The 114,580-nt window shown below is 61.0% G+C and carries 101 protein-coding genes and 1 pseudogene (2 of these 102 running past the window's edge); 69 read left to right on the forward strand and 33 right to left on the reverse strand.

The window, feature by feature from the left end:
- Positions 1–1,463 carry the 5' portion of a CoA-acylating methylmalonate-semialdehyde dehydrogenase gene (locus AB4P96_RS28385; RefSeq protein ID WP_017134728.1) on the reverse strand. Its footprint begins 31 nt before the window's first position, so only the first 1,463 of its 1,494 coding nucleotides appear in the window; its start codon is at positions 1,461–1,463; its stop codon lies off the left edge, out of view.
- A gap of 39 nt (positions 1,464–1,502) precedes the next feature.
- Complete coding sequence (locus tag AB4P96_RS28390; protein ID WP_017134727.1) at positions 1,503–2,852, reverse strand: aspartate aminotransferase family protein; 1,350 nt, start codon at positions 2,850–2,852, stop codon at positions 1,503–1,505.
- 125 nt (positions 2,853–2,977) lie between these two features.
- On the opposite strand from AB4P96_RS28390, the gene AB4P96_RS28395 reads away from it, so the two are divergent.
- The 4 genes from AB4P96_RS28395 (at position 2,978) to AB4P96_RS28410 (ending at position 6,722) form a co-directional block, all read left to right on the forward strand.
- Complete coding sequence (locus AB4P96_RS28395) at positions 2,978–3,898, forward strand: LysR family transcriptional regulator (RefSeq protein ID WP_017134726.1); 921 nt, start codon at positions 2,978–2,980, stop codon at positions 3,896–3,898.
- An 88-nt stretch (positions 3,899–3,986) separates the two neighbouring features.
- Positions 3,987–5,381, forward strand: coding sequence for a uracil-xanthine permease family protein (locus AB4P96_RS28400; protein ID WP_026013502.1), 1,395 nt, complete (start codon positions 3,987–3,989; stop codon positions 5,379–5,381).
- 87 nt (positions 5,382–5,468) lie between these two features.
- On the forward strand, positions 5,469–6,128 hold the full coding sequence (locus AB4P96_RS28405; protein ID WP_017134724.1) for a TetR/AcrR family transcriptional regulator: 660 nt from the start codon (positions 5,469–5,471) through the stop codon (positions 6,126–6,128).
- A gap of 12 nt (positions 6,129–6,140) precedes the next feature.
- Complete coding sequence (locus AB4P96_RS28410) at positions 6,141–6,722, forward strand: YigZ family protein (RefSeq protein WP_065930576.1); 582 nt, start codon at positions 6,141–6,143, stop codon at positions 6,720–6,722.
- Between the two features lie 66 nt (positions 6,723–6,788).
- Here the strand turns inward: AB4P96_RS28410 and AB4P96_RS28415 are convergent, their stop codons facing one another.
- Positions 6,789–7,205 carry a hypothetical protein gene (locus AB4P96_RS28415; protein WP_395600337.1) on the reverse strand — a complete coding sequence of 139 codons (417 nt, stop codon included), beginning with the start codon at positions 7,203–7,205 and terminating at the stop codon, positions 6,789–6,791.
- A gap of 83 nt (positions 7,206–7,288) precedes the next feature.
- Here AB4P96_RS28415 and AB4P96_RS28420 point away from each other — a divergent pair, with 83 nt between their 5' ends.
- The 3 genes from AB4P96_RS28420 to AB4P96_RS28430 all read left to right on the forward strand — a co-directional run bounded on the left by AB4P96_RS28420 (position 7,289) and on the right by AB4P96_RS28430 (position 9,893).
- Positions 7,289–7,639: a MerR family transcriptional regulator gene (locus AB4P96_RS28420; RefSeq protein WP_099550558.1), complete on the forward strand. Its 351-nt coding sequence runs from the start codon at positions 7,289–7,291 to the stop codon at positions 7,637–7,639.
- 25 nt (positions 7,640–7,664) lie between these two features.
- Positions 7,665–8,351: an SDR family oxidoreductase gene (locus AB4P96_RS28425; RefSeq protein WP_017134720.1), complete on the forward strand. Its 687-nt coding sequence runs from the start codon at positions 7,665–7,667 to the stop codon at positions 8,349–8,351.
- A gap of 183 nt (positions 8,352–8,534) precedes the next feature.
- A complete protein-coding gene (locus tag AB4P96_RS28430; protein ID WP_176992523.1) occupies positions 8,535–9,893 on the forward strand; it encodes an 8-oxoguanine deaminase in 1,359 nt (452 codons plus the stop codon).
- Between the two features lie 134 nt (positions 9,894–10,027).
- Here the strand turns inward: AB4P96_RS28430 and AB4P96_RS28435 are convergent, their stop codons facing one another.
- Complete coding sequence (locus AB4P96_RS28435; RefSeq protein WP_056860419.1) at positions 10,028–11,119, reverse strand: calcium:proton antiporter; 1,092 nt, start codon at positions 11,117–11,119, stop codon at positions 10,028–10,030.
- 194 nt (positions 11,120–11,313) lie between these two features.
- Between AB4P96_RS28435 and AB4P96_RS28440 the strand changes: the two genes are divergently transcribed.
- On the forward strand, positions 11,314–12,267 hold the full coding sequence (locus AB4P96_RS28440) for an adenosine deaminase (protein WP_017134717.1): 954 nt from the start codon (positions 11,314–11,316) through the stop codon (positions 12,265–12,267).
- A gap of 60 nt (positions 12,268–12,327) precedes the next feature.
- Here AB4P96_RS28440 and AB4P96_RS28445 read toward each other — a convergent pair whose 3' ends face one another.
- The 3 genes from AB4P96_RS28445 to AB4P96_RS28455 form a co-directional block, all read right to left on the reverse strand.
- Positions 12,328–13,704, reverse strand: a complete 1,377-nt coding sequence (locus AB4P96_RS28445; protein ID WP_026013501.1) for an MFS transporter — start codon at positions 13,702–13,704, stop codon at positions 12,328–12,330.
- Positions 13,705–13,807: 103 nt separating this feature from the next.
- Positions 13,808–14,494: a helix-turn-helix transcriptional regulator gene (locus AB4P96_RS28450; RefSeq protein WP_099550554.1), complete on the reverse strand. Its 687-nt coding sequence runs from the start codon at positions 14,492–14,494 to the stop codon at positions 13,808–13,810.
- A 148-nt stretch (positions 14,495–14,642) separates the two neighbouring features.
- Complete coding sequence (locus AB4P96_RS28455) at positions 14,643–15,557, reverse strand: LysR family transcriptional regulator (protein WP_017134714.1); 915 nt, start codon at positions 15,555–15,557, stop codon at positions 14,643–14,645.
- 118 nt (positions 15,558–15,675) lie between these two features.
- Between AB4P96_RS28455 and AB4P96_RS28460 the strand changes: the two genes are divergently transcribed.
- From AB4P96_RS28460 to AB4P96_RS28470, 3 genes are all read left to right on the forward strand, one after another.
- Positions 15,676–15,969, forward strand: a complete 294-nt coding sequence (locus AB4P96_RS28460) for a putative quinol monooxygenase (RefSeq protein ID WP_017134713.1) — start codon at positions 15,676–15,678, stop codon at positions 15,967–15,969.
- A 158-nt stretch (positions 15,970–16,127) separates the two neighbouring features.
- Positions 16,128–17,141 carry a zinc-binding alcohol dehydrogenase family protein gene (locus AB4P96_RS28465; RefSeq protein WP_017134712.1) on the forward strand — a complete coding sequence of 338 codons (1,014 nt, stop codon included), beginning with the start codon at positions 16,128–16,130 and terminating at the stop codon, positions 17,139–17,141.
- A 145-nt stretch (positions 17,142–17,286) separates the two neighbouring features.
- Complete coding sequence (locus tag AB4P96_RS28470; RefSeq protein ID WP_017134711.1) at positions 17,287–17,469, forward strand: hypothetical protein; 183 nt, start codon at positions 17,287–17,289, stop codon at positions 17,467–17,469.
- A gap of 8 nt (positions 17,470–17,477) precedes the next feature.
- On the opposite strand, the gene AB4P96_RS28475 is transcribed toward AB4P96_RS28470, so the two are convergent.
- The gene (locus tag AB4P96_RS28475; RefSeq protein WP_017134710.1) at positions 17,478–18,671 is read right to left on the reverse strand and encodes a multidrug effflux MFS transporter; all 1,194 of its coding nucleotides are present in this window, start codon (positions 18,669–18,671) and stop codon (positions 17,478–17,480) included.
- An 87-nt stretch (positions 18,672–18,758) separates the two neighbouring features.
- Positions 18,759–18,956 carry a heavy-metal-associated domain-containing protein gene (locus AB4P96_RS28480; protein WP_017134709.1) on the reverse strand — a complete coding sequence of 66 codons (198 nt, stop codon included), beginning with the start codon at positions 18,954–18,956 and terminating at the stop codon, positions 18,759–18,761.
- A gap of 147 nt (positions 18,957–19,103) precedes the next feature.
- Here AB4P96_RS28480 and AB4P96_RS28485 point away from each other — a divergent pair, with 147 nt between their 5' ends.
- The 3 genes from AB4P96_RS28485 to cueR all read left to right on the forward strand — a co-directional run bounded on the left by AB4P96_RS28485 (position 19,104) and on the right by cueR (position 22,164).
- Positions 19,104–19,484 (forward strand): hypothetical protein, encoded by a 381-nt coding sequence (locus AB4P96_RS28485; RefSeq protein WP_069786911.1) that lies wholly within the window; start codon positions 19,104–19,106, stop codon positions 19,482–19,484.
- Between the two features lie 65 nt (positions 19,485–19,549).
- The gene (locus AB4P96_RS28490) at positions 19,550–21,766 is read left to right on the forward strand and encodes a heavy metal translocating P-type ATPase (protein ID WP_395600338.1); all 2,217 of its coding nucleotides are present in this window, start codon (positions 19,550–19,552) and stop codon (positions 21,764–21,766) included.
- Positions 21,763–22,164, forward strand: coding sequence for a Cu(I)-responsive transcriptional regulator (cueR, locus tag AB4P96_RS28495; RefSeq protein WP_017134706.1), 402 nt, complete (start codon positions 21,763–21,765; stop codon positions 22,162–22,164). Before AB4P96_RS28490 ends, cueR begins: the two co-directional genes overlap by 4 nt.
- Positions 22,165–22,363: 199 nt before the next feature.
- Here the strand turns inward: cueR and AB4P96_RS28500 are convergent, their stop codons facing one another.
- Both AB4P96_RS28500 and AB4P96_RS28505 read right to left on the reverse strand, forming a co-directional pair.
- On the reverse strand, positions 22,364–23,260 hold the full coding sequence (locus AB4P96_RS28500; protein ID WP_017134705.1) for a PA4780 family RIO1-like protein kinase: 897 nt from the start codon (positions 23,258–23,260) through the stop codon (positions 22,364–22,366).
- Between the two features lie 134 nt (positions 23,261–23,394).
- Entirely contained in the window at positions 23,395–24,672 is a 1,278-nt protein-coding gene (locus tag AB4P96_RS28505; protein ID WP_177034915.1) for an acetyl-CoA C-acetyltransferase, read from the reverse strand.
- A 114-nt stretch (positions 24,673–24,786) separates the two neighbouring features.
- Between AB4P96_RS28505 and AB4P96_RS28510 the strand changes: the two genes are divergently transcribed.
- The 4 genes from AB4P96_RS28510 to AB4P96_RS28525 all read left to right on the forward strand — a co-directional run bounded on the left by AB4P96_RS28510 (position 24,787) and on the right by AB4P96_RS28525 (position 30,901).
- A complete protein-coding gene (locus tag AB4P96_RS28510) occupies positions 24,787–26,130 on the forward strand; it encodes a 3-oxoacyl-ACP reductase (protein WP_395600339.1) in 1,344 nt (447 codons plus the stop codon).
- Positions 26,131–26,132: 2 nt separating this feature from the next.
- Positions 26,133–26,981: a MaoC/PaaZ C-terminal domain-containing protein gene (locus AB4P96_RS28515; protein WP_017134702.1), complete on the forward strand. Its 849-nt coding sequence runs from the start codon at positions 26,133–26,135 to the stop codon at positions 26,979–26,981.
- Positions 26,982–27,283: 302 nt separating this feature from the next.
- A complete protein-coding gene (locus AB4P96_RS28520; protein WP_395600340.1) occupies positions 27,284–29,035 on the forward strand; it encodes a collagen-like triple helix repeat-containing protein in 1,752 nt (583 codons plus the stop codon).
- A gap of 183 nt (positions 29,036–29,218) precedes the next feature.
- Positions 29,219–30,901, forward strand: a complete 1,683-nt coding sequence (locus AB4P96_RS28525; RefSeq protein WP_170040927.1) for a ShlB/FhaC/HecB family hemolysin secretion/activation protein — start codon at positions 29,219–29,221, stop codon at positions 30,899–30,901.
- A 954-nt stretch (positions 30,902–31,855) separates the two neighbouring features.
- Here AB4P96_RS28525 and AB4P96_RS28530 read toward each other — a convergent pair.
- Entirely contained in the window at positions 31,856–32,263 is a 408-nt protein-coding gene (locus AB4P96_RS28530; RefSeq protein WP_017136715.1) for a response regulator, read from the reverse strand.
- Between the two features lie 60 nt (positions 32,264–32,323).
- On the reverse strand, positions 32,324–32,518 hold the full coding sequence (locus tag AB4P96_RS28535) for a Flp family type IVb pilin (protein ID WP_017136716.1): 195 nt from the start codon (positions 32,516–32,518) through the stop codon (positions 32,324–32,326).
- A 331-nt stretch (positions 32,519–32,849) separates the two neighbouring features.
- On the opposite strand from AB4P96_RS28535, the gene cpaB reads away from it, so the two are divergent.
- Genes cpaB through AB4P96_RS28575 form a run of 8 tightly spaced genes read left to right on the forward strand, consistent with a single transcriptional unit; the run spans position 32,850 to position 40,262 of the window.
- Positions 32,850–33,776 carry a Flp pilus assembly protein CpaB gene (cpaB, locus tag AB4P96_RS28540; RefSeq protein WP_395600341.1) on the forward strand — a complete coding sequence of 309 codons (927 nt, stop codon included), beginning with the start codon at positions 32,850–32,852 and terminating at the stop codon, positions 33,774–33,776.
- Positions 33,777–33,791: 15 nt separating this feature from the next.
- Positions 33,792–35,012, forward strand: coding sequence for a type II and III secretion system protein family protein (locus AB4P96_RS28545; protein ID WP_099548151.1), 1,221 nt, complete (start codon positions 33,792–33,794; stop codon positions 35,010–35,012).
- Complete coding sequence (locus AB4P96_RS28550) at positions 35,009–36,202, forward strand: pilus assembly protein (RefSeq protein WP_099548150.1); 1,194 nt, start codon at positions 35,009–35,011, stop codon at positions 36,200–36,202. The genes AB4P96_RS28545 and AB4P96_RS28550 overlap by 4 nt, the downstream gene beginning before the upstream one ends.
- Positions 36,199–37,461 (forward strand): CpaF family protein, encoded by a 1,263-nt coding sequence (locus tag AB4P96_RS28555; RefSeq protein WP_395600342.1) that lies wholly within the window; start codon positions 36,199–36,201, stop codon positions 37,459–37,461. Before AB4P96_RS28550 ends, AB4P96_RS28555 begins: the two co-directional genes overlap by 4 nt.
- A gap of 19 nt (positions 37,462–37,480) precedes the next feature.
- On the forward strand, positions 37,481–38,362 hold the full coding sequence (locus tag AB4P96_RS28560) for a type II secretion system F family protein (RefSeq protein ID WP_026013678.1): 882 nt from the start codon (positions 37,481–37,483) through the stop codon (positions 38,360–38,362).
- A 1-nt stretch (position 38,363) separates the two neighbouring features.
- Complete coding sequence (locus tag AB4P96_RS28565; RefSeq protein ID WP_099548149.1) at positions 38,364–39,257, forward strand: type II secretion system F family protein; 894 nt, start codon at positions 38,364–38,366, stop codon at positions 39,255–39,257.
- Between the two features lie 10 nt (positions 39,258–39,267).
- Positions 39,268–39,990, forward strand: a complete 723-nt coding sequence (locus tag AB4P96_RS28570) for a tetratricopeptide repeat protein (RefSeq protein ID WP_017136723.1) — start codon at positions 39,268–39,270, stop codon at positions 39,988–39,990.
- Positions 39,991–39,992: 2 nt separating this feature from the next.
- Positions 39,993–40,262 carry a DUF3613 domain-containing protein gene (locus AB4P96_RS28575; protein ID WP_017136724.1) on the forward strand — a complete coding sequence of 90 codons (270 nt, stop codon included), beginning with the start codon at positions 39,993–39,995 and terminating at the stop codon, positions 40,260–40,262.
- A gap of 188 nt (positions 40,263–40,450) precedes the next feature.
- Here AB4P96_RS28575 and AB4P96_RS28580 read toward each other — a convergent pair whose 3' ends face one another.
- Together AB4P96_RS28580 and AB4P96_RS28585 are read right to left on the reverse strand one after the other, a co-directional pair.
- A complete protein-coding gene (locus AB4P96_RS28580) occupies positions 40,451–41,233 on the reverse strand; it encodes a response regulator transcription factor (protein ID WP_017136725.1) in 783 nt (260 codons plus the stop codon).
- A 126-nt stretch (positions 41,234–41,359) separates the two neighbouring features.
- Entirely contained in the window at positions 41,360–41,833 is a 474-nt protein-coding gene (locus AB4P96_RS28585; protein WP_138449923.1) for a prepilin peptidase, read from the reverse strand.
- Positions 41,834–41,905: 72 nt separating this feature from the next.
- Between AB4P96_RS28585 and AB4P96_RS28590 the strand changes: the two genes are divergently transcribed.
- Positions 41,906–42,346, forward strand: a complete 441-nt coding sequence (locus AB4P96_RS28590) for a TadE/TadG family type IV pilus assembly protein (protein WP_017136727.1) — start codon at positions 41,906–41,908, stop codon at positions 42,344–42,346.
- On the forward strand, positions 42,343–45,072 hold the full coding sequence (locus AB4P96_RS28595) for an ATP-binding protein (protein ID WP_395600343.1): 2,730 nt from the start codon (positions 42,343–42,345) through the stop codon (positions 45,070–45,072). Before AB4P96_RS28590 ends, AB4P96_RS28595 begins: the two co-directional genes overlap by 4 nt.
- Here the strand turns inward: AB4P96_RS28595 and AB4P96_RS28600 are convergent.
- The 5 genes from AB4P96_RS28600 to AB4P96_RS28620 all read right to left on the reverse strand — a co-directional run bounded on the left by AB4P96_RS28600 (position 45,069) and on the right by AB4P96_RS28620 (position 49,744).
- Complete coding sequence (locus tag AB4P96_RS28600) at positions 45,069–47,045, reverse strand: pilus assembly protein TadG-related protein (protein WP_395600344.1); 1,977 nt, start codon at positions 47,043–47,045, stop codon at positions 45,069–45,071. The genes AB4P96_RS28595 and AB4P96_RS28600 overlap by 4 nt on opposite strands.
- A gap of 418 nt (positions 47,046–47,463) precedes the next feature.
- Positions 47,464–48,021, reverse strand: coding sequence for a DUF4136 domain-containing protein (locus AB4P96_RS28605; protein WP_099548144.1), 558 nt, complete (start codon positions 48,019–48,021; stop codon positions 47,464–47,466).
- A gap of 45 nt (positions 48,022–48,066) precedes the next feature.
- Positions 48,067–48,669 (reverse strand): DUF4136 domain-containing protein, encoded by a 603-nt coding sequence (locus tag AB4P96_RS28610; protein ID WP_017136730.1) that lies wholly within the window; start codon positions 48,667–48,669, stop codon positions 48,067–48,069.
- Between the two features lie 24 nt (positions 48,670–48,693).
- Complete coding sequence (locus tag AB4P96_RS28615; RefSeq protein ID WP_017136731.1) at positions 48,694–49,443, reverse strand: methyltransferase; 750 nt, start codon at positions 49,441–49,443, stop codon at positions 48,694–48,696.
- On the reverse strand, positions 49,436–49,744 hold the full coding sequence (locus AB4P96_RS28620; protein WP_017136732.1) for a MazG-like family protein: 309 nt from the start codon (positions 49,742–49,744) through the stop codon (positions 49,436–49,438). Before AB4P96_RS28620 ends, AB4P96_RS28615 begins: the two co-directional genes overlap by 8 nt.
- Before the next feature lie 154 nt (positions 49,745–49,898).
- On the opposite strand from AB4P96_RS28620, the gene AB4P96_RS28625 reads away from it, so the two are divergent.
- From AB4P96_RS28625 to AB4P96_RS28640, 4 genes are all read left to right on the forward strand, one after another.
- Entirely contained in the window at positions 49,899–50,192 is a 294-nt protein-coding gene (locus AB4P96_RS28625; RefSeq protein WP_200433786.1) for a hypothetical protein, read from the forward strand.
- A gap of 3 nt (positions 50,193–50,195) precedes the next feature.
- Entirely contained in the window at positions 50,196–51,545 is a 1,350-nt protein-coding gene (locus AB4P96_RS28630; protein ID WP_017136734.1) for an MATE family efflux transporter, read from the forward strand.
- 124 nt (positions 51,546–51,669) lie between these two features.
- On the forward strand, positions 51,670–53,202 hold the full coding sequence (locus AB4P96_RS28635; protein WP_395600345.1) for a M91 family zinc metallopeptidase: 1,533 nt from the start codon (positions 51,670–51,672) through the stop codon (positions 53,200–53,202).
- A gap of 130 nt (positions 53,203–53,332) precedes the next feature.
- Positions 53,333–53,761: a hypothetical protein gene (locus AB4P96_RS28640; protein WP_177033385.1), complete on the forward strand. Its 429-nt coding sequence runs from the start codon at positions 53,333–53,335 to the stop codon at positions 53,759–53,761.
- Between the two features lie 8 nt (positions 53,762–53,769).
- On the opposite strand, the gene AB4P96_RS28645 is transcribed toward AB4P96_RS28640, so the two are convergent.
- The 5 genes from AB4P96_RS28645 to AB4P96_RS28665 all read right to left on the reverse strand — a co-directional run bounded on the left by AB4P96_RS28645 (position 53,770) and on the right by AB4P96_RS28665 (position 59,023).
- Positions 53,770–54,633: an alpha/beta hydrolase gene (locus AB4P96_RS28645; protein ID WP_395600346.1), complete on the reverse strand. Its 864-nt coding sequence runs from the start codon at positions 54,631–54,633 to the stop codon at positions 53,770–53,772.
- A 181-nt stretch (positions 54,634–54,814) separates the two neighbouring features.
- Positions 54,815–56,728, reverse strand: coding sequence for an arginine decarboxylase (gene speA, locus AB4P96_RS28650; protein ID WP_017136738.1), 1,914 nt, complete (start codon positions 56,726–56,728; stop codon positions 54,815–54,817).
- Between the two features lie 212 nt (positions 56,729–56,940).
- Positions 56,941–57,312, reverse strand: a complete 372-nt coding sequence (locus AB4P96_RS28655) for a translation initiation factor Sui1 (RefSeq protein WP_012722004.1) — start codon at positions 57,310–57,312, stop codon at positions 56,941–56,943.
- A gap of 194 nt (positions 57,313–57,506) precedes the next feature.
- Positions 57,507–58,043: an NUDIX hydrolase gene (locus tag AB4P96_RS28660; protein WP_395600347.1), complete on the reverse strand. Its 537-nt coding sequence runs from the start codon at positions 58,041–58,043 to the stop codon at positions 57,507–57,509.
- Between the two features lie 2 nt (positions 58,044–58,045).
- Positions 58,046–59,023, reverse strand: a complete 978-nt coding sequence (locus AB4P96_RS28665) for a DUF2333 family protein (RefSeq protein ID WP_370589438.1) — start codon at positions 59,021–59,023, stop codon at positions 58,046–58,048.
- A 389-nt stretch (positions 59,024–59,412) separates the two neighbouring features.
- Between AB4P96_RS28665 and AB4P96_RS28670 the strand changes: the two genes are divergently transcribed.
- The 13 genes and pseudogenes from AB4P96_RS28670 (at position 59,413) to AB4P96_RS28730 (ending at position 76,298) form a co-directional block, all read left to right on the forward strand.
- The gene (locus AB4P96_RS28670; protein ID WP_017136741.1) at positions 59,413–61,083 is read left to right on the forward strand and encodes a PleD family two-component system response regulator; all 1,671 of its coding nucleotides are present in this window, start codon (positions 59,413–59,415) and stop codon (positions 61,081–61,083) included.
- Positions 61,084–62,582: 1,499 nt separating this feature from the next.
- A pseudogene (locus AB4P96_RS28675) lies at positions 62,583–63,098 on the forward strand (methyl-accepting chemotaxis protein); the annotation flags it as partial.
- Between the two features lie 272 nt (positions 63,099–63,370).
- A complete protein-coding gene (gene aroQ, locus AB4P96_RS28680) occupies positions 63,371–63,826 on the forward strand; it encodes a type II 3-dehydroquinate dehydratase (protein WP_017136743.1) in 456 nt (151 codons plus the stop codon).
- 24 nt (positions 63,827–63,850) lie between these two features.
- Positions 63,851–64,312 carry an acetyl-CoA carboxylase biotin carboxyl carrier protein gene (gene accB, locus AB4P96_RS28685; RefSeq protein WP_017136744.1) on the forward strand — a complete coding sequence of 154 codons (462 nt, stop codon included), beginning with the start codon at positions 63,851–63,853 and terminating at the stop codon, positions 64,310–64,312.
- Between the two features lie 17 nt (positions 64,313–64,329).
- Complete coding sequence (gene accC / locus AB4P96_RS28690) at positions 64,330–65,691, forward strand: acetyl-CoA carboxylase biotin carboxylase subunit (RefSeq protein WP_017136745.1); 1,362 nt, start codon at positions 64,330–64,332, stop codon at positions 65,689–65,691.
- A 214-nt stretch (positions 65,692–65,905) separates the two neighbouring features.
- Positions 65,906–66,784, forward strand: a complete 879-nt coding sequence (gene prmA / locus AB4P96_RS28695; protein WP_017136746.1) for a 50S ribosomal protein L11 methyltransferase — start codon at positions 65,906–65,908, stop codon at positions 66,782–66,784.
- Between the two features lie 30 nt (positions 66,785–66,814).
- Positions 66,815–68,029 carry a DUF3426 domain-containing protein gene (locus tag AB4P96_RS28700; protein ID WP_395600348.1) on the forward strand — a complete coding sequence of 405 codons (1,215 nt, stop codon included), beginning with the start codon at positions 66,815–66,817 and terminating at the stop codon, positions 68,027–68,029.
- A 185-nt stretch (positions 68,030–68,214) separates the two neighbouring features.
- Positions 68,215–69,228 carry a tRNA dihydrouridine synthase DusB gene (dusB, locus tag AB4P96_RS28705; RefSeq protein WP_017136748.1) on the forward strand — a complete coding sequence of 338 codons (1,014 nt, stop codon included), beginning with the start codon at positions 68,215–68,217 and terminating at the stop codon, positions 69,226–69,228.
- A complete protein-coding gene (gene fis, locus AB4P96_RS28710) occupies positions 69,225–69,545 on the forward strand; it encodes a DNA-binding transcriptional regulator Fis (RefSeq protein WP_003221275.1) in 321 nt (106 codons plus the stop codon). Before dusB ends, fis begins: the two co-directional genes overlap by 4 nt.
- 81 nt (positions 69,546–69,626) lie before the next feature.
- On the forward strand, positions 69,627–71,234 hold the full coding sequence (gene purH, locus AB4P96_RS28715) for a bifunctional phosphoribosylaminoimidazolecarboxamide formyltransferase/IMP cyclohydrolase (protein ID WP_395600349.1): 1,608 nt from the start codon (positions 69,627–69,629) through the stop codon (positions 71,232–71,234).
- 125 nt (positions 71,235–71,359) lie between these two features.
- Complete coding sequence (purD, locus tag AB4P96_RS28720) at positions 71,360–72,652, forward strand: phosphoribosylamine--glycine ligase (RefSeq protein WP_017136750.1); 1,293 nt, start codon at positions 71,360–71,362, stop codon at positions 72,650–72,652.
- 115 nt (positions 72,653–72,767) lie between these two features.
- Positions 72,768–75,539, forward strand: a complete 2,772-nt coding sequence (locus tag AB4P96_RS28725) for a hybrid sensor histidine kinase/response regulator (RefSeq protein ID WP_017136751.1) — start codon at positions 72,768–72,770, stop codon at positions 75,537–75,539.
- A 162-nt stretch (positions 75,540–75,701) separates the two neighbouring features.
- Positions 75,702–76,298: a MarC family protein gene (locus AB4P96_RS28730; RefSeq protein WP_017136752.1), complete on the forward strand. Its 597-nt coding sequence runs from the start codon at positions 75,702–75,704 to the stop codon at positions 76,296–76,298.
- Here AB4P96_RS28730 and AB4P96_RS28735 read toward each other — a convergent pair.
- The 5 genes from AB4P96_RS28735 to cobG form a co-directional block, all read right to left on the reverse strand.
- Positions 76,295–77,071 (reverse strand): hypothetical protein, encoded by a 777-nt coding sequence (locus AB4P96_RS28735; RefSeq protein ID WP_017136753.1) that lies wholly within the window; start codon positions 77,069–77,071, stop codon positions 76,295–76,297. The two genes, AB4P96_RS28730 and AB4P96_RS28735, sit on opposite strands and share 4 nt — an antisense overlap.
- 237 nt (positions 77,072–77,308) lie before the next feature.
- Positions 77,309–78,946, reverse strand: a complete 1,638-nt coding sequence (gene cobJ, locus AB4P96_RS28740; protein WP_395600350.1) for a precorrin-3B C(17)-methyltransferase — start codon at positions 78,944–78,946, stop codon at positions 77,309–77,311.
- Positions 78,946–79,677, reverse strand: a complete 732-nt coding sequence (locus AB4P96_RS28745; protein WP_017136755.1) for a precorrin-2 C(20)-methyltransferase — start codon at positions 79,675–79,677, stop codon at positions 78,946–78,948. The genes cobJ and AB4P96_RS28745 overlap by 1 nt, the downstream gene beginning before the upstream one ends.
- Complete coding sequence (locus AB4P96_RS28750) at positions 79,677–80,303, reverse strand: precorrin-8X methylmutase (RefSeq protein ID WP_017136756.1); 627 nt, start codon at positions 80,301–80,303, stop codon at positions 79,677–79,679. The genes AB4P96_RS28745 and AB4P96_RS28750 overlap by 1 nt, the downstream gene beginning before the upstream one ends.
- The gene (gene cobG / locus AB4P96_RS28755) at positions 80,296–81,642 is read right to left on the reverse strand and encodes a precorrin-3B synthase (RefSeq protein WP_395600351.1); all 1,347 of its coding nucleotides are present in this window, start codon (positions 81,640–81,642) and stop codon (positions 80,296–80,298) included. Before cobG ends, AB4P96_RS28750 begins: the two co-directional genes overlap by 8 nt.
- A 38-nt stretch (positions 81,643–81,680) precedes the next feature.
- On the opposite strand from cobG, the gene cbiE reads away from it, so the two are divergent.
- The 4 genes from cbiE (at position 81,681) to AB4P96_RS28775 (ending at position 84,498) form a co-directional block, all read left to right on the forward strand.
- A complete protein-coding gene (gene cbiE, locus AB4P96_RS28760) occupies positions 81,681–82,886 on the forward strand; it encodes a precorrin-6y C5,15-methyltransferase (decarboxylating) subunit CbiE (protein WP_395600352.1) in 1,206 nt (401 codons plus the stop codon).
- Positions 82,883–83,608, forward strand: a complete 726-nt coding sequence (locus AB4P96_RS28765; RefSeq protein WP_138451579.1) for a cobalt-precorrin-6A reductase — start codon at positions 82,883–82,885, stop codon at positions 83,606–83,608. The genes cbiE and AB4P96_RS28765 overlap by 4 nt, the downstream gene beginning before the upstream one ends.
- Before the next feature lie 126 nt (positions 83,609–83,734).
- A complete protein-coding gene (locus AB4P96_RS28770; protein WP_065930623.1) occupies positions 83,735–84,013 on the forward strand; it encodes a hypothetical protein in 279 nt (92 codons plus the stop codon).
- Entirely contained in the window at positions 84,010–84,498 is a 489-nt protein-coding gene (locus AB4P96_RS28775; RefSeq protein WP_138451577.1) for a PIN domain-containing protein, read from the forward strand. The genes AB4P96_RS28770 and AB4P96_RS28775 overlap by 4 nt, the downstream gene beginning before the upstream one ends.
- Positions 84,499–84,553: 55 nt before the next feature.
- Here AB4P96_RS28775 and AB4P96_RS28780 read toward each other — a convergent pair whose 3' ends face one another.
- On the reverse strand, positions 84,554–84,805 hold the full coding sequence (locus AB4P96_RS28780; protein WP_122528293.1) for a DUF6124 family protein: 252 nt from the start codon (positions 84,803–84,805) through the stop codon (positions 84,554–84,556).
- A gap of 670 nt (positions 84,806–85,475) precedes the next feature.
- On the opposite strand from AB4P96_RS28780, the gene AB4P96_RS28785 reads away from it, so the two are divergent.
- From AB4P96_RS28785 to AB4P96_RS28825, 9 genes are all read left to right on the forward strand, one after another.
- Positions 85,476–85,871, forward strand: a complete 396-nt coding sequence (locus tag AB4P96_RS28785) for a DUF2946 domain-containing protein (RefSeq protein ID WP_177033396.1) — start codon at positions 85,476–85,478, stop codon at positions 85,869–85,871.
- 46 nt (positions 85,872–85,917) lie between these two features.
- Entirely contained in the window at positions 85,918–86,400 is a 483-nt protein-coding gene (locus AB4P96_RS28790; RefSeq protein ID WP_395600353.1) for a copper chaperone PCu(A)C, read from the forward strand.
- Between the two features lie 10 nt (positions 86,401–86,410).
- Entirely contained in the window at positions 86,411–86,821 is a 411-nt protein-coding gene (locus AB4P96_RS28795) for a DUF2946 domain-containing protein (protein WP_176991766.1), read from the forward strand.
- 93 nt (positions 86,822–86,914) lie between these two features.
- Complete coding sequence (locus AB4P96_RS28800; protein WP_026013683.1) at positions 86,915–88,975, forward strand: TonB-dependent copper receptor; 2,061 nt, start codon at positions 86,915–86,917, stop codon at positions 88,973–88,975.
- Between the two features lie 116 nt (positions 88,976–89,091).
- Positions 89,092–90,474 (forward strand): PepSY domain-containing protein, encoded by a 1,383-nt coding sequence (locus tag AB4P96_RS28805; protein ID WP_170040336.1) that lies wholly within the window; start codon positions 89,092–89,094, stop codon positions 90,472–90,474.
- A 152-nt stretch (positions 90,475–90,626) separates the two neighbouring features.
- Positions 90,627–92,735 carry a TonB-dependent receptor gene (locus AB4P96_RS28810; protein WP_395600354.1) on the forward strand — a complete coding sequence of 703 codons (2,109 nt, stop codon included), beginning with the start codon at positions 90,627–90,629 and terminating at the stop codon, positions 92,733–92,735.
- A 325-nt stretch (positions 92,736–93,060) separates the two neighbouring features.
- Complete coding sequence (locus AB4P96_RS28815; protein WP_099548123.1) at positions 93,061–93,849, forward strand: ABC transporter ATP-binding protein; 789 nt, start codon at positions 93,061–93,063, stop codon at positions 93,847–93,849.
- Positions 93,846–94,793 carry an ABC transporter substrate-binding protein gene (locus AB4P96_RS28820; RefSeq protein WP_017136768.1) on the forward strand — a complete coding sequence of 316 codons (948 nt, stop codon included), beginning with the start codon at positions 93,846–93,848 and terminating at the stop codon, positions 94,791–94,793. Before AB4P96_RS28815 ends, AB4P96_RS28820 begins: the two co-directional genes overlap by 4 nt.
- On the forward strand, positions 94,790–95,800 hold the full coding sequence (locus AB4P96_RS28825; protein WP_017136769.1) for an iron ABC transporter permease: 1,011 nt from the start codon (positions 94,790–94,792) through the stop codon (positions 95,798–95,800). The genes AB4P96_RS28820 and AB4P96_RS28825 overlap by 4 nt, the downstream gene beginning before the upstream one ends.
- Positions 95,801–95,802: 2 nt before the next feature.
- Here AB4P96_RS28825 and AB4P96_RS28830 read toward each other — a convergent pair whose 3' ends face one another.
- Positions 95,803–101,694, reverse strand: coding sequence for a DUF4329 domain-containing protein (locus tag AB4P96_RS28830; RefSeq protein WP_395600355.1), 5,892 nt, complete (start codon positions 101,692–101,694; stop codon positions 95,803–95,805).
- Positions 101,695–101,993: 299 nt separating this feature from the next.
- Between AB4P96_RS28830 and urtA the strand changes: the two genes are divergently transcribed.
- The 11 genes from urtA (at position 101,994) to ureC (ending at position 112,136) form a co-directional block, all read left to right on the forward strand.
- Positions 101,994–103,259 (forward strand): urea ABC transporter substrate-binding protein, encoded by a 1,266-nt coding sequence (gene urtA / locus AB4P96_RS28835; protein WP_395600356.1) that lies wholly within the window; start codon positions 101,994–101,996, stop codon positions 103,257–103,259.
- Positions 103,260–103,399: 140 nt separating this feature from the next.
- The gene (urtB, locus tag AB4P96_RS28840) at positions 103,400–104,902 is read left to right on the forward strand and encodes an urea ABC transporter permease subunit UrtB (protein ID WP_099548121.1); all 1,503 of its coding nucleotides are present in this window, start codon (positions 103,400–103,402) and stop codon (positions 104,900–104,902) included.
- The gene (gene urtC / locus AB4P96_RS28845; protein ID WP_138450633.1) at positions 104,902–105,969 is read left to right on the forward strand and encodes an urea ABC transporter permease subunit UrtC; all 1,068 of its coding nucleotides are present in this window, start codon (positions 104,902–104,904) and stop codon (positions 105,967–105,969) included. Before urtB ends, urtC begins: the two co-directional genes overlap by 1 nt.
- The gene (gene urtD, locus AB4P96_RS28850; RefSeq protein ID WP_170040326.1) at positions 105,966–106,799 is read left to right on the forward strand and encodes an urea ABC transporter ATP-binding protein UrtD; all 834 of its coding nucleotides are present in this window, start codon (positions 105,966–105,968) and stop codon (positions 106,797–106,799) included. Before urtC ends, urtD begins: the two co-directional genes overlap by 4 nt.
- Before the next feature lie 128 nt (positions 106,800–106,927).
- Positions 106,928–107,626, forward strand: a complete 699-nt coding sequence (gene urtE / locus AB4P96_RS28855) for an urea ABC transporter ATP-binding subunit UrtE (RefSeq protein ID WP_065930636.1) — start codon at positions 106,928–106,930, stop codon at positions 107,624–107,626.
- Between the two features lie 31 nt (positions 107,627–107,657).
- Positions 107,658–108,497 (forward strand): urease accessory protein UreD, encoded by an 840-nt coding sequence (locus AB4P96_RS28860; RefSeq protein WP_099548119.1) that lies wholly within the window; start codon positions 107,658–107,660, stop codon positions 108,495–108,497.
- Positions 108,498–108,656: 159 nt separating this feature from the next.
- On the forward strand, positions 108,657–108,959 hold the full coding sequence (gene ureA / locus AB4P96_RS28865; protein ID WP_017136777.1) for an urease subunit gamma: 303 nt from the start codon (positions 108,657–108,659) through the stop codon (positions 108,957–108,959).
- Positions 108,960–108,968: 9 nt separating this feature from the next.
- Positions 108,969–109,481, forward strand: coding sequence for a GNAT family N-acetyltransferase (locus AB4P96_RS28870; RefSeq protein WP_017136778.1), 513 nt, complete (start codon positions 108,969–108,971; stop codon positions 109,479–109,481).
- 5 nt (positions 109,482–109,486) lie between these two features.
- The gene (locus AB4P96_RS28875) at positions 109,487–110,020 is read left to right on the forward strand and encodes a GNAT family N-acetyltransferase (protein ID WP_099548118.1); all 534 of its coding nucleotides are present in this window, start codon (positions 109,487–109,489) and stop codon (positions 110,018–110,020) included.
- A complete protein-coding gene (locus tag AB4P96_RS28880) occupies positions 110,017–110,322 on the forward strand; it encodes an urease subunit beta (RefSeq protein ID WP_099548117.1) in 306 nt (101 codons plus the stop codon). Before AB4P96_RS28875 ends, AB4P96_RS28880 begins: the two co-directional genes overlap by 4 nt.
- A 113-nt stretch (positions 110,323–110,435) precedes the next feature.
- Complete coding sequence (ureC, locus tag AB4P96_RS28885; protein WP_395600357.1) at positions 110,436–112,136, forward strand: urease subunit alpha; 1,701 nt, start codon at positions 110,436–110,438, stop codon at positions 112,134–112,136.
- Here the strand turns inward: ureC and AB4P96_RS28890 are convergent.
- A protein-coding gene (locus tag AB4P96_RS28890) for an NEL-type E3 ubiquitin ligase domain-containing protein (RefSeq protein WP_395600358.1) crosses the window boundary here: on the reverse strand, positions 112,133–114,580 show its end. 3,567 nt of this gene lie beyond the right edge of the window; 2,448 of the gene's 6,015 nt are visible here — the last part of the coding sequence; its start codon lies beyond the right edge, outside the window; it ends in the stop codon at positions 112,133–112,135. The genes ureC and AB4P96_RS28890 overlap by 4 nt on opposite strands.

Genomic DNA, 114,580 nt, shown 5'->3' on the forward strand with positions numbered 1-114,580 from the left:
TCATGGCTGGCCCGCTGCGGCCAACGCTGGGTAATCGCCTTGCGACGGGTATAGAAACGCACCCCATCCGGCCCATAGGCATGCAAGTCGCCAAACAGCGAACGCTTCCAGCCGCCAAAGCTGTGGTACGCCACCGGCACGGGCAACGGCACGTTTACGCCGACCATGCCCACTTCGATCTCATCACAGAACAGCCGCGCCGCTTCACCGTCACGGGTAAAGATGCAGGTGCCGTTGCCATACTCATGATCGTTGATCAGTTGCATCGCGGCTTCCAGGCTGTCAACGCGGACCACACACAGCACCGGCCCGAAGATCTCCTCTTTATAGATGCGCATTTCAGGGGTCACGCGATCAAACAAGCTACCCCCCAGGAAGAACCCTTCTTCATGCCCGGCAACACTCAAACCGCGGCCGTCGACTACCAGCTCAGCGCCAGAAGACACACCGTCTTCTATATAGCCACTGACCTTGTCCCGCGCCTGCCCCGTCACCAACGGCCCCATATCCAGGCCGCAAGAGGTGCCCGCACCAATCTTGAGTGCCTTGACCTGCGGTACCAACTTGGCGATCAACGCATCCGCCACCTGGTCACCCACGCACACGGCCACCGAAATCGCCATGCAACGCTCACCGCAGGAACCATACGCTGCGCCCATCAAAGCGCTGACCGCGTTATCCAAGTCCGCATCCGGCATCAGCACCGCATGGTTCTTCGCCCCGCCCAGCGCCTGCACGCGCTTACCGCGCTTGGTTGCTTCGGAATAGATGTACTCGGCAATCGGCGTCGACCCCACAAAACTCAGGGCTTTGACTTCCGGCGCTTCAATCAGCGCATCCACTGCGCCCTTGTCCCCATGCACCACGCTCAGCACGCCTTTGGGCAGACCGGCTTCCTGCAACAGCTGCGCAATCAGCAGCGTGGAGCTTGGATCACGCTCCGATGGTTTCAGGATGAAACAGTTACCGCACACGATCGCCAGCGGGTACATCCACAGCGGCACCATCGCCGGGAAGTTGAACGGAGTAATACCCGCCACCACACCCAACGGCTGGAAGTCCGACCACGCATCAATGTTCGGCCCCACGTTACGGCTGTACTCGCCCTTGAGAATCTCCGGCGCCGAACAGGCGTATTCCACGTTCTCGATGCCGCGTTTCAGTTCACCGGCGGCGTCTTCCAGGGTCTTGCCATGCTCCTCGCTGATCAACTGCGAAATTCTCGCTTCGTTCTGCTCCAGCAATTGCTTGAAACGAAACATCACCTGGGCACGCTTGGCCGGTGGGGTATTACGCCAGGCAGGGAACGCCGCCTTGGCCGAGTCGATCGCCTGTTGAATAGTTTCACGGCTGGCCAATGGCACTTGGTGAATCACCTGGCCGGTGGACGGGTTGTACACGTCGGCACTACGGCCGCTGTCATTGACCAACTCACCGTTGATCAAATGCTGGATAAGGCTCATGCAGGGCTCCTGAAAAGTTGTTCTATATAGAAGGAGAAATCAGTCGATCTTGTTCAGCACTTCGCCGACCGCATCGAACAAACGATCCAGGTCCTGCGGCTTGCTGTTGAAGGTTGGCCCGAACTGCAGGGTGTCACCGCCAAAGCGCACGTAGAAACCCGCTTTCCACAAGGCCATGCCGGCCTCAAATGGACGCACGATGGCATCACCGTCACGCGGGGCAATCTGGATCGCGCCGGCCAGGCCGTAGTTACGAATGTCGATCACATTCTTGCTGCCCTTCAACCCGTGCAACGCATTCTCAAAGTGCGGGGCGACTTCGGCTACGCTCTGCACCAGGTTTTCCTTCTGCAACAGGTCCAATGCCGCCAAGCCAGCCGCGCAAGCCACCGGGTGCGCCGAGTAGGTGTAGCCGTGGGGGAATTCCACCGCGTATTCCGGCGTCGCCTGGTTCATGAAGGTCTGATAGATCTCGCTGCTGGCAATCACCGCGCCCATCGGGATCGCGCCGTTGGTGACTTGCTTGGCAATGCACATCAGGTCCGGGGTCACGCCAAAGCTGTCGGCGCCGAACATCGAGCCGGTACGGCCGAAACCGGTGATCACTTCGTCGAACACCAGCAGGATGTTGTGTTGGTCGCAGATCTCACGCAGTCGCTTGAGATAACCCTGTGGCGGCACCAGCACGCCAGCGGAACCGGCCATCGGTTCAACAAACACCGCTGCGATGTTCGACGCGTCGTGCAGTTCGATCAGCTTGAGCAGCTCATCGGCCAGGGCGATGCCGCCCAGCTCCGGCATGCCACGGGAGAAGGCATTGCTCGCCAGCAACGTGTGCGGCAGATGGTCAACGTCCATCAGGCCCTGACCGAAGAGCTTGCGGTTGCCGTTCACGCCACCCAGGCTGGTTCCGGCAATGTTCACACCGTGATAGCCACGGGCGCGGCCGATCATCTTGGTCTTGGTGGCCTGGCCTTTCAGGCGCCAGTACGCACGCACCATCTTCACCGCGGTATCGGCGCACTCGGAGCCCGAATCGGTGAAGAACACGTGGTTCAGGTTGCCTGGGGTCAGGTCGGTGATCTTTTCCGCCAGCTGGAAGGACAACGGATGACCGTATTGGAAGCCCGGGGAGTAGTCCAGGGTGCCCAGTTGCTTGGAGACTGCTTCCTGAATCTCTTTACGGGTGTGCCCGGCGCCACACGTCCACAGGCCCGACAACGAGTCGTACACCTTGCGGCCCTTGTCATCTATCAACCAGCTGCCTTCAGCGCCGACGATCAGGCGCGGGTCGCGCTGGAAGTTGCGGTTGGCGGTGTAAGGCATCCAGTGCGCATCCAACTTCAATTGGCTGGCCAGGGACGATGGGGCGTTTTCGGGCATGTTCATCAGCAAAACCTCGCAGGGCAAAAGGCAGCGTCGGGATTGAAAAGCGTTGTTGCAGCTAAATTGCCACGGCGATAAAGTCGGTGAAATCCAACTCTTCTAACCTTCAGTCAGGCCTTCACTAAACTATGAGCAGCCGTCGACCCGATCCCCTGGCCCAAGTCAGCGACTTCGATATCCGCCTGTTGCGCATCTTTCGCAGCGTGGTGGAGTGCGGCGGCTTCTCGGCGGCCGAAACCGTGCTCGGCATCGGCCGCTCGGCCATCAGCCAGCAGATGAGCGACCTGGAGCAACGCCTTGGATTGCGCCTGTGCCAGCGCGGGCGTGCCGGTTTCTCCCTGACCGAAGAAGGCCGCGAGGTCTACCAATCGGCCTTGCAGCTATTAAGTGCGCTGGAAAGCTTTCGCACCGAGGTCAACGGCCTGCATCAGCATTTGCGCGGCGAACTGATCATCGGCCTCACCGACAACCTGGTCACCCTGCCCCACATGCGCATCACCCACGCCCTGGCGCAGTTGAAGGAACGCGGCCCTGACGTACAAATCCAGATCCGCATGATCGCGCCGAACGAGGTGGAACAAGGTGTACTCGATGGTCGCCTGCATGTCGGCGTAGTACCTCAGGCGAGCGCGCTGTCCGGCCTGGAATACCAACCCCTATACAGCGAACGCTCACTGCTCTACTGCGCGGTTGGCCACCCGTTGTTTTACGCGGACGACAAGCAACTGGACGACCCACGTATCGACAGCCAGGACGCCATCGCCCCGACCTTTCGCTTGCCCGCCGAAATCCAGGCCCATTACCAGGCACTCAATTGCACCGCCAGCGCCTCGGACCGCGAAGGCATGGCGTTCCTGATTCTCACCGGCCGCTATATCGGCTACCTGCCCGACCACTACGCCAGCCTGTGGGTACAACAAGGCCGACTGCGCGCGCTGAAACCGGCTACACGTTTTTACGATTTGAGCCTCGCATCGGTCACGCGCAAGGGGCGCCGCCCTCATTTGGTGCTGGAAAGCTTTCTGGAGAGTCTGGCGGCAACGCGCTAATTCGGGCCTCTCGCTAAAAGCTGAGCAACTGGACAGCTTTTTGCAAGGGAACCAGGACCTTGAACCGTCCGCCCTGAGTTTGCCCGCCATGCCACCAGAAACCTTGAGCCCCAACGACCTGATCTACGGCCTGAACGACCGACCGAAACCACTGCCGGCCCTACTGGCAGCCTTGCAACATGTGCTGGCCGCCTTTGTCGGCATCATCACCCCGCCACTGATCATCGGTTCTACGTTGGGGCTCACCGCCCACCTGCCCTACCTGATCAGCATGGCGTTGATGGTGTCCGGCGTAGGCACTTTCATCCAGGCACGCAGGCCATTTGGTATCGGCGCCGGCATGATCTGCCTGCAAGGCACCAGCTTTGCGTTTCTCGGCGCGGTGTTGTCAGCAGGCTTTCTAGTGAAGCAACGCGGCGGCAGCCCGGAAGACATCATGGCGATGGTCTTTGGCGTGTGCTTTTTCGGCGCGGCGGTGCAGATCGTGTTGAGCCGTTTTATCGGCCAATTGCGCCGTGTGATCACGCCCTTGGTCACCGGCATTGTCATCACCTTGATCGGCATCAGCCTGATCAAAGTCGGCATCACCGACCTGGGTGGCGGTTTCAATGCGCCTGACTTCGGCGCGCCGACCAACCTGGCCTTGGGGTTGTTCGTCGTGTTGACGATCATCTTGCTCAACCGCTCGAACACGCCGTGGGTACGCCTCTCGGCAATCATCATCGGCCTGGCCCTCGGCAGCCTGGCCGCGTGGTTCAGCGGCAAGCTGGTGCCCCAAGCCTTGCCCGACTTGCCATTGATCAGCGTACCGATGCCGTTTCGCTTTGGTTTCAACTTCGACTGGAGCGCCTTCCTGCCCATCGCGCTGATTTATCTGATCAGCAGTATCGAAACCGTTGGCGACCTGACCGCCAACTGCATGATCGCCCGCCAGCCGATCAGCGGCCCTTCTTATATAAGTCGACTCAAGGGCGGCGTATTGGGTGATGGCGTCAGTTGCATGATCGCCGCCACCTTCAGCGCATTCCCCAACACCACGTTTGCGCAGAACAACGGCGTGATCCAACTCACCGGCGTGGCCAGCCGTTACGTCGGCTTATACATTGGTGTGCTGCTGTTCTGTCTCGGCCTGTTTCCACTGATCGGCGCGGTGCTGCAGCAAATCCCCAAACCGGTATTGGGCGGCGCAACCCTGGTGATGTTCGGCAGCGTGGCCGCCGCCGGCGTGCGCATTCTGGCCCAGGCGCCGCTGGACCGACGCAGCATGTTGATCATCGCCACCTCGTTCGGCGTTGGCCTGGGCATCGCCGCCCAACCTGAGTTGCTGCACTTGATGCCGCCTCTGGTGCAAAACCTGTTCGATTCGGCCATCACCAGCGGCGGCCTGACGGCCATCGTGTTGTGCCTGTTATTACCCGAGGCCAAAGCGAATACCGCAGGCGCAAACCACGCGCCGGAAAGCGACACACTGGAACCGCTTTGACGGTTTTATTGCATCGGGACTTGTCTGAGGCTTGAGGGTGGGTTATCTGTGCACACGTCGTCTCTATCGATCAGCACGGAAACCTCCATGAGCCTCGAAGTTCCTGCCCACAGCAACCACGCCGGTAAACCTGCCAGCCGTATTCGGCAAAAGAATGAACAAGCGATTCTCCAGGCGGCTGAAGACGAATTCGCGCGTCATGGCTACAAAGGCACCAGCATGAACACCATTGCCTCGAGTGCCGGGCTGCCCAAGGCCAACCTGCATTATTACTTCACCAACAAGCTCGGCCTGTACATCGCGGTACTGAGCAATATCCTCGAACTGTGGGACAGCACCTTCAACGCGCTGACCGCCGAGGACGACCCCGCCGTCGCGCTGACACGCTACATCCGCACCAAGATGGAATTCTCCCGGCGCCACCCCCAAGCCTCGCGGATCTTCGCCATGGAGATCATCAGTGGCGGCGAATGCCTGACCGAATATTTCAGCCAGGACTACCGCGCCTGGTTCAGTGGCCGCGCAGCGGTGTTCCAGGCCTGGATCGAAGCCGGCAAGATGGACCCCATCGACCCCGTACACCTGATCTTCCTGTTGTGGGGCAGCACCCAGCATTACGCCGACTTCGCCACCCAGATCTGCCGCGTCACTGGTCGCACCAAGCTGACCAAGCAGGACATGGAAGACGCCGGCACCAACCTGATCCATATCATCCTCAAAGGCTGCGGCATCAAGCCGGCCCTATAAACGAAGCGACTTATGCCTTTCACGCTGACCGGCCTTTGCGAATTTCGTGAAGAAATACGCAAAAGCCGCTTTATCACCCTGGCCGCGCCGATCACCAGCGCGCAAGACGCCCAGGCGTTTTTCGAGCAGCACAGCGACCTCAACGCCACGCACAACTGCTGGGCCTGGAAGCTCGCCGACCAGTACCGCAGCAACGACGATGGCGAACCCGGCGGCACGGCCGGGCGACCGATCCTGGCCGCCATTGAAGCCCAAGGCTTTGATCAGGTCGCCGTGCTGGTGATTCGCTGGTACGGCGGCATCCAGCTGGGCACCGGCGGCCTGGCTCGCGCCTACGGCGGCGGCGCGAACAAATGCCTGCAGAATGCCGAACGCATCGAGCTGATCAGCCGCGTGCCGCTGAGCTGTGCCTGCAGTTTCTCGGAATTGAACCTGGTGAAACTGCGCGTGGCCGAACTGGGCGGGCTGGTGGTGGAAGAAACCTTCACCGCCAACGGCGTCGAGCTACAGCTCGCACTCGGCGAGGCGCACATCGACACGCTGCAAACCCAGCTCGCCGACCTCAGCCGTGGGCGCATCCTGCTCGAACGCTGAAACTGCCCACATCTACTGTGCACCTGCCTGTGGATAACCTGAGCACACCCGTCTGTAACCCTTTTGTCATAAGGGCTTACGGGCGCCGGTCATTTTTTGATCAGTATTCACCGGGAGTAGTTGCGCAACGCCCCATAGCAGTTCCAACAGCAGAATTATCCACAGCACCGACGTGGCGCCGTGCATCAGCGCGTACAGCTGCCAGGTCGCAAACAGACCACGGCCGGCCGCGTCATACAGCCCGAATTGGCGTTGAGGGTCGCGAATACGCAGCACTGCCCACACGCACACGATCGAGCCGAGCAGGTTGGCCATCAGCACATGCGCAGGCAGAAACGGCGGTAGCTCGCCCGGCAGGTTCAAGCCCTGCAACAGGCCGTGTACTAATGCAAAACTCCACGGCGTGACAAACGCGGCGGTGATGATCAAGTCATACCAGGCACTGGCCCGCACCAATGTCCGGTAGCGTTTTTGTGTCCACATAGCAGCAAGCTCCTTCAATTCAAGAAGCCAGCAGGCTAAAGCCTGGAGTATGCTCCAGGGTCAAGCCCTCTCGAGCCCGTCTCATGCGTATCGGCGAATTAGCCCAGGCCAGCCAGGTCAGCCGCGACACCTTGCGCTTCTATGAGCAGCGCGGGTTGATCGCCGCGCAACGCAGCGCCAACGGTTACCGCGACTACCCGCCGGACATGCTGCAACTGGTGCTCTATATCAAGACTGCGCAGCGCCTGGGTTTCAGCCTCGGCGAGATCGGCACCAGCGTCGCCGCCTTATGGCAGGCGCCCGATCCCGACGCTGCCGTCACACAATTGCTGCAAGACAAGCTCAACCTGATCGAAACCCGCATCACTGAACTCGGCCATCTGCGCCAGGAGTTGCAGCAAAGGCTCGGGCAACGTTGTCCACTGAATCCGTGAACCTCCACTCCAAAGGAAGCCCTTCATGTCTACGCCAAAAACCGCACTGATCATCGGCGCCTCGCGCGGCCTGGGCCTTGGCCTGGTCAAGCAACTGCTGCAGGACGGCTGGGAGGTGACCGCCACCGTGCGCGACCCGAACAAGGCCGATGCGCTCAAAGCCGTGGGCCAGGTGCAGATCGAGAAGCTGGACATGGACGATCAACAAGCCGTGATCGCCTTGGCCCAACGCCTGAAGGAGCGCACCTTCGACCTGCTGTTCGTCAACGCCGGCGTCAAAGGCCCTGCCAACCAGGAGCCGGGCCACGCCACCCTGGCGGAAGTCGGCCAACTGTTTTTCACCAACGCCGTGGCGCCGATCAACCTGGCCCAGCGCTTTGTCGGGCAGATCCGCAAAGACACCGGCGTGCTGGCGTTCATGAGTTCGGTGCTGGGCAGCGTGACTATTCCCGATGGCTCCGACCTGGCGCTGTACAAGGCCAGCAAGGCTGCACTCAACTCCATGACCAACAGCTTTATCACGCAACTGGGCGACCATAAGCTCACCGTGCTGTCGCTGCATCCGGGCTGGGTGAAAACCGACATGGGCGGCGAAAACGCGCACATCGATGTCGACACCAGCGTGCGCGGCCTGGTGGATCAGGTGAATGCCTACACCGGCAAAGGCGGCCATCACTTCGTGGACTACAAGGGCGACACCATCGCCTGGTAACAGCTCGGTCCAACCTGTGCGGGCTTGCCCGCGATGGTCTCAAGAGCACCTCGCTCCTACAGATAGACCTGATCATGGACTACACGTAAACTCTGCTCCTCGCCCTCACCGGCGACCCTGGATCAGCAGACAGGGCAACACTGAGCTGGCAAACCTGAACCCATCATTCAGAGGAGCCGGCCAATGCCTGCGACCCGTATCTGGTTAAAAAACCCCCTCGCGATTTTCACCGCCAATGGCCTCGACGCCCGTGGTGGCCTGGTGCTGCAAGACGGTGTGATCACCGAAGTGCTGGGCTGGGGAAAAGAGCCCACCGTGCCGTGCGGACAAGTGTTCGATGCACGCGAACATGTGATCCTGCCGGGGCTGATCAACACCCACCATCACTTCTACCAAACCCTGACCCGCGCCTGGGCGCCGGTGGTCAACCAGCCCTTATTCCCCTGGCTGAAAACCCTGTACCCGGTCTGGGCACGCCTGACTCCGGAAAAACTCGCGCTGGCGTCCAAAGTCGCCCTCGCAGAGTTGCTGCTCTCTGGCTGTACCACGGCGGCCGACCACCATTACCTGTTCCCTGACGGCCTGGAAAATGCCATCGATGTACAAGTAGAAAGCGTGCGCGAACTGGGCATGCGCGCCATGCTCACCCGCGGCTCCATGAGCCTGGGCGAAGCCGATGGCGGCCTGCCGCCGCAGCAAACCGTGCAACAAGGCCAGGTTATCCTCGAAGACAGCCAGCGCCTGATCCGCGAATACCACCAGCGCGGCGATGGCGCGCAAATCCAGATCGCCCTGGCGCCCTGCTCGCCGTTTTCGGTCACCCCGCAAATCATGCAAGCCAGCGCCGAACTGGCCAACAGCCTCGACGTGCGCCTGCACACGCACCTGGCCGAAACCCTCGACGAAGAAGACTTCTGCCTGCAGCGTTTCGGCCTGCGCACGGTGGACTACCTCGACAGCGTTGGCTGGCTCGGCCCACGCACCTGGCTGGCCCACGGCATTCACTTCAACCCGGATGAGATCGCCCGCCTGGGCGCCGCCGGCACCGGTATCTGCCATTGCCCAAGCTCGAATATGCGCCTGGCTTCCGGCATCTGCCCGACCCTCGACCTGCTCGCCGCCGGCGCGCCGATTGGCCTGGGCGTCGACGGTTCGGCCTCCAACGATGCCTCGAACATGATCCTCGAAGCGCGCCAGGCCCTGTACATCCAGCGCCTGCGTTACGGCGCGGAAAAGATCACCCCGGAAGGCGTGCTGGGCTGGGCCACCAAAGGCTCGGCACAGTTGCTGGGGCGCACGGATATCGGTGAGTTGGCCGTGGGCAAACAGGCTGACCTGGCGCTGTTCAAGCTAGACGAGCTGCGCTTTTCCGGCAGCCATGACCCGATTTCGGCGCTGCTGCTGTGCGGCGCCGACCGCGCGGACCGGGTGATGATCGGCGGCAAGTGGCGGGTGATCGATGGGCAGGTTGAAGGGCTGGACCTTAAAGGCTTGATTGCCGATCACAGCCAGGCGGCGAAACAGCTGATCGCCGGCACCTGAGCCCTGCACAAAGCCAACTGTGGGAGCTGGCTTGCCTGCGATGCAGACACCTCGGTCTATCAGCCATACCGAGTGGATGCCATCGCGGGCAAGCCCGACTCCCACATGGGATTTAGGGTGTGCTTGAGGGCCGGTTACACCCCAAGCAACGACAACATGATAAAGGTCGCAAACAACACAAAGTGCGTCATCCCTTCGATGGCATTGGTTTCGCCATCGTTGAGGTTGATCGCACTCACCACCAGTGTGATCAACACCATCACGGTCTGCACCGGTGTCATCGCCATCTGGAACGGCTGGCCGGTGTAGAGCGCCATGGCTTCCATCACCGGCACCGTCAAAATCACCGTCGACAACGATGCACCCAGTGCGATGTTGACCACCGACTGCATGCGGTTAGCCAAGGCTGCACGCAATGCCGTCAGAATTTCCGGCGCGGCCGAAATCGCCGCCACCACAATCGCGGTAATCACCGGCGGTGCGCCCGTACCTTCCAGGCCCAGGTCGAGGGTCTTGGACATCACCTCGGCCAATGCGCCAATCACAATCACGCCAAACACCAACGTACCGATGGAAAACGCCAGGTTGATCGGCGGCTCCTGCTGTTCTTCCGGCTGCTTTTTTCGGCGTTTTTCCGGGTAGCTATAGCTGAAGAAGTAACTGTGTGGCCCGACCTGCATGCGCAGGAACAGGGTGTAGAGCAACACCATCGCGCCGATGGTGAAGGCCGAGTAAATTTTCCAGTCAGCCTCGGGAATAAACTCCGGCACCACCATCGATACGCCCATGGCGGTGAGGATCATCACGCTGTAACTGCGTGCCGAGTCATCGTTGTAGGACTGTTCACCATGCTTGATGCCGCCCATCAGCGCGGCCAGGCCAAGGATGCCGTTGATATCGAGCATCACCGCCGAATAGATCGTGTCACGTACCAAAGTCGGCGAGGGCTCGTTGCTCATCATGATCGCCAGGATCACCACTTCCACCAGCACGGCGGCGAGGGTGAGGATCATGGTGCCGTAAGGGTCACCGACCTTTTCCGCCAGTTGCTCGGCGTGGTGGGCGACGCGCATCGACGCCATGACAATAAAAGCGATGAGCGCCAAGCCGCCCAGCAGGGCGATCATCTGCCCGCTGTGCAGCATCCAGTGCTCCAACGGGTAGGCGGCGATGGCGGCGATCAACGCCAGCCACATGAATTTTTCTTGCTTGAGGGATGTGAGCATTCCGGGCCTTTTTGTGCAGCAAATCAGTCATTGATGGGGTACAGACTGCACCACGTCGCTAACGTTTCGTTACACCTTAGTTCAGATGGCCCTTGCGCGAATAAAACCAATACTCTCCTGCTGGTCAGGTTTTGCCGACTATTTCAGCCATGGCCTGTAGAATGCCGCCATTGCACCTGATGAGAATTTAGAACATGTACGATTGGCTCAACGCCCTGCCCAAGGCTGAATTGCACCTGCACCTGGAAGGCTCGCTGGAGCCTGAGTTGCTGTTTGCCCTGGCCGAACGCAACAAGATTGCACTGCCGTGGAATGACGTCGAAACCCTGCGCAAGGCCTACGCCTTCAACAACCTGCAAGAGTTTCTCGACCTGTATTACAAAGGCGCCGATGTGCTGCGCACGTCCCAGGATTTCTATGACCTGACCTGGGCCTACCTGCTGCGCTGCAAAGAACAGAACGTGATCCACACCGAACCGTTCTTCGACCCGCAGACCCACACCGACCGTGGCGTGCCATTCGAAGTGGTGCTCAACGGCATCGCCGCTGCGCTCAAAGATGGCGAGCAGCAACTGGGTATCACCAGCGGTTTGATCCTGAGCTTCCTGCGCCACCTGAGCGAAGCCGAAGCCGAGAAAACCCTCGACCAGGCGCTGCCGTTCCGTGACGCGTTTGTGGCCGTCGGCCTGGACAGCTCGGAAATGGGTCACCCACCGAGCAAGTTCCAGCGCGTGTTCGACCGTGCCCGCCATGAAGGCTTCCTTACCGTGGCCCACGCCGGCGAAGAAGGCCCGCCCGAGTACATCTGGGAGGCCATCGACCTGCTGAAAATCCAGCGTATCGACCATGGCGTACGCGCCATCGAAGACGAACGCTTGATGCAGCGCATCATCGACGAGCAGATCCCGCTGACCGTGTGCCCACTGTCCAACACCAAGCTCTGTGTGTTCGACGACATGGCCCAACACAACATCCTCGACATGCTTGAGCGTGGCGTGAAGGTGACGGTGAACTCGGATGACCCGGCGTACTTCGGCGGCTATGTCACCGAGAACTTCCACGCGCTGTACACCTCCCTGGGCATGACCCAGGACCAGGCCAAACGCCTGGCGCAGAACAGCCTGGATGCGCGGCTCGTGAAGCCATAACTGCATAAACGCAGTTCAAATAATGTGGGAGCTGGCTTGCTAGCTCCCACATTGATCTCATCAGCCTTGAGATTGAGTCAGTTCTTCCAGGGTCTTGCCCTTGGTCTCCATCCCAAACACCCACACCACCAGCGCCGCCACCGCAAAACACAGCGCCCCCAAGGCAAACACCCCACCCTGCCCGGTTATCGGAAACACCAGCCCGGTTACCAACGGCCCCAGCAATGACCCGACCCGGCCAATCGCCGAGGCAAACCCGGAACCGGTGGCCCGCGCCGAAGTGGGATACAGCTCCGGCGTGTAGGTGTACAGCACCGCCCACATGCCAAACAGAAAGAACTGCATCAACAGCCCCGAGGTAATCAGCAACCCCACGTTGCCGCCAAACACCGCGCTCTGCCCATACAGAAACGCCATCACCCCGCCGCCCAGCAATGTCACCACACACACCGGTTTACGGCCCCAACGTTCCACCAGCCAGGCCGCCATCAAGAAGCCCGGTATCCCGCCCAGGGAAATGATCACCGTGTAATACACCGATTGCGTCACGGCAAAACCCGACTGCTGCAACAGCGCACTCAGCCAGGAGGTCAGCCCGTAGAAACCCAGCAAGGCAAAAAACCACACGCTCCAGATCATCATCGTGCGTTGGCGATACTGCGCCGACCACAACTGCTGGAACGCCGAGAAAAACGTGCCCGGCACGCTCTCAACCCGCGGCAAGGCAATTGGCTCCGGCAAGTCCGTACGCCCCAGCGAGTCGCGGACCTTCTGCTCAATGCCGAGCAACACCTTGTCCGCCGCTGCATGCCGCCCGGCCTGTTCCAGCCAGCGTGGCGATTCCGGGATAAAAAAACGAATCGCCAGCACAAACACCGCCGGTACCGCCAACACCAGGAAGATGTCGCGCCAGCCAATCACCGGCAGCAAAAAGTAGGACAGCACACCCGCCGCCACAAACCCCAGCGGCCAGAAGCCATCCATCAAGGCGATATATCGCCCACGGCCCTTGGCGGGAATCAGCTCCGAGAGCATCGACTGCGCAATCGGGAATTCCATACCCATGCCGATCCCCAGCAGGATGCGAAACAGCGTCAGCGTTTCCACCGTCTGCGCCGTGGAGCACAGGTAACTGGCGACGCCCCACAACACGATGCTCCACTGAAACACCGGCTTGCGCCCGAAACGGTCAGCCAACATGCCGGACAAGGACGCACCGACCACCATGCCGAAAAAACTCGAACTGGCGAGTAACCCGGCCTGGGCCGTGCTCAGGCCGAACTCGGTTTTTATCGAGCCCAACAGGAAGGTCATCATCGCCAGGTCCATGGAGTCGAAAAAAAACGCCAAGGCGATGATGATGAAAATGATTCGGTGGTAACCGCTGATGGGCAACCGTTCCAGCCGTTCCGCTGCGCTATAGCCTTGCATACCCATGCCATACCCCCCGAGTGAAAAATCCCCAAGGCGAGTGTGCGGCATCGTTTTACCCGATTATTGCTGGATACGACCTGACTGAAACTCTGAACGACGCACGCACCTACGCCGTGGCCAGACGGTTGATTTCCGCAAGCCCCAGGTCGGTCACCAGCAAGGCACGCGACTCGTTGACCGCGTTGATCCAGCCGCACTGCAAAAACAACTGCAACAACCCGGCCCCCAATGCCCCCCCCAGGTGCGGCTGCTGCTGGCTCCAGTCAAAACAGTCGCAGGCCAACGGCGCAGACAGTGCCTGGATAAAGATGCCCAAGGTCGCGAAATGCTGCGCGCCGGTGACGGTCACGTCGGTACGCTGTTCGTAGCGGTCGATCCAGCCGGCCTCCAGCATGCGCTGATAAAGCCCCGCTGCCAGTTCACCGCCCAGATGCCCCTGGCACAAACGCGCGCGCCGCAACGGCGGCGGCGCCAGGGATACTCGCGGGGAAACCTGCGGAGCGTTGCGTGCGGCACAGGCCAAGGTGGTACAGGCCAATGCGTCGACGGCCGCACAGACATCCACGGCGGCCATGCGAAACAGGCGCTTGCCGCGCTTGGCCTCGCTGCGCAGCAAACCGCTGCCGATAAGGCGCGCAAGATGCGCATTGGCCGACGCGGCGGACAGCCCGGCGAGCATAGCCAGTTCGTCTGCGGTTTTCGCCGAACCGTCCATCAGTGACCAGAGCATGGCGGTGCGCTTGGGCTCAGCGAGCAAGCTGGCGATCTGACTGATGCAAGGTGCTTCTTCCATGTATTCACTCCTTGTAAATCATTTGTCTGCTGCGGTTGGAACCAAAGTATAGGGGCGCAAACCGCCCATTCCGCGGCGTCCGACAGCGCGAATGGGGACAGGCTCTGAGTGAAATTTCTGGCTTTGGTGGAGGCTATTGCCTAACGCTCTATCGCCCCGGCCTTTGCGCGGTCAAAGCCGCACAACGGGACACGAGCATTTCCCGCAGCAGGTTAATGGGTTTACTCAACTGAGCACGGTGGGCGCACAGCAGGTTGAGCGGCGTGCGCTCGCCGCGCAGCTCCGGCAACACCAGGCGCAAACGCCCCGCGAGCACGTCGGTGCTCACATCCAGCCACGACTTGTAGGCAATGCCGACACCCGCCACCGCCCAGCGGCGCACCACATCGGCGTCGTCACTGAAGCGGTCACCGCTGACCGTCAGGCCGACCTCCCGCTTGCCGTCGTAAAAACCCCAGTGGTCGTGGACACGGCTGCCCAGCATGTACAACAGGCAATTGTGCTGCGCCAACTGCTCAAGATGCCGGGGCTCGCCATGCCGTGCCAGGTAGCTGGGTGCGGCGCACAGCACGCGAATGTTGTCCGGGGCGATGGGCAGCGCGACCAGGCTGGAATCTTCAGGCTCGCCGTAGCGCAGGGCGATATCCACCGGCTGGCGGAACAGGTCGGCAATGCGGTCGCCCAGCAGCAGGCGGATGTTCAATTGCGGGTATTCAAGCTGAAACTCATCCAGCCACGGCAGTAACTGGTTGCGCCCGAAATCCGACGGCGCCGACAGTTGCAGCACACCGCTGACATGGTCCTGGCCGCTGGCCAATAAGCGCCGCCCTTCGTCCAGCGAACTCAACGCGGCGCGGGCATATTCCAAAAACCCCTCGCCTTCGGCAGTCAGGCGCAAACTGCGGGTGGAGCGCGCCAGCAAGCGCGTGCCCAGTTGCTGTTCGATACGCTTGAGCGCCGCGCTCGCCACGGCAGGCGAGAGGTCCATGATGCGTGCAGCGGCCGACAAACTGCCGAGGTCCGCCGCCCGCACAAACAACTGCAAATCATCAAAACGCAGCATGTACCCTCGCCTATTATCAAAATTCTATTGAAACAGACTGCTGTTTTAGCCGCTTTTATCTGTGCTGGAAATAGCTAATCATCTGTCCATCCCGTTCACCACGTGTCTGGAGTTGAATATGTCCGCTGCCTTTAACGTCATCGCCACGCTGATCGCCAAACCCGGCCAGCAGGCCAAGTTGGAAACCCTGCTGCGCGGCCTGTTGGAACCGACTCGCCTGGAAGCCGGTTGCGAGCAGTACGACCTGCACCAGGACCTGCAACACCCGGAAACCTTCTACATGCTCGAACGCTGGAGCGACGACGCGGCGCTGGCCGATCACGACCAGAGCGCGCATATCCAAAGCTTCCGCGCCAAGGCTGCGGATGTGCTCGAACATTTCGAACTCAAGCGCCTGCAATTTCTTGCCTGATCACCCCATCAGCAAGTTTTTGTGGCGAGTACGCTTGCTTGCGCTGGAGTGCGAAGCGCTTACCGACAGGTTTTGGGGCTGCTTCGCAGCCCAGCGGGAGCAAGCTCCCTCGCCACATTTAGCCTGACTCTCGACCACCTTCTTTACTCGGAGCCAATATGAAAGCCATTGCCTACTACGCCTCACTGCCGATCAGCGACGAAAAATCCCTGCAAGACATCCAATTGCCGGAGCCGGTCGCCGGCCCGCGTGACCTGCTGGTGGAAGTCAAAGCCATCTCGGTCAACCCGGTGGACACCAAAGTGCGCCAGAACGTCGCCCCGGAAAACGGCGCGGCCAAGGTACTGGGTTGGGACGTGGCCGGTGTGGTCAAGGCGGTCGGCAGCGAAGTGACGCTGTTCAAGGCGGGCGACAAGGTGTTCTACGCCGGTTCCCTGGTGCGCCCAGGCGGCAACAGCGAACTGCACACCGTGGATGAACGCATCGTCGGCCATATGCCCAAGAGCCTGGGTTTTGCCGAAGCCGCCGCACTGCCACTCACCGCCATCACCGCCTGGGAGCTGCTGTTCGAGCGCCTGCAAGTACGTGAAGGTAAGGAAGATGAAGGCCAGAGCCTGCTGATCGTCGGCGCTGCCGGCGGTGTGGGTTCGATCCTGACCCAGTTGGCCAAGCAGCTCACCGCATTGAACGTTATCGGCACCGCCTCACGCCCGGAAACCCAGGAATGGGCCAAGGCGCTCGGCGCCGATGTGGTGATCGATCACAGCCAGCCACTGAGCGAGGCGTTGAAAAATGCCGGCCAGGCGCAGGTAACCCACGTCGCCAGCCTGACCCAGACCGACCATCACCTGGACGAACTGGTCGAAGCCCTGCAGCCGCAAGGCAAGCTGGCGTTGATCGACGACCCCAAGGTGCTGGATGTGAGCAAACTCAAGCGCAAGAGCCTGTCACTGCACTGGGAGTTCATGTACACACGCTCGATGTTCGAGACGCCGGACATGATCGAACAGCACAATCTGCTCAACCGCGTGGCCGAACTGATCGACGCCGGCACCTTGAAAACCACGGTGGGCGAGCACTTCGGCGTGATCAACGCAGCCAACCTGCGCCGCGCCCATGCGCTGCTGGAAAGCGGCAAGGCCAAGGGCAAGATCGTATTGGAAGGGTTCTAACAAGTAGCTGTCAGAGTCGTCCATTATTCATGTGAGTAATGGACGACACCGCTAGTCAGAGAGTTGATCTTTGTCATATTTGCGAACGCATTCAGGTTTATATTGGCCGCCTTTGCCACGATTCTTTTACGTGAGGAAGTCAGCAATGAAGATCCTGATAAGAGCGTTAGCAAAATCCCCAGGCAACAAATGGCAGGTCAGCCTCGACGGCGACGCCTTCACCTTCCGCAGTGAGGCCGAGGCCCGCGCCTTTGCCGACACCCTGCAAGCCCGCATCCAGGCGCCCCACCGCATTCCCCTCAGCCAGCAACGCTCCGCCGCCGGCTGATTAGCACCTCAGACCTGCGCCTGCGCGGCCCTCGCCCGTTGCAGGCGCTGGGTCGACACCGCAATCGTCACCGCCAATACACCGCACAAGCTGATGACCATCGCCATCGGCATCGCCGTGCCGTCGTGCAACACGCCGACCAACGACGCCGCGCCTGCCGCCACACCAAACTGAATGCAACCGAGCAATGCCGAGGCGCTGCCGGCCCGTGCGCCCTGCCCGGCCATGGCACACGCCGAGGTGTTGGGCAAAATGCAGCCCAGGCTGGCGATGCAGATAAACAGCGGCACCAGTAACGGCCATAAAGCCTCGGTACGCAGCGCGGCAATGGCCAACAGCGTCAACGCCGCCGCCACGTAGACCCACACGGTGCGCGACAGCAGAAACGCCGGGCCACGCTTGGCCAGCAACCGCGCATTAAGCTGCGCTACCAGGATAAAGCCGGCGGCATTGGAGCCAAATACCCAGCCGTAATGCTCGGCGGGCACGCCATAGAGTTTGATAAAGACGAACGGGGAACCGGCGATGTAGGCAAACATCCCGGCAATCGAGATACCACCGGTGAGGGCGTAGCCCAGATAAACCCGGTCCGACAACAGGCTGACATAGCGGCTCAGCGAGCCGGACAGCGGTTGACGCGGCTTGTCGGCCGGCAAGGTTTCCGGCAACCCGACCGCCACGGCGATGGCCGCCATCACGCTGAAAATCGACAACGCGAGGAAAATCGACTGCCAGCCCCACAGGCCGACCATCACCCCACCCGCCAACGGCGCGAGGATCGGCGCCAGGCCGGTCACCAGCATCAGCTGCGAATAGACTTTGGCCGAGCCCACGGCATCACATTTGTCGCTGACCACCGCCCGCGAAATCACCATGCCCGCGCAGCCGCCAAGGGCTTGCACAAAACGCGCGCCGATCAACCAGTCCAGGGACGGCGCGTAGGCGCAGGCGAAGGACGCCAGGGTAAACAGGGTCACGCCACTGAGCAGCGGCACGCGCCGGCCAAAGCGATCCGCCAGCGGCCCGTAGATCAATTGGCCGATGGCCAGGCCGCCGAAATACACGGCGAGGGTCAGCTGGATGTGTTTTTCGTCGGTGGCAAAAGCGGTGGCCATCGCCGGAAAGCCCGGCAGGTAAAAATCGATCGCCAACGGCGCGAAGGCGCTCAAGGCGCCCAGAATCAGGATTATGCGGAGGTTCATCAGACACCCAAGTGAGTCGGCAGCCCGACAGTCTAGCCGCGCTTGGGTGTGATGAACATTACGATAGCTCGCTAACTATCGGAAATTTTACGCGAGCTTGGCGCTGTAGCCTTCTTCGGTGATCAGCGCGATGACTTGCTCGTCGGACAGCCGGCTTTCAACCCCGACTTCCTTGGCGGCCAGGTTGACGTTGACGCTCGCCGCCGGGTCCTGGCTGTGTACTGCTTGAGTGACCGCCCGAACACAATGGCCGCAGGTCATTCCTTCAACACTGAATACTTGCATGACATGACTCCTTTGATGAGGTTGGGGCCAGTCTCGACCTTGCCACGATGGCAAGGTCAAGCGCTCAAAATTGCGACCGGGCTGGTATTCCAGCGTTGCCTCGGCCAAGCTTCATGCATCTTGGATTTGAACCACGGAGCATTCGCCATGCGCTGGTCGTTTTTTAGCCTTATCGGCCTGTTGAGCTTGTCCGCCGCTGCGCCCATGGCGTACGCGGACCAGGACTATGCGGTGTTGATCATTTCCCGCGAGCGCCTGGAAGTGCCGACCAATTGCGAAATCGGCCTGTATATCCAGGACCAGTTGGCCGGGCGCCTGTTCCAGGAACAGGCCACCTCGTTCAACTTGCCGGCGGGCAATGTGTCGCTGCGCCTCAAGCTGCTGCCGGGTCAATCGCCAGGTTGCCTGCCGGGCATGCTCGCACCGCCTGCGCAGAACATCACGCTTAAAGCCGGCGACGTGCGCAAAGTACGCATCGCGCAAGGCCCGGATGGCATGTACCTGAAGAACGCCGCACTGGATTACTGAACACGCTTGACCTTCCCAATAGGTCAAGGTTGATGCTAGGGGCAACTTCTCTGGAGGACTGCCCCATGAATGGATCCACCACCTTTGACCTGCCCATCAGCGGCATGACCTGCGCCAGCTGTGCCGGGCGTGTCGAGCGCGCGCTGGGCAAGGTGCCGGGGGTGCAAAGCGTCAGCGTCAACCTGGCCAACGAACGTGCCCACATCGAAGTTCTCGGTCAGATGGACCCCGGCGTGCTGATCGCCGCCGTCGACAAGGCCGGCTACACCGCCACCCTGCCGCAAAGCGAGACCGTCACCGACGCTAAACAGGCCCAGCGTCTGCACCACGAGCGCTGGTCGTTGTTGTTGGCCATCGCGTTGGCGCTGCCATTGGTGCTGCCGATGCTGGTGGAGCCGTTCGGCCTGCATTGGATGCTCCCGGCCTGGGTGCAATTCGCGCTGGCCACTCCCGTGCAATTCATCTTTGGCGCACGCTTCTATATAGCCGCCTGGAAAGCCGTGCGCGCCGGTGCTGGCAATATGGACCTGCTGGTGGCCATCGGCACCAGCGCCGGTTATGGCCTGAGCATTTATGAATGGCTCACCGCGCCCGTGGGCACTATGCCGCACCTGTATTTCGAAGCCTCGGCCGTGGTGATCGCCCTGGTGTTGCTGGGCAAATACCTCGAAAGCCGCGCCAAGCGCCAGACCGCCAGCGCCATCCGTGCCCTCGAAACCCTGCGCCCGGAACGCGCGATTCGCGTGTTTGAAGGCCGTGAAGAAGACGTCGCCATCACTGCGCTGAAGCTCGACGACCTGGTGCTGGTCAAACCCGGCGAGCGCTTCCCGGTGGACGGCGAAGTGGTGGACGGCCAAAGCCATGCCGACGAGGCCTTGATCAGCGGCGAGAGCCTGCCGGTGCCGAAACAGCCGGGCGACAAGATCACCGGCGGCGCCATTAATGGCGAAGGCCGCTTGCTGGTACGCACCCAGGCGCTGGGTGCAGAAAGTGTGCTGGCGCGAATCATCCGTCTGGTGGAAGACGCCCAGGCTGCCAAGGCACCGATCCAGAAACTGGTGGATAAAGTCAGCCAGGTCTTTGTGCCGACCGTGCTGGTGCTGGCCTTGGTTACGCTGGTGGGGTGGTGGTTGTACGGCGCTTCACTGGAAACCGCGATCATCAATGCCGTCGCGGTGCTGGTGATTGCTTGCCCATGCGCCCTGGGCCTGGCCACACCGACCGCCATCATGGCCGGCACCGGCGTGGCGGCGCGCTATGGCATCCTGATCAAGGACGCCGAAGCGCTGGAACGTGCCCATGCCGTCAGCGCGGTGGTGTTCGACAAGACCGGCACACTCACCTCCGGCGCGCCAAAAATTGCGCACCTGGCCGCGGTGGATGGCAATGAAGATTTATTGCTGCAACAGGCTGGCGCCTTGCAACGCGGCAGCGAGCACCCGTTGGCCAAGGCCGTGCTGGATGCGTGTGGTGAAAAAGGGCTGATCGTGGCGGACGTGAGCGCCAGCCAATCGCTGACCGGACGCGGCATTGCTGGCACTTTGGATGGCCGTGAACTGGCCTTGGGCAACCGCCGCATGCTCGAAGAGAACGGCTTGAGCGCAGGTGAGCTGGCCGAGTCTGCCAACGCCTGGGAAGCCGAAGGCCGCACCTTGTCGTGGTTGATTGAACAAGGCGCACAACCACGCGTGTTGGGGCTGTTTGCGTTTGGCGACACCCTCAAGCCCGGCGCATTTGAAGCCGTGGAACAACTCAAGGCTCAGCACATCAGCAGCCACTTGCTCACCGGCGATAATCGCGGCAGTGCCCGCGTGGTAGCCCAGGCGCTGGGCATCGATGATGTACACGCCGAAGTGCTGCCGGCCGACAAGGCCGCCACCGTGGCCGAGTTGAAAAAGACCGGCGTCGTCGCCATGGTCGGTGATGGCATCAACGACGCTCCGGCCCTCGCCGCTGCCGATATCGGCATCGCCATGGGCGGTGGCACCGATGTGGCCATGCACGCCGCCGGTATCACGTTGATGCGCGGCGACCCGCGCCTGGTGCCGGCCGCGCTGGAGATCAGCCGCAAGACCTACGCAAAAATCCGCCAGAACCTGTTCTGGGCCTTTGTGTATAACTTGATCGGCATTCCGCTGGCTGCCTTTGGCCTGCTCAACCCGGTGCTCGCAGGTGCGGCCATGGCCTTGTCCAGCGTCAGCGTGGTGAGCAATGCGTTATTGTTGAAAACCTGGAAACCGAGCATTTGGAAACCGGAGCAATTGGAGGACAAGCGCCCATGAACATAGGCCAAGCTGCCCGCCAGAGCGGGCTGAGCGCCAAGATGATTCGCTACTACGAATCCATCGGCCTGCTCAAAGCCGCGCACCGCACCGACAGCGGCTACCGCGTGTATGGCAGCGATGACTTGCACACGTTGGCGTTTATCAAACGCTCGCGGGATCTGGGGTTTTCGTTGGAAGAAGTCGGCAAGCTGCTGACCCTGTGGCAAGACCGCCAGCGGGCCAGCGCCGACGTAAAAGCCCTGGCGCGCCAGCATATCGAGGAACTGAACCAGAAGATTCTGGAGCTGGGGCAATTGCGCGACACGTTGCAGGACCTGGTGGAACACTGCCAGGGTGACCATCGGCCGGATTGCCCGATACTCAAGGAGTTGGCGTCGGGCAGCTGTTGCGCCTGATCAGCTCTGCACAAAACAAATATGGGAACAGGCTTATGTGGCGGCTGCCTTATGTGGGAGCTGGCTTGCCTGCGATTGCATCACCGCGATTTAACTGACATACCGAGGTGTCTGCATCGCAGGCAAGCCAGCTCCCACACAAGCCAGCTCCCACAACAAGCCAGCTCCCACACTTTTTAGATCTCCAATTGCCGGGAGATCACTGCATCCAAGGCGGCGGCGGTTCTTCCGCAGTCTTGCTCGGTGGCGCATCATCCGCCGCCCGAACCGCTTGCTTGCGCTCTTCATCCAGCCGCGCCGCTTCGATTTCGCGGATCACACCGCCCACATCCGCCAGCTCTTCCGGCTCATCAAACTCGCCGGTCAACACGCTGGCCGGGTGCAAGGTGCCGGCTTCGTACAGTGCCCACATTTCCTTGGCGTACTTGGTCTTCTTCAACTCCGGGGCAAAACGCCCGAAGTAGGAAGCCATGTTGCCCACATCCCGCTCCAGCATGCTGAATGCGTGGTTGTTGCCCGCCGCATCCACTGCCTGGGGCAGGTCGATGATCACCGGGCCGGTCGGCGTGAGCAGTACGTTGAACTCGGACAGGTCACCGTGCACCAGGCCAGTACACAGCATCAGCACGATCTGGGAAATCAGGAAGGCGTGATATTCGCGCGCCTGGTCCGGCTCCAGCGTTACGTCGTTAAGACGCGGCGCTGCATCGCCGTACTCGTCGGCCACCAGTTCCATCAGCAGCACGCCTTCCAGGAAGTCGAACGGCTGAGGCACGCGAACGCCCGCGCCGGCGAGGCGGAACAACGCCGCCACTTCGGCGTTTTGCCAAGCGTCTTCGGTTTCTTTCTTGCCGAACTTGGAGCCTTTCGCCATGGCCCGGGCCTGGCGGCTGTTACGAACCTTACGGCCTTCCTGGTATTCGGATGCCTGACGAAAACTTCGTTTATTCGCCTCCTTGTAAACCTTGGCGCAACGCAATTCATTGCCGCAGCGCACCACATAAACAGCTGCTTCTTTACCGCTCATGAGAGGGCGCAGCACTTCGTCGACCAGACCGTCTTCGATCAGGGGTTCAATGCGTTTAGGAGTCTTCATCAGCTTTTATTGTGGATCCTTTATTACCAAATACGCGTATGGCACTCGTTATACGGCAATCGGCGCGCCGGTGGGAGGGGCTACCGACCTCTGACCGCTGAAGAATGCACTCAATATGCCAATTTCGTCGGCATTCAGCGTTCGATAATCGCCGTCACGCCCTGGCCGCCAGCGGCGCAGATCGAAATCAGCCCTCTGCCCTTGCCCGCCGCGTCGAGCAATTTGGCCAGGTTGGCGACGATGCGCCCGCCTGTGGCGGCAAACGGGTGGCCGGCCGCCAATGAGCTGCCTTTGACGTTGAGCCGGCTGCGATCAATGGCGCCCAGCGGCGCGTCGAGCCCCAGACGCGTCCTGCAATACTCCGGGTCTTCCCAGGCCTTGAGCGTGCACAAAACTTGGGCAGCAAAGGCTTCGTGAATCTCGTAGTAGTCAAAATCCTGGAGTGCCAGGCCATTTCTCGCCAGCAAGCGTGGCACTGCGTACACCGGTGCCATGAGCAGGCCTTCGGCGCCGTTGACGAAATCCACAGCCGCCGCTTCGCCATCGCGCAAGTAAGCAAGAATCGGCAAGCCACGTTCCTTGGCCCAGGCTTCACTGCCCAGCAGCACCAAGGAGGCGCCGTCGGTCAGTGGCGTGGAGTTACCGGCGGTGAGCGTGCCCTTTTCACTGCGCTCGAACGCCGGTTTAAGGTTGGCGAGTTTTTCCAGGGTCAGGTCGGGGCGCAGGTTATTGTCGCGGGTCAGGCCGAGAAACGGAGTAAGCAAATCGTTGTGCCAGCCTTCGGCATAGGACGCGGCCATTTTCTGATGGCTTTCCAACGCCAGTTGATCCTGCTCGGCACGCGGTATCTGCCAGGTCTGCGCCATCAGCTCGCAATGCTGGCCCATGGACAGGCCGGTGCGCGGCTCGCCATTGCGTGGCAGCTCCGGCTTAAGGTGATGGGGACGAAGTTGTAACAGGACTTTTAATTTATCCGCCATGGACTTGCTGCGGTTGGCTTGCAACAAGATTTTGCGCAGGCCTTCATTCACACCAATCGGCGCATCGGACGTAGTGTCGACGCCGCCGGCAATCCCGCATTCGATCTGCCCCAGGGCAATCTTGTTGGCCACCAGCAACGCCGCTTCCAGCCCGGTGCCGCACGCCTGCTGAATGTCATAGGCCGGGGTTTGCGGCGACAGGCGCGAGCCCAGCACGCATTCGCGGGTGAGGTTGAAGTCGCGCGAATGCTTGAGCACCGCACCGGCCGCCACCTCGCCGATGCGCAGGCCGTGCAGGTTGTAGCGCTCGATCAGGCCTTCGAGGGCAGCGGTGAGCATCGCCTGGTTACTCGCCATGGCATATGGGCCATTGGAACGGGCGAAGGGGATGCGGTTACCGCCAATGATCGCTACACGGCGCAATTGAGTCATGGAAAGCTCCCTGAAGGTTATGGGGTGAATCTCTGAGCCTAGCCTAGGCTCAATCGAACGACTTTCACCTATTGATGGTCCACCGTTTGAACCCCAGCACTCGGAGAGCGTTCCATGTCTGACCGTTATATCGACTTCGCCAACTCAAGCCTCGGCCATCGCCTGGTCGCCGCCATTGGCCTGCCGTCACCGGTACGCCTGGAACGCTGGCAAGCTGGGCGCCTGCGCCCGGTGGAAGGTGCTATGCTGCTGGGCGGTGGCGCGCTGGCCGCGAAGGTGCAGGTATTTGCGCACAAACTGACCGACGCGATTTACACCTACGGCGCCGAATCATCGACCTGGATCCCAGGCCACGGCCCCAAGCTCAAGGCCGTGGTGTTTGACGCCAGCGACTTGCAGCACACCGACCAGCTCAAGCAACTGCGCGAATTCTTTCAGCCTTTGCTGAAAAATCTCGATCACAGCGCACATCTGGTGATTCTGGGACGCGCGCCGGAAAGCCTCAGCGACCCGTTTGCCGCCAGTGCACAGCGTGCCCTGGAGGGTTTCAGCCGTTCACTGGCCAAGGAATTGCGCAGCGGCGGCGTGTTGCAACTGTTGTATGTAGGCGACGGCGCTGAAGATCAGCTGGAAGGCGCGCTGCGTTTCTTCCTGTCACCGAAAAGTGCGTATATCTCTGGCCAGGTCATTCGCCTGCAAGCCTGCGCCACCCCGGTTGAAGACTGGACGCGCCCGCTGGCCGGGCGCAAGGCGCTGGTCACGGGTGCTGCGCGTGGTATCGGCGCCTCCATTGCCGAAACCCTGGCGCGCGACGGTGCCGAAGTGATCGTGCTGGATGTGCCCCAGGCCAAGGCCGACCTCGAAGCCCTCGCCGCTCGCTTGGGTGCGCGCACCGTGGTGCTGGATATCTGCGCAGAAGACGCGGCCACACAGTTGATCGAACACCTGCCGGACGGCATCGACATCGTGGTGCATAACGCCGGCATCACCCGCGATAAAACCCTGGCCAACATGACGCCGGAATATTGGGACGCCGTATTGGCGGTCAACCTCAACGCGCCCCAAGTGCTGACCAAAGCCCTGCTTGATAGCGGCACCCTGCACGACAACGGCCGCGTGGTGCTGCTGGCGTCGATCAGCGGGATTGCCGGTAATCGCGGGCAAACCAACTACGCCGCGAGCAAGGCCGGGCTGATTGGCCTGGCCCAGGCGTGGGCGCCGCTGCTGGGCGAGCGTGGCATCAGCATCAACGCGGTCGCGCCGGGTTTTATCGAAACCCAGATGACCGCGCACATTCCCTTCGCCCTGCGTGAAGCCGGGCGGCGCATGAGTTCCTTGGGCCAGGGTGGTTTGCCGCAAGACGTGGCCGAAGCCGTCGCCTGGCTCGGGCAGCCGGGTTCCGGGGCCGTCAGCGGCCAGGCGCTACGCGTATGTGGGCAAAGCCTGCTGGGAGCGTGACTATGCAGTGGCAGACATTGGACAGCACCCCGTTTCTGTTGCCGCTGTATTGGCGGGCGGCGCTCAAGCGCAAGATCAGCGGCAGCACCTTGCCGGATGAAGGGTTGCGCTGCCATGTGCGCGTGAACCCGGCCGACGTCGCGGCTTATCGCAAGGTCTGCGGGTTTGCCGACAGCCCGGTGCTGCCGGGCACTTACCCGCATATCCTGGCGTTCGGTTTGCAGATGCAATTGCTCACCGACAAAAAATTCCCCTTTCCACTGCTGGGGTTGATTCACCTGAGCAATCGCATTCGTATCCACCGGCCATTGGGCGGCGTGAATAACCTGCTGGTCGGTGTATACGCGCACAATCTGCAGCCCCACGCCAAAGGTGCGACCTTTGACATTGTGACCACGGTCGAGGATGCGCTGGGACTGTTGTGGGAAGCCGACAGCCGCATGCTGTGTCGAGGCGTGAAGCTGGACGGCGAGGCGCAAGTGGAGCCCTTGTCCGTCCTCGGCAATGTCAACGAACTGGCGCGGTGGAAGGCGCCCGCTGATATCGGCCGCCAATACGCGCGGGTATCCGGCGACTACAACCCGATCCACCTGAGCGCGCTGACGGCCAAGCTGTTCGGCTTTCCCCAGGCTATCGCTCATGGGCTGTGGAATACCGCCCGTACATTGGCCGCGCTACACGAGCACTTGCCTGCCGCCAATGTAGAAATAGACGTCGAGTTCAAAAAACCGGTACGCCTGCCCAGTGAAGTTGTTTTGCTCAGCAGTGCCGCAGGCTCGAGCGGAGAGTTACAGTTGAACGGCGCCGGCGATATTCAACATATGCTCGGCAAGTGGCAACCCATCGCCTGAAAAAAGCACATTAATTGTATATATACACCCTAAGTTATAGCGGACGCCTCGGCGTCCGTTTGTTTATTCAAGCCCATGATTTTTAAAATATAAATATCTTGATACATCCCTCGATTACACCCTTCGTATTAGTCATTAAGCCGACTGCAGCCCGGTGTATATAAATCGTTAATACCAAGTTGAGCGTTGCGCGAAAGAGTGCCCGGGTCTGTGATGACAACACGGACAAACGTATCGCTATCCCTAGAAATAGCGAGCGTTTGAAAACAACCCAGGTTGTACAGGTGCAAGGAAACTCAATCATGAAAACTCAAACTCAAGTAGTGCTTTGGAAAGCAAGTACCGCGCTGGCCCTGGTCATGGCGATGAGCCTCGGTGGCTGCAGCAGCGGTGGTGGCGGGCATCACAGCAGTGTGGCGGCATCTTCTCCTGATGCAGGCGCAGGTAGCGGCGCTGGTGGTGGTACTGGCGGTGGTACAGGTGGCGGAACCGGTGGTGGCACTGGCGGCGGTACAGATGGCGGTACCGGTGGTGGCACTGGCGGCGGCACAGGTGGCGGAACCGGTGGTGGTACTGGCGGTGGCACAGGCGGCGGCACTGGCGGTGGCACAGGTGGCGGCACCGGTGGTGGCACTGGCGGTGGCACTGGCGGTGGCACTGGTGGCGGAACCGGCGGTGGCACAGGTGGCGGCACCGGCGGTGGCACTGGCGGTGGCACAGGTGGCGGAACCGGCGGCGGCACAGGTTCAACCACTACACCTCTGGTTACCGGCCAGATTGCCGGCACCCTGGGCGGCACTGTCGGTAACGTAGGCGCAGCGGTCGGTGACCTCGGTTCGACCTTGAACAATGTGCCTATCGTCGGCACAACAGCAGGCGGCCTGGTTACGGCGACCGGCACTGCAGTCACCAGCATCGGCACTGGCGTCACCAGCGGTCTTGGTTCGCTGGGCACTAACAGCAACTCCCTGGGCATCACGGTCGCAGGTGTAGGTAATGGCGTTGCCGATCTGGGCACTGGCCTGTCGACCACTGGGAAATCGCTCTCGACCACCCTCGGCGGCGTACCCGTAGTGGGCGGTTTGACCGGTGGCGTCGGTGGAGCGGTAGGTGGTGTAGTGGACAAAGTCGGTCAAGCCGTCACCATGCTCGGCGATACCGTCAGCACTGCCAGCACCACTGGCCCATTGGGCTCGTTAACTAACACAGTGGGCGGCAAAGTACTGGTGCCTGTGGTGTCGCTGGTGGAAAACACTACCGGCAACCTCGGCAAGGCAACCGGCCTGGGCACCCCTGTGAATGGGCTGCTGGATAAAGTCGGCAGCACCGTCACCGGCCTGGGCACCCAAGTCGCCAGTGCTGGCGGCACCGGCAACCCTGTTACCACCATCGTCGGCAGCGCTCTGACGGGCGTAGGCGGCACACTCGATAAATCCGGCGGCTATGTCGCTCCAGCCAGTGGCGCAGCAGCGCCCGGCCTGCCTGAACTGGTCGGTGGCCTGGTGGCCAACGTGGGTAGCGGCCTGAACGCCGGCAACACCAACGGCACTGTGAGTGCAGCAGGTGTCACCGGTGGCGCATTGGGCAACACGGTCGCCTCGCTCGGCACCGTTCTCGGTGGCACGGGCGTCGCCAACACCGCCGCCACTGCGCCGGTGGCAGGCCTGGCCACTAACGTGGGCGCGGCGCTTAACCCAGTAACGTCCGGTGTAACCAGCCTGACCCAAAACGTCGGCACCACTACCGGCCTCGGCGCTCCAGTCAACGGCCTGGTGACACAAGTCGGCGGTGCGGTGAGTGGTATCGGCACTAACCTGACCGCAGCCAATGCCAACCCAGTCACCAACGCTGTAGGTACCACCGTCACCGCAGTCGGCAACACCGTAGGCTCGGTAGGTGGTTTGGTCACCGGTGGCACCAGTGGCAGTAGCGGCGGCTTGCTCGGCGGCCTCACCGGCGGCACCGGCGCCAGCACATCGGGCAGTGGCACTACAACCACGGGTACAAGCGGGGGTCTGGGCGGTTTGCTGAACGGTCTGACCGGCAAAAAATAAATTGCACCTGGCCGATTAGACGGCCTCCCCTACAGCGCCTACGCTTGGTTGAGACGAGAGACCCTTATAAGTCTCTCGTCTTTTTTATGGGCCGGTCTTATCTAAAAAACCTGGCCCTCCCGAACCGCGTCCCAGAACCCGGCGGGCCCGAAACGCTGCTGCAGTTTGACCATGGAGTGTCCTATGCGCGTGTTGACGCCGTTGTTATTGCTCACCCTCAGTGCTTACGTTCAGGCCGAGACCCTTCCCAGCTTCCTCAACAGCAACGACACCATCCGCAACTTGCCGGTGCCCAACCTGCCCGCCGACGCTTATCGGCCGACCACACCCCAGACCCAGTTGCCGCAAGCGCCTGCCACCCAGAACCAGCCGTTGCTGATGGACACCAAAGTCACCATCCGCAAGCTGCAGATCGAGGGCGGTACGATCTACCCGCTGGACGAAACAGCCAAGGCCTATGCGCCCCTGATTGGCCGTGAGACCAACCTCGCGCAACTGATCGAAGCCACCCGCACGATCACGCGTCGCTACCAGCAGGACGGCTACCTGTTGTCCTACGCGTTCCTGCCGCAACAGAGCTTCGAAAACGGCCTGGTGCGCGTGGTATTAGTGGAGGGTTACATCAAGGATTACGAGCAAAGCGGCGACATCGGCTCAGTCTCGGCCTACGTCGACAAGCTGGCTAACAAACTGCTGGCCGAGCGCCCGCTCACGCGCAAGACGTTCGAGCGCTATACCACGCTGATGGGGCGTATTCCCGGCGTGACCCTGCAGGCGCAAGTGCCGCCGCCGGGCACTACCGATGGCGCCACGCACATGAAGATCGAAGCCTCGCGCAAACCGTTTACCACCAGCATGAGCCTGGTCGATAACAACCGTAACGGCACCCAAGCGTTGCTCACCGCCACCAGCAATTCCCAGACGTCCATGGGCGAGCAGCTTTACGTCAGCGGCCTGTTCCCGCCGGGTGACGACAAAGAACATTACTACCGCGTGGGCTACAGCCAATTCATCAATGCCGAGGGCAGCCAGTTGATACTGGGCGCCGAGCGTTATCGCGCCGACCCCAAAAGCAATATCCAGCTGGACGGCGGCTTCGAGCTCAAGCCGCACCAGTCGATCGACCGCTACACCATTGGCCTCAGCCACCCGCTGATTGCCTCACCCAATGAGTCGCTGACCCTGGCCACACGCCTGTATGCGGTAGACCAGACCACGCGCTATCAACTCGTGGGCTACCCCAACCGTTTCGACATCGAAAGCGACCTGCGCGCCCTTGCGTTCGAGGGTGACTGGCGCAAGTCCGACACCCGCCAGTTGCGCATCCTCAGCGCCGGCCTGTACCAAGGCATCAACGGCCTGGGTGCCAGAGCCCACAGCGACCTGGGCACGGCTAAACCTGATCTGGACTTCTTCCGCCTGCGCCTTTCCGGTGTGCAGAGCGACAAGCTCTTCGACAACTGGCAAGGCGTGCTTTCGGGTGCGTTCTACTGGAGCGACGCCACCTTGCCCGACAGCGAGCGCGCCACCTTTGGCGGGCAGAACTTCGGCCGTGGCTACCCCGATGATCAAGCTTCGGGCGACAAAGGCTGGGGCGTGGCGTATGAGGTCAACTACAGCTTCAACCGCGCTGGCGACTGGGTGAAGATTCTGCAACCGTATGTGGTGCTTGACCGCGCCAAGACCTGGTTCAACGAACTGCCGGTCAAAGGCAACGACATGTCCTCGGCGGCCGTGGGCCTGCGCTTCGGCGACAACAAGTACTACAACATCGCCCTGGAAGCGGCCAAGCCGATGTCGGACATCGCCCTGGACAGCTTTAACCGGCGGCCGCGGTATACCTTGAGTTTCAGTTATCAGTTGTGAGGTTTGTGGGAGGCTGCGGGGCTGCGGGGCTGCGGAGTACATATCCGTTATTTGGGTGATGGCTGCTTATGGTTCCGCTCTTACAGCGGCTCACTTTTGGAAAGACCCAAAAGTAAGCAAAAGGTCTTCGCCCCAACACTCGGTGCCTCGCTTAGGCTCGGCATGCCCGCAATCCGACAGTGATTTGGGGGGCCGCCGCGATGGGCCATCCTTGGCCCAGCGCGGCTAAACCGGCATCCCTGCCGGTTTACCCCCCAAATCCCTGTCAGATTCCGGCCATCGTGTTTGACGGGGCGATTTCAGATCAAGATCACGATCAAAAGCGCAGATCAAAAGACCGCTGACTTCGCCAGCGAAAAGGATGTAAGAGCCGGAGCAACAGCAAATCCATACTCGGTCTAATGTGGGAGCTGGCTTGCCTGCGATGGCATCAACTCGGTGTGCCTGATGTACCGAGGTGTCTGCATCGCAGGCAAGCCAGCTCCCACAGAAAAGCAGCTCTTCAGTGTATGCAAATCCGCAGCCGACCTCATATTCAAAACTGCATGCGCTCCCACATTCAGACCGAGTTGTATCAAGTAGATAGGCTTTGGCTTTGCACTTGATCTGGCTTTTGCTTCAACCACTCAGGTCGGCTTTCAGGCCGCCGTGCTCTGCTTTTGATCTTGATTTTGATCTGAGGCGCCCCGTGAACCACGATGGCCGAACGCAGGCTTGAATCCGTGGGTAACCCGGCAGGACGCCGGGTTAGCCGCGCTGGGCCAAGGATGGCCCATCGCGGCGGCCCACGGATTCAAGCCGGAGTGAGGGCACACCGAGCCTAAGCGAGGTGCCGAGTGGTGGGGCACAGACCTTTTGGTTACTTTTGGGGCGTTTGCCAAAAGTGACCCGCTGTAAGAGCGGAACCATAGGCCGCCGTTACCGCAGCAACGGATATGTACTCAACAACCCCCGCTACAACCGAGACTTGCGCAAAGGAAAAAGACTGTTAAGCGTATCAATCAAGCGCACCAGATAAATGGGCTTGCGAAACAAATCCAACACCTGCAACCGCAGCATGTCACTCACATCATCCATCTCCGCATGCCCAGACATCACAATCACCGGCAAATGCTGACGATCCGTGTGCTCACGCAAGCGCTTGATCAACGATATCCCACTCTCCTCTGGCATACGCAGGTCAGTGATAACCAGGGCAATGTCAGGATTCAGCGTCAGTTCCTGCAATGCGTAAGTCACAGAGCTGGCGGTAAAACAAACGAAGCCCTCGTTCTCCAGCGACTCCGCCAGTTCTACGAGGGCATCTTCTTCGTCGTCCACCAACAGGATTTGTTGACGGAAAGGTACAGCTGCAGCATTCATGGGCACTACCTGATGTCACCACTCAAAACCATCTGAAATCAACAGCAGGCCGTCCCAAACTCACAACGCGGTGATCGCCGCCTGAATTCTGGCAAAGAAGGCCGTAATCTGAGGCCCCAGCGTCGTCCCGGCTGCCAGTATCACCAATGCTACAATCGCCACGAGAATGAGGTACTCAATCGCGGTCGCGCCCTCTTTGCGATGAAAAAGTAGCTGAAGTTGAACATGGAGTTTAATCAACAGTTCGAGGATCATCGTACTACTCCTATGGGCGACCAGACGCCCTAGCTCGGTGCTGCACAGTAATTGCCATGTGCCACCTGAGCATTGTCAACAAACCCCACCCTCACAACTGTAAGAACTGATTAATCACAAAGTAGTGGTCGTTTTGCTGGCGCCTGAATCCCTTGTTTTCAAGGCTATCGAGGCGCGCCACGAAGAAATCTTTCTGTCAGTAATGGCATTTTGTCCTAGCTGAACTACCTTCAAATAGCGAAATAGTTAGTCACTGTTCATAGCAGCCGAGTTGCGGAATTAGCCTGTTGGGATCGACGGGTTTTGGTGCAACAGGAAAAGGAGAGCCGTCATGAACACGCGTCTCAGCATGGTACTTGCCGGTGTGCTCTTGGTCGGTGCGCTGTTTGCCGGTTATTGGGGGTTGGTGCTCAGCCGCGAACCTGCCCCGGCGCCGCCACCACCGCCTACCGCACCGGTAGAAAAAGCCGTCGCCGTGGTCGAGGACCAGACCCGCCAATCGGTGGTGGTACTGGCCCACGATGTACCGCCCTTTATTGCCCTGACCGCCGCAGACCTGAGCATCGAAAAACTGCGCACAGCGCCAGCGGGCAGTATGACCAGTGTTGACCAGGCCATCGGCCGCACACCATGGCGCGCCTTGCAGGCCGGCACCTGGCTCAACGATGAGAGTTTCAGCCCCGGTGGCCCACTGGCCCGCATGATCCGCCCCAACGAACGCGCCCTCGCGGTTGCCGTCGATGAAGTGATTGGCGCTGCCGGCCAACTGAGCCCAGGCGACTATGTGGACGTGTTGCTGTACCTGCGCCAGGACGTCGCCAACGTCGAACAATCCGCTCAAGTGGTGATCCCTGCCATGCGCCTGCTCAGTGTCGGCGATCAAATGGGCCTGACCAACGACGGCGTTCCCGCTTCACCACCAGCAATGACCGCCGAAGAAAAAGCCCAGCGCCATGCGCCCTCTCGCACTGTGGTGCTGGCGGTGCCCGAACAACTGCTGAGCCAACTGATGCTGGCGACCCAGGCCGGCACCTTGCGCCTGGCGGTGCGCAGCGCCGATGAACGCTTGCTGAGCCACTACTGGGCCGGTGAGAGCGATGCACCGGGCAAGCTGCAAAGCGCTAACCGCGACCTCTACCAATTCACCCAGTTGGCCTTCGTCCAGGTGCCCAAAAAAGTCGCCCAGGGTGGCCCCGCGCGCCGCACCGGTGTTGAGGTGATACGCGGTAATCAAGCAACCCAACAAACACCCGACTGAACAAGGATGCTGTGCATGAACCGACGTTTCGCACCGGTGTTCACGCTGAAAATCGCCTGTGCCCTGATGCTGTCGAACTTGTCTGTGGGGCTCGTTGCAGCCGCCCCGGGCAACTGCGGCAGCCTGGGCCAATTACCCGCAGCACTGTCGGTGGGCGAGGGCCTGCAACAGGAGCTGCAATCCCCTGTCGCCATCACACGCCTGGCCATTGGCGACCCGAAAATTGCCGACGTACACCTCAATGGCGATCGCGGTTTCCTGCTCACCGGCGTGGCCTCCGGCACCACCAGCCTGATGGTCTGGACCGCCTGTTCGAACACGCCACGCCAAAGCATGGTGTTCGTCAAAGGCAAGGCTACCTCGGCATTGACCAGCCTGTCGCTGTCGCCGTCAGAAGACCCGACGCTGCCCAGCCAGGTACAGACCGATATCCGCTTCGTCGAAGTCAGCCGCTCCAAACTCAAGGAAGCCAGCACCAAGATCCTCGGCATCGGCAGCAACTTTTTCCTCGGCAGCCCCAAATTGCTCTCGCCTACCGTCGACACGTTCAAGCTGCCGGTGAGCACCACCAACTTTAATATCGGCTTTGGCGGCGGGCGGGTTTCTGCCCTGATCAATGCCCTGGAAAGCAGTGGTTTTGCCTACACCCTGGCGCGTCCAAGCCTGGTAGCCATGAGTGGTCAAAGTGCGACTTTCCTGGCCGGCGGCGAAGTACCGATCCCGGTGCCCAGCAGCGCCAGCAACAACATCTCGATCGAGTACAAAGAGTTCGGCATTCGCCTGACACTCACGCCAACGGTGATCGACCACAATCGCATCTCCCTCAAGGTGGCACCCGAAGTCAGCGAGCTGGACTACACCAATGCCGTGGTCATTCAAAACATCCAGGTGCCGGCCCTGACCATCCGCCGCACCGACACCAGCGTGTCACTGGCCGACGGCGAAAGTTTTGTGATCAGCGGCCTGATCAGCAGCACCAACACCACCAATATCAGCAAGTTTCCAGGCCTGGGCGATATCCCGATTCTCGGTGCGTTCTTTCGTGATTCCTCGGTCAACCGCCAGGACAAAGAGCTGCTGATGATCGTCACCCCGCACCTGGTGCAGCCGCTGGCCGCCAACGCCCAACTGCCGTCCTTGCCCGGCGAGAAGCTGCGCAACTACGACCCGAACTGGTACCGCCTGTACTTCCTGGAAAATGGCAATTTCGACCGACTCAATGGGTTGTCTCAATGAGCGATAGCCTGAGCCAGACGTTTCTGGCAATCACCCGCAACAGCACCGACCTGGAATGGCTGCAGGGCGCGCTGGCACCGCTTGGCCAAGTGGTCAGCGCCGGCAGCGGCACCCTCGACGAGCTGCTCGCGCTGGTGGACGTGACCTTCGCCAACCTGGTGTTTATCGGTCTCGACCGCGAACACGTGGTGGCCCAAAGCGCGCTGATCGAAGGCGCGCTGGAGGCCAAGCCGATGCTCGCCATCGTCGCCCTCGGCGATGGCATGGACAACCAGCTTGTACTCAATGCCATGCGCGCCGGCGCCCGCGACTTTGTCGCCTATGGCTCACGCTCCAGCGAAGTCGCCGGGCTGGTACGTCGCCTGAGCAAACGCCTGCCGCCGGTGACCACCAACACCCAACTGGGTGGCCTGACCGTGCTCTACGGCACCCAGAGCAATGCCGACGGCGCATTGCTGACCAGCCACTTGGCGCTGGTGGTGCAAAAGAGCGGCCAGCAAACCCTGTTGCTCGACCTGGGCCTGCCGCGCGGTGACAGCCTGGCGTTGCTGGGGCTGGAAAGCTCGTTCAATTTCGGCGATGCCTTGCGCCACCTCAGGCGCCTGGACAGCACCTTGATCAACAGCGCGTTTACCTGCGCCGAAGACGGCCTGCGCATCCTCGCCTACGCCCCCAACGACGAGCCCCTGGCACAGACCAGCGCGGCCGAGCTGTACATGCTGCTCAGTGCCTTGCGCCAACACTTCCAGCACATCGTGGTGAACCTCGCCGGCCAGCCCGACAGCGAAGCGCTGCGCACCTTTGTCAGCCATTGCGACAAGCTGTTGTGGTGCACCGACCAGAGTGTGCTGGACTGCCGTCGCAACCTCGGCGTGCTGAACCAGTGGCGCGAAAAAGGCATGAAGCTGGAACACGCCAAGCTGCTGGTCGACCGCTACATCAAAGGTTGCGCGCCCGACGCCGAAGCCCTGGGCAAAAGCTATGGGCTGGAGGTGATCGCGGTGCTGCCGCTGAGCCCGGAGGTGCGCCTGAATGCCAAGAACCAAGGGCAAACCCTGTTCGCCCTGGCCCCACGCGAAACCCTGACCCACAACCTCAAAGCTTTGGGCGAGCGCCTGGCAAAGCGCTCCGAAGGCATGAAGCAACCCTCGCACACCTGGTTTGAACGCCTGCTGAGGGCTGGCAAATGAACGGTGAAAAACTCTTCGGCGCCCCCGCTCGCGGCCTCGGTGGCAACACTGACCACGACGGGCTCAAGCTGGTGCTGCATCGCTACATCATCGATGCCATCGAGGAGTCAGGCAAAAACTTGCTGGAGGGTTCACGCCCGCTGTTGGCGCAGTTTGTCATCGACAAAGTGGCCGAATACATCAACCGCATGCACCTGGCGATTTCCCGTTATGAGATGGAGCGCCTGGCCGAAGAGATCGTCGATGAACTGACCGGTTTCGGCCCGCTGGAAGTGCTGCTGCGCGACCCGTCAGTGACCGAAATCCTGGTCAACGGCCCGCACCGGGTGTTTATCGAACGTGACGGTTTGCTGCATCAAAGCGACCTGCGCTTTATCGATTCGCACCACGTTGAACGCGTGATGCAACGCATCATCGCACCGCTGGGTCGGCGCCTGGATGAATCGTCGCCGATGGTCGACGCACGCCTGCCGGATGGCAGCCGGGTCAATGCAATCATCCCGCCGATTGCCCTGGATGGGCCGTGCCTGTCGATTCGTAAGTTTCGCAAGGACATGCTCAAAAGCAGCGACCTGGTGGCGATGCAGACCATCGACCAGAACATCTTTGACTTCTTCCAGGAAGCCGTGGGCAAGCGCTGCAATATCCTGATCAGCGGCGGTACCGGCACCGGTAAAACTACGCTGCTCAATATTCTCAGCCAACTGATCAACCCCCATGAACGCCTGGTCACCATCGAAGACGTGGCCGAGTTGCAATTGGGCCACCCCCACGTGGTGCGCCTGGAAACCCGCCCGCCGAATGCCGAGGGCCACGGCGAGGTCAAGGCCAGCGACCTGATTCGCAACGCCCTGCGGATGCGCCCCGACCGCATCATCCTTGGTGAGATCCGTGGCGTGGAAGTGCTTGATGTACTCACCGCCATGAACACCGGCCACGACGGTTCCATGAGTACCGTGCACGCCAACAACGCTGCCGATGCATTGCTGCGTCTGGAAACCCTGGTGGGTTTGACCGGCCGTGTGGTGGCGGAGAAAACCCTGCGGCAAATGATCTGCGCGGCGCTCGATGTGGTGATCCAGTTGACCCGTTTGCCGGACGGGCGTCGTTGCGTCAGCGAAGTGGTGGAGGTGGTGGGTATCCGCGAAGACGTGTACGTGACCAATACCCTGTTCCGCCATGACCGGCGCACTGGCTTCGGCTTCTTGCGCGAGGCGGTCAACCCTGCCGGCGATAAACTGCGCCGCGAACCGGCTTAGCCTTGAAAGGGACATGACCATGACCGGGGCCATCCTGCTACTTATCTGTTTGATCCTGATCGGCCTGTCGATCCGCTCCTTTCAGAACGGCCTGCGCCGTGCCCAGACCGAGCGGGTACTGAGCCGGCTCGCCGAGGGCCAGCCGCAGCTCACCGAAGAAGCCAACCAGTGGAGTGGCGTGGAACGGATGTTCCTGCGCGCAGGCCTGGGCAAACCCACGGACAGCCTGGGCCTGTGGCTGGCGATCTGGGCCCTGGGCGTGGCGTTGGGGCTGCTGGTGGCCGGCTGGCTCGGCCTGCTGGTGATGCTGGTGCTGCCGCCGGTGCTGCTGCGCCTGTACATCGCCTGGCGCTACCAGCGGCGCATCAAGCGCATGATCGAACAGCTGCCGCAATTGCTCGACCACACCGTGCGCAGCCTCAAGGCCGGGCGCACCCTGGCCGACTCGGTGCTGGGCGGTATCGAGATCACCGAAGACCCGCTGCAACAGGCCATGGGCCGTATCCAGCGCAATGTGCAGTTGGGCGTAAGCCTGCCGGAGTCGACCCACGACTTTGCCGAGTTCTACGAGCGTGATGAGTTTCGCCTGTTTGCGCTGGGCTTGAAGATCAACCATCGCTATGGCGGCAATGCCAGCGAACTGTTGGAAAACCTGATCAAGATGATCCGCGAGCGCGAGCAGGCCGCCCGCCAGTTGCGCGCCCTGACCGGCGAAACCCGCGTGACCGCCTACGTGCTCGGCGCCCTGCCCATCTCGATGATCGGCTACTTCCTGGTGGTGAACCCGGCGTACCTGATGACCATGTGGAACGACGGCACCGGGCGCACGCTGTTGTTCGTGGCACTCGGCATGCAACTGCTGGGCTGCTTCACCTTGTGGCGCATGCTGCGGAGTGTATGAGATGGCTATCCCACTGCTGATCAGCGCCGTAATGCTCCTGGCCGCCCTGGCGCTGGTGCTGGCCAACCTGCTCAAACACCGGCGCGGCCAGCGCCTCGTCGCCCAGCGCTTGCAGGGCCAGATGGGCCGTGAACGCACGCTCAATACGTTGATGCGCCAATTGGGCAACAGCCCTATCGCGCAACGCTCGGTCAGCCTGGACAACGAAACCCAACTGCTGCTCAGCCGCGTCGGTTGGCGCCAGGCCAGCCAACGTTCCATGTTCGCCGCCCTGCAGGTCGGCACGCCGCTAGTGGCGCTGGGCGTGGTGCTGGTGGGCCAGGAGCTGCTGTTTCCCCACACGGCCTCGCCGTGGCTGGCGCCCGCAATCGGTATGGGCATCGGTTACCTGTTGCCCAAACGCATCCTGGCCTGGGCCGCCAAGGCGCGTCAGCAGCGCATTTCCCGTGAGGTCTCGACCTTCATTCCGCTGCTGCGCATCCTGTTCGAGTCCGGCATGGCGGTTGAACAAGCGCTGCGCGTGCTGAGCATTGAAGCGCAGCGCCTGCTGCCGGACCTGACTTATGAACTGCGCCTGATCCTGACGCGTGTCGACTCCGGCCTGGAGCTGAGCGAAGAGCTGGGCAAGACCGCGCGGATGCTGGCCGTGGATGAATTCACCGACACCTGCACCATCCTCCAGCAACTGGTCCAGCAAGGCGGCGGTGCAATGAAATCGCTGCTGGCGCTCAAACAATTGCTCGACGACCGCCGCCTTACGCGCATTCAGGAATTCGTGTCGAAGATGTCGGCAAAGATGTCGGTGGTGATGATGGTGTTCCTGTTTCCCGCCCTGCTGATCGTGCTCGGGGGGCCGGCGTTCATCGGCATCTCCCGGGCCTTGAGTAACTTATGAGGACCGCCCGATGAAAGCCTTGATAGCCGGTTTGAGCCTGTTGCTGCTCGGGGGGTGTGCCACCAACGGCCAAACGCCGTGGGCGGCCCTGACAGCGGGCGGCAGTTGCCCCAAACCTGGGTCGGACCAGGAACTGGCGCTAAACCTGGCCGATGAAATGGCCGGCGACGGCAAGCTGCACGCCAGCCTGGCGAACCTGCAGAGCCTGCCGGCCAACCTGCCCCAGGTGCGCCTGCGCCAGGCCAAGGCGTATCGCCTGCTCGGGCGTAGCGAGGCACAGCCGCTTTATCAAAGCCTGATCGGCACCTGCATGGCGGCTGAAGGCGAACACGGCCTGGGCCAGTTGGCCTCGGCCAAGGGCGACAACGGCCAAGCCATGGCGCACTTGCAACGCGCGGCCCGGTTGGCGCCGACGGATGAAAAAATCCGCAATGACCTGGGCGTGGTGTACCTCAACCAACTGCGCCTGGAAGACGCACGCTTCGAGTTCATGACTGCCATGGAGCTCAAGCAGAGCGACCCGCTGGCGGCGATCAATCTGGTGACCCTGATGATCTATCAGGACAACTGGAAGCAGGCCGCGCAGGTGGCCAGCCAAATGAACCTGAGCCCTGAACAAGTTACCGACGCCCAGGCCCGCGCCGAGAAACTCAAAGGCGCCAGCGTTCCCGTCGCCAAGGTCAAAGACCAGGTGGCTACCATGAGTGATGCCGCAAGCACCCCGAGGAATTGATCATGAAAATGCTATATCTCACCAGCCTCGCCGTGCTGGCACTGCCCCTCAGTGTCATGGCCATTGAGCCCGGCCCGTCATCGCCGCAGCAGGCGGTGACCGAAAGCTGGCTGACCTTGCAGTCCAGCGGGAAAGCGGCCTCAAGCACCCAGCAAAAAGCCTCAGCCGCCGAGCGTGACCTGGCGGCGCAACGCTTGCTGGAAAGCTACAAGCACCCGATTCCGGAGTACTTCGATCAGAAGGCGGGCGGGACAGCCCAGGGCGGTAGTTGATAGCAGGACGCGGAGCGTCCTGGGCGGCATTCCCACGCAGAGCGTGGGAACGATCATTCAGACACAAGCGGGCTTTCTGTGGCGAGCAAGCTTGCTTGCGCTGGGGTGCGAAGCGCCCCCAAAAAAGCCGGAGACTGCTGCGCAGTCAACGGGAGCAAGCTCCCTCGCCACAGCAAGCCCGCTCCCACTCAGTGGGCGGTGACTCGCTGGCGCATCGCCGAGTTGTTAGGCGACAACGCCAGCGCCAACTGCGTGCGGTTATGCATGTGCGTCAGGCGCAGCACCTGGGACACATACAGCTTCACGGTGTTCTCGGTAATGCCCAGCTCACAGGCAATCTGATAATTGGTCTGCCCCTTGCCCACCAGCCGCGCCACATCCAGCTGACGTGGCGACAGTTGGTTGAAGATCGCCGGAATCTCCACCGGCCCGGCCTCCTCGGCCGACGCCTCGTCATTCTCATGCCCTGGCGGGCTGCGGCGTGCTTTGTCGAGGTCCTGGTACAGGTCGTTGATGGACTCGGAAAGAAATTGCAGCTTCTGGTTCAAGTGCCCCAGTTGCAGCTCTTTCTTGCGCTCCTCCAACGCCGCTTCCTGGCGCTGCAAGCCTTCGAGCAGCTCATCGAGGTTGATTGGCTTCTGGTAGTAATCCGCGATCCCCGCGCGCAGCGCCTTGATCACATCCTGCTTGTCCGCACGGCCGGTCAACATGATCGCCTCAAAGGCGCGTTGCTTGCCCGCTACCTTCTGCAGGGCCTGGACCAACTCGATGCCGTCCATGTCCGGCATATGCAGATCGCACAGCACCAGGCCAATCTCGGCGTCTTCGGTAAAACGCTTCAAGGCCTGCTGGCTGGATTCACACGGGACGCAGCGGAAACCGCTGCTTTCAAGAAATTCACAGAGCTCTTCCACGATCAGCGGTTGATCGTCGACCACGAGCACTTTTACTGCAGAGGTAAGCTTGTTCACGCGCTACTCCATGCATTGCAAGCCAAAAGTTTGACTAATCCTTCACCACGAATATTCCCGTACATCTACGTATTAAACGTAGACGTACTTTCCGACTATGTACATAGCGTTAATACCCTCAGGCGATTAATGGATCCAAAACCAGGTGGCGGCGAACCCCACCAGTAAAAACGGCGCAAACGGCAGTTTTCTTGACGGGTCCGGCGCCAGATAACCCAGATGCTTTTTAACCCCTTGACTCATAAGCGGCCAAAGCTTTGGCGCTGCCAATAGCCACAGCAAATTGGCGATCGCGGCCCCCACAAATGAACCCAGCAAATAGTCGGCATTGGAGGCCAGCGCCAAGGCCGCGAGCAGCTTTACATCCCCCGCTCCCAGGCGGCCCAGGGCGTAACCGGGCAAGGTCAGCAGCAGCGCCAGGAAAAACGCCCACAGCCCCTGCCCGACGGAGGCGCCGAGCCAGGTGTTGCCCGTCCACACGAGGTAGATCAACGCCAACAACGCCGCGCCCAGCGTCAGGCGATTGGCAAGCAAGCGCTGGCGAACGTCCTGCACGGCACACAGCCCCAACCACAACAGCACCACTGCACTATGGATCACGTAAAAAACATCCCTTTTCGCCGATTGATTCTATGCTGATATCAAGTAGTAGCCGTCAGGGTAGACGCGGTGATGAAAACAAGCCTCCCGGAAAAGCAAAAAGGCGCGGCAGCCATCGAGTTCATTGCCGTGTTTGTGATTTTTTTTGCCGTGTTCTACGGCACGGTCAGCTATAGCCTGCCGCTGCTGCTGTTGCAGTCGTTCAACCAGGCCACCGCCGAAGCCGTGCGCCAGAGCGTAGGGCTGGACCCGAATATGCAAGGCTACCCCGCCGCCGTACAGGCCACTGCCAAAACGGCGGTCGCCAACCGCTTGGGGTGGATTCCCAACGCCTACAAATTCGACGCTTCCACCCAAGTCACCACCACCTTCACCAGCGGGCTGTTGTCGGTGCAGATCAACTACCCGTCGGCCAACCTCCAGGCGGTGCTGCCCTTTATTGTCCTGCCGGGCATCGGCACCGTGCCGCAGTTACCGGCAACTCTGCAGGCCCAGTCGAGCCTGCAGTTTTGACTTCGGGGGACAGACTTTTCGGGCGCTTGCTCGGTCGCAATGGCGCGCTGGAAATCGACACGCCCGCGCCGCCGCCTGCCGGGTTGCACGTACACCTGGATAGCCAAGGCCGCGTGCTCGACCTCAGCGGCACGTTGCGCCCACAGTTACCGCCACTGGTTAACTCGCCGCGCTTGCAAGAGCTGCTGAGTGCCCATAGCGCCGTAACGGTTGAAGGCGTGCCCGCCGACTGGCAGCGCCACAGCCTCGACCTGGACTTTCACGGGATCGCCGGGCAAACCCTGCACACCCGCGGCACGCTTGAACCCCACGACAATGGCTGGCTGCTGCATGCCGTAGACATTGGTGATTTGCTCGGCGGCCGGCAATTGGCCGAGCAGCGCGAACAGAACCACCAATTGAGCAGCCGCGTCAGTGAGCAACTGCGCGTGTGCAGCCTCAGCCGCCTGCCCGAGGTGTTCAACGAACAGTTAAGCAGCGTGGCGCAGCGCTGGCGTATCCCCTGCGTGGCCCTGGCGCTGCTCGATCAGGAAGACCAGGGTTGGAGGGTCTACAGCCAGTACGCCAACCATGATGCACCGTTGTTCTGGCACACTGGGCAACGCCTCGGAACCTGCCTGGACAGCCTCAACGGCACCACGCCGCTGAGCCTGAAAGCGCCTTATGGGCGCGGCGAGCACCCGCGTTTGCACAGTATTTTCGGCAATGCCGATGGGTTCCTTGTGCCCTATCGCGATGGCCAAGGCATCGCCGCATGGCTGCTGTGCGGCGCGTACAGTGGCCAACTGCACAGCAACGACCGCGACTGGCTGAACCTCGCCGCCGCCCTCGCCGCCCCACTGCTCAGCCGCCTGCGCGAACACCGTCACCATCAACAACTCGAGCGCCAGGAAGCGTTGCAAGGCCTGCTGGGCACGGGCTGGTTTGAGTTATTGCCCGCCAGCGGCGAGATCCAGCTCGCCCCCCAATTGATGCGCAACCTCGACCCGGAAGACGGCCCAACCCGGCAACCCCTCGAAGCGTGGCTGAACCACATTCACCCCGCCGACCGCCAGGAACTGCACAGCCGTCTACGCGACCTGCAAACCCTCGGCAAACCCTTGCTCGCCAGCGCGCGCCTCAACCGTGGCGACAGCGTCGCGCCGACCTGGTATCGCGTGCAGGGCCAGGTGCTGGGCGCCGGTGAACAGCGGCGCTGGGTCGGTTTTATGCTCGACATCAGCGACATCCAGAACCAGCAGCTGCAAGCCGATGCCGCCCGCGCCCGCCTGGATAACCTGATTGCCAGCTCACCGGCGGTGATCTATGTGCAGCGCTATGTGAATGGCGCGCTGCAGCCGGTGTTTTTCAGTCACAGTCTGCTGCCCTTGCTCGGTCGCACCCTGGCCGAATGCACCCATGACAGCCTGGTGCAATGGGTACACCCGGACGACCGCGACCTGTACTTCCAGCGCACCCGCCAATTGCTGCGTGAAGGCAGCGTGCGCAGCCGTTACCGCGTGCAAGACACACACGGGGATTACCACTGGCTGCTCGACGAAGCCAAGCTGCTGCGCGACGACTTGGGCGTGCCGGTAGAAGCGGTCGGCCTGTGGCTGGATGTGACCGAGGCAACCTTGGCCGCCCAGCAGGTCAAGGACAGTGAGGAGCGCTATCGCATCCTTGTGGAAGACTCCCCGGCAATGATCTGCCGCTACCGCCCGGACCTGACCCTGACCTTCGGCAACACGCCGCTGGCCAATTACCTGGAGTGCCTACCTGCGCAGTTGCGCGGGGTCAACCTGGGTGAATGGCTGTCGACCGAACAGCGCGAAGCGTTTGTGCAGCGCATACAGCAGTTGACGCCGGAGTTCCCGGTGAGCACAGCCGAAATCAGCCTGCAATTGCCCGGCCGCGAACATGCCTGGTGGGTGTGGTCGGACCGAGGCGTCTTTGATGAGCACGGCACCCTTGTGGAAGTGCAGGCCGTGGGCCGCGACAACACCGAAGTGCGGCGCTCCCAGCAGCAACTTACGCAAAGCGCGAAAATGGCCACCCTCGGTGAAATGGCCACGGGCCTGGCCCATGAGATCAACCAGCCGCTGAACGTGATGCGCATGGCCATCGTCAATGTGCTCAAGCGCCTGAGCAATGGCGACGTGCAGATCGACTACCTGACCGAAAAACTCCAGCGCATCGACGCCCAGGTGCAGCGTGCGGCGCGGGTGGTCGACCATATGCGTGTGTTCGGCCGCCGCTCGGAGGTTGAGCAGCAACCTTTTGACCCAGCGCAGGCGTTGGAGGGCACCTTATCGTTGCTCAGTGAAGGCCTGCGTGGCAAAGGCGTTGAAGTGCGCCTGACCCAGGCGGATATCCCGGTGCAGGTCAAAGGCTACGTCGACCAGCTTGAGCAAGTGCTGATCAACCTGATGGTCAACGCCCGCGATGCGCTGTTGAGCCAGCGCGAAAAAAACCCCGAGCTGCGCCCGTGGATTGCCTTGCACACCGAACACGACAGCCGCCACGTGCGTATCTGGGTCGAAGACAACGGCGGCGGCATCGACCCGCGCTTGCTGGAGCGCATCTTCGAGCCGTTTTTTACCACCAAGCCGATTGGCGTGGGCACCGGGTTGGGCTTGTCGGTGAGTTACGGCATCGTCGAGAACATGGGCGGGCGCCTGAGCGTCAGCAACGGCGAACACGGCGCACGGTTCTGCGTGGAACTGCCCAGGGCCATCGACGTTTAAATCACCAGGTAAGCCTCGCCGGTCTGGCCACAGGTGAGGTTGGCGCCGACGTTCACATTCACCAGGCTGATGCCGAGCATACTCAGCAGGTTGTTGAGGATCGGGTTGAGCAGCGGGCCGAGCAAGCCATCCACCACCGGCGTGACAATCGCGCTGACGCCACTGAGCAGCGCTGTGACCGTAGGCGCCAGAATGCCCAACGGGCTTCCTCCGGACGGTTGGTAAGCCGTGATGCCCACGCCATTGAGCGTGGTTGAAAGGCTGCTCACCACATTGGTGGCGGGTGTCGCAGCCTGATAGGTCGGCGCAAGGCCCACGTTCGGCGGCGTGGCAAACGGCGTGGTACTGGAGAACACCAGGGTTTGATTGCTCTGCGCAATCGGACTGACCACCTTGATCGCGATGCCACCACCGGCAAACGGCACGCGCGGGTCACAGCTGCCGATGCCGAGTATCTTGTGGCAGGTCTTGGTACCAATATCAATCAGGGGTAACGGCGCTACCGTCATCGGTAAGGTGGTGGAAAACGCATTGGTAATACTGCCCACATTCAACGACGCCAGCGAGGTGGTGGTGTACGCCGTCAGGCTCTTGGTGCCCGCGTTGCCGGTGGGGCAGCTGTAGGCGGTGACGTAACTGCTCGCGGCCCCGGCATCCAGTACGATGTTAATCGGCAGGTTGCCGGGCAGCACCAGTAAATCCGCCTGCTGGCAACCGGCGCCCAGCAAGCACAAGGCCGAGTTGATCGTGCTCACCAGGTTCAGGTTCAGCAGGCTGCCGAGCACCGGCGTCAGTGGACCCAACAAGTCGTTTACCGCTGTGTTCAGCCCCGACAACGCACTTAATACCGGCAAGCTCACGGTCACTTCAGTGCGCACCTGGGCGGTACGTACGTAAATTTTATTTGGCCCTGTAGGGTTGGCCGCCGCCAGCACCGGGTTGCCGATCGCCGACAACTGTGGCGGTTCGATCACTTTGACCTGGGTGGTGATATTGGCCAACCCCAGCACACTCACGGGCAAGGTCGCCGCCGCCGCGCTCTGGCTATTGGACAGTTGCACCACCCCTTGGATCAGTTGGAACACCTGCAAGTTGGCATTCAGCGCCGCAGCGGTGGTGCCGGTCTGCAATTGCAAAATCTGCCCGACGGTCAACGGTGCCTGGTTGATCGCGGCGACTTGCAAGCTGCCCAGGGCGGTGATCACGTCCGCCGTTGCGCCGTTGACGGTCAGTACGGTGACCGCGGCCTGGATCAATTGCGCGGCGGTGACGTTGGTGTTGAGCAGCTGGGTGTAGTTACCGGCGGCCACGTTGAGGTTGACCGCCAGTTGGTTGAGGTAACTGAGCAGGTTGATATTGGTATTGAGCAAACCATTCCACCCGGCGACCGTCAGGTTGACGTTACCGCCGAGCAAGCCACTGAACAGCGGGTTCAACAGGCTCGCACTTGCGGTGTTGACGCTGGCCAGGGTGCTGTTGATGGTCAGTTGGGCCGAAGGTGGCGTGGGCACCGCCGCTACGGCGGTCGCGGTCAATACGGTATTGATGCTCACCGGATTGCCGGAGAACAACGCCCAAACCCCGGCGGCCACGCTGGTGGTCACGGTTTTGCTCACCACCACTTGAATCGCCGATGACACTGCAGGATTGGCACTGAACATGCGCCGGCCCGACGCGCCGGTGGTCACGGTGCCGCATTGGGTCACCAGGGTATTGCCGCTGCCCACCACAAAATGATTGCGCGCCACACTCTGCCCGGCAAACGCCGCCGCGCTCAACCCGCTCAGGCACGTGCCGCTGCGGCTCACCGCTTCCAGCGCCGCCGTGTCTGCCACGCCTTGCAGCTTACGCTTCTCCAGGTACAGGCGGCCGCTGTCGATCATCAGCAATGTAAAGGCCAGCGCCACCGCCAACACGCCGGCGGCCATCAGGCCGATTGCGCCACCTTGCCTGGAACCAAGTCGGGGAGACATCGAGCACTCCTGTGCCGGCGAGTTGCCGAGCGCTTACTCTCCTGGGATGCTATTGAGTGTAGACAAGGGCTGGAGGTGGTGAAGATCAAAAATGTGGGGCTTGCCCGCGATGGCCATCGATATCTATACAACCGGTTATTGGCAAGTGGGCTGTTGTGGCGTGCAGGCTTGTCCTGCGTTGGGTCGCGAAGCGGCCCCAGTATAGGCACTGCAGTTTTCCTGAAAGAACTCAGCGTCCGGGTTTGGGGCTGCTTCGCGGCCCAACGCAGGACAAGCCTGCTCGCCACAGGAGAAATTGGCTGCCTTCAAACGTTGTGTAGATACCTGTGCCACGATGGCGGCGGATCAGTCAATGCATCGGTGACTGACAGACCGCTATCGCGGGCAAGCCCGCTCCCACAGGGTTTGGCGGTGGTCTTTAGTGCGGAGGGTAGTTGGAGAGGATCCTGGTCACCGTGCTGCGAATGGCATCACTGCGATCCTGCGGGTTCGGCGTGCTGGCCATCATCTGCTCGTCGCTGCCACGCCATACCAGTTTGCCGTCCTTGCCGTCGAGCAGGTCGATCTGGATGGTCGCCACTTTGTAGGTGATGTTGCGCGTTTCGTTGTACATCGGCCCGCCCCAGTAGCCATTCCACGGGCCGCCCCAGGCGCCGCCGTAGTTGGTGGTGACTTGTTGCTGGCGCTCTTCGACGATCAGGTAGGCCTGTACATTCAGGTCGGCCCTGGTGCCTGCAGCGGCGGGGCGCAGGCCGCGCTGGTCGAGTTGCTCGCCCACGGCCTGGCGAATGCGTTGCTCGGTGAGGTCGCTCTTGATCCGTGGATCATCCGGGCGGTATTGCAGGGCCGGGTCTTTCCAGGCCCAGTTGCGGTACGCGCCAAAATCGCGGCTGGCATCAAAGTCATGGTTGACCTGGCTGGTCTGGCAGCCACTCAACAAGACCACTACAGCGAGTGCAGCAAGGCGACGAAGCATGAGGGTTCTCCAAAAAATGGAATAAGCCTGAGATGAGAATAGCTGCTAACTGGGTGGATAAGCGCTCATTGCCTTCTGCATCGCTTCGCGCAACGCATCAGCGCGTTCGCTCAGGCTACCCTGGCTGGTGGTTTCGGCGCTGGTGCTCCATACCGGCTGGCGCGTGCGGGCATCGAACAGGCTCACGCGGGCCACCGCAACTGTCACTTCATAGGTGCGTACCACCGGCACCGTGTTGTACATGCCGTAGCCATTGCCATAGCGGTTATAGCCACCGTAGCCGTAGCCATAGTCGTCCTGCACCTGGCGCAGGCGTTTTTCCAGACGCACGTCAGCAGTTACCAGCAGGTCGGGGGCGCGGCTGTCATGCAAAGGGCGCAAGCCGCGCTGATCTAGAGCGCCGCTGACCGCTTCGGCTATTTGCGCCGAATCCGCCCAGGCCGTCCCCGCGGGCAACTGGCCGTTAAGCCAGCCCCAACTGCGGTAGGCGCCATAGTCGCGCATCGGCGCCGGGTAGGCGCTGGCATCAAAGGTATTCGCTGCCTGGGCCGGAGCCGGCGGCATCGGGGCCGAGGCGGCCACGTAGGGGTTGGGCGTGGAACAGGCACCCAAGCCGAGGGATAACAGGATCAAACAGAGACGACGCATTTCGACCTCCGCAGACTGGGCCGCTTAAACCGGACGGCAGATCCAGTGCAAATAACGCCCAAGTCCGGCAAAGCTTGGGTGACGACGGTGAGCGAGTTCCATCTCCAACAAGTCCTGCAGATTGGCGCGAGCCTGGAACTCCATCGGCATATAGTCGTGGAACACCCGCACGCCGCTTTGGCTTTCGACCTGCCAAAGCCCTTCGAGTTGCGCCGCCAGTTCCCGTGGGTCGAGCGGTTGTTGCGGGGTAAGGCTTTGCTTCTCGCCGGCCATGTCGTTCTTGCGCATTTTGCGGAAGTGGCCTTTGAGCAGGTTGCGGTAAATCAGCGCATCACGGTTGTAGAACGCCAGCGACAACCAGCCGCCGGGCACCGTGAGCTGGTGCAGCACCGGCAGGATCGCGTGAGGTTCGGCCAGCCATTCGAGCACGGCGTGGCACAGGACCAGGTCGTAGGGCTCGGTGAGTTGGCCGAGCAATTGCTGCCAGGGCGCATGGATAAAAGTCGCGGTCTGCCCGGCGTCGGCAAACCGCTGACGGGCGCCTTCAAGCATCGGCTCGGCGGGCTCGGCCAGGGTCACTTGATGGCCGCGCTCAGCCAGCCACAGCGACATATGCCCCAGGCCCGCGCCGATATCGAGTACGCGCAAAGGGCGCTCGGGCAAGGCTTCAGTCAGGTCGGCCTGCAACACTGCCAGGCGAATCGCGCCTTTGGCGCCACCGTAGATCTTCTCGGCAAAGCGCGTGGCCAACTGGTCGAAGTGACGGTCACTCATGGGCAAACCGCCGTTCGCTGTCGGCCAGTTTGGCGCGTACCACTTCGTTCATGTCCAGGCCCAGCTCACTGCACAGCAACAGCAGGTACAGCACGATATCGCCGACTTCCTGCCCGGCGTGGGTGAGTTTGTCCGCCGGCAGTTGGCGCGACTGGTCTTCGGTCAGCCACTGGAATATTTCCACCAGCTCGGACATTTCCACACTGGCGGCCATGGCCAGGTTTTTAGGGCTGTGGAAGCGCTTCCAGTCGTTGGTATCGCGAATACGGTGCAAGCGTTCGGTGAGGTGTTCGAGGTTCATGCGGGGGCTCCTGAAGGTGTATAGCTTCGGGCGGATGCCGAGCGAAGGCAAGTGAATCCCTGTAACGCGTAAACCTCTATGCTAAAAGGGAACTCGCTTGGTGTAATAACGACCAAAGGCTCAGCGACGCCCACCTCTTCATCAGGACACACACATGCAGGTAGAAAGCTTTTTCGGATGGTTGGGCCAGGCACTGGGTTCCGTCATCCGCTTTATCGTCGACGGGCTCAGCGGGCTGTTCGGCGCCTTGACCCACGCGGGCGGCAACTTTATTGAAGGCCTGTCGCGCACATTGGGCATGGACACCTCGATCATCAGCATCGCCGCCCTCATCATCGGGTTGATGTTGCTGTACTCGGCGGTGCGTGCGTTTATGCGCGCCTCGATCATTATGGGAATTATCTGGTTGATGCTGGGTTTGTGGTTGCTCAGCTGGGTTGTGCATTAATACTTGAAAACACTCACCCTGCTGACCGATTGGCGCGACCGCCGCACCCATCGCCGCGTCTGGGCATTGGCTGCGCCGATGATCTTGTCGAACATCTCGGTGCCGCTGGTGGCCCTGGTGGACAGCATGGTCATCGGCCACCTGCCCCATGCCCATCAACTCGGTGCTGTGGCCGTGGGCGCCAGCCTGTACACCTTCCTGGCCTGGGCCATGGGCTTTCTGCGCATGGGCTCCACCGGGTTTGCCGCACAAGCCGCCGGGCGCGGGGATGGCGCGGCGCTCAGGCAAATCCTGCTGCAAGGTTTGTTGCTGGCGCTGGGGCTGGCCATGCTGCTGGGCACGGTGGGCATTCCGCTGAGCCATCTGGCCCTGGAGTGGATGCAGCCCTCGCCCGAGCTGAACCAACTGACCCGCGATTTTTTCCACACCCGCTTGTTCGGCCTGCCCGCCGCGCTGGCCAGCTATGCCTTGGTCGGCTGGTTCCTCGGCACGCAAAATGCCCGCGCACCACTGGCTATCCTGCTGACCACCAACCTGGTCAACATCGCCTTGAACCTGTGGTTTGTACTCGGTCTGGATTGGGGTGTGGTCGGCTCAGCACGCGCCTCCGTTATCGCCGAATGGACCGGCGCCCTGCTCGGCCTGGCCCTCACGCAAAAAGCCCTGCGCGCGTATCCCGGGCATATCGCCTGGGCCGCTTTGCAGCGGTGGCAAAGCTGGCGGCCGCTGTTGGCGGTGAACCGCGATATTTTTATCCGCAGCCTGGCGCTGCAGTCGGTGTTTTTCATGATCACGGTGCAAGGCGCACGCCTGGGCGATGCCACCGTGGCGGCCAATGCGCTGCTGCTCAATGGTCTGCTGTTGACGGCCCACGCCCTCGACGGTCTGGCCCACGCAGTGGAAGCGCTGTGCGGGCACGCCATCGGCGCCCATGATCGCCAGGCATTGCGCCGCTCGCTGGTGGTCGCTTGTGGCTGGTCATTGATCGCCAGCCTAGGGTTCGCCCTGCTGTTCACCTTCGCCGGGCACTTGTTTATCGCCATGCAAACCGATATCCCCAGCGTGCGCGAAACCGCCGATATCTACCTGCCTTACCTGGCCGTACTGCCGTTGATTGCGGTGTGGAGCTATTTACTGGACGGCCTGTTTATCGGTGCAACCCGCGCGCGGGAAATGCGTAACGGCATGCTGTTGACGGTGGTGATTGTGCTGCCATTCGCATGGGCCTTGCAGGGCTTGGGCAATCATGGGCTGTGGGTCACCTTCCTGCTGTTCATGGCCCTGCGCAGCCTGACACTGTGGGCAATTGCCTGGCGCCTGAACAAACAGGACCGCTGGCTCAGCGCCCGTTAGTAAAGAATGGCCGGTTTGCAGCGTAAGAAAAACTCACAACTGCGCGTGGAGCCTTTGCAAGGGCTACAACCACAGAGGATCCGCCTGGCCCACTCTCGCGAGCCAGAAGGAAACAGGAGCCTGCGTGAACACAGTACTTCCCCGCATTCCCCTCGGCGCATCCGACGCTCCGACATTGGCACCCCAGCCTGAAACGCCCAGCCCGTTGGCCCCCACGCCTGACATTGGGCAACAGACACATACGTTGTTCAACGAAGCCAATGTACTGATCAAACGCGAAGTGGAAACCTGGCAAGACAGTGCCGGCAACTATCACTCAGCCAGCATGACTCACATCGTCACCGGCGATCAGGCAGACAATATAAAGATCACAGCCCATGACAGCAGGACATTGACGGCCATCATCAATGGGAAAACCTACCCCTTCCCAATGCCCGAAAGCACAGACCTGCACATGATAAATATTGAGACCCAGGGCGGAAATGACTCGGTGGTCATTGGCCCTGGCGTTAAGGCACCTGTTCGGATCATCACGGGCGACGGCAATGACCGGGTCAAGACCGGCGCCGGCTATGCACGGGTCAATGGCGGCAGCGGCAACGACTCCATTCACCTGGGTAGCGGTGGCGGAATCGCCTTGGGTGGTGACGGCGATGATCGGATGCGCGCAGGCACGGGCAGTGCCGTGCTGAGCGGTGGCAAAGGCAATGACGTGCTGCATGCAGGCAAGGGCGCCAATCACCGACTGGTGTATTTGAACGGCGACCAAGGCAATGACCAGCTGTATGCAGGCGCAGGCATCAACGTTTTAAATGGAGGCCGCGGTGACGATAAACTGGTGGGCGCCCGCAAGACCACGTTTTACGCAGGCGCAGGCCATGACGTGATTCACTCCACGAGTAAAAAAGATCGCATTTACGCCAAAGCGTCCGACAAGATTCATCACAATAGGCCTTCAAACGTCACGTTTATGGAGGTCAAGGACGTCGGGAGTAAAGGGCTGAAGATAGAAGGCAAACCCGAGTTCATCGACGCCGTGCAAGACGTTCTCGACCAGCTTCGAGGTTCGCCTGTCGGCCAGCGGATGCTTGAGCAAATGGACGACTTCGTGGACGACATAAGGTCTCCCGTCACCCTGCGAGAGTCTGCCGACATGAACGCCAGTTACTACTACTTCCGCAACGCCTACAGCGACGCGCTTTCCGCTTGGCAATCTTCGCAGTTTCAAAGCGAATCAGAATTGGGCTACATCAAAAATGAGGTGCCCGGTGCAGTCGCCACTCACGCCGAAATAGAGCTTCAAACCTTCCACTTCGGCCAACAGCTGTCGACCACACCGATGCTTGCACTCCAGCACGAGTTGGCCCATGCCTTCAATGGCGCCACTGGCACCTACCAACCCGGAAACCAACAGGCTTTTGGCCTCGATGGAAGCCCCATTGAGCGCTACGGTCAGCCGGTTTTCGTTAATAACGTCGAGTACCAAGCACTCGGCCTCGCCATTGAGGACGGGGAGCTGTTCGATCACGACAACAACCCGCTCACCCGGCCAACGACCCTCAATCCATCGCCCTTCACCGAGAATGCGCTACGCCAGGAAATGGGCGTGCCCTTGCGTGATCGCTACCTATGGGATGAGGCGCCGCACGCAGTTTAATCAATAGACGGGAGCCAACCTGTCAGTTCTCACAGGTTACAAACCCGACTTTCCGGCGTTGAATGGAGATCGCCGCTGAAGAGCCTTCAGCTTAAGGCTGCGATCTTATTGCACTCAAGGAAGAACCCACATGAGTAACAACACCTACTTGCTTATCGGCGCGTTGATAGTGGTCGCATTGATCGCCGCCGCTGTTATTCGCTCGTCCAAGAAGAAACCAGCCAAGCCCCCTGCCGAAGCCGTCGCCGAGCCGTCCGTTCAGGTTCCCCCCGTCACTCCGGACACGGGCGAATGGACACTCAAACTGGACGACGCTCCGTCAACACTCCCAGCGCAGCCCGCCATCCAGAAAGGCGTGGAGGTTTGGAATCAAACGGATTTCCACTTCTTCGTGACACAACAAGGCATAAGAGCGACGCTGCCACCCCAGGGTCGAACACTGATGGACAATAGCGCTAGTCTGACAGTCAGCCCTTCAGCGCAAAACACGCTGCAGTCTGTAGCGCTGGAGGAAACCAGCCCCGAGAGCTCAGCGCAGTACACCCTGATAATCCGGTAAAGCCAGCCTCACTGGCCTGGAGTGGAGCGAATAAACGCCGTGACCCGATCCAGCACCGGCGCCAGCCAGCGCAATGGCTTGGCAATGGACGCCACTAATGTCGCGTGGCTGGTTCTGGTGAAATAAAACGCCTCGACTGGCACACCCGCTTCACGCAGCTTGTTAGCCAACCCGCCCGTATTGCGCGTGGGGTTGACCAGCGTGTCGCTCACCGAGGCGATCAACAGGCTTGGTGGAGCGTCGTAACTGACGTGGTTGATGGGCTGGGAATCGGGCGGCGAGTCCGGGAAGAAAAACACAGGGCGCACATCGCGGTTTTCAATCGGCAGGAAGTCATAAGGCCCGGCCAGGCCGATCCAACCCTTGAGCATCGAGGGTGACAGGTTCACTTCTTTGAGCCAACGCGCATCCAGCGCCAGCATCGAGGCGTTGTACGCGCCGGAGCTATGGCCCATCAGGTAGAGCTGCTTGGGGTCGGCGCCATATTCGGCGATGTGCTGATGAGTCCAGGCCACCGCTTGGGCGCCGTCCTGGAGAAAAGCGGGGTAACGCACTTGCGGATAGAGCCGGTAGTCCGCGACGACCACCACAATGCCGCGTGAAGCCAGGGCTTCGCCAACGAAACCGTAATCATCCTTGGAGCCGCTGTTCCAGCTGCCGCCGTAGAAAAACACCACGACCGGGGCGCTGGGCAAGGCGGTGACAGGGCGATAGACATCGAGCCTCTGGCGCGGGTCAGGGCCGTAGGCAATCGATGAGGTTTTGGTGAACGTGCTGGAAGGGGTCAGTGCGTTGAGCACTTTGATCGGCGAGCAGGCCGAGAGGAATGCGGCGACTGCCAGGGTTAACGCTTGCAGCCATTTGCTCGACATCGTTCAGACCTCACACAGAAGGTACGACCAAACGAAAATCCAAATGTGGGAGCTGGCTTGCCTGCGATGGCGGTGTGTCAGCCCTGAATGTGCGGACTGATACACCGCCATCGCGGGCAAGCCCGCTCCCACACTGGATCTCTGTCACTTTGAGATCCTTGTCAGCCTGGGAGCAGTGTACTTACGAGGACAGGTAGGACGAACGCGTCAGCCCCAGACGCAACGCATCCAGGAACTGCGTACGCTCGCTGGCACTGATCTTCGCGCTGGCGCACTTGTCGCGGTAGTGCGTCATCAACTCCTCCGGCGACAAGTGCACGTAGCGCAGCATGTCTTCGATGGTGTCGTGGGTCTCGATCCCGGCGCTGTACACCGAACCGTCTTCACGCTGGTAGATGTTCACCGAATCGGTGTCACCGAACAGGTTGTGCATGTCACCGAGAATTTCCTGGTAAGCGCCGACCAGGAAGATGCCCAGCAAGTAATCTTCGCCTTCGTTCAAACCGTGTACCGGCAGGCTGGTCTCGATGCTCTGCTCGTCGACGTATTGCTTGATCTTGCCGTCGGAGTCGCAGGTCAGGTCTTGCAGCACGGCGCGGCGCAGCGGCTCTTCGTCGAGACGGTGCAGCGGCAGAATCGGCAGCACCTGGCCGATCGCCCAGGTGTCCGGCAAGCTCTGGAACACCGAAAAGTTGCAGATGTATTTGTCGGCCAGCTTGTCGTTGAGCTCGTCCAGCACTTGGCGGTGCGAGCGCTGGCGGGCTTTGAGCGAGTTGTGCAGGCGGCGGCACACGGCGAAGTAACACTGTTCGGCCAGGGCTTTTTCCGCCAGGGTCAGCTTGCCGTCGGCGTACTGGGTAGCCACGTCGCTCATGTAGTGAGTGGCGCGCCAATACGTCTCGGTGACCATCTCGATGTCGGTCGGGCCCAGCAGGTCCACCAGCCATTGCACGGTTTCCGGCAGGCTTTCCTTGTTCTCGATCTGCGGCACGTCGTCGTTGTGTTTTTCAACGTCGGTGACCTGTACCACCAGCATGGCGTGGTGGGCGGTCAGGGAGCGGCCGCTTTCGGAGAAGATGTGCGGGTGCGGCAGGCTCTGCGCGTCGCAGAATTCCTTGAGCATGCCCACCACTACACCGGCGTAATCGTCCATGTCGTAGTTGATCGAGCTGGCATTACGCGAGTGCGTGCCGTCGTAGTCCACGCCCAGGCCGCCACCCACATCGATGTGGTCGACCGGCAGGCCGAGGTTGCGCAGTTCGCCGTAGTAACGAATGGCTTCCTTGAACCCGTGCTGGTAGTCGGCCAGGTTGGCGATCTGCGAACCCATGTGGAAGTGCAGCAGGCGGATGCCCTGGTCCAGGCCGGCAGCGCGGAAGCGCTCGACCACCGACAGCAATTGCGCCGCCGACAAACCGAACTTGGACTTCTCGCCACCGGTGTCGGCCCATTTGCTCGACGCCAGCGACGACAAACGCACACGCAGGCCAACCTGCGGCTTGACCTTGAGGCTCGCAGCCTCTTCGATCACCAGGCCGACTTCGGATTCTTTCTCGATCACGATAAACACATTGTGACCAAGCTTCTGGCCCATCAGCGCGAGGCGGATGAACTCACGGTCCTTGTAACCGTTGCAGACGATGGTGCCGCCCTTCGGCGCCAGGGCCAGCACGGCCAACAGCTCAGGCTTGGAGCCGGCTTCCAGGCCGATCGACACGTTCTGGGTGGCGATGATGTTCTCGATCACCGCTTCCTGCTGGTTCACCTTGATCGGGTACAGCGCGGTGTACTTGCTCTGGTATTCCAGGCGCTCGATGTTCGAATCGAACGCACCGGTCAGTTGGCGTACACGGTCTTGCAGGATGTCGGGGAAACGCACCAGCAGCGGCAAGGACAGGCCGCTTTTGCGCAGCTCGTCGACTTGCTCGTAGAGATCAACCGGCGTGCTGTTCGGGCCGTTCGGACGGACTTCAACGCGACCGGCATCATTGATCGCGAAATATCCGGCCCCCCAATGGCGAATCCCATAAACACTGCGGCTGTCCGCAACTGTCCATTGGCTGCCATCGTCTTTGCGTGTGCGTCGTACGGACATCGAAGTCCCCTATATAAAGTCGAAGATCACCACGCCCTTCTTGCAAGGCTGGCGAAGTCTAAAGAATGAAAATGACGATTTGCCTGTAAGGAAGGTAGACCCCACTCGCAGGACAGAGTTTAGACACCGGTCAGGAACAGGCTCTGTGAAAACCATGGAGACGACAGTTTGCGTTCAGCAAAGGGCCATCGGGGTGGGTTTCACAGAGGCTGCTAGCCGCCGGATTTCTTCGCTTTGTAACCCAGCTTGATCAGCTCGGCCAACAGCAACTCGACGTGATCGCCCTGGATCTCGATGACACCGTCTTTCAACGCGCCACCGGTGCCACAGCGCTTTTTCAGCGTGGTAGCCAGTTCCTTCAGGGCTTCTTCAGCCAAAGGCACGCCAGTGATGGTAGTCACCGTCTTGCCGCCACGGCCTTTGCTCTCGCGTCGTACGCGGGCAATGCCGTCGCCTTCAGGGATCAGGGTCTGTTTGCAGGTACACGAATCCACGGGCTGACGACAGTCCGGGCAGTGTCGACCTGCGTCGGTGGAAAATACCAGGCCACCAAGGGCGGCGAAGGATGCGGCTTTTTTGGCCACCGGCAATCCTCTTGGGAGGACAAAGACTGATCGGAACCCGGCTCTCGTTACAAAAGGCAGCTTACCGACCGCGAAGCCCCACTCAGGCAGGGGCAGCGCTACCGAAACGCCAAGGCGGTTCGGGTGAAAAGGCGCGCAGTGTAACGGCAAAAAGCCGCCTTGCTAAGAGCCAAATAGCGCCAATTTATGCAACTTTAGCGACGTGAGGCCAGATAGCGCCGCAAGCCCTCTTGAGCATCCGGGCAGTAAGGCTTTTGTTGAGCTTCCTGCAGGACCGTTTCAATGGGCAGAAACCGCGCTTCCATGACCTCCTCGGGCTGTAAGCGCAATGGGCCATCCCAGACTGCCGAGTAAGATTTGCACCACAGCCGGCTGCCCTCCTCCTCAAAGTAGAAGTGGTCGTGCTCGACCAGTTCCACACCGCCCACGCCGAGTTCCTCTTCCAGCTCACGGGCAGCCGAAACCGCGTAGGTCTCGCCCGCCGCCACCATGCCACCTGCCGCCGTGTCCCAAAAGCCGGGATACAGGGCTTTGCTCAGGGTGCGTCGGTGCACACACAGTTCACCGGCGGAGTTGAACAGGAAGATAAAGGTGCAACGGCCGATCAGGCCGCGCTGGCGCAGGTCGGACCTGACAAGGTCGCCGAGCAGGTTGTCCTGCTCGTCCACCCAGCAGATCAGTTCAGCATCAGAGGCCTCACGGTGTGCGACCTCCTTTTGAGAAGCGTCCATCATTACCCCTGGTTGAGGAGCTGACGCAAGTCGATCACTGCAGCGTTTGCCCGGGAAATATAGTTGGCCATGACCAACGAGTGGTTGGCGAGGATGCCAAAGCCACTGCCGTTAAGAATCATAGGGCTCCACACCGGCTCCTGCGAGGCTTCCAGCTCGCGAATGATCTGACGCACGCTGACGGTGGCGTTTTTCTTGGCCAGCACGTCGGCGAAGTCGACTTCAATCGCGCGCAACAGGTGAGACAAGGCCCACGCCTGGCCACGGGCTTCGTAGAACACGTTGTCGATCTGCATCCATGGGGTTTCCACCACTTCTTCATCGACCTGCGGCACTTCACCCGGCGCCAGGGCTTCGGTTTTCAGTGCGGTGTTGAGCTTCACCCGACCCACACTGGCCGACAGGCGTTGCGACAACGAACCCAGGCGCGTGGCGACATCACCCAGCCAGTTGTTCAGGTTGTCGGCGCGGGCATAGAACAGCGCGCCCTTCTGGTTCGGGTCGGACAGTCGTGCCTCGTAGCGGCTCAGGGAGTTGATGCCTTCCTGGTATTCCGACTCGCTGGACGGCAGCACCCAGCTCTTGTTGTCGAAGTTAAAGCGCGGTTCAGCCTTGGCCAGGTCCGCGTCTTCAGCCGACTGCGACTGTGAACGGGCGAAGTCTTTACGCAAGGCGCGGGTCAGGTCACGCACCTGCACCAGCACGCCATATTCCCAGCTCGGCATGTTATCCATCCACAGGCCTGGCGGGAAACGGTCGTTGGAAATGTAGCCACCAGGCTTGTTCAGCAAGGTGCCGACCACGGTCTTGAGGGTTTCGACGGTGGTGTAGCCAATCACCATCTGCTTGCCTTCCTTCTCGGCGGCAAGCTGGGCGTTTTGCTGGACCGGGAACAGCGCCGGCTCTTCGCTCCAGTACCAACCCAGGCCGCCGGTGACCAACAGGTACAAGGCCAGCACGCTGAGCAGCGCTTTGCTCATCAGCAGGTTGCGAAAGTAGCCGCGTTGGGTCGACTTTGGCTCAGGGGCGGGGCCTTTGGCACTGCCTGCACGGTTTTTCCAGTCCAGCATGGCGATATCCTTTCAATCACTTGAGTTCATGCACGTCAATTGTCCGGGTGCGGTCAAACACTCCGACCACAACCCTACCCCATCGTGCCCATCGGCGCGGGGCTTTTAACCGAAAGTGGCAGGTGGGAGACGTTCGACTATAAAGGATGCACGCTTTTTACGCAGCGTGACCATTGGGTCGGTAACTGAATCCCCAAGACTTGCACTTAATTGACGTATGACACTCATGCAACAGAAAAGAGGTGCTAGCATAGAGCCATCAGTCGACCTCAGCATGCACCCTCACTAGTAGTCAGGATATGACCGAGCCAGAAGACCCCAGCCGTGAGCGTCTCAAGCACCATTTTGCCCAGCGGGTAATTCATCAGGCACGTCAAATTCTTGAGATCTGGCAACGCCTGCAACGCAGCGAATGGTCGAACACCGATTTGTCCGAACTCAGCGAAGCCAACCTGCGCCTGCTGCGCTTTGCCGAGCGTTTCGAACAGCCGGAACACGGCCAACTGGCACGACACATCGGCGAATCGCTCAAGGTGGTGGACGAAAATCGCGGCCGGCTGAGCAGCCAGGTCATCACCGAACTCAACCGCCTGATGCAACGCCTGTCCCGCACCGGTCTGCGCCAGGGTGATCAGCTGGAACAAACCTTACTGCCGCCGATGCGCAAGCCCATCTACGTGATGCTGGCCGATCACGACCGCGCCGAACGCCTGGCCAAGCAGTTGGAATTCTTTGGCATGAGCGCCCAGTCCCTGGACAGTGTGCCGGCGTTTCGTGCCTCCCTCGCCGAGCGCCTGCCGTCGGCGATTGTGATGGATGTGGACTTCTGCGGAGCGGGCCTGGGCCTCAAGTTGGCCGCCGAAGCCCAGGAAGGCCTCGAGCAAAAGCTGCCGCTGCTGTTTTTCAGCTTGCACGAAACCGACACGCCAACGCGCCTGGCCGCCGTGCGCGCCGGTGGCCAGGAGTTCCTCACCGGCACCCTGGAAGCGTCGAGCCTCTTGGAAAAGATTGAAGTGCTGACCTGCGTCGCGCAGTACGAACCTTATAAAGTGCTGATCATCGATGACTCGCGGGCACAAGCGCTGCACACCGAGCGCCTGCTCAACAGCGCCGGCATCGTCACGCGCACCTTGATCGAACCGATCCAGGCCATGGCCGAACTGGCGGATTTCCAGCCGGACCTGATCATCCTCGACATGTATATGCCTGCCTGTACCGGCACCGAACTGGCCAAGGTGATTCGCCATAACGACCGGTACGTCAGTGTGCCGATCATCTACCTGTCGGCCGAAGACGACCTGGATAAACAACTGGACGCCATGAGCGAAGGCGGCGACGACTTCCTCACCAAGCCGATCAAGCCGCGCCACCTGATCACCACCGTGCGCAACCGAGCCGCCCGTGCCCGTAACCTCAAGGCGCGAATGGTGCGCGACAGCCTGACCGGGCTGTACAACCACACCCACATCCTGCAATTGCTCGAAGACTGCAGCTTCCGCGCCCGCCGCGAGAACAAGCCACTGAGCTTTGCGATGCTCGACATCGACCACTTCAAGCGCGTCAACGACAGCCACGGCCACCCCATGGGCGACCGCGTGATCAAGAGCCTGGCGCTGTTTCTCAAGCAACGCCTGCGCAAGACCGACTACATCGGGCGCTACGGCGGCGAAGAGTTCGCCATCGTGATGCCCGACACCGACCTGGAGTCGGCCTGCAAGGTATTGGACGAAATCCGTGGGCGCTTTGCCGAAATTCACTATCCGGCCCAGCCGCAGGATTTATGGTGCACCTTCAGCGCCGGGCTGGTAGAGCTGTGCGACGGCTCCGACAGCCTGATGATGGCTGCCCAGGCCGACGAGGCGCTGTACCGCGCCAAGGACGCAGGACGCAACCGCGTGCAAGCCGCTCGTACATCAAAGCAAAGTGCCACCTTTTCACCGGAATCCACCGAATCCGTCATAACTTTGTAATGGAAACGCAATAACTTCAGGCACTTATCTTTTGCTGTCGGTTGAAACCACGCATGCGCCTGAAGCTGCTGACCAATCTCAATACCCTTCTGCTGGTGGCCGTGTGCCTGGCCCTTGGAGCGACGCTATGGTGGTCGCAACGTGCGCTGGAACGGCCTTATCTGCTGATGGAACGCTACCTGGGCCTGTCGCAGACCTTTCAGAACCAGGCCGCACGCAACATTGATGATTACCTCTCCAGCGGCGATGCCCTGCGTTTGAGCAGCGCCAGTCAAAGCCTGGAAAACCTGTTGCAGCATCTTGACGAATTGCCGGCAGAACTTGGGCAAAACCTGCGCCCCAGCCTGGTGGATCTGGACACCTTCAGCAAAACCGACCTGCTCGCCGCCGGCAAACTGGCGGGCGACCCGCAAGCCCTGTTGCTGCAAGCCGAACGTGAGCTGGGCGCGAACCTTGAGCAACTGAGCCAATACGCCACGGGCGTCAACTCACCAGACGCCGCTCGCTACCTGCCGCCCTTGCTGGCCGCGTCCCAGCACCTGGGCAAACTGTCCCTGGCCCGCGACAAACTGGTCAGCAGCGGGCGCGCGGAGTTGGCCGATGACGTGGAGCGCGAAGTCGCCAGTATCCGTACCCAGGCCGACCTGCTGGCGGCCCTGCCGTTGCTGGGTGTAAAAGCCAGCAGCGAATCCAGCGCCGATGATTTTTCCGCCATGATGGGCCTGGAAAACAGCGAGAAAGCCGAAGTTCAGGACACCGGCGTCGACCTCAAGCGCGAACTCAACAGCCTGTTGACCCGCTACCCCGCCGAACTCAAGCGTACCCGCGAGCAAATCCAGCAGCGCACCGCACTGGCCGCCGCCACTCATTTAAAAATCGCCGCCGTGCAACAGGCCATCTCCGGCCTGGAGCCGGTGGTACGCGCCCAACACGCCAGGATCCAGGGCGAAGTTCGCCTGTTACAAGGCGTGATGATCGGCCTGATCCTGCTGATTGCCTTGCTGATCGACACCCTGCAACGGCGCCTGGCGCGGGTGCTGACCAACCTCGCGCCCGCCCTGTCGACCTGGGCCGAAGGTGATTTCAGCCAGCCGATTGCGCTGGGCAAGACCAACCGCGAACTGCACGATATTGAAGCCTCGCTGAACCGCTTGCGCGCTTACCTGGTGGACCTGGTGGGCACCATTCGCGCAAATGCCGAACAAGTCGCCGGCAGCAGCCGCGCCCTGGCCGAGCTGAGCAGTGGCCTGCACGACGGGGCCGAGCGTCAGGCCGGCGATACCGCGCAGATCCGCGATTCCCTGGGCGAGCTGGAAGCCACCATTCAGCAAGTGGCCGGCGATGCCAGCCAGGCCGCCGGTGCCAGCCGCAGTGCAGGCCTGGCCGTGGAACAGGGCCAACGGGTGATCGGCCTGAGCCTCACCGGCTTGCACGCACTGGTGGGTGAAGTGCAGCAAAATGCGCAGATGATCGAAAAACTCGCGGAAGAATCCGCCACCATCGGCGGCGTGCTCACCGTGATTCGCTCGATTGCCGACCAGACCAACCTGCTGGCCCTCAACGCCGCCATCGAGGCTGCGCGCGCCGGGGAAGCCGGGCGTGGGTTTGCCGTGGTGGCTGACGAAGTGCGCACCCTGGCCCAGCGCACGGCGGGCGCCACCGCTGAAATCCAGGGTTTGATCACCGGCCTGCAAAGCGCCGCCCATCAGTCGGTGCAGGGCATGCGCGCGCAGGTCGAACACGCCGAAGCCACCGCCCAGCAGGCCCAGGCGGCCGACGGCGCGCTGGATGAAATTGTCGGGGCGATCCAGACCATTTCCGACACTGCCGTGCGCATCGCCGATGTGACCGCGCAGCAGAGTGGCGCCGTCAGTGAGATTCGTGACAACAGCGAGCGGATTCACCAGCTGGGCGAGGATAATCTGCTGCGAATCGGCCAAGGACGCAGCCAGGGTGAGCATCTGTTGGAACTGGGTGGGCAACTGAACACTGCCGTGCAGGCGTTTCGCGTCTAATGCGATCGAGATCGTGCCCACGCTCTGCGTGGTCATGCATCCTGTGACGCTCCGCGTCACGACTTTAGAGCGGGACGCGGAGCGTCCGGGGCGGCATTCCCACGCGGAGCGTGGGAACGATCAATCACTGACCAAATCCAGCCTCACAGTCACAAATTTTGCGCAATCATCGCTAATCGTGCCGCCTACTGCATAGAACTGGACAGTCACAAAGGCTTTGCGGCATAGTCGCCGGGTTCTGACGCACCCACATCAATAACAAGGAACAGCCGATGGCGACCTTACTGGTTCTTCACGGACCCAACCTGAACCTGCTCGGTACCCGTGAACCGGGTGTCTACGGGGCGGTGACCCTGGAACAGATCAACCTTGATCTGGAACGCCGGGCGCGTGAAGCCGGCCACCATTTGCTGTACCTGCAAAGCAATGCCGAGTACGAATTGATTGATCGCATCCATGCCGCGCGTGGCGAAGGCGTGGACTTTATCCTGATCAATCCCGCCGCTTTTACGCATACAAGTGTTGCATTACGTGACGCGCTGCTGGCGGTGAGCATCCCATTTATCGAAGTGCATTTGTCGAACGTGCACAAACGCGAAGCTTTCCGCCATCACTCCTACTTCTCCGACGTAGCGGTAGGTGTGATCTGCGGCCTTGGCGCCAGCGGTTACCGACTGGCCCTGGAGGCCGCCCTGGAACAACTTGAACAACCGGCCAAGCGCCCCTGACCGACCCTTGGGAGTTGATGATTCATGGATATCCGTAAAGTTAAGAAACTGATCGAACTGCTGGAAGAATCCGGTATCGACGAGCTGGAAATCAAGGAAGGCGAAGAGTCCGTACGGATCAGCCGCCACAGCAAGACCCCGGCTCAACAGTTCTACGCGCCACAGATGCAAGCACCTGCTCCGGCTGCCGCACCTGCCGCCGCCCCGGCTGCTGCCGCTGCACCTGCCGCCCCAGCCGCGCCTGCGCTGAACGGCTTCGTGGTCAAGTCGCCAATGGTCGGTACTTTCTACCGCACCCCGGCACCGACCTCGCCAGCCTTCGTTGAAGTCGGCGCAACCGTGAAAGTGGGCGACACCATCTGCATCGTTGAAGCGATGAAAATGATGAACCACATCACCGCTGAAAAAGCCGGCGTCATCGAATCCATCCTGGTAGAAAACGGTCAGCCGGTTGAGTACGACCAGCCGCTGTTCACCATCGTTTGAACCGCGGAGCGCCTTCGATGTTGAAACCTGCGAAGAAACTGCAAAAAGTCCTGATCGCCAACCGCGGCGAGATCGCGCTGCGTATCCTGCGCGCCTGTAAGGAAGAGGGCATCAAGACCGTCGCTGTTTACTCGACGGCCGATACCGAATTGATGCACGTGAAACTGGCGGACGAAAGCATTTGCATCGGCCCGCCACTGGCCACGAACTCGTACCTGAAAGTCTCGAACATCATCGCGGCCGCTGAAGTGACCGGCGCTGATGGCATCCACCCAGGCTACGGCTTCCTCGCGGAAAACGCCGATTTCGCCGAACAGGTGGAAAAATCCGGCTTCGCCTTCATCGGCCCTAAAGCCGAAACCATCCGCCTGATGGGCGACAAGGTTTCGGCCAAGGACGCCATGATCGCAGCCGGCGTGCCAACCGTTCCAGGTTCCGACGGCCCACTGCCGGAAGACGAGGCAACCGCCCTGCGCATTGGTCGCGAAGTCGGTTACCCGGTGATCATCAAGGCCGCCGGTGGCGGTGGTGGTCGCGGCATGCGTGTGGTGCACAAAGAAGAAGACCTGATCGAAGCTGCCAAGCAGACCCGCTCCGAAGCGGCTGCCTGGTTCGGCAACCCGATGGTCTACCTGGAGAAGTACCTGACCAACCCACGTCACGTGGAAGTGCAGGTACTGTCCGACGGCCAGGGCCACGCCATCCACCTGGGCGACCGCGATTGCTCGCTGCAACGTCGTCACCAGAAGGTGTTGGAAGAAGCTCCGGCACCGGGCCTGGACGAAACCGCGCGCCAGGAAGTACTGGCTCGCTGCGTCAAGGCGTGCATCGACATCAACTACCGTGGCGCTGGTACCTTTGAGTTCCTCTACGAGAACGGCCGCTTCTACTTCATCGAGATGAACACTCGTGTGCAGGTAGAGCATCCGGTTTCGGAGATGGTCACCGGTATCGACATCGTCAAGGAGATGCTGAGCATCGCCGCCGGCAACGTGCTGTCCTTCACCCAGGACGACGTCAAGATCCACGGCCACTCCCTGGAGTGCCGGATCAACGCCGAAGACCCGAAAACCTTTATCCCAAGCCCTGGCCTGGTCAAGCATTTCCACGCGCCGGGCGGCAACGGCGTGCGTGTGGATTCGCACCTGTACAGCGGCTACAAGGTTCCGTCCAACTACGACTCGCTGATCGGCAAGCTGATCACCTGGGGCGCCACCCGCGACGAGGCCATGGCCCGTATGCGCAATGCCCTGGACGAAATCGTGGTAGACGGCATCAAGACCAACATCCCGCTGCATCGGGATCTGGTACGCGATGAAGGCTTCTGCGAAGGTGGTGTGAACATTCACTACCTGGAACACAAGCTGGCCAACCAGTAAGTGCTCCACCCAACAAAGCCGCCTTCGGGCGGCTTTGTTGTTTGTGGGCCCGCAAGAACACCGCCGCCCCCATGTGTGCGGGCTTGTGTGGGAGCTGGCTTGTGTGGGAGCTGGCTCCCACACAAGCCAGCTCGCCACAAACTCGCCGCTCGCGTAAACTTGCGCGCTTTCGCGACCCAGCCGTCGCACACTCATTTTTTCAAAGGTGCCCGCCATGCCTTGGCTGCAAGTCCGTCTCGCCATCAGCCCAGAACAAGCCGAAACCTACGAAGACGCTTTCCTCGAAGTCGGCGCCGTGTCGGTGACCTTCATGGACGCCGAAGACCAGCCGATCTTCGAACCGGAACTCAATACCACGCCGCTGTGGTCCCACACCCATCTGCTGGCCCTGTTCGAAGACGGCACCGATGCCGCCGCCGTGCTGGCCCACATGGAACTGCTCACCGGCAGCCCGCTGCCCGAGCACCACAGCGAAGTGATCGAAGACCAGGATTGGGAACGCAGCTGGATGGACAACTTCCAGCCGATGCGTTTCGGCCAGCGCCTGTGGATCGTGCCAAGCTGGCACGCCGCGCCTGAGCCGAATGCCGTCAACTTGCTGCTGGACCCGGGCCTGGCGTTCGGCACCGGCACCCACCCTACCACCGCGCTGTGCCTGGAATGGCTGGACGGCCAGGACCTGAGCGACTGCAACGTGCTGGATTTCGGCTGCGGCTCAGGGATCCTGGCGATTGCCGCGCTGCTGCTGGGCGCCAAGGAAGCGGTCGGCACCGATATCGACGTGCAAGCCCTGGAAGCTTCCCGTGATAACGCCGGGCGCAATAACATTGCTGAAGGCAAATTCCCACTCTACCTGCCGGAAGATTTGCCCCAGGTGCAGGCCGATGTGCTGGTGGCCAATATCCTCGCCGGCCCGCTGGTGTCGTTGGCGCCGCAGCTGTCGAGCCTGGTCAAGCCGGGCGGGCGCCTGGCGTTGTCGGGCATCCTCGCCGAGCAAGGCGAAGACGTGGCCGCTGCCTACGCCAAGGATTTCGAACTGGACCCGATCGCCAACCGTGATGGCTGGGTACGCATCAGTGGTCGTCGGCGCTAGAATGAGCGCTTGCCTGAATCGGATGGCCGCATGACCGACAGTTTCGTCACCCAGTGCCCACACTGCCAAGCCCGTTTTCGCGTCAGCCACGCACAACTGAGTGTGGCCCGCGGCGTGGTGCGCTGCGGCTCGTGCCTGCAAGTGTTCAACGCCGCTCGCCAGTTGCTGGAGCAGCGCGGCCAGGTGCCTGCGCCTGAGCAGCCGGCCGTTGCCGAGAAGGCCACTGAGCCGACCGCCGAGGCCCCACGGGCCATCAGCCAGAAGCAGTGGAACGCCGAAGAACTGGACCTGGACAACCTGGACCTGGACGAAGAACTGGCCAAGCTGGAGCGTCGTCAGGCACCCGCTGACCGTCGCCAGCCTGAAGATGCCCTGAGCGCTACGCGCGGCACTGCCAAGGCCGAAGAAGAACAGTGGGCCGCCAGCCTGTTCAGTGAACCGCCCGAGGAGCGCACCCCAGCGCCCGAGGACGAGCCAGAGCCAGAGCCGGCCACTGCGACACGCCAGCGCACCGAACCCTCCATGTCGTTTCGCCTTGACGACATCGACGATGAACCGCCACTACGCTCGGCGCCCCACGTTGAAGATGACGATATCGACCCGCCGTTCACGCCCTTGACCCAGGCCCTGGACGAACCGGCCCCCGAAGATCGCCCGCAACCGCGTCGCAAGCGCACGCGCCCCGAGCCAAGTGTTCACGATGACGTACTCCAGGACCTGGAAGACGACCCGCTGCACCTTTACGCCCAAAAGCGCCCGTCCGGCTGGGGCCGCCGCCTGATCTGGATGCTGCTGGTGCTGATCGCCGCCGCAGGCCTTGCAGGCCAGTACATCGCGTATCAATTCGACGACCTGGCCCGCCAGGATGCCTACCGCCCATGGTTTCAGCAGCTGTGCCCGTCACTGGGTTGCACGGTGCCATCGCGGGTCGATATCGCCCATATCAAGAGCAGCAACCTGGTGGTGCGCAGCAACCCGGAGTTTGCCGGGGCGCTGGTGGTGGATGCGATCATCTATAACCGGGCGACGTTTTCCCAGCCCTTTCCGTTGCTGGAACTGCGTTTCGCCGACATGAACGGCAATCTGATCGCCAGTCGTCGCTTCAAACCCGGCGAATACCTGAGCGGCGAATTGGCCGGCGTCAGCGAAATGCCATCGCAGACACCGATCCACATCTCCCTGGATATCCTTGACCCAGGCAATAAAGCGGTGAATTACAGCCTGAGTTTTCACTCGCCCGAGTGAACCGGCGCAGGTTCTGAGGTTTGACGGCAAATTATTGACTTTGCGCTGCGCAACCAAACCGGCGGCGATAAAGAAATAACTGTTCAGATTTTATCCAATTCAGCCTTTATCCAGTCATCGAGAGCGGGTATCATGCCAACCCTTTTTCGAACTCTAATGATCCGGCCCCACAACAGGGAAGTCCTATGTCGGCGGTACGCATCGGCCCATACACATTGCAAAACGGCTTGATCCTCGCCCCGATGGCGGGCGTCACCGACCAGCCCTTTCGTCAGCTGTGCAAGCGTTTGGGCGCGGGTCTAGTAGTCTCTGAAATGGTCACCAGCGACATGAGCTTGTGGAACACCCGCAAATCGCGGATGCGCATGATCCACGAAGGTGATCCCGAGCCCCGCTCGGTGCAGATCGCCGGGGGTGATGCGCAAATGCTGGCAGATGCGGCCCGAGCCAACGTGGAGTTGGGCGCACAGATCATCGACATCAACATGGGCTGCCCGGCCAAGAAGGTCTGCAACAAGGCCGCCGGTTCCGCATTGTTGAAAGATGAGCAGTTGGTAGCCGAGATCCTGCAGGCCGTTGTCGCCGCAGTGGATGTGCCGGTCACCCTGAAAATTCGTACCGGCTGGGACCGGGACAACAAAAATGGCCTGACAGTGGCGAAGATCGCTGAACAGGCCGGGATTAGAGCGCTGGCGGTGCATGGCCGCACCCGCGCCGACCTTTACACCGGTGAAGCCGAGTACGACACCATTGCCGCGATCAAGCAGGCGGTGTCGATGCCGGTCTTTGCCAATGGCGATATCGACTCAGCCGAGAAAGCCCGGCGCGTGCTGCACGCAACCGGCGCCGATGGCTTGTTGATTGGCCGGGCCGCCCAGGGGCGGCCATGGATTTTTCGTGAGATCGAACACTTTCTGCGTACCGGCGAAGTCTTGCCGGCACCGGAGTTGATCGAGGTGGAACGTATTCTGCTAGAGCATCTGGCCGCCCTGCACGCCTTCTATGGAGACGTGATGGGAGTACGCATTGCTCGCAAGCATGTCGGCTGGTATCTCGCCACCTTGCCGGGCGCCAAGGAATTCCGCGCTCAGTTCAATCGTTTGGATGAAACGCAGGCACAGGTCGCCACCGTTCGTGAGTTCTTCGCCGAACGTGACAAGAGCCTGGGAACAGGGGATGGAGAGGGGGTGGCCGCATGACGATGATGACCGAGACTTTAGTGAGTGGAACAGCACCCGTGAGCGACAACGTCAATTTGAAACAGCACCTGAACACGCCGAGCGAAGAAGGTCAGACCCTTCGTGGGAGTGTCGAGAAGGCGCTGCACAATTATTTCGCCCACCTTGAGGGCGCTTCCGTCACGGACGTGTACAACCTGGTGCTCTCCGAAGTCGAGGCGCCGTTGCTCGAAAGCGTGATGAACTACGTCAAGGGCAACCAGACCAAAGCCAGTGAGCTGCTGGGCCTCAACCGTGGCACCTTGCGCAAAAAGCTCAAACAATACGATTTGCTGTAAGCATTCAATCAAACCAGAAAGGCGCCCGCGTAAAAACGGTCGCCTTTTTTGCTGACTCCTTTGCTTTTGATGGAAATTGAAATGACCGACCAGACCACCCGCCTGCCGATCCGCCGCGCCTTGATCAGTGTCTCCGACAAGACCGGGATCCTCGAATTTGCCCGGGAGCTGGAAGCCCTTGGCGTGGAAATCCTCTCCACAGGCGGGACCTTCAAACTGCTGCAGGACAACGGCGTGGCCGCAGTAGAAGTCGCGGACTACACCGGTTTCGCAGAAATGATGGACGGTCGGGTCAAGACCCTGCACCCGAAAATCCACGGCGGGATCCTCGGTCGTCGCGGTATCGATGACGCCATCATGAGCGAACACGGCATCAAGCCGATCGACCTGGTAGCCGTTAACCTTTACCCGTTCGAAGCCACCATCAACAAGCCAGGCTGCGACCTGCCGACCGCCATCGAGAACATCGATATCGGCGGCCCGACCATGGTTCGCTCCGCTGCCAAGAACCACAAAGACGTGGCCATCGTGGTTAACGCCAGCGACTACGCGCAAGTATTGGAAAGCCTGAAAGCCGGCGGCCTGACCTACGCCCAGCGTTTCGACCTGATGCTCAAGGCGTTCGAACACACCGCCGCCTACGACGGCATGATCGCCAACTACATGGGCACCGTGAACCAGGCCGCTGAAACCCTGAGCACAGAAGGCCGCAGCCAGTTCCCGCGCACCTTCAACAGCCAGTTCATCAAGGCCCAGGAAATGCGCTACGGCGAGAACCCGCACCAGAGCGCGGCGTTCTACGTTGAGGCCAAGCCTGCCGAAGTCGGCATCGCCACCGCGACCCAGCTGCAGGGCAAGGAGCTGTCCTACAACAACGTGGCCGACACCGACGCCGCGCTGGAATGTGTGAAGAGCTTCGTCAAGCCAGCCTGCGTGATCGTCAAGCACGCCAACCCGTGCGGCGTGGCTGTGAGCCCGGACGCTGAAGGCGGCATTCGCCAGGCCTACGAACTGGCCTATGCCACTGACACTGAATCCGCGTTTGGCGGCATCATTGCCTTCAACCGTGAGCTGGACGCCGAGACCGCCAGGGCGATCGTCGAGCGCCAGTTCGTTGAAGTGATCATTGCCCCATCCGTCAGTGAAGAAGCTCGCGCCATCGTCGCCGCCAAAGCCAACGTGCGCCTGCTGGCCTGCGGCGAGTGGTCAGCAGACCGCGCCGCTGCCTGGGACTACAAGCGCGTCAATGGCGGCTTGCTGGTACAGAGCCGCGACATCGGCATGATCGGCAGCCAAGACTTGAAGGTCGTGACCAAGCGCGCCCCGACCGAGCAAGAGATCAACGACCTGATCTTCGCCTGGAAAGTCGCCAAGTACGTTAAGTCCAACGCCATCGTCTACGCCAAGAACCGCCAGACCATCGGTGTCGGCGCCGGCCAGATGAGCCGCGTGAACTCGGCGCGTATCGCCGCGATCAAGGCAGAACACGCAGGCTTGCAGGTCGTGGGTTCGGTGATGGCTTCCGACGCGTTCTTCCCGTTCCGTGATGGCCTGGACAACGCAGCGAAAGCCGGTGTTACCGCCGTGATCCAACCGGGTGGCTCGATGCGTGATGCTGAAGTGATCGCGGCCGCTGATGAAGCGGGCATCGCGATGGTCTTCACCGGCATGCGCCACTTCCGCCACTGATTGATCGTTCCCACGCTCCGCGTGGGAACGCAGCCAGGGACGCTCCGCGTCCCTCGGACGCAGAGCGTCCGTAGAGGCATTCCCACGCAGAGCGTGGGAACGATCATCCTAACGAGGGTTTTGAAATGAATGTTTTGATCATTGGCAGCGGTGGCCGCGAACACGCCCTGGCCTGGAAAGTTGCCCAGGACCCACGCGTTCAGAAGGTTTTCGTCGCCCCCGGCAACGCCGGCACCGCCATTGAAGCCAAGTGCGAAAACGTCGCCATCGACGTGCTGGCCCTTGAGCAGCTTGCTGATTTTGCCGAAAAAAATGTTTCCCTGACCATCGTCGGCCCGGAAGTACCGCTGGTTGCCGGCGTTGTGGACCTGTTCCGCAGCCGTGGTCTGGACTGCTTCGGCCCAACCGCCGGTGCCGCCCAACTGGAAGGCTCCAAAGCCTTTACCAAGGATTTCCTGGCTCGCCACAAGATCCCGACGGCGGACTACCAGAACTTCACCGAGATTGAGCCGGCCCTGGCTTACCTGCGTGAAAAAGGCGCACCGATCGTGATCAAGGCCGATGGCCTGGCCGCCGGTAAAGGCGTGATCGTCGCCATGACCTTGCAGGAAGCCGAAGACGCCGTACGCGACATGCTCGCCGGTAACGCGTTTGGTGATGCAGGCTCGCGTGTGGTGATCGAGGAGTTCCTCGACGGCGAAGAAGCCAGCTTCATCGTGATGGTCGATGGCAAAAATGTGTTACCGATGGCCACCAGCCAGGACCACAAACGTGTTGGCGATGGCGACAGCGGCCCGAACACCGGTGGCATGGGTGCCTACTCCCCTGCCCCGGTCGTCACCGCCGACGTGCACAAACGCGTGATGGACCTGGTGATCTGGCCAACCGTGCGCGGCATGGCCGACGAAGGCAATGTGTACACCGGTTTCCTCTACGCTGGCCTGATGATCGACAAAGCCGGCAACCCGAAAGTCATCGAGTTCAACTGCCGCTTCGGCGACCCGGAAACCCAACCGGTGATGCTGCGTCTGCAATCGAGCCTGGTGCTGCTGGTGGAAGCCGCATTGGCCCAGGCCCTGGACAAGGTTGAAGCACAGTGGGACCCGCGCCCGAGTGTCGGCATCGTACTGGCGGCCGGTGGTTACCCAGCCGACTACGCCAAGGGCGATGTGATTGAAGGCCTGGATGCGGCTGCTACGCTGGAAGGCAAGGTGTTCCATGCAGGCACCGCGCTCAAGGACGGCAAAGTTGTAACCGCAGGTGGCCGTGTATTGTGCGCCACCGCAATGGGTGCCAGTGTCGACGCCGCGCAGCAACAGGCGTACAAACTGGCGGCAAAAATCGACTGGAAAGGTTGCTTCTACCGCACAGACATCGGCTATCGCGCCATTGCCCGTGAACGCGGCGAGAACAACTGAACAGCTACGCTTGCGTAGCTATCCGTTCGGCTAGGTAAGGGCCTCTGGCCCTTGCCGTACCCATGTCGCCCCGCGCATAGTTAACCCGTGCATCAACCTACGAAGGGATTTCGCCGTGCGCTGGCTCAGGATCGCCATAGGTTTTACAGTCAGCTTGCTGACCCTGCTCTGCTTGTTCCCGGCCCAGGCCGCCGCGCAAGGCAGTGGTTGGGCAGTATTGCTTGATGAACAGGCCGACCTGCAACTGAGCGACATCCGCTCCGCCCGCTACACCAATCAATTCAGCCCCATCGAACTCGACCGGATTACCGCCGCGGAGCCGGACGGTGCGTTGTGGGTACGCTTCAAGCTGCAACCCGGCAAGCACGAACAAGTACTGCGGGTATTCGCCCCGGACCTGTCGCACCTGAACCTGTATGTGCTCGACGGCGACATGCTGGTGGAGCAGCAAAGCACCGGTACCCGCCAGCCCCAGGCGGAACGCCCGCTGCCCAGCAGCGATTTCATGCTGCCGATGCCCCAGAGCCAGAAGCCCCTTGAGGTGTACCTGCGCCTGGTCTCGGAACACGAACTGCGCCCCTACATCACCCTGGAACCGGCCGTGCTCGCCGCCGCCGACCAGACCCAGACGCTGATCTACGGCCTGCTGTTCGGCTGCCTGCTGATGCTGATCCTGCACAACCTCACACGCTTCGCCTACCACCGCTCGCGCAGCAGCCTGTGGCTGGCGGCCTGCGAAGTGCTGTTGATGCTGAGCCTGGCGCTGTTGCTCAACCTGGTGGGGCCGTGGCTGCCGAACTGGCACGCGGTGCAGACCCCGGGCGCCTACCTCGCGCTGCTGCTGACTGCGCCGTGCGGGCTGATGTTTGCCTATCGCTTCTTCATGCCCTTGGGCCCGCACCCACTGAACAAGCTGTTGATGGCCGACATCCTGCTGATCGTGCTGTGCGGCCTGCTGCTGTTGTTCGTCAACACCTTGCCGCTGAACATCATCACCTACGCGCTGGTCGCCCTGGCAGGCTTGAGCATGTTGTTTATCTCGGCTTACCACTGGCAGAAAGGCTACCGGCCGGCGCGCTTGTTTGTGGTGGCGATGGTGGTGTTCAACATCGGCACCCTGATCATCCTGCCCGCCCTGCTGGGCCTGACGCTGGTGGCACCGCAAGGCTTGATCGTGACCCTGCTGAGCTTTATCTGCCTGAGCGGCCTGCTGATGAGCCTGGCCCTGGGCGAACGCCAGCGCGCCATTGTCGAAGCACGCTTCAGCCTCAGCCGCGACCTGGCGGCCAGCAATGCCGAGATCGCCGCCAAGGCCGAATTCCTGGCCAAGATCAGCCACGAAATCCGCACGCCCATGAACGGCGTGCTGGGCATGACCGAGTTGCTGCTCGGCACGCCGCTGTCGGTGAAGCAGCGTGACTATGTGCAGACCATCCACAGCGCCGGCAATGAACTGCTGACGCTGATCAACGAGATCCTCGACATCTCCAAGCTCGAATCCGGGCAGATCGAACTGGACGACGTGCAATTTGACCTCAACGCGCTGATCGATGACTGCTTGAGTATCTTCCGCGCCAAAGCCGAACAGCAGAACGTCGAGCTGATCAGCTTTATCCAGCCGCAGGTGCCCCGCGTGATCAGTGGCGACCCCACGCGCCTGCGCCAGGCGCTGTTGAGCCTGCTGGAAAACGCCCTGCAAAAAACCGATGAAGGCGAAGTGCTGATCGTGGTCGCCCTGGACGAACGCAGCACCAAGCCACGCCTGCGCATCGCCGTACAAGACAGCGGCCTGCCGATGGATGCCGCCGAACGCGACGCGCTGCTGCACAGCGAACTGCACAGCAAGAACTTCCTCTCGGCTACGCGCCTAAGCGGCCACCTGGGCCTGGTCATCGCCCGCCAGTTGATCCTGTTGATGAACGGCGAGTTCGGCATCAAGAGCGGCAGCCACCAGGGCAGCACGCTGTGGCTGACCCTGCCACTGGACCCGGAACGCCTGGAGCACCCGACGTCCGACCTCGACGGGCCGCTCAAAGGCGCGCGGGTGTTGGTGGTCGATGACAACGACACCTGCCGCAAAGTGCTGGTGCAGCAATGCACCGCCTGGGGCTTGAACGTCAGCGCTGTGCCGTCCGGCAAAGAAGCCCTGGCGCTGCTGCGCACCAAAGCGCACCTGCGCGACTACTTCGACGTAGTGCTGCTGGACCAGAACATGCCCGGCATGACCGGCATGCAACTGGCGGCGAAGATCAAGGAAGACCCGAGCCTGAACCACGACATTCTGCTGATCATGCTCACCGGCATCAGCAATGCGCCGAGCAAGATCATCGCGCGCAACAGCGGGATCAAACGCATCCTCGCCAAGCCAGTGGCCGGCTACACACTCAAGACCACCCTGGCCGACGAACTGACCCAGCGCAGCAAGGGCACAATTGCGCCGCGCCCTGCTCTCAGCGCGCCGGCAGCAGTCACCGTGCCCAGTGACTTCAAGATCCTGGTGGCTGAAGACAACAGTATCTCCACCAAAGTGATTCGCGGCATGCTCGGCAAGCTCAACCTCAACCCGGACACCGCCAGCAACGGCGAGGAAGCGCTGGAGGCGATGAAAGCCCAGCGTTACGACCTGGTGTTGATGGACTGCGAAATGCCGATCCTCGATGGCTTCTCTGCCACCCAGCAATTGCGCGCGTGGGAAGTCAGCCACCAGCGTATTCGCACGCCGGTGGTGGCGCTGACGGCGCATATCCTGTCGGAACATAAAGAACGCGCACGCCAGGCCGGCATGGATGGCCACATGGCCAAGCCGGTGGAATTGTCGCAGTTGCGTGAACTGGTGGAGTTTTGGGTGGCGCAGCGTCAGCAACGCCCGGAGCACGCCCCGTCGTGACCTTGAATGCAGCCTCCTGTGGGAGCTGGCTTGCCTGCGATGGCGGAGTGTCAATCACACACCCTTTGTCTGCTCCACCGCTATCGCAGGCAAGCCAGCTCCCACATTTGCCCGGTTGCGCCTGATAGACTCCGCAAACCTCTCCTATCGCGAGCCGCGCCCATGCTCCACGTGTTATTCAGCGTCTACCTGAAAATGCTGGTGCTCTACAGCCCGTTCTTTGTGCTGTCCTGCTTTATCAGCCTGACCCGTGGTTACTCCAGCAAAGAACGGCGCCGGCTGGCCTGGAAGGTCGCGTTGGCCACGCTGGTGTCGAGCGTGTTGCTCTACCTGTTCGGCCGAGTGATTTTCAGCGTGTTCGGCATTACCGTGGATGCATTTCGCATTGGCGCCGGCAGCGTGCTGTTTATCTCAGCCCTGGGCATGGCCCAAGGCAAGTCGGCGGTGCAGACCGACAATGTGCAGCAGGACGTGACCATCGTACCGCTGACCATCCCGCTCACGGTCGGCCCCGGCACCATCGGTGCACTGTTGGTGATGGGCGTGAGCCAGCCCCACTGGGATGACAAGTTCATGGCCATCGTCAGCATTGCCCTGGCCAGCTTCACGGTCGGTGTGGTGCTGTATTTGTCCAACCGTATCGAACGCATTCTGGGTGACCAGGGCTTGCAGATTGTCAGTCGGTTGATGGGGTTGTTCGTGTGTGCGCTGGCCGCGCAGATCATCTTTACCGGCGTGCGCGGTTATCTGGTGCCTTAAATCCGGTACTTCGCGATTGCCAGTTGCACCTTGTCGCCGGCACTCTCGCGCATCAGCTGGATGGTTTTTTCATTGACCACAGAGGTGTTGAGCACCAGGCAAGTCTGGCCGCTGAAAGCCTCGACCGAAGAGCTGTCCCACTCCAGAAACGGCAGGCCCAGCTGTTTGCTCACACCGTGGGTGCTGTAAGTCACCAGCACCATCATCACCTCTCCCGCCGTTTCAGCACAGGACGCCAGGCCGAAATCACCGCCCTGATGCACGGTGCTATTGCGCTTGAACAGCTCAAACGAGGCAGGCTGTTGCTTCAAGGCCAGCAGCGCATCCGCCGCCAGTTTCGGCAACGCCGCCAGCAGCGGCCCTGCCAGCGAGGCCGCCGCCAGCGCGGCGATGATATTCAGCGCCGCCACCTGCACCGTCAGCCCTTTGCCGGAGCTTGAGACCCGCTCAAAAGCGCTGCGCACCGGCAACCAGCCCAGGCTGACCATCACCTTGATAAATTCGTCATACCAGGCCTCACTCCCCCGTTGGACCTTCAACACATCACTCACATAACTGCTGGCCAGCAGGTAGCTTTTACGAATGTATTCACGGTTCAGCGCCGACATGCCCTCGATAAACGAAATCACGCCGTTGTTCACGACGGCTGCATTGCTGTCATCTTCCGCGTCCAGGAACACCGAGCGTTTGGCGCCCGGCGCCCCTGGCAGCTTGTAGGCGGCAATCAACTTGCGCCTTTTGGCACTGATGATCCTTTTGTGATGTCGCTCCATTTTCAGTTCTCCACAAGCACCCCACATGGGGCTTGTCTCCACACTAGTCCAGCCGCTGGCGCGCTTTCCAGACCACAAACATCGCTTGGCGCCCCCGTCGAAAAAACGTCAACCAGCAATAACGAGGCATACCGGTAGACCTTCCTTTTTTCATCGGCAAAAAAAGAAAAAGCCCCGAGTAACAACAGGTTTTCACCCTGCGTTACTCGGAGCCTTCTTACCTGCCGCGAGCTGATTTCAGGAAGCGGGTTTCTCGCCGTACCAGCGTGGCGTGTACACCCATTCGCCGCCACCGGCGCGGGGGAATACGCAGGTGGTGGACGAGCCGATCAGCACCATGGTGCGCATATCCACTTGCTCAGGCGTCAACTGCCCCAACGTGGTGACGCGCAAAGTCTGGCCAGGGCGGCCAATGTCGCGACCCAGCACCACCGGTGTTTCGGGAGTGCGGTGCAACGCGACAATTTCCAGGGCGCGCCCCAATTGCCAAGGCCGCGAACGCGAGATCGGGTTATAGAACGCCAGCGCCAGGTCGGCCTGGGATGCAAGGTCCAGGCGTTTTTCGATAATCGACCAGGGCTTGAGGTTGTCCGACAACGACATCACGCAGAAGTCATGCCCCAATGGCGCGCCCGCCTGGGCGGCAGTAGCCAGCGAGGCTGAGACGCCCGGCAGAATGTCCAGCTCGACCTGATGCCAGGCCGGGTCACTGGATTCGTGCAACGCCTCAAGCACCGCCGCCGCCATGGCAAATACGCCAGGGTCACCGGACGACACCACCACCACCGAACGGCCTTGAGCGGCCAATTCGAAGGCATGGCGAGCACGCTGCATTTCTTCGCGGTTGTCGGTGCAGTGTTGCACTTGGTCGTCGCGGAACGGCCCGGCCATGCGCACATAGGTTTCGTAGCCCAGCACATCGGTGCAACGCGCCAGCTCGGCCTTCACCGCCGGCACCATCAACTCGGCTGCGCCAGGGCCAAGGCCGATCACGGCAAGGCGGCCACGGGCACGGCCGACATGCGACAGGTCCAGCGGTTGCTCTGCCACTGTGATAACGATGTCCGCGCCTTGCGCCACTTGCGCAAACCGCAACGGCACACCTAACTCCACTGCGGCTTGCTGCAACGAGGCTTCGGCCATCTGCGTATCGCTGGCCAGCAGGCACGCCAGCGATTGCACGGCGATGCCGGCGTCATGCAAAGCCGTTCGCACGCGCTGAGCTAAATCCACACCAGGCTTACAGGTGACACACACCGTCTTCGGATAAATCAGCAACTCATTGGCAGCCGGCGCGCGCTCGGCACTGCCCACGTGAATCGCCAAACGTGCGTGCTGATCCTGCGGCAAATTCGCCTGGTCCAGCCACGGCGCCACACCTTCGATGCGCACGCTTTCACCGCCCAGCAGGTCCGAGACAAACCGTTTGCCCAGCTCCAGGTCCGCCAACGCATAACCCGCTGGCGGGTTGAGCAGGCAAGTGCCAAAACGCAGTTCGCCGCTGGTGGTGATCGCCGCAGCGACGCCGAGTGCCGCGCCAATCTCTCGCGCCATCAGGTTCACACCGCCCAGGCCACCGAGCAACGGCACTACGGCGCTGCCGTCTTCAGCGACGGCGAGCACAGCCGGCTCTTCGCCTTTTTCCAGCAGCAGCGGCGCCAGCGTGCGGATCACGATACCGGCAGCACACAGGGCAATCAGTGGCGTGCCTTGTTGGTAAAGCTGGCGCAGGGTCGCGCCGAACTCACTGTAGGTCTGGTCCGCCCCTTCAACTCGCCCGGCCAAGCCGTGGATCAGCGCGCCAGGGTAAACCTGCGCGATCTTGCGCGCCGTCGCCAGGCTGCCTTGGCCGAGAATGACAATCGCCGGGCGCATCAACCTTGCCACCTTTCACCCGGCACGATGATCAGCGAGAAGTACGGCGAAGACGCCGGGTCGACTTGATCCAGCGGCACTATTTTCTGATTAGCCATGGTCGCACGCTCCACGTAGAGCGCACGCTCGGCCAAGCCGAGTTCTTGCAGCACCTGGCGCACCTTGGGGAAATTACGCCCCAGCTTCATGATCACGGCGGCATCGGCATCCGCCAACCGACGCTTGAGGTCGTCGTGGGGCAGCACGCCGGAGAGCACCGACAGGCTTTGGTTGCGGTACACCAACGGCGCGCCAAGCACCGAAGCGCCGCCGAGCATTGAGCAGACGCCGGGGATAACCTGGGCTTCATAACGCTCGGCCAAACGGTCGTGCAGGTACATGTAGGAGCCGTAGAAGAACGGATCGCCTTCGCAGATCACCGCCACATCGCGGCCAGCGTCCAGGTGCGCGGCCACGTCGAGGCTGGCGTTGTCGTAAAAGTCGCTGATGATCTGCTCGTAAGACATCGGTGCCGGCAGCACTTCGGTGGTCACTGGGTACACCAGTGGCATCAAGGTCTGCTGCGCCACCAAGTGGTCTTCGATAATACCGAAAGCATTGCCTTTCTTGCCCTTGGCCACGAAATACGCCACCACCGGCGACTCGCGCAGCAGGCGCAGCGCCTTGAGGGTGATCAGTTCGGGGTCACCGGGGCCAACGCCCAGGCCAATCAAACGTCCGCGTGCCTGCATTACTCGACCTCCGTGGCCAAGGCGTTGACCGCCGCGGCAGCCATCGCACTGCCGCCCAGGCGGCCTTGCATGATCACAAACGGCACGCCACGGCTGTCGGCCGCCAGCATCGCCTTGGATTCGGCGGCACCAACAAAGCCCACCGGGAAGCCCAGAATCAACGCTGGTTTCGGCGCGCCGGCGTCGAGCATTTCCAGCAGGTAGAACAGCGCCGTCGGCGCGTTGCCGATCACCACCACGCTGCCTTCCAGGTGCGGGCGCCACAGTTCCAGCGCGGCAGCTGAACGGGTGTTGCCCAGCTCCCGCGCCAACTCCGGCACGCTGTCGTCGCGCAAGGTGCAGATCACCTGGTTATTGGCCGGCAGGCGCGCGCGGGTCACGCCTTCGGAGACCATGCGCGCATCACACAAAATCGGCGCGCCAGCGGCCAGCGCATCGCGCCCGGCCTTGCCTGCGCCTTCGGAGAACTGCAGGCCGTCGATGGCGTCGACCATGCCGCAGGCATGAATCACCCGCACCGCGAGTTTTTCCAGGTCGGCAGGGATGCGCTCCAACTTGGCTTCCGCGCGAATAATGGCGAAGGAGTTGCGATAGATCTCCTGACCGTCGCGGATGTAATCAATCATCGGTGTTGCTCCGTGTGCGGCCGCGTAACAGGGCGCCCGCCGCTTCAATGGAAAGAGTGCGTGCGTGCAGCCGGCCGAAACCGGGGTGGGCTGCCTCGCGAAAATAGACGTCGTAGTGGCCGGGGCTTACCGCCAGCAAGGTGACCGGCGCGGTGTGTGCGGCAGCGCAGGAGCGTGGGCAGCCGGACAGGTGCACCTCGGCGCCAGGTTGCAGCGCGGCCAGTTGCAGGGCATCGGCCTTGGTGTCGGCCAGGCCTTTGGCGCAGCCGCTTGAACCGGTGCAGGCGATCATGCGTGCCAGGGGTTGGTCGACTGAGCCAAGGAAGCCCAATTGCTCCAAGCCTTCAGTCACGGCGCCGTGGTTTTTAAGGTTGGGCAGCAGTACGCCCTGCCACGGCGTAAAACGCAACGTGCCGTCGCCGAACTCACTGGCCAACTGTGCGGCGCCTTTGAGCATGCTTGAGTCCAGACGACCCAGCGGCGCAATGGCGGCAACGTAAAACAGATCTTTTTGTCGCTGTGGATAAGTGCCCAAGTGCAACAACCCCCCACTGGGCTGGCGTTTTAACCCATCCACCGACAGTAACGGCAGGTTCAGGCGGGCCAATAAGTTATCCACAGCCAGATGACGCATGCGGGTTTGCGTCGGTGTCGCCAGGTCGAGAAACGCTTCCAGCACGGCCACGACCAAGGCATAGCCTTGCTCGAGCGGCACAGCGCCCAAGGGTGCATTCAGCCCCGGACAACCGGCCAGGCCGAAGGCCAATAGTGTTTCGCCATCGCGCTCGAACGCCGACAGCCACAAGTCATGGTGATGTTCGAGCATCGCCAGGGCTTCACCGCCATCCAACTGCACGGCGAACTTGGCCGACAGCTCATGGAAACGTGGATGGTTTTGCAAGGTGGCAAGGATCTGATCGGCCAGCGGGCGAGTGTCGAACAGCATCTGGGGGTCGATACCTGCGCTGGGGCTGAGCATCAGATTGCGCACGTCATCGCCAGCGGCGTTGTTCGGGCCAAGGCCTGCGGCCAGCAGCGCGGCGATCAACGCCTCTTGCTCGGCACCGATCCCGCGAATCTGCAAATTGGCGCGGTTGGTCGCCTCGATCACCCCACCCGCATAGGCCTGCGCCGCGTCCGCCACAGCAACTGCCTGGGCGGCAGTGATAGAACCGCCGGCCAATTTGATCCGGCAAATCCCGCCATCCAGCGCCTGGACGATACGCAGCAACCCCGGACAAGCCGAGGGGCGCAAGGTATTCAGAGCAGGCGTTGGGTTCACGGGGCTACCGGTTGACGGGTAAAGGCGCGGTATTATGCCTGCTTTGCCCGGCGGCATGAAAAGCCTGCCCGTCGGATGTCGTTCAAGGAATTCTTATGTCGCCCTGGCTGACGGTTGTAGGCATCGGTGAAGACGGCTTCAAGGGGCTGGGCAGAAACGCCCGGCATGCCCTGTTGCGCGCCACCCGGATTATAGGCGGCCAGCGCCAGTTGGACCTGCTGCCGGTGTGTATTGGTGGCGAGCGCCAGCTGTGGCCAAGCCCGTTTTCCCTGGAGCCGGTGCTGGCGCAACGCGGCGAGCCTGTGTGCGTGCTGGCCAGCGGCGACCCGATGTTCTATGGCGTAGGCGCCAGTCTGGCGCGCCAGGTGGCGGCTGAAGAACTGCTGATTTTACCGGCGCCGTCCTCCGTGTCATTGGCGGCGGCGCGTTTGGGCTGGCCATTGCAGGAGGTGGTGACGTTATCCGTGGTGGCGCGGCCTTTGGCGGCGATTAATGCGCACCTGGCCAGTGGCGTGCGGTTGCTGGTGTTGAGCAATGACGGGCGCAGCCCTGCCGCGATTGCCGCGCTGTTAGCCGAGTCCGGTTTCGGGCTCAGCCGGTTGAGCGTGTTTGAACACTTGGGCGGTGCAGATGAACAGCGCGTCGACGGGCTTGCTGTGGATTGGCCACACGCCTCGGTCGCGGATTTGAACCTGGTGGCCATCGACTGCCTGGCCGACGCCAACACCCCGCGCCTGTCACGCCTCGCCGGGCTGCCGGATTCGGCCTTCAAACATGACGGCCAACTGACCAAGCGCGATGTACGCGCCATGACCCTCGCCCGCCTCGCGCCAATGCCGGGCGAATTGCTCTGGGACGTGGGCGCGGGCAGCGGCTCCATCGGCATCGAGTGGATGCGTGCGCACCCGAGTTGTCGCGCACTGGCGATTGAAGCCGACGCAGGTCGCCAAGGGCTGATCGAACACAACCGCGATGCCCTCGGCGTGCCCGGCCTGCAACTGGTTCGCGGCAAGGCGCCTGAGGCGTTGCTCGGCCTGGAAGCACCGGACGCCATCTTTATCGGCGGCGGCGTCACCCGCGACGGTGTGCTCGACACCTGCTGGCAGCACCTGCGCCCTGGTGGGCGTTTGGTCGCCAATGCGGTGACCCTGCAAAGCGAAATGGCCTTGATGGCGTGGCGCGCGCAACACGGCGGCGAGCTGACGCGCATCCATGTGGCCCAGGCCCAGCCGCTGGGTGAGTTCGACACCTGGCGCCAGGCGCTGCCGATCACCTTGCTGGACGTGGTCAAGCCGCTATGAAACGCATCCTGTTGTTGGGCGGCGTCACCGAAGCGCTGGCCATCGCCCGCACGCTGGGGCCGGAGCATATCTATAGCCTGGCTGGGGTTGGGCGCGTGCCCACTGACCTCACCTGCCAAGTGCGCGTCGGCGGCTACGGTGGGCATGCAGGCTTGGCGCAATTTGTGCGCGATGAGCAGATCAGCCTGATCCTCGATGCCACCCACCCGTACGCGGCGCAGATCAGCCAGAACGCTGCCACGGCGGCAAAAATGTGCGGCATTCCCTGCTGGGCGTTGCGGCGCCCGGCGTGGCAGCCGCAGGCGGGTGATGACTGGCGCGAGGTGGGGGATTGGGCTGAGCTGATCGAAGCCTTGAAACCCTTCAAACGTCCGTTGTTCACCTTGGGGCGTGAGCCGTTGCAGCACCTTGACGAAATCCCCGCCGATCAATTCTGGACGCTGCGCGCACTGGATGTATATCCGGGCAATGAGCGCTGTGAAGTCATCGGCGCGCGTGGGCCGTTTCTGATTGAGGACGAGCGCGCGTTGTTTGAACGGCGTGGAATTGATGTGTTGATCAGCAAGAACAGCGGCAGTGCGGCGACCGAGCCGAAGCTGGAAGTGGCACGCGAGCTCGGGGTGCCGGTGTTGGTGTTGAAGCGGCCGGTGTTGGCCGGGGTGGATCGAGAGCTTTTGTCGCCCGCAGAAACAATCGATTCATTGGCAGATTTTCTTCGATAGATCAGGATCGTTCGCAGCCTCTGGCAATTCTATTTGTTACCTCAAGGGACGGCGATGAACCAACAATACGAAGTGCTACACTCCAAGAATAATTCAAGCCAGACTCAATTATATTCAGGAGCTGACATGATAGAAGTTAAAGAGGCCGTACAAGTCGCCAAGGCGGCAGCAAACGACTTCCTCGGGCAAGAAACGGAATTGCAAGACCTCATGCTTGAGGAAGTCGAGCTAAATTCAAGCGGTAAAACATGGGTAATCACGTTGGGCTTTAATGTTCCAACCCCTGATAAATATGAAAGGTTAGGCGCGTCCTTAGCCGGACGAATGCAGACCAGGAAATACAAAACATTCATCATCGACGCGGAGACAGGTGAGTTCCGCTCCATGAAGATCCGCGAAGTATGATAGATGCCTATATCAAGCAGTACCGTAGAAAGGGAATTATAGTCGACACCAACTTGCTACTCCTGGCGCTGATAGGTGGAACGCCCAGCGTTGTGGAGTTCAAGAGAACTCGGGGCTATACCAATGAAGACTACCGCCTTTTGCTCACCATGATTGATCAGTTCGAAAGACTTGTTTCCACGCCTCACATTCTTGCAGAAGTCAGCAACCTGACAAATGGATTGTACGGGAGCAAGTTGCACGATTTTTACGCGACATTAAAAAACTCACTTTCAACAATTATTGAAATTCACTCCCCAGCCTTGGACATAAGTCGCGATTATGAGCTGTCGCCCTACGGCCTTACTGATGTCGGAATTATCGCACTCGCTAAAGATAACTATCTAGTTTTGACTGATGACCTTAGAGTCGCCGGCTTTGCTCACCAACATTGCGTCGATGTTGTGAATTTCAACCATATACGGGAAGCAAGTTGGGAGTTCTAAACCAATAGACGATCACTCCCACGCACGAGCGCAGGAACGATCGGTCATAGGACTGTTAACTACTCGCGACTGTCGGCCGCCTTGCACCTTCCTGCACCCGGTCAGCCAGCAACTGCGCCAGCTCAATCAACTGCGCAACGCCCAGCAATTCCTCTCGCTTCGGGCCATCCAGGTCAAACGCAAGGTCGCAACTCAGCGCATTAGCCGAGGCGAGTGTTTCGCTGAGGTTGACCAGCAGGTCTTCGGTGCTGATTCCGTCGGCTACGGTGAATAGCCGTACGGGGGGATTTGGGGTGGGTTTGATCATTGTGAATTTCCTTAATCTAAATGGAGCCGCCACTGATCGCCGCGATGCGATAGAGGGTGGCAGCTGTGCGCAGGTTCGCGGACCGGAGATTAAGGAAACCGGCATACCCGAAGGTATCCCGCGCACAGCCACCATAGCGCCGCACAGTAGACGATAAAAAAGCGTCAACTGAAAGGAGGCAATGCTTAATCAATCCGGGCCGCGACGCCCGACCGCTGCGTGTGCAGCGGTGTACGCAGACTAGAGATCTACCTTCCTAGGGACAACCTTAAATCCCTGTCGGACGTTTCCGTAGACGACCACTACACTTAGGTTATGTAGAGGCTCAACTAGAAGCGGCCTACATGAGCAGGGCATTGCTCGTGCAATCAGCAAGCTCAACACCAAGCCATAGCCAAACACACACCAAACTGTGGGAGCTGGCTTGCCTGCGATAGCATCGCCTCAGTACTGCAGGAAAACCGAGTTGTCCGCATCGCAGGCAAGCCAGCTCCCACAGGGTTCAGCGTCACGCTGGAGATCGCGACCCGTCGGTAAAATTGGCAATCCGTGGTTCCCGGCTATCATGAAGGCAACCACTGCGACACCAAACCACACCGCCGCTTTTTACTTATGCCCCCCGATCAGGCTAAATACCCACCTGATCGCTTAACCCTACGGATTGTCCGCCATGGCCCGTCAACGCTTTGCAATTGTGTGGATCGCCTGCTTTGCAGTGCTGTTCAACGCCTTTGCCATGCCGATGGCCAGCGCGATGCAACAGTCGCAAGACCCCGTGCAGCAATTGTTGTGGGGCAGTTTCTGTTCCTCCAATGGCGCCAGCCTCAAGACCATTGCCTTGGGCAAGTTGGACATCCCAACGCCGCCCCAGGAAGATCATTCCGCCATGCAGCATTGCTGGTGTTGCTCGGGCTCACCGCCGCTGGTGGCGTTACCGGGGCATGTGCCGCAGCTGTATGTCACACGTTTTGATGCCGTGCCGGGCCTGTCGCCGCCCGCACTGCAAGCCCCTACCCCGCGCCAGCAATGGCCGAGTCTTAACCCCCGCGCCTCTCCAACGGTCTGATTTCTTCGCAAGTGAACTGCGTTTAGAACCGTTCTGGAGAACTGCCATGCTTAAATCTTCCCTGCTGCTGGCTGCATTGTTGCTGCCGGTGTTCAGTGCTGCCAATGCCGATGACTACAAGGCCGGCAGCCTGCAGGTCAGCGATCCCTGGTCCCAGGAATTGCCGCCGAATGCGCCGACTGTCGCTGCCTATTTTGTGATTCATAACCAGGGCGAAAGCGCTGATCGTTTGCTTAGCGTCGACACGCCTGTGGCGGCCAAAGCCGAGTTGCATGAGCATGTGATGCAGGGCGATTTGATGAAGATGCAAAAGGTGGAAACCGTTGCCGTACCGGCCAAAGGTGATCTGACCTTCGCACCGATGGCCTACCACGTGATGCTGCTGGACCTGAAAGACCGCAGCCAACTGCGCGACGGCCAACACTTCCCACTCACCCTGAACTTCGAAAAAGCCGGCGCGGTGCAGGTTGAAGTCTCGGTACAAAAAGCGCCGCCGATGGCCGGCCACGAGCATATGCACGCCCAATAGGCCAACGTAAATGGGCGCCCCTCGCGCCAGGTTGTCGCCACACCGCCGCAGGCCCATGAGCCTGGCGCGCGGCAGTTGGATCAGCCTGTTCGCCATGTTGATGATTTTTATCGGTCCGCTGATTTCCCAAGCGATGCCGATGGATCATCACGCCGGTATGTCGATGCAAATGTCCATGGACATGCCGTCGACCAGCCATAGCGAGCACACGCCAGCTCCCAGCGAACACCACGCCCTCTGGGCAAAGTGCGGTTATTGCGACCTGCTCTTCAGTTGCCCGGCCCTGCCCGGCAGCATCTCCCATGTCAGCCTCGGCACCCCGCCACCGGCGAATGCCCTGACGCCCGCCACCCGCCTGGGCCACGCCCGGCAGAGCATCTTCCCTGGCGCCCGCAGCCGCGCCCCACCTATCGCTTCGTAAGCACTTCACAGCATCACTTCACACCGGCCGACTTTAGACAGACAGCCGCAGGCTGCTGGCCGTGTTGTTTACGATTGATTGATGGAATTTGTCATGTCCAGGTTTTCTGCTGACTCCCGATTGGGATGTACCCCCGTTCTCGCCGTTCTGTGTGGCGCGCTGTTGGCACCACACGCGCAGGCTGAAGATCATGAGTTGAGCCCCACGGTGATCACCGCAATCGCCCCCAGCTCACCGCTGACCGTTGTCACCAACCCCAAAGACCCCCGCCAACCGGTGCCCGCCAGCGATGGCGGCGACTACCTCAAGACCATCCCCGGCTTCGCGCTGGTGCGCAACGGTGGCACCAATGGCGACCCGGTGCTGCGCGGTATGTTCGGTTCACGCCTGAATATCCTCACCAATGGCGGCATGATGCTCGGCGCCTGCCCAGGGCGGATGGACGCGCCCACCTCGTATATTTCGCCGGAAACCTACGACAAGCTCACCGTGATCAAAGGCCCGCAAACCGTGCTCTGGGGGCCTGGCGCGTCAGCCGGCACCATCCTGTTCGACCGCGAGCCCGAGCAATTCGGCGAGCTGGGCACACGGGTCAATGCCAGTGTGCTGGCCGGCTCCAACGGGCGCTTCGACAAGGTGGTCGATGCCGCTGCCGGTGGGCCTTTGGGCTATGTGAGGGTGATCGGCAATCAGGCCCACGCCGATGACTACAAGGACGGCAATAACAACACCGTCGCCTCGCGCTACGACAAGTGGAATGGCGACGTGGCCGTCGGTTTCACCCCCGATGCCGACACCCTGCTGGAGCTCACTGCCGGCCGTGGCGATGGCGAAGCGCGCTACGCCGGGCGCGGCATGGATGGCTCGCAGTTTCTGCGCGAAAGCCTGGGGCTGCGGTTTGAAAAGTCCAATATCGGTGAGGTACTGGATAAGGTCGAAGCGCAGGTCTACTACAACTACGCCGACCATGTGATGGACAACTACAGCCTGCGTACGCCGTCGGGCACCGGCATGATGGCCGGGCCGATGGCCTCCAACGTCGATCGCCGCACCCTCGGTGCACGCATCAAGGCGACCTGGCGCTGGGCCGATGTGCAACTGATCAGCGGCCTGGATGCGCAGACCAACGAGCATCGCCAGCGCAGCAGCATGGGCATCGACACCTACAAGGAACTGCCACGGGTCAAGGATGCCAATTTCCACAACTACGGCGTGTTCAGCGAGCTGACCTGGTACGCCGCCGACCGCGATCGGCTGATCACCGGCGCCCGCCTGGACCGCGCCTCGGCCAAGGATTTCCGCCAAACCACCGGTTCGGGAATGATGGCGCGCCCCAACCCGACCGCCGACAACACTCGCGCTGAAACCTTGCCATCGGGCTTTGTGCGTTATGAGCACGACCTGGCCGACACACCCACAACCGTCTACGCAGGGCTCGGCCATTCGGAGCGTTTCCCGGATTACTGGGAGCTGTTTTCGCCCAACACCGGCGCGGTCGGTTCGGTAAATGCCTTCGACGGCGTGAAGCCGGAGAAAACCACCCAACTCGACTTCGGTGCGCAGTACAAAACCGCCGACCTTGAAGCCTGGGCCTCGGGCTATATCGGCCGGGTGCAGGACTTTATCCTGTTCGACTACAAGCCCGGCATGATGGGCACCACGTCCCAGGCCCGCAATGTCGACGCGCGCATCATGGGCGGTGAACTGGGCGCAGCGTACAAACTGACCCAGCACTGGAAAGCCGACGCCAGCCTCGCCTACGCCTGGGGCAAGAACACCAGCGACGGCAAGGCGCTGCCGCAGATGCCACCGCTGGACGCGCGTTTGGGCCTCACCTACAGCCAGGACGACTGGAGCGCCGGCGCCTTGTGGCGTGTGGTCGCGGCGCAAAACCGCATCGACCAGAACAAGGGCAACGTGGTCGGCAAGGACTTCGACAAAAGCAGCGGTTTTGGCGTGTTCTCGCTGAACGCGGCGTACCGCATCAATAAAAACTTCAAGGTCAGCACGGGCGTCGACAACCTGTTCGGCAAAGCCTATGCCGAGCATTTGAACCTGGCGGGTAACGCAGGCTTCGGCTACCCGGCCAACGACCCGCAAGCCATCAAGGAGCCGGGGCGTACGCTCTGGACCAAAGTCGACATGAGCTTCTAAAAGCATCGCGGGCAAGCCCGCTCCCACAGGGAAATGCATTCCAAATGTGGGAGCTGGCTTGCCTGCGATAGCGGCCTGACAGACAAAAAATATCTAAAGCCTTGCGGAGCCTAATGATGACCACCCCAAAAATTTCCTTCTACAACCTGGCCTGGCGCTGGCACTTCTACGCCGGCCTCTTCGTCGCCCCGTTCATGGTGCTGCTGGCCCTCACCGGCATCATCTACCTGTTCAAACCCCAGCTCGACCCGCTGATGTACGGCAACCTGCTCAACGTGCAAAGCGCCGAGCACGCCCTGAGCGCCGACGAACAACTGCAACGCGCCCAGGCAGCTTTTCCCCAGGGCAAAATCAGCAAATACCTGCCACCCGCCGACGCCACCAGCAGCGCGCAATTCGTGATGCACAACGATGGCCGCGAAGTGACGGTATTCGTCGACCCGTATCGCGGCACCGTCCTCGGTGAACAGGATGCCCAATACAACCTGCAAGCCATCGCCCGCGCACTGCATGGCGAGCTGATGATCGGCACCGTCGGCGACCGTTTGGTGGAACTCGCCGCCGGTTGGGGCGTGATGCTGGTGGTATCCGGCGTGTACCTGTGGTGGCCACGCGGCAAGTCTTCGGCGGGCGTGTTGTGGCCACGGCTCAACAGCCGTGGCCGAGTGTTCTGGCGCGATATGCATGCGGTCGCCGGTTTCTGGGGCGCGGCATTTTTGCTGGTGATGCTGCTCAGCGGCATGACCTGGACCGGCTTCTGGGGCAAACAATACGCCGAGCTGTGGAATAAGTTTCCCGCCGCGATGTGGAACAACGTGCCGCAGTCCGACCAGCAAGCGCGCAGTCTCAATACGGCCAGCCAGCAGACTGTGCCATGGGCAATGGAGAACACGCCAATGCCCATGTCCGGCGACCACGCCGAACATATGAACCACGGTGCGATGCATTCAGGTCCCGCCGCGCCGACGGTACGCCTGCAACAAGTGGTCGACCTGGCCAACGCACGCAAGGTCGAACCCGGCTACAGCATCACGTTCCCCACCACCGCCGAAGGCGTGTTCACCGTCGCGGTGTTCGCCAACGACCCACGCAATGACGCGACCCTGCATGTGGATCAGTACACCGGCAAAGTGCTGGCCGATGTACGTTGGGAACACTACAACCTCGTCGCACGCGCCACCGAAACCGGTGTAATGCTGCATGAAGGCAAGATGTTCGGCTGGGTCAATCAACTGATCGTGCTGGTGATTTGCCTGATGATTTTACTCAGCGCGGTGAGTGGCGTGGTGATCTGGTGGAAGCGTCGGCCACACGGTGGGTTGGGAGTGCCGCCGTTGCGCCATGACCTGCCGAAGTGGAAAACCGCGATGGTGATCATGTTCGCGCTGGCGATCATTTTCCCGTTGGTGGGTGCATCGCTGATCGTGGTGTGGGCGCTGGATCGCCTGGTGCTGGCGCGCCTTTTCAACCAACGTGAATCTGCCTCAGGTTCTGCATGAAGCAGGCGAGATGCCCACGGCAGAGGCCTTCTGTAGCCTTGCGCGACTTTTGTCGCGCAGCCAATAAGTGTTAACTTATAACACTTTCTGCGTTATCGTTGCTCGCCGCGCCCTGCGGTGAGCACCCCTCTCAAGAAGCGATTGATCGACCGATGAACAAGTACCTCGCGTCCGGCCTGTGCCTGCTCGCCCTGCATAACAGCGCCCAGGCCCTGACTCTGCCCGCCAGCCCCGTGACCGCGCCCGCCGTGGATGACGAGCGCGTTGACCTGAACACGCCGACCACCGCCGGTTCGCGCTTGAACCTCACGGCCTTGCAAACCCCGGGCAGTGTCGAGAGCCAGACCGGCGAAAAAATCCGCGAGCGCGGCGACGCCAGTGTGCAGGACGCCATCTCCCGCGCCACCGGCATCAGCCGCACCGGCTCGCCGGGCGACGGCGGCACGTCGTTGCAGGCCCGTGGTTTTACCGGGCAGAGTTCGGTGCTGCAGCTGTACGACGGGCAGCGCATGTTCGACGGCGCAGGCACTTCCACCTTCCCGGTGGACACCTGGTCGGTTGAGCGCGTGGATGTGCTGCGCGGCCCGGCCTCGGTGATGTACGGCCAGGGCGCCACCGGCGCGGTGATCAATACGATTGCGAAGAAGCCGTTCACCGGCGAAATCGAAAACCATGTGCGCCTGGGCTACGGTTCCTATGACCGCCAACAGCAAGCGCTGGACAGCGGCGGCTCACTGACTGACACACTGAGCTACCGCCTGAACGTCAACCGCCTGCGCAGCAACGGCTTCATCGCACTCGGCGACTCCGCCAGCGATTTCGTCAGCGGCGCGCTGCGCTGGCAGCCGGCCGACACCCTGAGCTTCACCCTGGCCCACGACTATGGCGACCAGAGCCCGCAGAACTACTACGGCACGCCACTGATCAACGGCCAGTTGCACAAAGGCCTGCGCGACAAGAACTACAACGTCAGCGACGACAAACAGCACTACAACGACCAGTGGACGCGCCTGACCAGCGAGTGGCAGATCAACGACAACGTCACCGCCACCAACGAGCTGTCGTACCTGAAAAACCAGCGCCGCTGGCAGAACGCCGAGAGCTACAACTTTGTGAATGGCGGTTTGGTGCGCCAGGACTACCTGGGCATCAAGCACAACCAGGAACAGGTCGGTGACCGCCAGACGTTCACCTTCAAGCACACACTGTTCGGCCTCGACAGCCAGACGGTGACAGGCGTTGAGTACAATCGTATTCGCTTCCGCCTGGCCAGTAACGCGCCGTTTAACGACGTGCCAGGCGGCGGCCAGCCGGTGGATATTCAGCATCCGGTGCCACAGCCGTTTGTGAGCGACAGCCCGTTTATTGCGCAGTCGGTCAGCACCACCAAACAGCTCGCTGCTTTTGCCGAAAACCGCCTGCAGCTGACCGATAAACTCTCGTTGATCACTGGCGCGCGCCGCGACTACCTGCACATCGATAGCAATGATCTGACGGCTGCGAACACAGATTCCGACAAGACCCTGACCGGCAACAACTGGAAAGCCGGCCTGGTCTACGCGATCACACCGAGCACTTCGGTCTACGGCCAGTACGCCACCAGCACCGACGGTGTCGGCAGCCTGATCAGCCTGAGCCCGAGCCAGCAGCAGTTTGGTTTGTCCACCGCCAAACAGGCCGAAATCGGCTTCAAGCAGGCGTTCTGGGACTCGCGTGGTGAATGGACCCTGGCGGCCTATCACATCGTCAAAAAGAAACTGCTGGTGAGCATCCCCGGCACCACCCTCAAGGAGCAAGTCGGCCAGCAATCCTCCAACGGCCTGGAAGCCAGCCTGGACCTGCAACTGCCCAACGCCTGGCAGCTGCAAGCCAATGCGGCCATTGTGCGGGCGCAGTACGACGACTTTTCCGAAGTGGTCAACGGCCAGGCTGTTTCCCGCGACGGCAACCGCCCGGTGGACGTGCCCAACCGCACCGCCAACCTGTGGTTGAGCAAGACGGTGACCGATGACATTCGCGCCGGTGCCGGTGTGCGTTACGTCAGCGCCCGTTATGCCGACACCGCCAACAGCAGCGAAGTGCCGAGCTACACCGTGGCCGACGCCAGCGTATCGTGGAGGGCCATGCGCAATACCACCCTGGGCCTTGAGCTGAACAACCTGTTCAACCGCACCTACGCCGTCAGCCAGTACAACAATGGCCAACAGTGGATACTGGGTGAGCCGCGCTCGTTCTTCGTCACGGCGGACTACACCTTCTAACTGATACACACGCTCCCTGTGGGAGCTGGCTTGCCTGCGATGAGCATAGGTATCTACACAACCGGTTAACACGAAGTCTGTGGCAGGTGGGCTTTTGTGGCGAGCAGGCTTGTCCTGCGTTGGGCTGCGAAGCGGCCCCCGTACAGGCACGGCAATTTTGCTGAAAGTACTCAGCGTCTGTTTTTGGGGCTGCTTCGCAGCCCAACGCAGTACAAGCCTGCTCGCCACAGGAGAAATAGGCTGCTTTTAAAAGTTGTGTAGATACCTATGGCTATCGCAGGCAAGCCAGCTCCCACAATTTACTGTGTTGAACTTGAGAATATTGATGGCCTCACTCACCCTCACCGACCTTGGTTGGACCCCACCGGGCCACGACCACTGCAATCATCGCTTCCAGCTGCGAGATGCCAGCCTGCAGGTCGGTGCGGGGGAGTTTGTCGGGCTGATCGGCCCTAACGGCAGCGGCAAGACCAGCCTGTTGCGCTGCGCTTATCGCTTCAGCAAACCCGAACGCGGTGACGTGCTGCTCGAACACCAGAATGTGTGGAAACAAAGCGCCAAATGGTGCGCACAACGCATCGCGGTGGTGCTGCAGGAGTTCCCGGACACCTTCGGCTTGCGCGTCGACGAAGTGGTCGGCATGGGCCGCACGCCCCACAAAGGTTTGTTCGATGGCGACACACTGCACGACCAGCATCTCATCCGGCAGGCGCTGGAATCGGTCGGTATGCACGGCTTTGAAGACCACGCGTTCGCCACGCTCTCGGGCGGTGAAAAGCAGCGCGTGATCCTCGCCCGTGCCTTGGCGCAGCAGCCGCAATTGTTGATCCTCGACGAGCCGACCAACCACCTCGACCCACGCTACCAGTTGGAGCTGCTGCGGCTGGTCAAGCGCTTGAACATCGGCACCCTGGCCAGCATTCATGACCTGAACCTGGCCGCGGCTTTCTGTGACCGTTTATACGTGATCAACCATGGGCGCATTGTCGCCAGCGGCACGCCTCACCAAGTGCTGACCGCCGAATTGCTGCGTGATGTCTTCGGCGTCGAAGCCTTGATCGACGCTCACCCTTTGGCCGGCTACCCCCGAATCACCTGGATAACCCAACCATGATCCTGCGCTCCCTGTTGTCTCTCGCGTTGCTGTTCGGCACTGCCCAAGCGTTTGCCGAAGCCACCCATTACCCGGTGACCGTCAAAAGCTGCAACCGCGACGTGACCTTTCAGGAAGCGCCGAAATACGCGGTCAGCCACGACATCAACATGACCCAAATGATGCTCGCCCTGGGCCTCAAGGATCACATGGCCGGCTACAGCGGCGTCACCGGCTGGAAGTCGGTCACGCCGCAAATGGCCGACACTCTCGTCGGCCTGCCGGAGCTGGCGAGCAAGTACCCGTCGGTGGAAACCCTGCTCAACGCCAACGTGGATTTCTTCTTCGCCGGCTGGGATTACGGCATGCGCGTGGGCGGCGATCTCACGCCGCAAACCTTGCAGCCACTGGGCATCAACGTCTACGAGCTGACCGAGTCCTGCGCCTTCGTAATGAAGCGCCCGGCCGCGACCCTGGACGACACCTATAACGACCTGCGCAACCTGGGCAAGATCTTCAACGTGCAGGACCGCGCCACGGCCTTGATCGCGCAGATGCAGGCGCAAGTGGCCGAGGTGCAACAGCACCTGCCCGCCGACAAGCCTCGGGTGTTCCTCTACGACAGCGGCGAAGACCGCGCCATGACCTCCGGCCGCCTGGGCATGCCGCAAGCGCTGATCACCGCCGCAGGCGGGCGCAATATCCTCGATGACATCGACGCCAGCTGGACCCGCGTCAATTGGGAGACAGTCGTGGAGCGCAACCCGCAGGTGATCGTGATTGTCGACTACAGCGAAATCACCGCCGCGCAAAAAGAACAATTCCTGTTGGATAACCCGGCGTTGCAGTCGGTGGACGCCATCAAGAATCAGCGCTTTATCGTGATCCCGTATGTGCAGGCAACGCCAGGCATCGACAACGTGCTGGCGGTGGAAACCCTGGCCAAAGGGTTCCACGGCGAATGATCAGCCGCCGCTATGCTCTGCTGCTGAGTGCGCTTGGCGCGTTGTTGCTGGTCTCTTGCGTGATCTCGCTGGGGTTTGGCTCGGCGCGGGTGCCGGCGGACGTGGTGTGGCGGATTCTGCTCAACAAGGCCTTCGGCCTCGGTGACGTCAACTGGAGCACCGGCCAGGAACATATCGTCTGGTTGATCCGCGTGCCGCGCATGTTGCTTGGCGCACTGGTCGGGGCCGGGCTGGCGTTGATCGGCGCCGTGTTGCAGGCGGTGACGCGCAACCCGCTGGCCGACCCGCACCTGCTCGGCGTGACCTCCGGCGCCACTCTCGGCGCGGTGATCGTGGTGTTGCACGTAGGGGAAGTCGTCGGCTTGCTGACCTTACCTATCGCCGCCTTCATCGGTGCGCTGCTGAGCATGCTGGTGGTGCTGGCTGTGGCCAGTCGTAACGGCCGCCTGGAGAGTGATCGCCTGCTGTTGTGCGGCGTAGCCGTGTCATTCGTGATGATGGCGGTGGCCAACCTGCTGCTGTTCATGGGCGACCATCGCGCCGCCTCGGCGGTGATGTTCTGGATGCTCGGCGGCCTGGGCCTGGCGCGCTGGGAACTGTTGGCGATCCCCACTGCGACTGTGCTGCTGGGGCTGTTGATACTGGTGGGCATGGCGCGGCCGCTGAACGCATTGATGGCCGGCGAACAGACCGCCGTGACCCTGGGCATGAACGCACGTTCTGTGCGTTTGAAGGTGTTCCTGGTGGCGTCGTTGATGACCGGTGTGCTGGTGTCCATCAGCGGCTCCATAGGCTTTGTCGGGCTGATGGTGCCGCATATTGCGCGGCGTCTTGTGGGCGCTGAGCACCGGCGCTTATTGCCGGTGTGCGCGTTGCTGGGCAGCCTGTTCCTGGTGTGGGTTGATGTCGCCGCCCGCACCCTGATCGCCCCCGAAGACTTGCCCATTGGGGTGGCGACGGCGGCGATTGGCGGGCTGTTTTTTATCGGGTTGATGCGTAAGCGCTGAACTCAGAGTTCGTCCCGATTCCGTTCATACCAGAACTCTTCGGGTTCCGGCTCTGCCTCGCTCCACTCCTCACCCAATGGCCCTGCAACTCTCCAGAAGGCATCGGTGACCAGCACTGACAATTTGCCCAAGGTTCGCAATCGCGCGACGAACACACGGGGCACTGGTGCCATACCCGGGGCAAGCAATCGGTCTTCAGATGCCGTAAACGCCGGTACGTACTTGAGCAGCGCACCATTGCGGCAGGACAGATAACAACTCTCGGCGTCAGGGGCATTCGCCCTGGCTACCGACACGTAGTCGTGAAGATCGTCCTTGGCAACGAAGTTACCCAAGAGTTCTTTATCTATCGCTTCAAAGCTGGACGTCGACGCAATGGCTTTATAGAACGCCTGCACAGCGGCGATTTTGTAGGTACTCAGTGTATTTTCAGGCGGTACATCAAACCCGGCATGATCAGCCCAGAACAACAATTCCAGGGTACTGGTACTTCCCGTACCCTGATCTTCCACCGGGTCGAGCGCGACGTACCCCGGCGTTTGCCCCGGCACCAGCACAGCGCCCAGGTACTGCTTGCCCTTGAACGGTGCAACCAAGCCTTGTGCATAGCGGGCCGCATCATCGGTGTAAGTAAACAGCGGGCCGCAGAACGAATGAAAATGCGGATCGTCGGCGAAAGCATGAGGCGCTTCATTCGGCTCCCAATGCTCAGTGACCCTCTCTTTCTTACCCCAGACCTCACTGGTCACCCGAATGTACAACTTCCCCGCGCCCGCAAGGCGGCGCACATAATCACGTACCGTAAGGGAGCCATCGAGCAATTGTGTGCGTTCGATATGTGCCTTGCTCGTCCATGGGTACAACGGCGCCGTTTTGGGAAACTCATACGTGAGCAGCGCACCGTCGCTGCACAACAGATACAGCGTCGGAGCACTGCCGTTACGTGCATAGGTGACAACGTTGAGTGCCTTGGCGATGTACTGGGGCGGGAAAAAACTGCGCGCCATTTCATCATTGCTACCGGCGATGGCCACGGTCGAAGCACAGAGATACAAACCATCAAACACATAGCCCTGTGGCAATTGGCCGTCGATAAAGACCTGTTTAAAATCAGCAAAGTCGTCTCTGACAAGCGCCAGGGTTGCCTTATAGAACGGTTTGTTAGCCGACTTGAGTACGTAACCGAAGGCCACTTCGGTTTGAGGCTTCCATAGGCGTTGAGCGTAACGAACGGCATCGACCGCCCGGGTGAAAATCGGGCTGCAGGGCGCGTCCATGAACACAGCGCGAATATCCCCAGGATGGGTTGGCGGTATATTCGCCACAAAATCCCCCACCAGCTTTCTGGGCGGGCCCCATACCCCATCGCCTTCTATCACGCTCAGATTGCCGGCTTTCACCACCTCGGTGATGAAGTCCTGCGGCGAGAGCGTGCCACTGCGAAGTTGCTGCTCAATACTGTTGTCACCGTAATCACCCTTGACCTTGTTAAGTGGCGCGAGACGATCCTTGAGTCGCTCCTCCTCGGCAGAGCCCGACAGGTGGTAACTGAGGATCGAGCCACTGGGGCCAAACACATATTCACGGTTAAGGTGGGCCTCACGACGCAACAGGTTTGACAATACCGCAGTCGGTATCATGGTTTTATAGATGGCTTTTTGGGCGACGGATAACAACAACGGCCCCTCTTGATCTATCAAAGAACGATAGCGCGCAACAATCGTACTGTTCTGAGGGTAAAGCGCTAAATCAGCAGCCCGATCCGGGTATATCCAGTGTAATGCCAACCCTTGAGGTGGAAGCGCCAGTGGTTCAGTCGAGACAAACAGACCATTTCCCAGCCTGAGTATCACCCCGGCAAAACGCCGATAGTATCCGTTGTTCACCCTGGCAGCTGCATAGCGGGCTGCATCGTCGGCACTCGCGAAGCAGGGGCTTAAACGCCGCGGTGTCAGGGTTGCGTAACTGCTCCAGCTAGGGGCGACCTGACCTTTTTTATCCCAGAACTGGCTGGTACGTACCACATGCAGCATTCCCTTCAGCGCCCACTCACTAAGGAAGCTCTGGGGTGTCTTCTCGCCGGAGTCCAATGCTTGCTGCGCCTGCGTCAGCAATGTATCTGCCGGGCCGCCACTTTTGACGTCAAGCCGCGGGGGCTCATACCGCAACAGCGCGCCATCAAGGGTGGAAAAGTACACCGACAGGTTGCTCGGGCCACTCCGAATAGCGGCAAAAAGAGCAGAGAACAATACTGTTGGCGTGACAAAAAACAGCGTCAACCAGGCGTTCGACGTATTTTGCCCGGCACGTGACCATTGCTGCGAGCGAAACAGCCCGTGCAATATAAAACCATCGGGTAGCTGGTAACCCCCCTCGGGCTTAAGTTCAAACAGGCTGTTGAGATTGAACAGTTCGCTCTCACTGACAACGCCCACTACCTCGCTGGCAATGTACTGCTCCTTGTCCCTATGCTTGAGGATGAAAGCAAAACAGGCCGCCTGCGCGAAGTTGCGCGCATGCACGCGTCCGTGCAGGTTACGGGCCGCCTCATCGGCACTGGCAAATACGGCACCGTAGGTGGTGTAGTCAGGTGGGCCCGATCTTGGTGCGTAGGAATAGTTAGGCGTCCAGTCGTTGTAGACCACCGAACGCTGGCCCCATAACGGGTTGCCCAGGATGATCTTGAAGTCCCCCGCCTCGGCCAGCCGCCGGACCCAGTCGGCCGGCCGGATCTGCCCGTTGTCTAGGCGCTTGCCGAGGCTGTTGTCGCCCGCCTGCGGGCCGATATTGGCCAGCAGCAACTGTTCCTGCGCCGAATGATTTGGGGTGTACTCCAACAAGCAATCACTGGCCCCCGACAGGTACGCCACACGACCGGCCGGAATGATCGAGTACATTTCATCATCGGAGAACACTTGCAGGTTGATCTGCGCCTCCTCATGCGTCCAGCCGCGCCGCGCAACCCAGGACGGGCTCACCATCGACAGAGCGGTATGGGAACCGTAGCGGGCATGCAACACATAAGGCTCCGGCGGGATCAACGGCCCGTTACCGTCGCGTGGAAAAAACAGAGTGAAGGCAAATGGGTTGGCCGCACTGGACACTGGCTCAGTGATAACAAAACGGCCGTCTTCGCCCTTGAGTATATAACCGCCGTAGTAGCCGCCACGCCAGTTGTTGATTTGCTCATGGGCATACACCGCGGCATCGCGCGCCGAGAGAAACGAACGGCTAAGGGTTGCCTTGTAAAACGACTCTATCAGGTTCGAGCGGTTATCTACCCTCCCGACCTTGCGCCACAATCCTCCGGCCTGCACCACCGAAAGGTCCGTCGCCGCAATAACCCTGCGCACGTAAGCCCGAGGGCTCAACGTACCGGTGAGCATGGCCGCCTGAGCACCGTTATCGTTTAGCTCGCCCGTGTCGGTTTCCCGCACCAGATCGGTGGTGTTCGTGGCTGCGGGCACCCTGAAGCTCAACAGCGATGAATCCGAGGCCAGCATGTACAGCGACAACCCACGCGCCGGGTTCTGGATGTCCTGGCTTGCGCGCGCTTGACGGGTGGCGGCCACCACCTGCGCCGGGGTGAAAAACGTACTGGCCAGCCAGGTTTCCCGGGCGGCAATTTCGCCGGTCTCATACCAACTGCTGAAGTAAATGGCTTCCAGCCGAAATTGCGAAGGCAAGCGCAGCTTGCCGTCTGGGCGTTTTGGAAACACCAGGTTTGGCGAAAACAGTGGATCACCCTTGGGCAGTGCCAACGTCGCAACATACGCGTCATCACGGGAGTGCTTGAGTACAAAGCCACACCGGCCGCCCTCGCTCCCCGCCAGCGAAAGTGCACGCAACACCGCAAGCTCAGGCCGTGAAAACACCTGAGTAAAAAAAGGTTGTTGCGGTGCAAGGGTCGCCGGCGTTCTGATCCGCCATGTGTTGCTTATACGCCCGCGAACGCCTCCCCATACCGGGTTGGCAATCACTGCCCACAACTCACCCGCCGCAGCCAGCAACCGGATGGGATGCTCGAAATCACTGCTGGTTTCACCCGGCCCGCCGCGCAGTTGCAGGTCCAGCGTTTTTTCAGCGATCGAGCCACTGCTGACATACTTGAGCAGCACATCATCTGGCCCGGACAAATAGTGGACTTTGGCGAACGTTCTTTTTTCAAAGCTGAAGAGTTGATCGGCACCGGAATAGAAGTTGTTGAACACCTGCACCTGGTCCGCCGTGAAGTGTGGAAGTGCGCGCTTGATGCCCTCAGCATCGGCGGGATGAGAGTGGTAAAAGGCCTCGGCCTGGTAATCATCAGGGGCGATGAACTTGCCCTCACTGTCACGGGCCAACATGCGCCCGTGATCAAATTGAACGCGCTCTCCTGCGATGGGATCTGTGGCGTAGAAGCGATTGCCGCGCTTGAAGATCACACCACCATACTCAATGTCACGACGCGGGCCGATCACCGCATGCGCCCAACGCGCCGCATCATCGGCGGTGATAAAGGCCGGACTGAACACCGGTAAGGGAATGCCAGAAAAGGGTCGCCAGTTCGCCTCGACCGTGCCGGTTTTGTCCCAGAGTTGGCTGCCCTTGCCGGGAGCGCTGGCCTTGAGCACCGTCAATTGTCCCGCCGCCGCCAGGCGCTGCACGAACTCACTCGGTTTGAGGCTGCCGGCGATCAAGGTCGAATCGATTTGGTTATCCACAATCGCGCCGTCAGGCTCAACACGATAAAGCTGCGCTTCAATAGCCGAGAATGAACAGGTGTAGCGCAACACCGCGCCATCTTCGGTGTTAAGAAATATCGACAGCCCGGACTGCTTGAGCAGTTCAGGCACCAATCGCCCCTGGTAAAGGTGCCGGACCAGTTCCGGGGGTGAAAAGAAATTGCGGTACAGCCATGGTTGCCGGGTCTGGGCCAATGCCGCATAGCCCGTCTTGCCCAGGCAAATACCGATCAAGTGAAAATGCGCAGGCAGGCGATGTTTGCCGTCCATGTCCTTGGGAAAAACCTCTTGCACCGAGGGCTGGCGGTCGACCGTGCCAGAAGGCTCGGTCACCCCATACAAGTCCTGGGTATCATGCTTGAGCAGGAACACATACTGGGCCGCCCCTGGCATAGCGGCCAAACGCGCCCGAGCGTGGCTGAGCGCATCGGTGAGGCTCGCCTGCACGGGGCCACAGGGCGGCAGCTCCTGGGTTTTGGTTTTGAAGGCCCGGTAGGGCGTCCATGTGTGGGGCACCTCTCCCGTAGAGCCGCCCCACACGGCGTTGGACACGACAATCGACAGCTGGCTGACGCTGGCGACTTTCTTGAATAGATTCTCTACCACACCGTCATAGCCTTCGGGCCTGCCGAACGGTTCCTTGTCCCGCAGCCACACGGCAAAACGCCGCTCGACCTCCGAACGGGTGGGGACGTGCTTGAACAACGAACCATCAGGGCCGGACACATAGAAGGCGCTGAAAAATACCGGATCCAGAATATTGCCGATCAAGTCAGGCTCGGAATAAAAGCTGTTCAGCGCCTTGATCTGACGATCTGAAAGCTCAGGGTTGTTGCTTTTGTACTGGGTGAAAAAGTCCGGGTGCGAGTGATAATCCGCCACGCACCGATAGCCCTCGGGATGCAGGAGCCGCTTATTACTGTCCTCGTTGAGAACCGTGCCCACATCAAAAAAATTCTCGCCGCCCTCAATGGGGTCGGTCGCGTAAAACAGATCGTCGGCCAGGCTTTGCATAATGACCCCGCCATACTCCTTGTCCTGCGCGCCACCCATCTGGTGATGGGCATACCGGGCCGCATCATCCATGCTGACAAACCCCGGCCCAACCGGGGGCAACTCCACCTCTGGCTTGGGGTCTGCCCCAAACCAGCCACGTTTGACTCGTGCCATCGCATCACCTTCCTATGACAGGCTTCATGGCGCCAGGATTGGCGGCCATAAAGCCCATCTTCGGCAATGGCAGGCGACCTGGGGTGCCAAATAGGCACCCCAACAAGTACGCCCTCACGCGATGCCCCGTTTTGAGGCTTGCCCTGCACGGGGCCGCTTTAGCGGCGCCACACTGGTGCGCCATGCGACAGCGACTGGCGCCTTAGCGCCCTGAAACCGGTACTGCACGGCGCAGGCACAGCCTTTGCAAAGCCCTGTGTATCTGCCCCACAACACTATCGGTTTACGGAGATCGCACCATGAAGCGTCGTAGCTTGATCAAGGCTTTCACTTTGTCGGCATCCATTGCCGCCATGGGTTTGACCTGGACCATCCAGGCCGCAGAGACCATCAAGGTCGGCATCCTGCACTCGCTGTCCGGCACCATGGCAATCTCCGAAACTTCGCTTAAAGACATGGCCTTGATGACCATCGACGAGATCAACGCCAAGGGCGGTGTGAACGGCAAGATGTTGGAGCCAGTGGTGGTGGACCCGGCGTCGAACTGGCCGCTGTTTGCCGAAAAAGGCCGGCAGTTGCTGACCCAGGACAAGGTTGCCGTGGTGTTTGGCTGCTGGACCTCGGTGTCACGTAAATCGGTATTGCCGGTGTTCGAAGAACTCAACGGTCTGCTGTTCTATCCGGTGCAATACGAAGGTGAAGAGATGTCGCCGAACGTGTTCTATACCGGTGCAGCGCCTAACCAGCAGGCGATCCCGGCCGTGGAATACCTGATGAGCGAAGAAGGTGGCGGCGCCAAGCGTTTCTTCCTGCTCGGTACCGATTATGTGTACCCACGCACCACCAACAAGATCCTGCGTTCGTTCCTGCATTCCAAAGGCGTAGCGGATAAAGATATTGAAGAGGTCTATACCCCGTTCGGCCATAGCGATTACCAGACCATCGTCGCCAACATCAAGAAGTTCTCGGCTGGCGGCAAAACCGCAGTGATCTCCACCGTGAATGGCGACTCCAACGTGCCGTTCTACAAAGAGCTGGCCAACCAGGGCTTGAAAGCCACCGACGTGCCAGTGGTGGCGTTCTCCGTGGGTGAAGAAGAACTGCGCGGCATCGACACCAAGCCACTGGTGGGCAACCTCGCGGCCTGGAACTACTTCCAGTCCGTGGAGAACCCGGTGAACAAGAAATTCGTTGCGGACTGGAAGGCCTACGCCAAAGCCCACAACCTGCCAGGCGCGGACAAAGCCGTGACCAACGACCCGATGGAAGCCACCTACGTAGGCATCCATATGTGGGCACAGGCGGTTGAGAAAGCCAAATCCACCGATGTCGACAAAGTCCGTGAAGCCATGGCCGGCCAGACCTTCGCCGCGCCGTCGGGCTTCACCCTGACCATGGACAAGACCAACCACCACCTGCACAAGCCGGTAATGATCGGCGAGATCCAGGCCGACGGGCAGTTCTCGGTGGTATGGCAGACCGAGAAGCCGATCCGCGCCCAACCGTGGAGCCCGTACATTCCGGGTAATGAAAAAAAGCCGGACTATGCCGTGAAGAGCAACTGATCCGAGGGGTGTCGGCCCTTAAGGCTGACACACACCCTGTGGGAGCTGGCTTGCCTGCGATGCAGACAACTGGGTGTATCTGATACACCGCCATCGCAGGCAAGCCAGCTCCCACATTTGTTCGAGCAAGGCCCAAGACTATGCCCACTGCCCTTTACCGCCTCATCCTCGCCGCCCTGCTGTTGCTGCCCTTTGCCGCACACGCCAGCGACGCCGAAGACTTCATCAACGCCAACCCGATGCAACAAGCCAAGCTGCTCCAGGACTGGGCCGCCCAGCCCGACCCGGCGCGCATCGAGCTGGTGGACGCGCTGCAACAAGGCCAACTTAACGTCAACGGCGAAACCAAAACCGTGCGCCTGAACAACCGCCTGCGCGGCTTGATCGACAACGTGCAAGCCAGCCAGCAACTGCTCGCCGCCGACCCCAAGGTGCGCCTCGCTGCTGCGCAAACCCTGCAAAAAAGCGCACAACCTGCGCAGCTCAAATTCCTTGACCAGCAAGTCGCCGCCGAGACCAACGAGGCCGTGCACACCGCGTTGAGCCTGGCCCTGGCCAACCTGCAACTGGTCGACCCCGACCCGGTCATTCGCCTCGCCGCCGTGCGCCTGCTAGGCAGTACCGGTGACCCGCTGGCGCGCACACGCCTTGAGGCGCTGCTGGCTCCCGGTGTCGAAACCGATGCCGCCGTGCACACCGCCGCCGAGACCAGCCTGGCTCAGGTCAAACGCAAATTGATGTTCGGCGAGATCCTCGGCCAGGCTTTCAGTGGCATGTCTTTGGGTTCGATCCTACTGCTCGCGGCCCTGGGCCTGGCGATCACCTTCGGCCTGCTTGGCGTGATCAACATGGCCCACGGCGAGATGCTGATGCTCGGCGCTTACTCCACGTATGTGGTGCAGTTGATGATGCAGCGCTACGTACCGTCGGCCATCGAGTTCTACCCGCTGATTGCGCTGCCGGTGGCTTTCTTTGTGACTGCCGCGATTGGCATGGCGCTGGAGCGCACGGTGATTCGCCACCTCTACGGGCGGCCGCTGGAAACCCTGCTGGCCACCTGGGGCATCAGCCTGATGCTGATCCAGCTGGTGCGCCTGGTGTTCGGTGCGCAGAACGTCGAAGTCGCCAACCCCGAATGGTTGTCCGGCGGCATTCAAGTGCTGCCCAACCTGGTGCTGCCGTACAACCGCATCGTGATCATCGCCTTTGCCCTGTGCGTGGTAGTGCTGACCTGGCTGCTGCTGAACAAGACGCGCCTGGGCCTCAACGTGCGCGCCGTCACCCAGAACCGCAACATGGCCGCCTGCTGCGGCGTGCCCACCGGGCGTGTGGACATGCTCGCCTTTGGCCTTGGCTCCGGTATCGCGGGCCTGGGTGGTGTGGCGCTGAGCCAGATCGGCAACGTCGGCCCGGACCTGGGCCAGAGCTACATCATCGACTCGTTCCTGGTGGTGGTGCTCGGCGGCGTCGGCCAGTTGGCCGGTAGCGTGATGGCCGCCTTCGGGCTGGGCATCGCCAACAAGATTCTTGAACCGCAGATCGGCGCCGTGCTCGGCAAGATCCTGATCCTCGCGCTGATCATTCTGTTTATCCAGAAACGCCCGCAAGGACTCTTTGCACTGAAAGGACGGGTGATCGACTGATGAACCAGCCATTGATGCTTACCGCCGCGCAAAAGGCCGGCCCCAAGATCACGATAGCGGTGGGTACGGTGATTTTGGTCCTGCTGCTGGCGCTGCCTTTGTGCTCGCTGCTGTCGCCGGCAAATCCGTTTTACGTCTCGGCCTACACCCTGACGCTGGTGGGCAAGATCCTCTGCTACGCCATCGTCGCCCTCGCGCTGGATCTGGTGTGGGGCTATGCGGGGATGTTGTCCCTCGGCCACGGTTTGTTCTTTGCCCTCGGCGGTTATGCGATGGGCATGTACCTGATGCGCCAGGCGTCCGGCGATGAGTTGCCGGCGTTCATGACCTTTTTGTCGTGGACCGAATTGCCGTGGTATTGGGTCGGCACCGAGCACTTCCTCTGGGCCATGTGCCTGGTGGTATTGGCACCCGGTTTATTGGCGTTGGTATTCGGGTTCTTCGCCTTTCGTTCGCGGATCAAGGGCGTGTATTTCTCGATCATGACCCAGGCGTTGACCTTTGCCGGGATGCTGCTGTTTTTCCGCAACGAAACCGGGTTTGGCGGCAATAACGGCTTCACAAACTTTCGCAGCATTCTGGGCTTTGGCATCACCGAGCCGGGCACGCGGGCGGTGCTGTTTGTGGCCACCGTACTGTTGCTGGTCGCCAGTTTGTACACCGGCTGGCGCCTGGCGCAGAGCAAGTTCGGCCGCGTGCTGACGGCATTGCGTGACGCCGAGAACCGCCTGATGTTCTGCGGCTACGACCCACGTGGCTTCAAGCTGTTTGTGTGGGTGTTGAGTGCAGTGCTGTGTGGTTTGGCAGGCGCGTTGTATGTGCCGCAAGTGGGCATCATCAACCCCAGCGAAATGTCGCCGACCAACTCCATCGAAGCCGCCGTGTGGGTGGCCCTGGGCGGGCGCGGCACCTTGATCGGGCCGTTGCTGGGCGCCGGTGTGGTCAATGGCATGAAGAGCTGGTTCACCGTGGCTTTCCCGGAATACTGGCTGTTCTTCCTTGGGGCGCTGTTCATCATCGTCACGCTGTACCTGCCCAAGGGCATCATCGGCCTGCTGAAGAAATGAGGAACGTCATGCTTGAACCTATTTTCGATGCAGGCAGCGGCCGCGATGCCATCGGTATCGGCCAGGCTGCCGGCAAGGGCCTGAACACCCGCCACGGCACCATCCTGACCCTGGAAGACATCAGCGTCAGCTTCGATGGCTTCAAGGCGCTCAATGACTTGAACCTGTATATCGGCGTCGGCGAGTTGCGCTGCATCATCGGCCCCAACGGCGCGGGCAAGACCACACTGATGGACGTGATCACCGGCAAGACCCGCCCCAGCCACGGCAAGGCCTGGTTTGGCGAAACTCTCGACTTGACCAGCATGAGCGAAGTGCAGATCGCCCAGGCCGGCATTGGCCGCAAGTTCCAGAAGCCCACGGTGTTCGAAGCCCTGAGCGTGTTCGAAAACCTGGAGCTGGCGCAAAAGACTGACAAGTCGGTATGGGCCAGCCTGCGCGCACGTCTGAGCGGTGAGCAGAAAGACCGCATAGAGGAAGTGCTCGATACCATCCGCCTGACCGCCTCGGCACAGCGCCCGGCGGGGTTGCTGTCCCACGGGCAGAAGCAGTTCCTGGAAATCGGCATGTTGCTGATGCAGGACCCGCAACTGTTGCTGCTGGATGAACCAGTGGCGGGCATGACCGACGCCGAAACCGAGTTCACCGCCGAGCTGTTCAAGCGCCTGGCGGGCAAGCATTCGCTGATGGTGGTGGAACACGACATGGGGTTTGTCGGTTCGATTGCCGACCACGTGACCGTGTTGCACCAGGGCAGCGTGCTGGCCGAAGGGTCGCTTGCACAGGTGCAGGAAAACGAGCGCGTTATCGAGGTTTACCTCGGTCGCTGACGCGCACCGCTTTATGTGGGAGCTGGCTTGCCTGCGATAGCGGTGAGCCTGATACACCGCCATCGCAGGCAAGCCAGCTCCCACATTTGATCCAGTTCCCTCAGTGGGGAATTGAGGAGGTTTTGAACATGCTGCAAGTCGACAAGCTGCACCAGTACTACGGTGGTAGCCACATCCTGCGCGGGCTCTCATTTGACGTGAAGATTGGCGAAGTCACCTGCCTGCTCGGCCGTAACGGCGTGGGCAAGACCACCTTGCTCAAATGCCTGATGGGTTTGCTGCCGGCCAAAGACGGCGCGGTGAATTGGGAAGGCAAGGCCATCACCGGCTTCAAGCCGCACCAGCGCGTGCATGCGGGCATCGCCTACGTGCCCCAGGGCCGGGAGATTTTCGGACGGCTGACGGTGGAAGAAAACCTGTTGATGGGGCTCTCGCGCTTCCCAGGCTCCGAAGCCAAGGAAGTCCCGGCGTTTATCTATGAACTGTTCCCCGTATTGCTGCAGATGAAACATCGGCGCGGTGGCGACCTGTCCGGCGGTCAACAGCAGCAGTTAGCAATTGGCCGCGCATTGGCCAGCCGCCCGCGCCTGTTGATTCTCGACGAGCCTACCGAGGGCATCCAGCCGTCAGTCATCAAGGAGATCGGTGCAGTGATCAAAAAGCTCGCGGCACGCGGTGATATGGCGATCCTTTTGGTGGAGCAGTTCTACGACTTTGCCGCCGAACTGGCCGACCAGTACCTGGTGATGTCTCGTGGTGAAATCGTGCAGCAGGGCCGAGGTGAAAATATGGAAAGCGAGGGTGTGCGCGGGCTGGTTACGATTTAATCTGTTGTGTCCTGACGATAAGTAAAAAAACATGAACCTGCCCGTTACCCCTGCCCTGTTCACCCCCAGCTGGCATGCCGAGCTGGAACTCGGCTACGCGCGCTTCGGCGACACCACGCGCCCGGTAATGCGCCGCCACCTCGGCCCGCTGCGGGTGCAAAAGCACTTGTACGCCGAAGGCCCCGAGGTGTGCCAGCACATCATCGTCCACCCGCCAGGCGGGATAGCCGGCGGGGACCGCCTGGACATCAGTGCACACGTGGGTGCAGGCGCATGGGCGCAACTGACCAGCCCCGGTGCGGCCAAGTGGTATCGCGCCAGCGGCCCGGCCTATCAAACACTCGACCTCACCGTGGAAGCTGGTGCGACCCTGGAATGGCTGCCCCAGGAAACCATCGTGTTCAGCGCTGCCCAGGCCGAACTCAGCACGCGCATCGACCTGCAAGGCGATGCCCGGCTGTTCTACTGGGACGTGATCGCCCTTGGCCGCCCGGCCAGTGGTGAACGTTTTGACCTGGGCCACTTTCAATCGCACCTGGATATTCGCCGCGACGGCCAGTTGCTCTGGCATGAGCGCCAGCGCATTGTAGGCGCCGACGGTTTGCTCGACTCACCCATCGGGCTGGACGGGCAACCGGTGTTTGCCACGCTGTTGCTGACCGGCGATATAGACCCTCAATTATTGGAAACCTGCCGCGCCCTGCCCCATGCGATTCGCGGCGACCTGACCCAACTGCCCGGCTTGCTGGTCGCCCGCTGCCTGGCCAGTGAGGCGCTGCTGGCGCGGGGTTGGCTGATTGATTTATGGAAATTGTTACGTCCGAGTGTGCTTGGGCGAGAAGCGGTTCCACCCAGAATCTGGAGCACATGAAGATCAACCTGTGGAACTGAGTTTATGTGGGAGCTGGCTTGCCTGCGATGGCGGTGTGCCTGATACACCGCTATCGCAGGCAAGCCAGCTCCCACACAAGCCTGTTTCCACAGGGGATCTGCGGTGTTTTTATGAATGCTGTTTGAAGGACCTTGAACCATGGATTTGACCCCACGGGAAAAAGACAAACTGCTGATCTTCACTGCTGGCCTGGTGGCCGAGCGCCGCTTGGCGCGGGGTGTGAAGCTCAACTACCCGGAAACCATCGCCTATATCTCGGCCGCGCTGATGGAAGGTGCCCGCGATGGCCGCACCGTGGCCGAGTTGATGCACTACGGCACCACCCTGCTCAGCCGCGAGCAAGTGATGGAAGGCATCCCGGAAATGATCCCGGATATCCAGGTGGAAGCCACCTTCCCCGATGGCACCAAGCTGGTGACCGTCCACCAGCCAATCGCGTGAGGCCCAGCCATGATTCGTGATGCTACCGAGCAAGACCTGCCGGCGATCCGCGACATCTACAACGATGCGGTGCTCAACACCACGGCCATCTGGAACGAGCAACCGGTGGACCTGGCCAACCGTCAGGCCTGGTTCGCTGCGCGTCAAACCCAGGGCTATCCGATTCTGGTGGCGGTGGAAAACGATGAAGTCACCGGCTACGCCTCATTCGGCGATTGGCGCCCGTTCGAAGGTTTTCGCTACAGCGTTGAGCACTCGGTGTACGTGCGCAATGACCAACGCGGCAAAGGCCTCGGCCCGCGACTGATGCAAGCGCTGATCGAGCGCGCCGCAACCTGCGGCAAGCACGTGATGGTCGCGGCTATCGAAAGCGGCAACCAGGCGTCTATTCGCCTGCATGAGCGCCTGGGTTTCATCACCACCGGGCAAATGCCGCAAGTGGGCATCAAGTTCGGCCGCTGGCTGGACCTGACCTTTATGCAACTGACGTTGAATCCGGGCGCCGAACCGCCCAAGGAGTGAGATCGATGAGCGCTACGCAACTGCGTCGAGTCAATGCTGAAAGTTTTGCCCACTACCGCCTGGGTTTGATTGAGCTGTTGCTGGACGCGGTAAAGCACGGCGCTTCAATCGGCTTTATGGCTGACTTCGATGACGCCCAGGCCCGCACCTATTTGAGCGGCGTGCAGGCAAGTATCGAAGAGGGCAGCCTGCTGCTGTGGGTGGTGGTACGCGATGAGCAAGTGATCGCCAGCGTGCAACTGGCGCTGTGCCTGAAAGCCAACGGCCTGAACCGCGCCGAAGTGCAAAAGTTGCTGGTACACAGCAGCGCCCGCCGCCATGGCCTGGGCCAACAGCTGATGAACAGCCTGGAACTCGCCGCGCGCCAGCACAAGCGCGGCCTGCTGTACCTGGACACCGAGGCCGGCTCCGGCGCCGAAGCCTTTTACCAGTCGCTGCGCTACACCAAGATAGGTGAGTTGCCCGACTACTGCCAAAGCCCGGACGGGCGCTACACCCCGACCGCCATCTATTTCAAGACCCTGGGGCAACCTGCATGATTCCTGGTGAATATCAGATCCAGCCTGGTGACATCGAACTCAACGTCGGCCGGCGCACCCTCACCCTCAGCGTAGCCAACAGCGGCGACCGGCCGATTCAGGTGGGCTCGCACTACCATTTTTTCGAGACCAACGATGCGCTGACCTTTGATCGCGCCGCCAGCCGTGGCATGCGTTTGAATATTCCGGCGGGCACGGCAGTGCGGTTTGAGCCAGGGCAAAGTCGCGAGATCGAGTTGGTGGATTTGAGCGGGGGGCGGCGGGTGTTCGGGTTTGCCGGACGGATCATGGGCGACCTTTAGGGCCTCATCGCAGGCAAGCCAGCTCCCACAGTTGGAATGCGTTCCCCTGTGGGAGCTGGCTTGCCTGCGATAGCGATATCACATTCAACACCTATTTTTCAGGGCATACACACATGAAGATCAGCCGCCAAGCCTACGCCGACATGTACGGCCCCACCGTCGGTGACAAGGTCCGCCTGGCCGACACCGACCTGTTCGTCGAAGTCGAACAGGACTTCACCGTCTACGGTGAAGAAGTCAAATTCGGCGGCGGCAAAGTTATCCGCGACGGCCAGGGCCAGAGCCAACTGCTCGCCCATGAAGTGGTCGACACCTTGATCACCAATGCGCTGATCATCGACCACTGGGGCATCGTGAAGGCCGACGTCGGCCTGAAAAACGGCCGCATTCATGCGATCGGCAAGGCCGGCAACCCGGATATCCAGCCCGGCGTGACCATGGCCATCGGCGCCAGCACCGAGGTGATTGCCGGTGAAGGCATGATCCTCACCGCCGGCGGCATCGACAGCCACGTGCACTTCATTTGCCCGCAGCAGATCGAAGAAGCGCTGACCAGCGGCGTCACCACCATGATCGGCGGCGGCACCGGCCCTGCGACCGGCACCAACGCCACCACCTGCACCTCCGGCCCGTGGCACCTGGCGCGCATGCTGCAAGCCAGCGATTCGTTCCCGATGAACATCGGTTTTACCGGCAAAGGCAATGCCAGCTTGCCGGAACCGTTGATCGAGCAGGTCAAGGCCGGGGCCATCGGTTTGAAGCTGCACGAAGACTGGGGCACCACGCCCGCCAGCATCGACAACTGCCTGAACGTGGCCGACCAGTACGACGTGCAGGTGGCGATCCACAGTGACACGCTCAACGAATCCGGCTTCGTCGAAACCACCCTGGCCGCGCTCAAGGGTCGCACCATCCACACCTACCACACCGAAGGTGCCGGTGGCGGCCACGCGCCGGACATCATCAAGGCCTGCGGCTTCGCCAACGTGCTGCCCAGTTCCACCAACCCGACGCGGCCGTTCACGCGCAACACCATCGATGAGCACCTGGACATGTTGATGGTCTGCCATCACCTGGACCCGAGCATCGCCGAAGATGTGGCCTTCGCCGAAAGCCGCATCCGCCGCGAGACCATTGCCGCCGAAGATATCCTGCACGATTTGGGCGCGTTCTCGATGATCAGCTCCGACAGCCAGGCCATGGGCCGTGTCGGCGAAGTGATCACGCGCACCTGGCAGACCGCTGACAAAATGAAAAAGCAGCGCGGCCCTTTGCCCGGCGACGGCCCGAGCAATGACAACTTCCGCGCCAAGCGCTATATCGCCAAGTACACCATCAACCCGGCGATTACCCACGGCGTCAGCCATATCGTCGGCTCGATCGAAGTGGGCAAGTGGGCCGACCTGGTGCTGTGGCGCCCGGCGTTTTTCGGCATCAAGCCGACCTTGATCCTCAAGGGCGGCGCGATTGCCTCAAGCCTGATGGGTGACGCCAACGCCTCGATCCCCACGCCGCAGCCGGTGCACTATCGCCCGATGTTCGCCAGCTTCGGCAGCTCGTTGCACGCCACCAGCCTGACCTTCATCAGCCAGGCCGCCCAGGACGCCGGGTTGCCCGAGGCCCTGGGGTTAAAAAAGCAGATTGCCGTGGTCAAGGGCTGCCGCGATGTGCAGAAAACCGACCTGATCCACAACGATTACCTGCCGGATATCGAGGTTGACCCGCAGACTTATCAGGTCAAGGCCGACGGCCAGTTGTTGTGGTGCGAACCGGCTGATGTATTGCCCATGGCCCAGCGCTACTTTTTGTTTTAGGTCGCACGGGGGCCGACACCCTCAGCCACGTCCAGCGGATGATCGAGCAACTCCTGACGGGTCAGCGTCTCGATCAGCGCGGCGTCTTTAATCTGCAATTGCAACTGCAGTTCGCCGGACCGATGCTTATAAAGTGCCTCGGTGATCGCGTTGGATTCAAACCTGCTCCGCAAGTCCGCCAGCTGATCGTGCAAGGGATGGCGCAGAGCGTCAAATTGCACGGCGTATTTACCGGTCAGGTAATCCTGCCAAAAGCCCCTGGACAGCAGCGCCTGAAGCTCTTGCGCGGAGTTATCCAGGGCTTTGATCGTGTCATAGGCAGTATCGAGCATCGATGCGGTCACGCCGCCCAAGTTGATATACCTGACCTGCTGCGGCTGCCCCGGTAGCTGGAGCCGATCCTTGAGGCCGTAACGATACGCCAGTCGAATTTCAACCTCTTCGGCCAGGCGCTGGGTATGGGGCACCTTATTGGCTACCGACACGCGGGGGTCATTGACGATGGCCTCGCTGCGCTGGATATCCGCCGACGCGATCTTGTCCACTTCGTGCAGGCGGAACAAACCTCTGGATAACCTTGCCAGTTGCACGCCCTGGGTCTGATCCGTGGCCTGCAAACGAGCCTTGTAGGCCATTGTGCGCACTTCCAGGTTGCTGAAGGAGAAAGCCGCAAGGTCGCAACATCCTGGCTCACCGGCCAGGTCGAGGAGTTCCTTGCGCAGGGTTTCCGATTCGACGGTGTCCTGGGTGATGCTTTCGATCACTTCCCAGACGCGGCGCTGCAAGTCGGCGTGGCCGGCACCCGCCGGTTCCAGACGCTCAAGGATGTCGAAAAACGGGGCAGCCCTCGGAGCGCGCTCCAACGCCACCCATAGGGGCCGTTTGCTACTCGCCTCTTGCGTGGACATGCCTTGGGCCCAACGCAGAAATGGATCCTGCGCGCCAGCTGTGGGAGCCACACGGTTAGGGGCAATATCAGCCGTCAACCGTAGCATGTTCGGAAGACCCTCAGACATCAGCCCAGCCTCCTCAAGGCGCCGGCTGTGTTCGCGGACTTGTTGCCGGGTTTGCTCGGTCAAAGGGTTCTCGCCGATATCCGTCACACGAGTCACGCGTTCCGTCTGCGCCAATTGCTCATCCAACGGTGCAATGACTGAGTCCGGGATAGTGGTAATACTGTTTTGGCTCAGATCTACCCATAGCAGGTTCGTTCGTTCAACCAACCCCGCAGGCCAGGTATCAATCCCTGTATTTTTCATCTGCAAGGTACGCAAATCCGTCATTTGGCTGAAATCCGGCGTCAGGCCGAGGGGGTTATCATTGAGCATCAAGTCACTGAGTGTCGCTCGCGAGGACAGTAAGGCAGCCGACTCGGCAGTCAATCGGATTCGGTTGTTTTGCAGCGACAAACGGGCCAACTCGTTCATATTCCCCACGGCAGGCGGCAACTCGAACAAATGGTTATCCGACATGTCCAGCCAGCGCACACCTTGGCAGTGCGCCAGGAAACCTTCTGGTGACGTACGCAGGTTCAGGCGGTTCAGTTTCAGTGACGTCGGGCGAATGAAATTCGCGCCAAGGTCGGGCAGGCTCGACAGGCGCAACCCACTGAGGTCCAGTTCGACGTCGATGAGTGTGGCGTCGTTGCTCAAAACGAGGGGATTACCCGCCCTCCAGCAGCTCATGATGCGTTGCCTGGCGCGATCACGATCGTTGAACTCCAGCAGGCGCTCATTTCGCCCGACGCGCTCGTTACTCTGACGCTCGTTGGAGAGGTTCCAGGCTTTTAACTGACGCTTGAACGCTTTGAATTCCTGCTCACGCTGGGCCAACTCTGCATCGGCGCGCTCGCCCAGCGCCCAAATCATCTTCCGAGAAGTTTGCACGCTGTTGTCGGGATAGAGTTCCTGCATGACCCTGAGCCTTGGATTACCACTGTAAAAGGCGCCATCAAGGGCGCCTTGCAAAAGTTCGGGCCGCGTGCGCGTCAAGGTCTCCCAGTAGCGATCGAACTGCTGCCAATAGTCGGCAGGAAACTTATTGTGCTCAAGCATGACGACGTTGTTTGTCCGAACGATCGCTTCAAGCTGCTCAGGCGGTGGTGTCAAATGCTGTGGTGGAACCTCCTGCAGGCGGTTTTCGGACAAATCGATACGTCTCAATCCAGTCAGTGCGGTTAATCCCGAGGGCCACTGCTCAATCTGCGTGTTACTGAGGTTCAACTCCACCAGATTTGGCATACCGCTGACATCGGGGGCAGCACCCAGCGGGTTGCTGCGCAGATCAAGCGTGACAAGGGCGCTGAGGTTGCTCAGCATACGGCTGGTTGGTGGAGTCAACTCAAGATTATTACCGGTCAGGTTCAACGAAGTCAGGTAGCGCATTTCACCGATAGCACTGGGTAACTCGGTAAGCCGGCAACCGATCAGGGCCAAATGCTTGAC

Source organism: Pseudomonas sp. B19125, from assembly GCF_044218855.1.
GTDB classification, from domain to species: Bacteria; Pseudomonadota; Gammaproteobacteria; order Pseudomonadales; family Pseudomonadaceae; genus Aquipseudomonas; species Aquipseudomonas edaphica.

Excerpts from the sequence above, each read along its gene's own strand:
- AB4P96_RS28390 (WP_017134727.1), bottom strand. The coding sequence starts at position 2,852 with ATGAACATGCCCGAAAACGCCCCATCGTCCCTGGCCAGCCAATTGAAG.
- AB4P96_RS28395 (WP_017134726.1), top strand. The coding sequence starts at position 2,978 with ATGAGCAGCCGTCGACCCGATCCCCTGGCCCAAGTCAGCGACTTCGAT.
- AB4P96_RS28400 (WP_026013502.1), top strand. The coding sequence starts at position 3,987 with ATGCCACCAGAAACCTTGAGCCCCAACGACCTGATCTACGGCCTGAAC.
- AB4P96_RS28405 (WP_017134724.1), top strand. The coding sequence starts at position 5,469 with ATGAGCCTCGAAGTTCCTGCCCACAGCAACCACGCCGGTAAACCTGCC.
- AB4P96_RS28410 (WP_065930576.1), top strand. The coding sequence starts at position 6,141 with ATGCCTTTCACGCTGACCGGCCTTTGCGAATTTCGTGAAGAAATACGC.
- AB4P96_RS28415 (WP_395600337.1), bottom strand. The coding sequence starts at position 7,205 with ATGTGGACACAAAAACGCTACCGGACATTGGTGCGGGCCAGTGCCTGG.
- AB4P96_RS28420 (WP_099550558.1), top strand. The coding sequence starts at position 7,289 with ATGCGTATCGGCGAATTAGCCCAGGCCAGCCAGGTCAGCCGCGACACC.
- AB4P96_RS28425 (WP_017134720.1), top strand. The coding sequence starts at position 7,665 with ATGTCTACGCCAAAAACCGCACTGATCATCGGCGCCTCGCGCGGCCTG.
- AB4P96_RS28430 (WP_176992523.1), top strand. The coding sequence starts at position 8,535 with ATGCCTGCGACCCGTATCTGGTTAAAAAACCCCCTCGCGATTTTCACC.
- AB4P96_RS28435 (WP_056860419.1), bottom strand. The coding sequence starts at position 11,119 with ATGCTCACATCCCTCAAGCAAGAAAAATTCATGTGGCTGGCGTTGATC.
- AB4P96_RS28440 (WP_017134717.1), top strand. The coding sequence starts at position 11,314 with ATGTACGATTGGCTCAACGCCCTGCCCAAGGCTGAATTGCACCTGCAC.
- AB4P96_RS28445 (WP_026013501.1), bottom strand. The coding sequence starts at position 13,704 with ATGGGTATGCAAGGCTATAGCGCAGCGGAACGGCTGGAACGGTTGCCC.
- AB4P96_RS28450 (WP_099550554.1), bottom strand. The coding sequence starts at position 14,494 with ATGGAAGAAGCACCTTGCATCAGTCAGATCGCCAGCTTGCTCGCTGAG.
- AB4P96_RS28455 (WP_017134714.1), bottom strand. The coding sequence starts at position 15,557 with ATGCTGCGTTTTGATGATTTGCAGTTGTTTGTGCGGGCGGCGGACCTC.
- AB4P96_RS28460 (WP_017134713.1), top strand. The coding sequence starts at position 15,676 with ATGTCCGCTGCCTTTAACGTCATCGCCACGCTGATCGCCAAACCCGGC.
- AB4P96_RS28465 (WP_017134712.1), top strand. The coding sequence starts at position 16,128 with ATGAAAGCCATTGCCTACTACGCCTCACTGCCGATCAGCGACGAAAAA.
- AB4P96_RS28470 (WP_017134711.1), top strand. The coding sequence starts at position 17,287 with ATGAAGATCCTGATAAGAGCGTTAGCAAAATCCCCAGGCAACAAATGG.
- AB4P96_RS28475 (WP_017134710.1), bottom strand. The coding sequence starts at position 18,671 with ATGAACCTCCGCATAATCCTGATTCTGGGCGCCTTGAGCGCCTTCGCG.
- AB4P96_RS28480 (WP_017134709.1), bottom strand. The coding sequence starts at position 18,956 with ATGCAAGTATTCAGTGTTGAAGGAATGACCTGCGGCCATTGTGTTCGG.
- AB4P96_RS28485 (WP_069786911.1), top strand. The coding sequence starts at position 19,104 with ATGCGCTGGTCGTTTTTTAGCCTTATCGGCCTGTTGAGCTTGTCCGCC.
- AB4P96_RS28490 (WP_395600338.1), top strand. The coding sequence starts at position 19,550 with ATGAATGGATCCACCACCTTTGACCTGCCCATCAGCGGCATGACCTGC.
- cueR (WP_017134706.1), top strand. The coding sequence starts at position 21,763 with ATGAACATAGGCCAAGCTGCCCGCCAGAGCGGGCTGAGCGCCAAGATG.
- AB4P96_RS28500 (WP_017134705.1), bottom strand. The coding sequence starts at position 23,260 with ATGAAGACTCCTAAACGCATTGAACCCCTGATCGAAGACGGTCTGGTC.
- AB4P96_RS28505 (WP_177034915.1), bottom strand. The coding sequence starts at position 24,672 with ATGACTCAATTGCGCCGTGTAGCGATCATTGGCGGTAACCGCATCCCC.
- AB4P96_RS28510 (WP_395600339.1), top strand. The coding sequence starts at position 24,787 with ATGTCTGACCGTTATATCGACTTCGCCAACTCAAGCCTCGGCCATCGC.
- AB4P96_RS28515 (WP_017134702.1), top strand. The coding sequence starts at position 26,133 with ATGCAGTGGCAGACATTGGACAGCACCCCGTTTCTGTTGCCGCTGTAT.
- AB4P96_RS28520 (WP_395600340.1), top strand. The coding sequence starts at position 27,284 with ATGAAAACTCAAACTCAAGTAGTGCTTTGGAAAGCAAGTACCGCGCTG.
- AB4P96_RS28525 (WP_170040927.1), top strand. The coding sequence starts at position 29,219 with ATGCGCGTGTTGACGCCGTTGTTATTGCTCACCCTCAGTGCTTACGTT.
- AB4P96_RS28530 (WP_017136715.1), bottom strand. The coding sequence starts at position 32,263 with ATGAATGCTGCAGCTGTACCTTTCCGTCAACAAATCCTGTTGGTGGAC.
- AB4P96_RS28535 (WP_017136716.1), bottom strand. The coding sequence starts at position 32,518 with ATGATCCTCGAACTGTTGATTAAACTCCATGTTCAACTTCAGCTACTT.
- cpaB (WP_395600341.1), top strand. The coding sequence starts at position 32,850 with ATGAACACGCGTCTCAGCATGGTACTTGCCGGTGTGCTCTTGGTCGGT.
- AB4P96_RS28545 (WP_099548151.1), top strand. The coding sequence starts at position 33,792 with ATGAACCGACGTTTCGCACCGGTGTTCACGCTGAAAATCGCCTGTGCC.
- AB4P96_RS28550 (WP_099548150.1), top strand. The coding sequence starts at position 35,009 with ATGAGCGATAGCCTGAGCCAGACGTTTCTGGCAATCACCCGCAACAGC.
- AB4P96_RS28555 (WP_395600342.1), top strand. The coding sequence starts at position 36,199 with ATGAACGGTGAAAAACTCTTCGGCGCCCCCGCTCGCGGCCTCGGTGGC.
- AB4P96_RS28560 (WP_026013678.1), top strand. The coding sequence starts at position 37,481 with ATGACCGGGGCCATCCTGCTACTTATCTGTTTGATCCTGATCGGCCTG.
- AB4P96_RS28565 (WP_099548149.1), top strand. The coding sequence starts at position 38,364 with ATGGCTATCCCACTGCTGATCAGCGCCGTAATGCTCCTGGCCGCCCTG.
- AB4P96_RS28570 (WP_017136723.1), top strand. The coding sequence starts at position 39,268 with ATGAAAGCCTTGATAGCCGGTTTGAGCCTGTTGCTGCTCGGGGGGTGT.
- AB4P96_RS28575 (WP_017136724.1), top strand. The coding sequence starts at position 39,993 with ATGAAAATGCTATATCTCACCAGCCTCGCCGTGCTGGCACTGCCCCTC.
- AB4P96_RS28590 (WP_017136727.1), top strand. The coding sequence starts at position 41,906 with ATGAAAACAAGCCTCCCGGAAAAGCAAAAAGGCGCGGCAGCCATCGAG.
- AB4P96_RS28600 (WP_395600344.1), bottom strand. The coding sequence starts at position 47,045 with ATGTCTCCCCGACTTGGTTCCAGGCAAGGTGGCGCAATCGGCCTGATG.
- AB4P96_RS28605 (WP_099548144.1), bottom strand. The coding sequence starts at position 48,021 with ATGCTTCGTCGCCTTGCTGCACTCGCTGTAGTGGTCTTGTTGAGTGGC.
- AB4P96_RS28610 (WP_017136730.1), bottom strand. The coding sequence starts at position 48,669 with ATGCGTCGTCTCTGTTTGATCCTGTTATCCCTCGGCTTGGGTGCCTGT.
- AB4P96_RS28615 (WP_017136731.1), bottom strand. The coding sequence starts at position 49,443 with ATGAGTGACCGTCACTTCGACCAGTTGGCCACGCGCTTTGCCGAGAAG.
- AB4P96_RS28620 (WP_017136732.1), bottom strand. The coding sequence starts at position 49,744 with ATGAACCTCGAACACCTCACCGAACGCTTGCACCGTATTCGCGATACC.
- AB4P96_RS28625 (WP_200433786.1), top strand. The coding sequence starts at position 49,899 with ATGCAGGTAGAAAGCTTTTTCGGATGGTTGGGCCAGGCACTGGGTTCC.
- AB4P96_RS28640 (WP_177033385.1), top strand. The coding sequence starts at position 53,333 with ATGAGTAACAACACCTACTTGCTTATCGGCGCGTTGATAGTGGTCGCA.
- AB4P96_RS28645 (WP_395600346.1), bottom strand. The coding sequence starts at position 54,633 with ATGTCGAGCAAATGGCTGCAAGCGTTAACCCTGGCAGTCGCCGCATTC.
- speA (WP_017136738.1), bottom strand. The coding sequence starts at position 56,728 with ATGTCCGTACGACGCACACGCAAAGACGATGGCAGCCAATGGACAGTT.
- AB4P96_RS28660 (WP_395600347.1), bottom strand. The coding sequence starts at position 58,043 with ATGGACGCTTCTCAAAAGGAGGTCGCACACCGTGAGGCCTCTGATGCT.
- AB4P96_RS28665 (WP_370589438.1), bottom strand. The coding sequence starts at position 59,023 with ATGAGCAAAGCGCTGCTCAGCGTGCTGGCCTTGTACCTGTTGGTCACC.
- AB4P96_RS28670 (WP_017136741.1), top strand. The coding sequence starts at position 59,413 with ATGACCGAGCCAGAAGACCCCAGCCGTGAGCGTCTCAAGCACCATTTT.
- aroQ (WP_017136743.1), top strand. The coding sequence starts at position 63,371 with ATGGCGACCTTACTGGTTCTTCACGGACCCAACCTGAACCTGCTCGGT.
- accB (WP_017136744.1), top strand. The coding sequence starts at position 63,851 with ATGGATATCCGTAAAGTTAAGAAACTGATCGAACTGCTGGAAGAATCC.
- accC (WP_017136745.1), top strand. The coding sequence starts at position 64,330 with ATGTTGAAACCTGCGAAGAAACTGCAAAAAGTCCTGATCGCCAACCGC.
- prmA (WP_017136746.1), top strand. The coding sequence starts at position 65,906 with ATGCCTTGGCTGCAAGTCCGTCTCGCCATCAGCCCAGAACAAGCCGAA.
- AB4P96_RS28700 (WP_395600348.1), top strand. The coding sequence starts at position 66,815 with ATGACCGACAGTTTCGTCACCCAGTGCCCACACTGCCAAGCCCGTTTT.
- dusB (WP_017136748.1), top strand. The coding sequence starts at position 68,215 with ATGTCGGCGGTACGCATCGGCCCATACACATTGCAAAACGGCTTGATC.
- fis (WP_003221275.1), top strand. The coding sequence starts at position 69,225 with ATGACGATGATGACCGAGACTTTAGTGAGTGGAACAGCACCCGTGAGC.
- purH (WP_395600349.1), top strand. The coding sequence starts at position 69,627 with ATGACCGACCAGACCACCCGCCTGCCGATCCGCCGCGCCTTGATCAGT.
- purD (WP_017136750.1), top strand. The coding sequence starts at position 71,360 with ATGAATGTTTTGATCATTGGCAGCGGTGGCCGCGAACACGCCCTGGCC.
- AB4P96_RS28730 (WP_017136752.1), top strand. The coding sequence starts at position 75,702 with ATGCTCCACGTGTTATTCAGCGTCTACCTGAAAATGCTGGTGCTCTAC.
- AB4P96_RS28735 (WP_017136753.1), bottom strand. The coding sequence starts at position 77,071 with ATGGAGCGACATCACAAAAGGATCATCAGTGCCAAAAGGCGCAAGTTG.
- cobJ (WP_395600350.1), bottom strand. The coding sequence starts at position 78,946 with ATGCGCCCGGCGATTGTCATTCTCGGCCAAGGCAGCCTGGCGACGGCG.
- AB4P96_RS28745 (WP_017136755.1), bottom strand. The coding sequence starts at position 79,677 with ATGCAGGCACGCGGACGTTTGATTGGCCTGGGCGTTGGCCCCGGTGAC.
- AB4P96_RS28750 (WP_017136756.1), bottom strand. The coding sequence starts at position 80,303 with ATGATTGATTACATCCGCGACGGTCAGGAGATCTATCGCAACTCCTTC.
- cobG (WP_395600351.1), bottom strand. The coding sequence starts at position 81,642 with ATGCCGCCGGGCAAAGCAGGCATAATACCGCGCCTTTACCCGTCAACC.
- cbiE (WP_395600352.1), top strand. The coding sequence starts at position 81,681 with ATGTCGCCCTGGCTGACGGTTGTAGGCATCGGTGAAGACGGCTTCAAG.
- AB4P96_RS28765 (WP_138451579.1), top strand. The coding sequence starts at position 82,883 with ATGAAACGCATCCTGTTGTTGGGCGGCGTCACCGAAGCGCTGGCCATC.
- AB4P96_RS28770 (WP_065930623.1), top strand. The coding sequence starts at position 83,735 with ATGATAGAAGTTAAAGAGGCCGTACAAGTCGCCAAGGCGGCAGCAAAC.
- AB4P96_RS28775 (WP_138451577.1), top strand. The coding sequence starts at position 84,010 with ATGATAGATGCCTATATCAAGCAGTACCGTAGAAAGGGAATTATAGTC.
- AB4P96_RS28780 (WP_122528293.1), bottom strand. The coding sequence starts at position 84,805 with ATGATCAAACCCACCCCAAATCCCCCCGTACGGCTATTCACCGTAGCC.
- AB4P96_RS28785 (WP_177033396.1), top strand. The coding sequence starts at position 85,476 with ATGGCCCGTCAACGCTTTGCAATTGTGTGGATCGCCTGCTTTGCAGTG.
- AB4P96_RS28790 (WP_395600353.1), top strand. The coding sequence starts at position 85,918 with ATGCTTAAATCTTCCCTGCTGCTGGCTGCATTGTTGCTGCCGGTGTTC.
- AB4P96_RS28795 (WP_176991766.1), top strand. The coding sequence starts at position 86,411 with ATGGGCGCCCCTCGCGCCAGGTTGTCGCCACACCGCCGCAGGCCCATG.
- AB4P96_RS28800 (WP_026013683.1), top strand. The coding sequence starts at position 86,915 with ATGTCCAGGTTTTCTGCTGACTCCCGATTGGGATGTACCCCCGTTCTC.
- AB4P96_RS28805 (WP_170040336.1), top strand. The coding sequence starts at position 89,092 with ATGACCACCCCAAAAATTTCCTTCTACAACCTGGCCTGGCGCTGGCAC.
- AB4P96_RS28810 (WP_395600354.1), top strand. The coding sequence starts at position 90,627 with ATGAACAAGTACCTCGCGTCCGGCCTGTGCCTGCTCGCCCTGCATAAC.
- AB4P96_RS28815 (WP_099548123.1), top strand. The coding sequence starts at position 93,061 with ATGGCCTCACTCACCCTCACCGACCTTGGTTGGACCCCACCGGGCCAC.
- AB4P96_RS28820 (WP_017136768.1), top strand. The coding sequence starts at position 93,846 with ATGATCCTGCGCTCCCTGTTGTCTCTCGCGTTGCTGTTCGGCACTGCC.
- AB4P96_RS28825 (WP_017136769.1), top strand. The coding sequence starts at position 94,790 with ATGATCAGCCGCCGCTATGCTCTGCTGCTGAGTGCGCTTGGCGCGTTG.
- AB4P96_RS28830 (WP_395600355.1), bottom strand. The coding sequence starts at position 101,694 with ATGGCACGAGTCAAACGTGGCTGGTTTGGGGCAGACCCCAAGCCAGAG.
- urtA (WP_395600356.1), top strand. The coding sequence starts at position 101,994 with ATGAAGCGTCGTAGCTTGATCAAGGCTTTCACTTTGTCGGCATCCATT.
- urtB (WP_099548121.1), top strand. The coding sequence starts at position 103,400 with ATGCCCACTGCCCTTTACCGCCTCATCCTCGCCGCCCTGCTGTTGCTG.
- urtC (WP_138450633.1), top strand. The coding sequence starts at position 104,902 with ATGAACCAGCCATTGATGCTTACCGCCGCGCAAAAGGCCGGCCCCAAG.
- urtD (WP_170040326.1), top strand. The coding sequence starts at position 105,966 with ATGAGGAACGTCATGCTTGAACCTATTTTCGATGCAGGCAGCGGCCGC.
- urtE (WP_065930636.1), top strand. The coding sequence starts at position 106,928 with ATGCTGCAAGTCGACAAGCTGCACCAGTACTACGGTGGTAGCCACATC.
- AB4P96_RS28860 (WP_099548119.1), top strand. The coding sequence starts at position 107,658 with ATGAACCTGCCCGTTACCCCTGCCCTGTTCACCCCCAGCTGGCATGCC.
- ureA (WP_017136777.1), top strand. The coding sequence starts at position 108,657 with ATGGATTTGACCCCACGGGAAAAAGACAAACTGCTGATCTTCACTGCT.
- AB4P96_RS28870 (WP_017136778.1), top strand. The coding sequence starts at position 108,969 with ATGATTCGTGATGCTACCGAGCAAGACCTGCCGGCGATCCGCGACATC.
- AB4P96_RS28875 (WP_099548118.1), top strand. The coding sequence starts at position 109,487 with ATGAGCGCTACGCAACTGCGTCGAGTCAATGCTGAAAGTTTTGCCCAC.
- AB4P96_RS28880 (WP_099548117.1), top strand. The coding sequence starts at position 110,017 with ATGATTCCTGGTGAATATCAGATCCAGCCTGGTGACATCGAACTCAAC.
- ureC (WP_395600357.1), top strand. The coding sequence starts at position 110,436 with ATGAAGATCAGCCGCCAAGCCTACGCCGACATGTACGGCCCCACCGTC.